Origin of the sequence: Bacillus sp. FJAT-14266 (assembly GCF_001719225.1) — a bacterium.
In the GTDB taxonomy this organism is placed as follows: Bacteria; Bacillota; Bacilli; order Bacillales; family Bacillaceae; genus Bacillus; species Bacillus subtilis.
The window spans coordinates 3,227,684-3,340,000 of record NZ_CP017072.1 but is presented as its reverse complement, the minus strand read 5'-3'; the positions used below and the strand labels follow the sequence as shown (position 1 = coordinate 3,340,000).

At 44.0% G+C, this 112,317-nt stretch carries 114 protein-coding genes, 14 tRNA genes, 2 pseudogenes and 1 riboswitch (2 of these 131 only partly in view); of the genes and pseudogenes, 89 read left to right on the top strand and 41 right to left on the bottom strand.

Going from position 1 to position 112,317, the window contains the following annotated elements:
- From BGM23_RS17340 to BGM23_RS17280, 13 genes are all read left to right on the top strand, one after another.
- Positions 1 to 56 (top strand) — tRNA-Val (locus BGM23_RS17340); it begins 20 nt to the left of the window's first position.
- 9 nt (positions 57 to 65) lie between these two features.
- A tRNA-Met gene (locus BGM23_RS17335) sits at positions 66 to 142 on the top strand.
- An 11-nt stretch (positions 143 to 153) separates the two neighbouring features.
- Positions 154 to 230 (top strand) — tRNA-Asp (locus tag BGM23_RS17330).
- 12 nt (positions 231 to 242) lie between these two features.
- Positions 243 to 318: transfer RNA gene (locus tag BGM23_RS17325), tRNA-Phe, on the top strand.
- Positions 319 to 323: 5 nt separating this feature from the next.
- Positions 324 to 396, top strand: a tRNA-Thr gene (locus tag BGM23_RS17320).
- Between the two features lie 22 nt (positions 397 to 418).
- Positions 419 to 503 (top strand) — tRNA-Tyr (locus BGM23_RS17315).
- A 5-nt stretch (positions 504 to 508) separates the two neighbouring features.
- Positions 509 to 582: transfer RNA gene (locus tag BGM23_RS17310), tRNA-Trp, on the top strand.
- 24 nt (positions 583 to 606) lie between these two features.
- Positions 607 to 682: transfer RNA gene (locus BGM23_RS17305), tRNA-His, on the top strand.
- Positions 683 to 691: 9 nt separating this feature from the next.
- A tRNA-Gln gene (locus BGM23_RS17300) sits at positions 692 to 763 on the top strand.
- Positions 764 to 812: 49 nt separating this feature from the next.
- Positions 813 to 887: transfer RNA gene (locus tag BGM23_RS17295), tRNA-Gly, on the top strand.
- 5 nt (positions 888 to 892) lie between these two features.
- Positions 893 to 963: transfer RNA gene (locus BGM23_RS17290), tRNA-Cys, on the top strand.
- A 7-nt stretch (positions 964 to 970) separates the two neighbouring features.
- A tRNA-Leu gene (locus BGM23_RS17285) sits at positions 971 to 1,059 on the top strand.
- Between the two features lie 265 nt (positions 1,060 to 1,324).
- Positions 1,325 to 1,406 (top strand) — tRNA-Leu (locus BGM23_RS17280).
- Positions 1,407 to 1,484: 78 nt separating this feature from the next.
- Here the strand turns inward: BGM23_RS17280 and spo0M are convergent.
- Complete coding sequence (gene spo0M / locus BGM23_RS17275; RefSeq protein WP_029726361.1) at positions 1,485 to 2,261, bottom strand: sporulation control protein Spo0M; 777 nt, start codon at positions 2,259 to 2,261, stop codon at positions 1,485 to 1,487.
- Between the two features lie 141 nt (positions 2,262 to 2,402).
- On the opposite strand from spo0M, the gene BGM23_RS17270 reads away from it, so the two are divergent.
- Complete coding sequence (locus tag BGM23_RS17270; protein ID WP_014479229.1) at positions 2,403 to 2,606, top strand: hypothetical protein; 204 nt, start codon at positions 2,403 to 2,405, stop codon at positions 2,604 to 2,606.
- A 74-nt stretch (positions 2,607 to 2,680) separates the two neighbouring features.
- Here BGM23_RS17270 and BGM23_RS21570 read toward each other — a convergent pair whose 3' ends face one another.
- A complete protein-coding gene (locus tag BGM23_RS21570) occupies positions 2,681 to 2,953 on the bottom strand; it encodes a spore coat protein (RefSeq protein ID WP_072692951.1) in 273 nt (90 codons plus the stop codon).
- A gap of 41 nt (positions 2,954 to 2,994) precedes the next feature.
- On the opposite strand from BGM23_RS21570, the gene BGM23_RS17260 reads away from it, so the two are divergent.
- The gene (locus BGM23_RS17260; RefSeq protein ID WP_029726359.1) at positions 2,995 to 3,687 is read left to right on the top strand and encodes a Type 1 glutamine amidotransferase-like domain-containing protein; all 693 of its coding nucleotides are present in this window, start codon (positions 2,995 to 2,997) and stop codon (positions 3,685 to 3,687) included.
- Positions 3,688 to 3,756: 69 nt separating this feature from the next.
- Positions 3,757 to 3,864: riboswitch (TPP riboswitch) on the top strand.
- Between the two features lie 133 nt (positions 3,865 to 3,997).
- Complete coding sequence (gene thiC / locus BGM23_RS17255) at positions 3,998 to 5,770, top strand: phosphomethylpyrimidine synthase ThiC (RefSeq protein WP_017697515.1); 1,773 nt, start codon at positions 3,998 to 4,000, stop codon at positions 5,768 to 5,770.
- 37 nt (positions 5,771 to 5,807) lie between these two features.
- On the opposite strand, the gene BGM23_RS17250 is transcribed toward thiC, so the two are convergent.
- Complete coding sequence (locus tag BGM23_RS17250; RefSeq protein WP_046664055.1) at positions 5,808 to 7,163, bottom strand: FAD-binding oxidoreductase; 1,356 nt, start codon at positions 7,161 to 7,163, stop codon at positions 5,808 to 5,810.
- Between the two features lie 250 nt (positions 7,164 to 7,413).
- Here BGM23_RS17250 and senS point away from each other — a divergent pair, with 250 nt between their 5' ends.
- The gene (gene senS / locus BGM23_RS17245; RefSeq protein ID WP_029317517.1) at positions 7,414 to 7,596 is read left to right on the top strand and encodes a transcriptional regulator SenS; all 183 of its coding nucleotides are present in this window, start codon (positions 7,414 to 7,416) and stop codon (positions 7,594 to 7,596) included.
- Positions 7,597 to 7,637: 41 nt separating this feature from the next.
- Here senS and katA read toward each other — a convergent pair whose 3' ends face one another.
- Positions 7,638 to 9,089 (bottom strand): catalase KatA, encoded by a 1,452-nt coding sequence (gene katA / locus BGM23_RS17240; RefSeq protein ID WP_046664056.1) that lies wholly within the window; start codon positions 9,087 to 9,089, stop codon positions 7,638 to 7,640.
- Between the two features lie 406 nt (positions 9,090 to 9,495).
- On the opposite strand from katA, the gene BGM23_RS17235 reads away from it, so the two are divergent.
- The 6 genes from BGM23_RS17235 to rpsN all read left to right on the top strand — a co-directional run bounded on the left by BGM23_RS17235 (position 9,496) and on the right by rpsN (position 14,282).
- Positions 9,496 to 10,263, top strand: a complete 768-nt coding sequence (locus BGM23_RS17235; protein ID WP_046664057.1) for an ABC transporter ATP-binding protein — start codon at positions 9,496 to 9,498, stop codon at positions 10,261 to 10,263.
- 17 nt (positions 10,264 to 10,280) lie between these two features.
- Positions 10,281 to 11,279, top strand: a complete 999-nt coding sequence (locus BGM23_RS17230) for an aliphatic sulfonate ABC transporter substrate-binding protein (protein ID WP_024572624.1) — start codon at positions 10,281 to 10,283, stop codon at positions 11,277 to 11,279.
- Complete coding sequence (locus tag BGM23_RS17225) at positions 11,276 to 12,106, top strand: ABC transporter permease (protein ID WP_010886451.1); 831 nt, start codon at positions 11,276 to 11,278, stop codon at positions 12,104 to 12,106. Before BGM23_RS17230 ends, BGM23_RS17225 begins: the two co-directional genes overlap by 4 nt.
- A gap of 22 nt (positions 12,107 to 12,128) precedes the next feature.
- A complete protein-coding gene (ssuD, locus tag BGM23_RS17220) occupies positions 12,129 to 13,259 on the top strand; it encodes an FMNH2-dependent alkanesulfonate monooxygenase (RefSeq protein ID WP_003245787.1) in 1,131 nt (376 codons plus the stop codon).
- A gap of 103 nt (positions 13,260 to 13,362) precedes the next feature.
- Positions 13,363 to 13,899: a hypothetical protein gene (locus BGM23_RS17215; protein ID WP_046664241.1), complete on the top strand. Its 537-nt coding sequence runs from the start codon at positions 13,363 to 13,365 to the stop codon at positions 13,897 to 13,899.
- 113 nt (positions 13,900 to 14,012) lie between these two features.
- Positions 14,013 to 14,282, top strand: coding sequence for a 30S ribosomal protein S14 (rpsN, locus tag BGM23_RS17210; RefSeq protein ID WP_046664058.1), 270 nt, complete (start codon positions 14,013 to 14,015; stop codon positions 14,280 to 14,282).
- Positions 14,283 to 14,299: 17 nt separating this feature from the next.
- Here rpsN and BGM23_RS17205 read toward each other — a convergent pair whose 3' ends face one another.
- Together BGM23_RS17205 and BGM23_RS17200 are read right to left on the bottom strand one after the other, a co-directional pair.
- On the bottom strand, positions 14,300 to 14,773 hold the full coding sequence (locus BGM23_RS17205) for a hypothetical protein (RefSeq protein ID WP_038428659.1): 474 nt from the start codon (positions 14,771 to 14,773) through the stop codon (positions 14,300 to 14,302).
- Position 14,774: 1 nt separating this feature from the next.
- Positions 14,775 to 14,975, bottom strand: a complete 201-nt coding sequence (locus BGM23_RS17200; protein ID WP_009966860.1) for a helix-turn-helix transcriptional regulator — start codon at positions 14,973 to 14,975, stop codon at positions 14,775 to 14,777.
- Between the two features lie 193 nt (positions 14,976 to 15,168).
- Here BGM23_RS17200 and BGM23_RS17195 point away from each other — a divergent pair.
- A tRNA-Gly gene (locus BGM23_RS17195) sits at positions 15,169 to 15,242 on the top strand.
- A gap of 90 nt (positions 15,243 to 15,332) precedes the next feature.
- Here BGM23_RS17195 and BGM23_RS17190 read toward each other — a convergent pair.
- A complete protein-coding gene (locus BGM23_RS17190; protein WP_003245517.1) occupies positions 15,333 to 15,956 on the bottom strand; it encodes a B3/B4 domain-containing protein in 624 nt (207 codons plus the stop codon).
- An 82-nt stretch (positions 15,957 to 16,038) separates the two neighbouring features.
- On the opposite strand from BGM23_RS17190, the gene queG reads away from it, so the two are divergent.
- The 19 genes from queG (at position 16,039) to BGM23_RS17095 (ending at position 32,274) form a co-directional block, all read left to right on the top strand.
- Positions 16,039 to 17,199 carry a tRNA epoxyqueuosine(34) reductase QueG gene (gene queG / locus BGM23_RS17185; RefSeq protein WP_014479245.1) on the top strand — a complete coding sequence of 387 codons (1,161 nt, stop codon included), beginning with the start codon at positions 16,039 to 16,041 and terminating at the stop codon, positions 17,197 to 17,199.
- 66 nt (positions 17,200 to 17,265) lie between these two features.
- On the top strand, positions 17,266 to 18,201 hold the full coding sequence (locus tag BGM23_RS17180) for an amidase domain-containing protein (protein ID WP_029726353.1): 936 nt from the start codon (positions 17,266 to 17,268) through the stop codon (positions 18,199 to 18,201).
- A gap of 37 nt (positions 18,202 to 18,238) precedes the next feature.
- Positions 18,239 to 18,721: a tRNA (uridine(34)/cytosine(34)/5-carboxymethylaminomethyluridine(34)-2'-O)-methyltransferase TrmL gene (gene trmL / locus BGM23_RS17175; protein WP_010886453.1), complete on the top strand. Its 483-nt coding sequence runs from the start codon at positions 18,239 to 18,241 to the stop codon at positions 18,719 to 18,721.
- 124 nt (positions 18,722 to 18,845) lie between these two features.
- Positions 18,846 to 19,487: a YhbD family protein gene (locus BGM23_RS17170; RefSeq protein WP_003245603.1), complete on the top strand. Its 642-nt coding sequence runs from the start codon at positions 18,846 to 18,848 to the stop codon at positions 19,485 to 19,487.
- On the top strand, positions 19,478 to 20,191 hold the full coding sequence (locus BGM23_RS17165; protein WP_046664059.1) for a bactofilin family protein: 714 nt from the start codon (positions 19,478 to 19,480) through the stop codon (positions 20,189 to 20,191). Before BGM23_RS17170 ends, BGM23_RS17165 begins: the two co-directional genes overlap by 10 nt.
- 11 nt (positions 20,192 to 20,202) lie before the next feature.
- Positions 20,203 to 20,910, top strand: coding sequence for a hypothetical protein (locus tag BGM23_RS17160; RefSeq protein WP_019712204.1), 708 nt, complete (start codon positions 20,203 to 20,205; stop codon positions 20,908 to 20,910).
- 349 nt (positions 20,911 to 21,259) lie between these two features.
- A complete protein-coding gene (prkA, locus tag BGM23_RS17155; protein WP_003233433.1) occupies positions 21,260 to 23,155 on the top strand; it encodes a serine/threonine protein kinase PrkA in 1,896 nt (631 codons plus the stop codon).
- A 179-nt stretch (positions 23,156 to 23,334) separates the two neighbouring features.
- The gene (gene yhbH, locus BGM23_RS17150; RefSeq protein ID WP_003233432.1) at positions 23,335 to 24,513 is read left to right on the top strand and encodes a sporulation protein YhbH; all 1,179 of its coding nucleotides are present in this window, start codon (positions 23,335 to 23,337) and stop codon (positions 24,511 to 24,513) included.
- 159 nt (positions 24,514 to 24,672) lie between these two features.
- Positions 24,673 to 25,137, top strand: coding sequence for a MarR family transcriptional regulator (locus BGM23_RS17140; RefSeq protein ID WP_003233431.1), 465 nt, complete (start codon positions 24,673 to 24,675; stop codon positions 25,135 to 25,137).
- A 35-nt stretch (positions 25,138 to 25,172) separates the two neighbouring features.
- Positions 25,173 to 25,838, top strand: coding sequence for a biotin/lipoyl-containing protein (locus BGM23_RS17135; protein ID WP_014476241.1), 666 nt, complete (start codon positions 25,173 to 25,175; stop codon positions 25,836 to 25,838).
- Positions 25,839 to 25,878: 40 nt separating this feature from the next.
- Positions 25,879 to 27,477 (top strand): MFS transporter, encoded by a 1,599-nt coding sequence (locus BGM23_RS17130; protein WP_003233429.1) that lies wholly within the window; start codon positions 25,879 to 25,881, stop codon positions 27,475 to 27,477.
- Between the two features lie 22 nt (positions 27,478 to 27,499).
- Positions 27,500 to 28,030, top strand: coding sequence for an NAD(P)H-dependent oxidoreductase (locus BGM23_RS17125; RefSeq protein ID WP_015252498.1), 531 nt, complete (start codon positions 27,500 to 27,502; stop codon positions 28,028 to 28,030).
- Positions 28,031 to 28,042: 12 nt separating this feature from the next.
- Positions 28,043 to 28,417 (top strand): hypothetical protein, encoded by a 375-nt coding sequence (locus BGM23_RS17120; protein WP_003233427.1) that lies wholly within the window; start codon positions 28,043 to 28,045, stop codon positions 28,415 to 28,417.
- Positions 28,417 to 28,572, top strand: coding sequence for a hypothetical protein (locus tag BGM23_RS21565; RefSeq protein WP_003233426.1), 156 nt, complete (start codon positions 28,417 to 28,419; stop codon positions 28,570 to 28,572). The genes BGM23_RS17120 and BGM23_RS21565 overlap by 1 nt, the downstream gene beginning before the upstream one ends.
- Before the next feature lie 4 nt (positions 28,573 to 28,576).
- Entirely contained in the window at positions 28,577 to 29,338 is a 762-nt protein-coding gene (locus BGM23_RS17115; protein ID WP_029726352.1) for a hypothetical protein, read from the top strand.
- A 2-nt stretch (positions 29,339 to 29,340) separates the two neighbouring features.
- Entirely contained in the window at positions 29,341 to 29,706 is a 366-nt protein-coding gene (locus BGM23_RS17110; RefSeq protein ID WP_046664060.1) for a GntR family transcriptional regulator, read from the top strand.
- A gap of 1 nt (position 29,707) precedes the next feature.
- Positions 29,708 to 30,406 (top strand): ABC transporter ATP-binding protein, encoded by a 699-nt coding sequence (locus tag BGM23_RS17105; RefSeq protein ID WP_003233423.1) that lies wholly within the window; start codon positions 29,708 to 29,710, stop codon positions 30,404 to 30,406.
- Between the two features lie 16 nt (positions 30,407 to 30,422).
- The gene (locus BGM23_RS17100; RefSeq protein ID WP_029317524.1) at positions 30,423 to 31,340 is read left to right on the top strand and encodes an ABC transporter ATP-binding protein; all 918 of its coding nucleotides are present in this window, start codon (positions 30,423 to 30,425) and stop codon (positions 31,338 to 31,340) included.
- Positions 31,333 to 32,274 carry an ABC transporter permease gene (locus tag BGM23_RS17095; protein WP_038427544.1) on the top strand — a complete coding sequence of 314 codons (942 nt, stop codon included), beginning with the start codon at positions 31,333 to 31,335 and terminating at the stop codon, positions 32,272 to 32,274. The genes BGM23_RS17100 and BGM23_RS17095 overlap by 8 nt, the downstream gene beginning before the upstream one ends.
- Before the next feature lie 91 nt (positions 32,275 to 32,365).
- On the opposite strand, the gene cspB is transcribed toward BGM23_RS17095, so the two are convergent.
- Positions 32,366 to 32,569 (bottom strand): cold shock-like protein CspB, encoded by a 204-nt coding sequence (gene cspB, locus BGM23_RS17090; RefSeq protein ID WP_003224086.1) that lies wholly within the window; start codon positions 32,567 to 32,569, stop codon positions 32,366 to 32,368.
- Between the two features lie 435 nt (positions 32,570 to 33,004).
- On the opposite strand from cspB, the gene BGM23_RS17085 reads away from it, so the two are divergent.
- On the top strand, positions 33,005 to 33,835 hold the full coding sequence (locus BGM23_RS17085; RefSeq protein ID WP_046664061.1) for a MetQ/NlpA family ABC transporter substrate-binding protein: 831 nt from the start codon (positions 33,005 to 33,007) through the stop codon (positions 33,833 to 33,835).
- A 2-nt stretch (positions 33,836 to 33,837) separates the two neighbouring features.
- On the opposite strand, the gene dgcK is transcribed toward BGM23_RS17085, so the two are convergent.
- Positions 33,838 to 34,917 carry a diguanylate cyclase DgcK gene (gene dgcK / locus BGM23_RS17080; RefSeq protein WP_003233417.1) on the bottom strand — a complete coding sequence of 360 codons (1,080 nt, stop codon included), beginning with the start codon at positions 34,915 to 34,917 and terminating at the stop codon, positions 33,838 to 33,840.
- Between the two features lie 172 nt (positions 34,918 to 35,089).
- On the opposite strand from dgcK, the gene tcyP reads away from it, so the two are divergent.
- Positions 35,090 to 36,481, top strand: a complete 1,392-nt coding sequence (tcyP, locus tag BGM23_RS17075) for an L-cystine transporter TcyP (RefSeq protein ID WP_003244685.1) — start codon at positions 35,090 to 35,092, stop codon at positions 36,479 to 36,481.
- Positions 36,482 to 36,522: 41 nt separating this feature from the next.
- Here the strand turns inward: tcyP and BGM23_RS17070 are convergent, their stop codons facing one another.
- Entirely contained in the window at positions 36,523 to 36,969 is a 447-nt protein-coding gene (locus BGM23_RS17070; RefSeq protein ID WP_041520516.1) for a hypothetical protein, read from the bottom strand.
- A 149-nt stretch (positions 36,970 to 37,118) separates the two neighbouring features.
- Between BGM23_RS17070 and BGM23_RS17065 the strand changes: the two genes are divergently transcribed.
- Positions 37,119 to 37,688 carry a YhcN/YlaJ family sporulation lipoprotein gene (locus tag BGM23_RS17065; protein ID WP_003245125.1) on the top strand — a complete coding sequence of 190 codons (570 nt, stop codon included), beginning with the start codon at positions 37,119 to 37,121 and terminating at the stop codon, positions 37,686 to 37,688.
- Between the two features lie 120 nt (positions 37,689 to 37,808).
- Positions 37,809 to 38,777, top strand: a complete 969-nt coding sequence (locus tag BGM23_RS17060) for a hypothetical protein (protein ID WP_053581888.1) — start codon at positions 37,809 to 37,811, stop codon at positions 38,775 to 38,777.
- On the opposite strand, the gene BGM23_RS17055 is transcribed toward BGM23_RS17060, so the two are convergent.
- Complete coding sequence (locus tag BGM23_RS17055) at positions 38,709 to 39,362, bottom strand: spore coat protein (protein ID WP_029726348.1); 654 nt, start codon at positions 39,360 to 39,362, stop codon at positions 38,709 to 38,711. The two genes, BGM23_RS17060 and BGM23_RS17055, sit on opposite strands and share 69 nt — an antisense overlap.
- Positions 39,363 to 39,444: 82 nt before the next feature.
- On the opposite strand from BGM23_RS17055, the gene yhcR reads away from it, so the two are divergent.
- Entirely contained in the window at positions 39,445 to 43,074 is a 3,630-nt protein-coding gene (gene yhcR / locus BGM23_RS17050) for a sortase-dependent nonspecific endonuclease YhcR (protein ID WP_082098073.1), read from the top strand.
- Positions 43,071 to 43,667: a sortase SrtA gene (srtA, locus tag BGM23_RS17045; RefSeq protein WP_029317530.1), complete on the top strand. Its 597-nt coding sequence runs from the start codon at positions 43,071 to 43,073 to the stop codon at positions 43,665 to 43,667. Before yhcR ends, srtA begins: the two co-directional genes overlap by 4 nt.
- 29 nt (positions 43,668 to 43,696) lie before the next feature.
- On the opposite strand, the gene BGM23_RS17040 is transcribed toward srtA, so the two are convergent.
- Positions 43,697 to 44,605 carry an RluA family pseudouridine synthase gene (locus tag BGM23_RS17040; protein WP_029726346.1) on the bottom strand — a complete coding sequence of 303 codons (909 nt, stop codon included), beginning with the start codon at positions 44,603 to 44,605 and terminating at the stop codon, positions 43,697 to 43,699.
- A 110-nt stretch (positions 44,606 to 44,715) separates the two neighbouring features.
- On the opposite strand from BGM23_RS17040, the gene BGM23_RS17035 reads away from it, so the two are divergent.
- From BGM23_RS17035 to yhdA, 14 genes and pseudogenes are all read left to right on the top strand, one after another.
- Complete coding sequence (locus BGM23_RS17035) at positions 44,716 to 45,111, top strand: YhcU family protein (RefSeq protein WP_015252484.1); 396 nt, start codon at positions 44,716 to 44,718, stop codon at positions 45,109 to 45,111.
- A gap of 138 nt (positions 45,112 to 45,249) precedes the next feature.
- Positions 45,250 to 45,672, top strand: coding sequence for a CBS domain-containing protein (locus tag BGM23_RS17030; RefSeq protein WP_003245462.1), 423 nt, complete (start codon positions 45,250 to 45,252; stop codon positions 45,670 to 45,672).
- 127 nt (positions 45,673 to 45,799) lie between these two features.
- On the top strand, positions 45,800 to 46,462 hold the full coding sequence (locus tag BGM23_RS17025) for an HAD family hydrolase (protein WP_003233396.1): 663 nt from the start codon (positions 45,800 to 45,802) through the stop codon (positions 46,460 to 46,462).
- A gap of 15 nt (positions 46,463 to 46,477) precedes the next feature.
- Complete coding sequence (locus BGM23_RS17020) at positions 46,478 to 48,019, top strand: bifunctional GNAT family N-acetyltransferase/carbon-nitrogen hydrolase family protein (protein ID WP_003245514.1); 1,542 nt, start codon at positions 46,478 to 46,480, stop codon at positions 48,017 to 48,019.
- 173 nt (positions 48,020 to 48,192) lie between these two features.
- Positions 48,193 to 48,294: pseudogene (locus tag BGM23_RS22425) on the top strand (AEC family transporter); the annotation flags it as partial.
- 145 nt (positions 48,295 to 48,439) lie between these two features.
- On the top strand, positions 48,440 to 49,792 hold the full coding sequence (locus BGM23_RS17015; protein WP_031600324.1) for an aspartate aminotransferase family protein: 1,353 nt from the start codon (positions 48,440 to 48,442) through the stop codon (positions 49,790 to 49,792).
- A 27-nt stretch (positions 49,793 to 49,819) separates the two neighbouring features.
- The gene (gene glpP / locus BGM23_RS17010; RefSeq protein ID WP_003233388.1) at positions 49,820 to 50,398 is read left to right on the top strand and encodes a glycerol uptake operon antiterminator GlpP; all 579 of its coding nucleotides are present in this window, start codon (positions 49,820 to 49,822) and stop codon (positions 50,396 to 50,398) included.
- Between the two features lie 178 nt (positions 50,399 to 50,576).
- A complete protein-coding gene (glpF, locus tag BGM23_RS17005) occupies positions 50,577 to 51,401 on the top strand; it encodes a glycerol uptake facilitator protein GlpF (protein ID WP_029726345.1) in 825 nt (274 codons plus the stop codon).
- An 18-nt stretch (positions 51,402 to 51,419) separates the two neighbouring features.
- Positions 51,420 to 52,910 carry a glycerol kinase GlpK gene (glpK, locus tag BGM23_RS17000; RefSeq protein ID WP_003233384.1) on the top strand — a complete coding sequence of 497 codons (1,491 nt, stop codon included), beginning with the start codon at positions 51,420 to 51,422 and terminating at the stop codon, positions 52,908 to 52,910.
- A 140-nt stretch (positions 52,911 to 53,050) separates the two neighbouring features.
- On the top strand, positions 53,051 to 54,718 hold the full coding sequence (gene glpD, locus BGM23_RS16995) for a glycerol-3-phosphate dehydrogenase (protein WP_021479678.1): 1,668 nt from the start codon (positions 53,051 to 53,053) through the stop codon (positions 54,716 to 54,718).
- A 129-nt stretch (positions 54,719 to 54,847) separates the two neighbouring features.
- Complete coding sequence (pgcA, locus tag BGM23_RS16990; RefSeq protein ID WP_029726344.1) at positions 54,848 to 56,593, top strand: phospho-sugar mutase; 1,746 nt, start codon at positions 54,848 to 54,850, stop codon at positions 56,591 to 56,593.
- A 148-nt stretch (positions 56,594 to 56,741) separates the two neighbouring features.
- A complete protein-coding gene (gene yhcY / locus BGM23_RS16985; RefSeq protein WP_029726343.1) occupies positions 56,742 to 57,881 on the top strand; it encodes a two-component system sensor histidine kinase YhcY in 1,140 nt (379 codons plus the stop codon).
- Complete coding sequence (yhcZ, locus tag BGM23_RS16980) at positions 57,878 to 58,525, top strand: two-component system response regulator YhcZ (RefSeq protein ID WP_024573282.1); 648 nt, start codon at positions 57,878 to 57,880, stop codon at positions 58,523 to 58,525. Before yhcY ends, yhcZ begins: the two co-directional genes overlap by 4 nt.
- On the top strand, positions 58,522 to 59,046 hold the full coding sequence (gene yhdA / locus BGM23_RS16975; RefSeq protein WP_029726342.1) for an FMN-dependent NADPH-azoreductase: 525 nt from the start codon (positions 58,522 to 58,524) through the stop codon (positions 59,044 to 59,046). The genes yhcZ and yhdA overlap by 4 nt, the downstream gene beginning before the upstream one ends.
- Positions 59,047 to 59,060: 14 nt before the next feature.
- On the opposite strand, the gene BGM23_RS16970 is transcribed toward yhdA, so the two are convergent.
- A complete protein-coding gene (locus tag BGM23_RS16970; RefSeq protein WP_003233373.1) occupies positions 59,061 to 59,303 on the bottom strand; it encodes a YhdB family protein in 243 nt (80 codons plus the stop codon).
- A 200-nt stretch (positions 59,304 to 59,503) separates the two neighbouring features.
- Between BGM23_RS16970 and BGM23_RS16965 the strand changes: the two genes are divergently transcribed.
- Entirely contained in the window at positions 59,504 to 59,827 is a 324-nt protein-coding gene (locus BGM23_RS16965) for a YqzG/YhdC family protein (RefSeq protein ID WP_029726341.1), read from the top strand.
- A 41-nt stretch (positions 59,828 to 59,868) separates the two neighbouring features.
- On the opposite strand, the gene lytF is transcribed toward BGM23_RS16965, so the two are convergent.
- From lytF to BGM23_RS16950, 3 genes are all read right to left on the bottom strand, one after another.
- On the bottom strand, positions 59,869 to 61,338 hold the full coding sequence (gene lytF, locus BGM23_RS16960) for a peptidoglycan endopeptidase LytF (RefSeq protein ID WP_029726340.1): 1,470 nt from the start codon (positions 61,336 to 61,338) through the stop codon (positions 59,869 to 59,871).
- Positions 61,339 to 61,490: 152 nt separating this feature from the next.
- Positions 61,491 to 61,931 carry a nitric oxide-sensing transcriptional repressor NsrR gene (nsrR, locus tag BGM23_RS16955; protein ID WP_014479293.1) on the bottom strand — a complete coding sequence of 147 codons (441 nt, stop codon included), beginning with the start codon at positions 61,929 to 61,931 and terminating at the stop codon, positions 61,491 to 61,493.
- Positions 61,932 to 62,038: 107 nt separating this feature from the next.
- Positions 62,039 to 63,565: a mechanosensitive ion channel gene (locus BGM23_RS16950; RefSeq protein WP_014479294.1), complete on the bottom strand. Its 1,527-nt coding sequence runs from the start codon at positions 63,563 to 63,565 to the stop codon at positions 62,039 to 62,041.
- Positions 63,566 to 63,727: 162 nt separating this feature from the next.
- Here BGM23_RS16950 and spoVR point away from each other — a divergent pair, with 162 nt between their 5' ends.
- Positions 63,728 to 65,134 (top strand): stage V sporulation protein SpoVR, encoded by a 1,407-nt coding sequence (gene spoVR, locus BGM23_RS16945; RefSeq protein ID WP_003233364.1) that lies wholly within the window; start codon positions 63,728 to 63,730, stop codon positions 65,132 to 65,134.
- A gap of 29 nt (positions 65,135 to 65,163) precedes the next feature.
- Here spoVR and phoA read toward each other — a convergent pair whose 3' ends face one another.
- Positions 65,164 to 66,549 (bottom strand): alkaline phosphatase PhoA, encoded by a 1,386-nt coding sequence (gene phoA / locus BGM23_RS16940; protein ID WP_082359951.1) that lies wholly within the window; start codon positions 66,547 to 66,549, stop codon positions 65,164 to 65,166.
- Between the two features lie 528 nt (positions 66,550 to 67,077).
- Here phoA and lytE point away from each other — a divergent pair.
- Positions 67,078 to 68,082 carry a peptidoglycan endopeptidase LytE gene (gene lytE, locus BGM23_RS16935; protein ID WP_015715576.1) on the top strand — a complete coding sequence of 335 codons (1,005 nt, stop codon included), beginning with the start codon at positions 67,078 to 67,080 and terminating at the stop codon, positions 68,080 to 68,082.
- 70 nt (positions 68,083 to 68,152) lie between these two features.
- Here lytE and citR read toward each other — a convergent pair whose 3' ends face one another.
- On the bottom strand, positions 68,153 to 69,028 hold the full coding sequence (gene citR, locus BGM23_RS16930; RefSeq protein ID WP_003233357.1) for a transcriptional regulator CitR: 876 nt from the start codon (positions 69,026 to 69,028) through the stop codon (positions 68,153 to 68,155).
- A 108-nt stretch (positions 69,029 to 69,136) separates the two neighbouring features.
- Here citR and citA point away from each other — a divergent pair, with 108 nt between their 5' ends.
- From citA to BGM23_RS16910, 4 genes are all read left to right on the top strand, one after another.
- Complete coding sequence (citA, locus tag BGM23_RS16925) at positions 69,137 to 70,237, top strand: citrate synthase CitA (protein WP_029726338.1); 1,101 nt, start codon at positions 69,137 to 69,139, stop codon at positions 70,235 to 70,237.
- Positions 70,238 to 70,310: 73 nt separating this feature from the next.
- Positions 70,311 to 71,180 carry an SDR family oxidoreductase gene (locus BGM23_RS16920; RefSeq protein WP_029726337.1) on the top strand — a complete coding sequence of 290 codons (870 nt, stop codon included), beginning with the start codon at positions 70,311 to 70,313 and terminating at the stop codon, positions 71,178 to 71,180.
- Between the two features lie 249 nt (positions 71,181 to 71,429).
- Positions 71,430 to 72,827 carry a branched-chain amino acid transporter BcaP gene (gene bcaP / locus BGM23_RS16915; protein ID WP_003245791.1) on the top strand — a complete coding sequence of 466 codons (1,398 nt, stop codon included), beginning with the start codon at positions 71,430 to 71,432 and terminating at the stop codon, positions 72,825 to 72,827.
- A gap of 117 nt (positions 72,828 to 72,944) precedes the next feature.
- Complete coding sequence (locus BGM23_RS16910; protein WP_003233348.1) at positions 72,945 to 74,300, top strand: sodium-dependent transporter; 1,356 nt, start codon at positions 72,945 to 72,947, stop codon at positions 74,298 to 74,300.
- Between the two features lie 33 nt (positions 74,301 to 74,333).
- Here the strand turns inward: BGM23_RS16910 and pdxR are convergent, their stop codons facing one another.
- Positions 74,334 to 75,743, bottom strand: coding sequence for a MocR-like pyridoxine biosynthesis transcription factor PdxR (gene pdxR, locus BGM23_RS16905; protein WP_029726335.1), 1,410 nt, complete (start codon positions 75,741 to 75,743; stop codon positions 74,334 to 74,336).
- Between the two features lie 109 nt (positions 75,744 to 75,852).
- Between pdxR and BGM23_RS16900 the strand changes: the two genes are divergently transcribed.
- Complete coding sequence (locus BGM23_RS16900; RefSeq protein ID WP_009966899.1) at positions 75,853 to 76,281, top strand: GNAT family N-acetyltransferase; 429 nt, start codon at positions 75,853 to 75,855, stop codon at positions 76,279 to 76,281.
- Positions 76,282 to 76,311: 30 nt separating this feature from the next.
- On the opposite strand, the gene BGM23_RS16895 is transcribed toward BGM23_RS16900, so the two are convergent.
- From BGM23_RS16895 to sigM, 3 genes are read right to left on the bottom strand one after another with little or no spacing between them, the layout of a single operon-like run.
- Complete coding sequence (locus BGM23_RS16895) at positions 76,312 to 76,602, bottom strand: anti-sigma-M factor (protein ID WP_003233341.1); 291 nt, start codon at positions 76,600 to 76,602, stop codon at positions 76,312 to 76,314.
- Complete coding sequence (locus tag BGM23_RS16890; protein WP_010886459.1) at positions 76,590 to 77,666, bottom strand: anti-sigma factor; 1,077 nt, start codon at positions 77,664 to 77,666, stop codon at positions 76,590 to 76,592. Before BGM23_RS16890 ends, BGM23_RS16895 begins: the two co-directional genes overlap by 13 nt.
- Positions 77,656 to 78,147: an RNA polymerase sigma factor SigM gene (sigM, locus tag BGM23_RS16885; RefSeq protein WP_003224177.1), complete on the bottom strand. Its 492-nt coding sequence runs from the start codon at positions 78,145 to 78,147 to the stop codon at positions 77,656 to 77,658. The genes BGM23_RS16890 and sigM overlap by 11 nt, the downstream gene beginning before the upstream one ends.
- A gap of 196 nt (positions 78,148 to 78,343) precedes the next feature.
- Here sigM and akrN point away from each other — a divergent pair, with 196 nt between their 5' ends.
- A complete protein-coding gene (gene akrN / locus BGM23_RS16880) occupies positions 78,344 to 79,339 on the top strand; it encodes an aldo/keto reductase AkrN (protein ID WP_029726334.1) in 996 nt (331 codons plus the stop codon).
- A 134-nt stretch (positions 79,340 to 79,473) separates the two neighbouring features.
- Positions 79,474 to 80,073 carry a 1-acylglycerol-3-phosphate O-acyltransferase gene (locus BGM23_RS16875; protein ID WP_003233335.1) on the top strand — a complete coding sequence of 200 codons (600 nt, stop codon included), beginning with the start codon at positions 79,474 to 79,476 and terminating at the stop codon, positions 80,071 to 80,073.
- A 68-nt stretch (positions 80,074 to 80,141) separates the two neighbouring features.
- Here BGM23_RS16875 and BGM23_RS16870 read toward each other — a convergent pair whose 3' ends face one another.
- Both BGM23_RS16870 and cueR read right to left on the bottom strand, forming a co-directional pair.
- Positions 80,142 to 81,476 carry a hemolysin family protein gene (locus BGM23_RS16870; protein WP_009966903.1) on the bottom strand — a complete coding sequence of 445 codons (1,335 nt, stop codon included), beginning with the start codon at positions 81,474 to 81,476 and terminating at the stop codon, positions 80,142 to 80,144.
- A gap of 60 nt (positions 81,477 to 81,536) precedes the next feature.
- Positions 81,537 to 81,968 (bottom strand): Cu(I)-responsive transcriptional regulator, encoded by a 432-nt coding sequence (gene cueR, locus BGM23_RS16865; protein WP_010886460.1) that lies wholly within the window; start codon positions 81,966 to 81,968, stop codon positions 81,537 to 81,539.
- A 156-nt stretch (positions 81,969 to 82,124) separates the two neighbouring features.
- Here cueR and BGM23_RS16860 point away from each other — a divergent pair, with 156 nt between their 5' ends.
- The gene (locus BGM23_RS16860; RefSeq protein ID WP_029726333.1) at positions 82,125 to 83,306 is read left to right on the top strand and encodes a pyridoxal phosphate-dependent aminotransferase; all 1,182 of its coding nucleotides are present in this window, start codon (positions 82,125 to 82,127) and stop codon (positions 83,304 to 83,306) included.
- Positions 83,307 to 83,632: 326 nt separating this feature from the next.
- Positions 83,633 to 85,018, top strand: coding sequence for a hemolysin family protein (locus BGM23_RS16855; protein WP_029726332.1), 1,386 nt, complete (start codon positions 83,633 to 83,635; stop codon positions 85,016 to 85,018).
- A gap of 13 nt (positions 85,019 to 85,031) precedes the next feature.
- Here BGM23_RS16855 and crcB read toward each other — a convergent pair whose 3' ends face one another.
- The 3 genes from crcB to BGM23_RS16840 are packed head-to-tail and all read right to left on the bottom strand — an operon-like array spanning position 85,032 to position 86,498.
- A complete protein-coding gene (gene crcB, locus BGM23_RS16850; protein WP_029726331.1) occupies positions 85,032 to 85,388 on the bottom strand; it encodes a fluoride efflux transporter CrcB in 357 nt (118 codons plus the stop codon).
- The gene (locus tag BGM23_RS16845; protein ID WP_029726330.1) at positions 85,385 to 85,780 is read right to left on the bottom strand and encodes a fluoride efflux transporter FluC; all 396 of its coding nucleotides are present in this window, start codon (positions 85,778 to 85,780) and stop codon (positions 85,385 to 85,387) included. Before BGM23_RS16845 ends, crcB begins: the two co-directional genes overlap by 4 nt.
- The gene (locus tag BGM23_RS16840) at positions 85,767 to 86,498 is read right to left on the bottom strand and encodes a glycerophosphodiester phosphodiesterase (RefSeq protein WP_021479659.1); all 732 of its coding nucleotides are present in this window, start codon (positions 86,496 to 86,498) and stop codon (positions 85,767 to 85,769) included. The genes BGM23_RS16845 and BGM23_RS16840 overlap by 14 nt, the downstream gene beginning before the upstream one ends.
- Before the next feature lie 233 nt (positions 86,499 to 86,731).
- Between BGM23_RS16840 and BGM23_RS16835 the strand changes: the two genes are divergently transcribed.
- From BGM23_RS16835 to srtN, 3 genes are all read left to right on the top strand, one after another.
- On the top strand, positions 86,732 to 86,839 hold the full coding sequence (locus BGM23_RS16835) for a YhdX family protein (RefSeq protein ID WP_009966908.1): 108 nt from the start codon (positions 86,732 to 86,734) through the stop codon (positions 86,837 to 86,839).
- Between the two features lie 147 nt (positions 86,840 to 86,986).
- Complete coding sequence (gene mscY / locus BGM23_RS16830) at positions 86,987 to 88,102, top strand: small-conductance mechanosensitive channel protein MscY (RefSeq protein ID WP_015383218.1); 1,116 nt, start codon at positions 86,987 to 86,989, stop codon at positions 88,100 to 88,102.
- A 69-nt stretch (positions 88,103 to 88,171) separates the two neighbouring features.
- Positions 88,172 to 88,915, top strand: a complete 744-nt coding sequence (srtN, locus tag BGM23_RS16825) for a sirtuin NAD-dependent deacetylase (RefSeq protein ID WP_029726329.1) — start codon at positions 88,172 to 88,174, stop codon at positions 88,913 to 88,915.
- 23 nt (positions 88,916 to 88,938) lie between these two features.
- Here srtN and BGM23_RS16820 read toward each other — a convergent pair whose 3' ends face one another.
- Positions 88,939 to 89,787 carry a polysaccharide deacetylase family protein gene (locus BGM23_RS16820; RefSeq protein WP_029726328.1) on the bottom strand — a complete coding sequence of 283 codons (849 nt, stop codon included), beginning with the start codon at positions 89,785 to 89,787 and terminating at the stop codon, positions 88,939 to 88,941.
- 284 nt (positions 89,788 to 90,071) lie between these two features.
- On the opposite strand from BGM23_RS16820, the gene dat reads away from it, so the two are divergent.
- A complete protein-coding gene (gene dat, locus BGM23_RS16815; protein ID WP_015715588.1) occupies positions 90,072 to 90,920 on the top strand; it encodes a D-amino-acid transaminase in 849 nt (282 codons plus the stop codon).
- A gap of 42 nt (positions 90,921 to 90,962) precedes the next feature.
- Here dat and nhaC read toward each other — a convergent pair whose 3' ends face one another.
- Positions 90,963 to 92,324 carry a Na+/H+ antiporter NhaC gene (gene nhaC, locus BGM23_RS16810; RefSeq protein WP_029726327.1) on the bottom strand — a complete coding sequence of 454 codons (1,362 nt, stop codon included), beginning with the start codon at positions 92,322 to 92,324 and terminating at the stop codon, positions 90,963 to 90,965.
- A gap of 126 nt (positions 92,325 to 92,450) precedes the next feature.
- Positions 92,451 to 92,951, bottom strand: a complete 501-nt coding sequence (locus BGM23_RS16805; RefSeq protein WP_015252456.1) for a universal stress protein — start codon at positions 92,949 to 92,951, stop codon at positions 92,451 to 92,453.
- Between the two features lie 163 nt (positions 92,952 to 93,114).
- Here BGM23_RS16805 and BGM23_RS16800 point away from each other — a divergent pair, with 163 nt between their 5' ends.
- From BGM23_RS16800 to bmrD, 3 genes are all read left to right on the top strand, one after another.
- Entirely contained in the window at positions 93,115 to 93,276 is a 162-nt protein-coding gene (locus BGM23_RS16800; RefSeq protein ID WP_010886461.1) for a hypothetical protein, read from the top strand.
- A gap of 119 nt (positions 93,277 to 93,395) precedes the next feature.
- On the top strand, positions 93,396 to 95,153 hold the full coding sequence (bmrC, locus tag BGM23_RS16795) for a multidrug ABC transporter ATP-binding protein BmrC (RefSeq protein WP_017695382.1): 1,758 nt from the start codon (positions 93,396 to 93,398) through the stop codon (positions 95,151 to 95,153).
- Positions 95,150 to 97,171: a multidrug resistance ABC transporter ATP-binding protein/permease BmrD gene (gene bmrD / locus BGM23_RS16790; RefSeq protein WP_029726326.1), complete on the top strand. Its 2,022-nt coding sequence runs from the start codon at positions 95,150 to 95,152 to the stop codon at positions 97,169 to 97,171. The genes bmrC and bmrD overlap by 4 nt, the downstream gene beginning before the upstream one ends.
- 48 nt (positions 97,172 to 97,219) lie before the next feature.
- On the opposite strand, the gene BGM23_RS16785 is transcribed toward bmrD, so the two are convergent.
- From BGM23_RS16785 to spaC, 6 genes are all read right to left on the bottom strand, one after another.
- Positions 97,220 to 97,840: an SDR family oxidoreductase gene (locus tag BGM23_RS16785; RefSeq protein ID WP_029726325.1), complete on the bottom strand. Its 621-nt coding sequence runs from the start codon at positions 97,838 to 97,840 to the stop codon at positions 97,220 to 97,222.
- 38 nt (positions 97,841 to 97,878) lie between these two features.
- The gene (locus BGM23_RS21550) at positions 97,879 to 98,004 is read right to left on the bottom strand and encodes a hypothetical protein (RefSeq protein ID WP_003245136.1); all 126 of its coding nucleotides are present in this window, start codon (positions 98,002 to 98,004) and stop codon (positions 97,879 to 97,881) included.
- Positions 98,005 to 98,108: 104 nt separating this feature from the next.
- Positions 98,109 to 98,312: a beta type acid-soluble spore protein SspB gene (gene sspB, locus BGM23_RS16780; RefSeq protein WP_003233287.1), complete on the bottom strand. Its 204-nt coding sequence runs from the start codon at positions 98,310 to 98,312 to the stop codon at positions 98,109 to 98,111.
- 205 nt (positions 98,313 to 98,517) lie between these two features.
- On the bottom strand, positions 98,518 to 98,736 hold the full coding sequence (locus tag BGM23_RS16775; protein WP_082359950.1) for a YheE family protein: 219 nt from the start codon (positions 98,734 to 98,736) through the stop codon (positions 98,518 to 98,520).
- A gap of 149 nt (positions 98,737 to 98,885) precedes the next feature.
- Positions 98,886 to 100,247, bottom strand: a complete 1,362-nt coding sequence (yheD, locus tag BGM23_RS16770; protein ID WP_003233284.1) for a spore coat associated protein YheD — start codon at positions 100,245 to 100,247, stop codon at positions 98,886 to 98,888.
- Positions 100,237 to 101,328: a spore coat associated protein SpaC gene (gene spaC / locus BGM23_RS16765; RefSeq protein ID WP_003245845.1), complete on the bottom strand. Its 1,092-nt coding sequence runs from the start codon at positions 101,326 to 101,328 to the stop codon at positions 100,237 to 100,239. Before spaC ends, yheD begins: the two co-directional genes overlap by 11 nt.
- A 266-nt stretch (positions 101,329 to 101,594) precedes the next feature.
- On the opposite strand from spaC, the gene BGM23_RS16760 reads away from it, so the two are divergent.
- Both BGM23_RS16760 and BGM23_RS16755 read left to right on the top strand, forming a co-directional pair.
- Complete coding sequence (locus tag BGM23_RS16760; protein WP_014479323.1) at positions 101,595 to 102,728, top strand: DUF445 domain-containing protein; 1,134 nt, start codon at positions 101,595 to 101,597, stop codon at positions 102,726 to 102,728.
- Between the two features lie 92 nt (positions 102,729 to 102,820).
- Positions 102,821 to 103,174: a YlbF/YmcA family competence regulator gene (locus BGM23_RS16755; protein WP_003224239.1), complete on the top strand. Its 354-nt coding sequence runs from the start codon at positions 102,821 to 102,823 to the stop codon at positions 103,172 to 103,174.
- A gap of 43 nt (positions 103,175 to 103,217) precedes the next feature.
- Here BGM23_RS16755 and BGM23_RS16750 read toward each other — a convergent pair whose 3' ends face one another.
- Positions 103,218 to 104,291 carry a DNA alkylation repair protein gene (locus BGM23_RS16750; RefSeq protein ID WP_046664065.1) on the bottom strand — a complete coding sequence of 358 codons (1,074 nt, stop codon included), beginning with the start codon at positions 104,289 to 104,291 and terminating at the stop codon, positions 103,218 to 103,220.
- 485 nt (positions 104,292 to 104,776) lie between these two features.
- Here BGM23_RS16750 and BGM23_RS16745 point away from each other — a divergent pair, with 485 nt between their 5' ends.
- Together BGM23_RS16745 and BGM23_RS16740 are read left to right on the top strand one after the other, a co-directional pair.
- Positions 104,777 to 105,643 (top strand): Cof-type HAD-IIB family hydrolase, encoded by an 867-nt coding sequence (locus BGM23_RS16745; RefSeq protein WP_003233277.1) that lies wholly within the window; start codon positions 104,777 to 104,779, stop codon positions 105,641 to 105,643.
- A 111-nt stretch (positions 105,644 to 105,754) separates the two neighbouring features.
- The gene (locus tag BGM23_RS16740) at positions 105,755 to 107,260 is read left to right on the top strand and encodes a coproporphyrinogen III oxidase (RefSeq protein WP_014479327.1); all 1,506 of its coding nucleotides are present in this window, start codon (positions 105,755 to 105,757) and stop codon (positions 107,258 to 107,260) included.
- Positions 107,261 to 107,277: 17 nt separating this feature from the next.
- On the opposite strand, the gene khtU is transcribed toward BGM23_RS16740, so the two are convergent.
- From khtU to khtS, 3 genes and pseudogenes are all read right to left on the bottom strand, one after another.
- Positions 107,278 to 108,495 (bottom strand): K(+)/H(+) antiporter subunit KhtU, encoded by a 1,218-nt coding sequence (gene khtU / locus BGM23_RS16735; protein ID WP_003233272.1) that lies wholly within the window; start codon positions 108,493 to 108,495, stop codon positions 107,278 to 107,280.
- Positions 108,496 to 108,501: 6 nt separating this feature from the next.
- The gene (gene khtT / locus BGM23_RS16730) at positions 108,502 to 108,999 is read right to left on the bottom strand and encodes a K(+)/H(+) antiporter subunit KhtT (RefSeq protein ID WP_003233269.1); all 498 of its coding nucleotides are present in this window, start codon (positions 108,997 to 108,999) and stop codon (positions 108,502 to 108,504) included.
- A gap of 63 nt (positions 109,000 to 109,062) precedes the next feature.
- Positions 109,063 to 109,400 (bottom strand): annotated as a pseudogene (khtS, locus tag BGM23_RS16725) (K(+)/H(+) antiporter modulator KhtS).
- A 164-nt stretch (positions 109,401 to 109,564) separates the two neighbouring features.
- Between khtS and BGM23_RS16720 the strand changes: the two are divergent.
- Complete coding sequence (locus BGM23_RS16720) at positions 109,565 to 110,332, top strand: enoyl-CoA hydratase (RefSeq protein ID WP_046380896.1); 768 nt, start codon at positions 109,565 to 109,567, stop codon at positions 110,330 to 110,332.
- Positions 110,333 to 110,352: 20 nt separating this feature from the next.
- Here the strand turns inward: BGM23_RS16720 and BGM23_RS16715 are convergent, their stop codons facing one another.
- A complete protein-coding gene (locus tag BGM23_RS16715; protein WP_003233264.1) occupies positions 110,353 to 110,538 on the bottom strand; it encodes a YhzD family protein in 186 nt (61 codons plus the stop codon).
- A gap of 126 nt (positions 110,539 to 110,664) precedes the next feature.
- Between BGM23_RS16715 and BGM23_RS16710 the strand changes: the two genes are divergently transcribed.
- Entirely contained in the window at positions 110,665 to 111,561 is an 897-nt protein-coding gene (locus tag BGM23_RS16710; RefSeq protein WP_003233262.1) for an ABC transporter ATP-binding protein, read from the top strand.
- On the top strand, positions 111,554 to 112,317 hold the 5' portion of the coding sequence (locus BGM23_RS16705) for an ABC transporter permease (RefSeq protein ID WP_003244912.1). It continues 496 nt past the right edge of the window; the window shows 764 of its 1,260 coding nt (coding positions 1-764); it begins with the start codon at positions 111,554 to 111,556; the stop codon falls past the right edge of the window. Before BGM23_RS16710 ends, BGM23_RS16705 begins: the two co-directional genes overlap by 8 nt.

The window sequence follows — 112,317 nt, the reverse complement described above, 5'->3', positions numbered from 1 at the left end:
AGAGCATCTGCCTTACAAGCAGAGGGTCGGCGGTTCGAGCCCGTCATCCTCCACCATTATATCATCGCGGGGTGGAGCAGTTCGGTAGCTCGTCGGGCTCATAACCCGAAGGTCGCAGGTTCAAATCCTGCCCCCGCAACCAAATTTTAAAATGGTCCGGTAGTTCAGTTGGTTAGAATGCCTGCCTGTCACGCAGGAGGTCGCGGGTTCGAGTCCCGTCCGGACCGCCATTTAAATACTTAGGCTCGGTAGCTCAGTTGGTAGAGCAACGGACTGAAAATCCGTGTGTCGGCGGTTCGATTCCGTCCCGAGCCACCACCTATGCCGGTGTAGCTCAATTGGTAGAGCAACTGACTTGTAATCAGTAGGTTGGGGGTTCAAGTCCTCTTGCCGGCACTGTTTTTTCAAAATTTAATGTGGAGGGGTAGCGAAGTGGCTAAACGCGGCGGACTGTAAATCCGCTCCCTCAGGGTTCGGCAGTTCGAATCTGCCCCCCTCCACCATTTATAGGGGCATAGTTTAACGGTAGAACAGAGGTCTCCAAAACCTCCGGTGTGGGTTCGATTCCTACTGCCCCTGCCAAATTTATGACATCTTGAGATTATGGCGGTTGTGGCGAAGTGGTTAACGCACCAGATTGTGGCTCTGGCACTCGTGGGTTCGATTCCCATCAATCGCCCCATATTATCATTGGGCTATAGCCAAGCGGTAAGGCAACGGACTTTGACTCCGTCATGCGTTGGTTCGAATCCAGCTAGCCCAGTCTCACTTTTTATATCAACTGCATATAATGTATTAAGTCCATTAAAAATGCGGAAGTAGTTCAGTGGTAGAACACCACCTTGCCAAGGTGGGGGTCGCGGGTTCGAATCCCGTCTTCCGCTCCAATTACGGCGGCATAGCCAAGTGGTAAGGCAGAGGTCTGCAAAACCTTTATCCCCGGTTCGAATCCGGGTGTCGCCTTCTTATTGCCGGGGTGGTGGAATTGGCAGACACACAGGACTTAAAATCCTGCGGTAGGTGACTACCGTGCCGGTTCAAGTCCGGCCCTCGGCACCAATTTTACTTACATGGTAAGTTGAATTGGTGTTTGTGTTTTATCATTATAACTAATCATATTAATGATCTACATAAGTAGATCATTTTTTTAATGCTTTGATTTATCATAACAAGTTAAGTTCCGAGGCCTATTATAAAGCGGCTGTATAGCTAGTCTTTCAACACTTTTATTTTATATTTCCATAAAAACTTTTTTGAAATACGTTGACACTTTATGAGATTCATGATATATTTATATTCGTCGGTTAGATACGACGTAAAACTTGCCGGTGTGGCGGAATTGGCAGACGCGCACGACTCAAAATCGTGTTCCTTCTGGAGTGTCGGTTCGACCCCGACCACCGGTATACTGAAAAACCCGTTTCTTAACAGGAACGGGTTTTTATTATTTATTAAAGAAAAGGAGCCGAGGCTCCTTTTTATACTTACTCAGCGTATTGGTCTAGGATCTCTTCTAGCACCTCTTCTAGCTCTTCTGTATCTTCAAGCTCTGATTGGCTGAAACGGACGCGTACAAGCTGTTCTCCGTCATTATACATCTCTTCCAGCCACCCTCGGAATCCTCTTGCTCTGCGGTCGACTTCGAAAATGATTTCCAAACCGTCTTCGTCTAAAAGGAAAATGAGCTCTAATTCATCAAGCATCTGACGATAATATCCGGAAGTCGGAACGAATTCGAATTCTTGAACAAACGGAAGACGACGCTGGAAGTAGGGCGCTTGTTCGCAGTCTGCTTCGTTAAGACGGAAGCCCAGGTTTTCGATTGCTTCAAGCACATTTTCAATCCAAGGGTGCGCTTCAACAAAAATGCGGTCATGATCGGATTTATCGATACCGCCTTGAATGTCAAGGTCTGTCACCACGGCAACCTCTACTTTCCCTACAGTGATCGGCGTATCTAGAGGCAGAGTGAATGTGAACGGAAATTGATGCTCTTCACCAGGCTGTATGGTAAATGAACCAGTGACCCGGAAAGAATGAATTGTAGCGTATTTCCGGTGCTCTTCATCGTCTTTTACAATGACATACCGTGTGCTAAGCTGTAAATCGATATAACGGATGTCCTGAGCGATTTTTCCGCCTTTGACATGTACCGTTCCCTGTACTTCTTCTCCTGGAAAATATGCGTCTTTTTCTAAAATTGTATCTACTTTTGCAGCTCCAATTCCGGCACTTGCCGCAAGCTTCTTAAAAAATGACATGTTAGATCTTCCCCTTTTTCTTTTTTCTCAACAGATATACGTAAGAAGGCGGAAAAAAGATTCGTTTGATTCATACTTTTTTCCTATTATTCGTCTCGGCCTAGGGACAGACTAAGAATAATATTGAAAATAAAGGAGTGGATGGAAGTGAATAAAGAAAGTTTGGTTGCAGATGAATTACACAGAATGTTTTTGGCCGGTGAGCTGCAAATCACAGTAGAGGAGGATATAAACAATATTTCCGAAAGGCTGAGAAACGGCGATCTCAGTTTAGACCGATTAAGCGGTGAAGACGCGTTTATAAAAGAAACGGTAAATGAGGCTTTAAGAAGAGTGGAGCAATAAAAAAGAGACGGCATCTCATCTTTGAGATCCCGTCTCTTTTTGTGGTCTTTACTGCAAGATAAAAGCGTAATTGCTCACCCGAGCCACCCCTTTTCTAACAGAAGATCTGACAGTTCATCATGGAGATAAACAGTTGTATCTAATTGATCATGCAATGCTCTTCTGATGTGGGGATTTTCGGCTTCTGTTATTGCGACAGTGTATTTGTTAATGCTGGTTTTTATTGTTGTTAACAAATCAAGAATATCTTTGGGACAAAGACTTTGTTCAATGGGAAACCACCTCCTTTGTTTTTTTAGCAGCTCCTGATAAGAAAGTATTTGGCTTTGTTTCTTGCTTCTATACAAAATGCTATAATAAGCAACAAATTTTGTTGGGGGGTGTGATGATGAAGCAGATTATTGCGATGGGGGGCGGGGGTTTTTCGATGGATCCGGATAATTTGTCCCTCGATCAATATATCCTCAATCAATCAAAACGAGAGCAGCCTCGTATTTGTTTTTTGCCGACGGCGAGCGGAGATTCCCAAAACTATATTCAGCGGTTTTATCATGCATTTAAAACACTGGATTGCGTGCCGTCTCACTTATCTTTGTTTAAGCCGCCATCAACAGATTTAGATTCTTTTGTTATGGAAATGGACGTGATTTATGTTGGCGGTGGAAATACGCGGAATTTACTTGTGTTATGGAAAGAGTGGGGGCTGGATCATATTCTCAGGGAAGCATGGAAGAACGGTGTGGTTGTAGCTGGATTAAGTGCCGGTGCGATCTGCTGGTTTGAAGAAGGGGTGACAGATTCAGCCGGACCGCTGACAAGTTTGAAAAGTTTAGGTTTTTTGCAAGGGAGCTTTTGTCCCCATTATGACGGGGAAAAGGATCGGAGACCGGCATACCACCGGCTGATATCTAACAAGTTCTTATGCAGTGGCTATGCAGCGGATGATGGGGCTGCTCTCCATTTCATAAATGATCAGCTGTTTCAGACTGTGAGTTCAAGGTCGGGTGCAAAGGCATATCGGGTGATGATGGCTGAACATGAAATAGCTGAAATCCCGTTGCCGGTCAAATATTTAGGGTGAAATTGGCTGAATATTATCTATATTCCTCTTTTTTTCAGATTGATTTTATGATAAGATGAGTGCGAAATCAATAGTTACTGGGGGTGCCCGCTTTCGGGCTGAGAGAGAAGGTAAGCTTCTTAACCCTTTGGACCTGATCTGGTTCGTACCAGCGTGGGGAAGTAGAGGAATTGTTTTTTGTTATTGTCTTGCTGGGCAATAATATGTTTCTTTCTGACTGTAACCGGGTTCATTTATATGAATCCGGTTTTTTGTGCTGGTTATGGGCTTGATTTTGTCCTTTCAAACGTAGAAAGGGGAAGGAAAAGTAATGCAAAACAATTCAGTGCAGCAAGCCAACATTTCCATTATGTCAAGTTTTTCAGGCAGCAAGAAGGTATACGTGGAGGGCTCTTCTTCGGACATCCAAGTGCCGATGAGGGAGATTCTATTGAGTCCGACGACGGGATCGTTCGGCGAAGAGGAAAACGCGCCTGTGCGTGTCTATGATACAAGCGGACCGTATACGGACCCTGAAGTAACCATTAATATTCAAGAAGGATTAAAGCCGCTCCGCCAAAAATGGATCACAGAGCGCGGTGACGTGGAAGAGTATGAAGGTCGGGCTATAAAACCAGAAGATAACGGTTATAAAAAAGCAAATCCAAACGTAAGCTATCCAGGATTAAAGCGGAAACCGCTGAGGGCGAAGGCAGGTCAAAATGTCACACAAATGCACTATGCAAAAAAGGGGATCATTACACCTGAGATGGAATTTATCGCCATTCGTGAGCATGTGTCTCCTGAATTCGTCAGAGACGAGGTAGCCAGCGGCCGGGCGATTATTCCTTCAAACATTAATCACCCTGAAAGTGAGCCAATGATTATCGGCCGGAATTTTCATGTGAAGATTAATGCGAATATCGGGAATTCAGCGGTTACGTCATCCATTGAAGAAGAAGTGGAAAAAATGACGTGGGCCATCCGCTGGGGAGCGGATACGATGATGGATCTCTCTACCGGAAAAGATATTCATACGACGCGTGAATGGATTATCCGCAATTGCCCCGTGCCTGTGGGAACTGTTCCGATTTATCAGGCGCTTGAAAAAGTAAACGGCGTAGCGGAGGATTTAACGTGGGAGATTTATCGTGATACGCTAATCGAGCAGGCAGAACAGGGAGTGGATTATTTTACGATTCACGCGGGTGTTTTGCTTAGGTATGTACCGCTGACTGCCAAACGGACAACTGGTATTGTGTCACGCGGGGGAGCGATTATGGCGCAGTGGTGTCTGGCTCATCATCAAGAAAGCTTTTTATACACACATTTTGAAGAAATATGTGAGATTATGAAAATGTATGATATTGCTTTCTCTCTTGGGGATGGTTTGCGTCCCGGATCAATTGCTGATGCCAATGACGAAGCGCAGTTTGCTGAATTAGAGACGCTTGGAGAGCTGACGCAAATTGCCTGGAAGCATGATGTTCAGGTGATGATTGAGGGTCCTGGACATGTTCCGATGCATAAAATCAAAGAGAACGTCGATAAACAAATGGACATTTGTAAAGAAGCGCCTTTTTACACATTGGGGCCGTTGACAACGGATATTGCCCCGGGATATGACCATATTACTTCAGCGATCGGAGCGGCGATGATCGGTTGGTATGGGACAGCAATGCTTTGTTATGTAACGCCGAAGGAGCATTTAGGGCTGCCAAACCGTGATGATGTTCGTGAAGGAGTCATTACATATAAGATCGCTGCGCACGCTGCGGACCTTGCAAAAGGGCATCCCGGAGCGCAAATCCGGGATGATGCGTTATCGAAAGCCCGTTTTGAATTCCGCTGGCGGGATCAGTTTAATTTATCTCTTGATCCGGAGAGAGCCCTTGAATACCATGATGAAACCCTGCCTGCTGAAGGAGCAAAAACCGCTCACTTTTGTTCCATGTGCGGTCCGAAATTTTGCAGCATGAGAATTTCACAGGATATTCGGGATTATGCGAAGAAAAACGATCTCAGTGAAGCAGAAGCCATAAATAAAGGATTAAAAGAAAAAGCAAAAGAGTTTGTCGATACGGGAAGCAATTTATATCAATAAAAAAAATGAAGATGGAGAATGCTCCATCTTCATTTTTTTAGAAAAACAGAGAGCGTCGAAGCGGAGGAATACTCTGTTCAAAGCGGAAAACATTTTCTGGATCATATTTCGTTTTGACACGGCGGAGTCGTTCAACGTTTTCGCCGTAATATGTTCTTGGCCAGTTTCTGATTTCGATATCTGGCCAATTTACGTAGTCTCCCATCGTTTCTCTCGAAAGGGACGTTCTCAGCCCCTCAATCCAGCGGACATTTTGTCTTTTTTCTTCAGGAGATGTCCAGTTTGTTAAGTATTCCTGGGCGATGATTGCATCACGATAATAAAATGCCGTTTGGTCGGGAGCGATCCGTCCGGCTGCCCCGCCGAGTGCTTGCTGCCAGACACTGGCGTTTTGATTCGGAGCGTGCTCTAAAAAGTGTTTTAGTGTTGAAATCGCACGTTCTGATAATGGCTTTTCAATGAAAGAGCCGGAGCGTTTCATTTTTTGAGGCTGATTGCCTCCCGGGCTGTTAAAAAAGGTTACCGCTTCGATGAACGGCATTGTTTTTACCATTCCGCTTGTTGGGCTTCCTGCTTTCAATAAAGGCTTTAACAGTTTTTTTAACTCTGTTTTTGGCCCGACAAATTGGCCGATGGCTTCTATTCGGTTTACTTCTTTAGGCCAAAACTCTATTGATGATGTAAGCCGGTCATCTGTATACGGAGCCCAGTGCTGCCACGTGTTAAATACTTCCTCAAAATCATCCCATCCCCATGTTATAGAAAAAATCGACACTTGAGAGATGGGCACTGCTTTAAATGTCATGGAGGTGACTATGCCAAAATTGCCTCCTCCGCCTCCCTGAGACGCCCAAAATAAGTCTGGATGACTTGAACAGCTGACTGTAATCAGATCAGCGCCCTCTTTTTCGTCTGCTACGATCATCTCAAGCTGCACGAGGCTGTCGCAAGTAAGGCCGGCAGCCCTTGTTAAAAGTCCAATTCCCCCTCCGAGAGTTAAACCTGTGAGCCCTACATTAGCAATGGTGCCTGCGGGAAGCGTCAGGCCGTATTGCCAGAGTGTCCGATAGACTTCTCCCAATTCAGCCCCCGCTTCAATATAGGCCAGCTTTTTATCCTGATTCACAGTTATTTTTTTCATTTCGCTTAAATCAATAACAAGACCGTTATTTAAAAGGGAAAAGTTCTCATAGCTGTGTCTGCCGCCTCTAATACGGAAAGGCACACGGTTTTCACGCGCCCATTTCAGCGCATTGAGTGCATCCTGTTTGTTTTGGCAAAACACAATGATGTCAGGATACCTTTCTAAGCTTAGGTTAATATTGGTTCTTGCTTCGTTATAGTCCGGATCATCCCGTGTCACGATACGTCCTGTCAATTTTGTCTTTTCCACACTCCCACATCTCTTTCTTTCGTATTCTAGTTTCTCTAGCTTATGCGTCAGGGGAAAAGAGTGTATAAGGAAAAAGCGGGGATGCAATCTGATACAGTGTCAACACCCTTAAAAAATAGTTGACAGTTCAGTATTGTATGAATTAACATGGTCAGTACAAATTTTTCAAATTTATCGCGCTGATCGGAACACCGAAGGCTCTTATCGTTTAGATAAGGGCCTTTTTTGTATGAAAAAGGAGGGATTATTGATGGGAGTCAAAAAAGAAAAGGGGAGAAAACGATTCAGAAAGCGAAAAACCTACGGGAATCAGATTTTGCCGCTTGAGCTGCTGATTGAAAAAAACAAACGAGAGATTATAAACAGCGCGGAGCTCATGGAAGAAATTTATATGAAGATTGATGAGAAGCATACGCAATGTGTAACTAAATAGAAAAAAACCCGCTGATTACAGCGGGTTTTTGCATTTCTACATTAAGCATCTTTTTTAATCGGCAATCCAAGGCCTTCTGCCACGCGCTTTCCGTATTCAGGATCCGCTTTGTAGAAGTGCTCGATTTGGCGCAGCTTGATTTCTTCTTTTTCTACCGGCTTCATAGCATTAACGATATTTTCAACAAGGCGGGTACGTTCATCTTCACTCATTAAACGATACAGATCACCGGCTTGAGTGTAGTGATCGTTGTGATCGTAGCTTACGCTGTCAGCGATGCCTTGTACCGGATATGCTGCTTGCTTATCCTCAGGTGACTCTTTTGGACCGCCGAAACTGTTAGGCTCGTAATACACAGATCCGCCGCCGTTATCATCAAAGCGCATTTGTCCATCACGCTGATAATTGTTTACTTTGTTGCGTGCGCGGTTGATTGGCAGCGCTTGATGGTTTGCACCGACACGGTAGCGGTGTGCATCATGATAAGCAAACAGTCGGCCTTGAAGCATTTTATCCGGTGAAACATCAATACCAGGCACGAGTGTTCCAGGTGAAAATGTCGCTTGTTCTACCTCTACAAAGTAGTTTTCCGGATTTCTGTCTAGAACCATGCGTCCGACCTCGATTAACGGGTAGTCTTTTTGAGACCAAACTTTTGTGACATCAAACGGATCGAAACGGTACGTGTTTGCATCTTCTAAAGGCATGATTTGCACATATAGTTTCCATGCAGGATAATCACCGTTTTCGATTGCATTGAAAAGGTCTTCTGTATGGTAATCAGGGTTTTCACCGGCAATTTTTGCTGCCGTATTGACATCAAGGTTTTTCACGCCTTGTTCCGTTTTAAAGTGATATTTAATCCATACGCCTTCGCCTTCGGCATTTGTCCATTTGAATGTATGGCTTCCGAAGCCGTGCATGTGGCGAAGTGTTGCAGGAATTCCGCGGTCAGACATCAGGATTGTCACTTGGTGAAGTGACTCTGGTGAAAGTGACCAGAAATCCCATACAGCCGTAGGGTTTTTCAGGTGTGTTTTTGGATCTCTTTTTTGTGTATGGATGAAATCAGGGAACTTAATCGCATCGCGGATAAAGAATACAGGCGTATTGTTGCCGACGATGTCGTAGTTTCCTTCTTCAGTATAAAATTTAACAGCAAATCCGCGCGGGTCGCGAACTGTGTCAGCAGAGCCAAGTTCACCGGCAACTGTTGAGAAACGGATGAACAACGGTGTGCGTTTGCCGACTTCAGAAAGGAAAGCGGCTTTCGTGTATTTAGTTACGTCGTTTGTCACTTCAAAATATCCGTGTGCGCCTGCTCCTTTGGCGTGAACAACACGTTCAGGAACACGTTCTCGGTTGAAATGGGCCAATTTTTCGAGTAAATGTACATCTTGAATTAAAGTTGGTCCGCGAGAACCGGCAGTCATTGAGTTTTGATTATCTCCAACCGGAGCGCCCCAGCTAGTTGTCAGTTTATTTGAACTCATGTTATCACCTCTTGGAATTTATAAGAACATAATATCATCTCTAAGTAAAAAGTCAATATTATTTTATAATTATTATAAAATAGTCATCTCTATTAATCGATATCTAGTATCGAAAGTGTTGAAAAACCTTGTTGTAACAGCTTTCTATGACAATTAATAATTTTTGGAGAAATAATTTTTCCTTCTCTATTTGCGAAACAAGCAGAGTAAGTGATAAACAAGGATATCAAAAATCGTATTTAAAAAATAGTTGACATATCGGAATAATTTGAATTAACATGTTATTCAAACAAAAAAACAATTGGGCAGCTGATCGGACCGCCGAAGGCTCTCATCTCTACAAGAACAGAGATGGGGGCCTTTTTGTTTTTTTGAAGGCGGGGTTGGCAGAAAGAGAGGGATAAAAGTGGCTGTGACCATCAGCATCAAAGAAAAGGCATTTGTTCAAGAAGGCCGCAAAAACACGGTCTTAGAAAACATAGAATTATCAATCGCACCAGGCGAATTTCTAACGCTTATCGGACCGAGTGGGTGCGGAAAAAGCACCCTGTTAAAGATTATTGCAGGGCTTGATTCTGAATATGACGGGAGTGTTGAAATTAACGGCCGCAGCGTAACAGCTCCGGGTATTCAGCAAGGATTTATTTTTCAGGAACACCGCCTCTTTCCTTGGCTGACTGTTGAGCAGAATATTGCCGCCGACTTGAATTTGAAGGACCCAAAAGTCAAACAAAAGGTGGATGAACTGATCGAGATTGTCAGATTGAAAGGATCGGAAAAAGCATATCCGCGCGAGCTGTCAGGCGGCATGTCACAAAGAGTAGCCATCGCCCGGGCCCTGCTGCGGGAGCCTGAGATGCTGCTTTTAGATGAACCGTTTGGTGCACTCGACGCTTTTACAAGAAAACACCTGCAGGACGTGCTGCTGGATATATGGAGGAGGAAAAAAACAACGATGATTCTTGTGACTCATGATATAGATGAATCTGTTTATTTAGGAAATGAGCTTGCGATCCTTAAGGCCAAACCGGGGAAAATCCATAAGCTGATGCCCATTCACCTGGCGTATCCGCGAAACCGGACGACTCCGGATTTCCAAGCGATCAGACAGAGAGTGCTGTCGGAATTCGAGAAAACAGAAGATTTGGAGTACGCAGAAGGATCAGGGATATAGAAAGGGCGGAAGCGGAAATGAAAAAAGGACTCATTGTATTGGTTGCCGTTATTTTTCTGCTCGCAGGCTGTGGAGCAAATGGAGCCAGCGGTGACCACAAACAATTGAAGGAAATTCGTATTGGTATTCAGCAAAGCTTAAGCCCGCTTTTGATCGCAAAGGAAAAAGGCTGGTTCGAAGATGCATTTGAAAAAGAAGGCATCAAAGTGAAATGGGTGGAGTTTCAAAGCGGTCCGCCCCAATTTGAAGGCCTTGCGGCAGACAAACTTGATTTTTCTCAAGTCGGTAATTCGCCTGTGATTGCTGGACAGGCGGCAGGCATTGACTTTAAAGAAATCGGTTTGTCACAGGACGGTTTGAAAGCAAACGGCATCCTTGTCAATCAAAACAGCGGCATTCAAGACGTTAAGGACTTAAAGGGAAAGAAAATTGCAGTCGCCAAAGGCAGCAGCGGGTTTGATTTTTTGTATAAAGCGCTTGATCAAGTGGGGTTGTCAGCTAACGATGTGACAATTATTCAGCTTCAGCCTGATGAAGCAGCTTCCGCATTTGAAAACGGATCTGTTGATGCCTGGTCCATTTGGGAGCCGTACTTGTCCTTAGAAACAATGAAACACGGAGCAAAAATCCTTGTGAACGGAGAAAGCACAGATTTATATTCACCGGGTTTTACTTTAGTAAGAACAAAGTTTTCAGAGGAGCATCCAGACGAAGTGGTCCGTTTTCTGAAGGTGTTTAATAAAGCCGTTGTATGGCAAAAGGAACATCTGGATGAAGCAGCGGACTTGTATTCTGACATTAAAGATCTCGATAAAAAGGTCGTCGAAAATGTGCTGAAAAATACTGAACCTCTGAATGAGGTCATCAGTGACGACATTGTGAAAGCGCAGCAGGAAACAGCAGATTTTCAATTTCGAACAAAGGCGATAGATAAGAAGATTGATGTGAAGGATGTTGTCGATAACACTTTTATCAAAAAAGCATTAAAGGAACATTCCTCAGGAGGTGATCAATGATGAAAGCAGAGGCTGCGGGCTCGCTGCCCAAAACGAATGCGGAAGCGGTGCGAAAAAAGCCCGGAAGGAAGAGATACGGCTGGATGAAGGGGCTTTTACTGCCCGCTGTCATCATTGCCATCTGGCAGGTCATCGGCGGGCTGGGGGTTGTGTCCGCTACAGTGCTGCCTACACCTGTTACGATTGTTCTGACCTTTAAGGAGCTTATTTTGTCCGGCGAACTGTTCGGCCATCTGCAAATCAGCATTTATCGGGCGGCACTTGGTTTTTTGCTTGGCGCGGGGCTTGGATTGATGATCGGGATTTTGGCTGGATTCTCCAAACGGACGGAGCTGTATCTTGATCCGTCGTTGCAAATGCTTAGAACCGTACCTCATCTGGCCGTCACGCCGCTGTTTATTTTATGGTTCGGATTTGACGAAGTATCTAAAATTTTGCTGATTGCGCTCGGTGCCTTCTTTCCTGTCTATATCAATACGTTTAACGGCATCCGCGGGGTTGACGCGAAGCTGTTTGAAGTCGCCCGGGTGCTTGAATTTAAATGGCATCAGCAGATATCCAAAGTGATATTGCCGGCAGCCCTGCCCAATATATTGCTAGGCATTCGCTTATCGCTCGGCATTGCATGGCTCGGGCTCGTTGTGGCAGAGCTGATGGGTTCAAGCTCGGGAGTCGGCTATATGATCATGGATGCGAGACAGTTTTCACAAACAAATAAAGTCTTTGCAGGGATTATCATTTTTGCAGTGGTTGGAAAGCTGACGGATTCCTTCGTCAGGCTGCTGGAACGAAAGCTGTTAAAGTGGAGAAACAGCTACGAAGGATAAAAGATATAAAGGGGAGATGAATATGGAAATTCTTTGGTTTATACCGACTCATGGAGACGCGAGATATTTAGGATCTGAAAGTGATGGACGGACTGCGGATCATCTTTACTTTAAACAAGTCGCCCAGGCGGCAGACAGGCTGGGATATACAGGAGTTCTTCTGCCAACGGGAAGATCGTGCGAAGACCCGTGGCTTACAGCGTCGGCACTGGCAGGAGAAACAAAGGACTTAAAGTTTTTAGTCGCGGTAAGACCTGGTTTAATGCAGCCTTCTCTGGCAGCCAGAATGACATCCACCCTAGACCGCATTTCAGACGGGCGGCTGCTGATCAACGTTGTGGCAGGGGGCGATCCGTATGAGCTGGCAGGCGATGGCCTGTTTATCAGCCATGATGAGCGCTACGAGGCAACAGACGAATTTTTAACCGTTTGGCGGAGACTTTTGCAGGGAGAAACGGTTTCCTATGAAGGAAAGCATATAAAAGTGGAAAACAGCAATCTGCTTTTCCCGCCGCAGCAAGAGCCGCATCCGCCCATCTATTTCGGTGGTTCGTCACAGGCTGGAATTGAAGCTGCCGCAAAGCATACAGACGTGTACTTGACATGGGGGGAGCCGCCTGAACAAGTAAAAGAAAAGATAGAGAGAGTCAAAAAGCAAGCGGCAAAAGAAGGAAGATCCGTTCGATTTGGCATTAGGCTGCATGTCATTGCCCGTGAAACTGAACAAGAGGCGTGGGAAGCGGCTGAGCGCTTGATCAGCCACTTGGATGATGACACCATTGCCAAAGCGCAGGCAGCTTTGAGCCGTTACGACTCTTCAGGCCAGCAGCGGATGGCCGTCCTTCATCAAGGCGATCGGACGAAGCTTGAAATCAGTCCGAATCTGTGGGCGGGGATCGGCCTGGTCAGAGGAGGGGCAGGAACAGCTCTTGTCGGTGATCCGCAGACGATTGCCGACCGGATAGCGGAGTACCAGGCACTCGGCATAGAATCGTTTATATTCTCAGGCTATCCGCATTTAGAAGAAGCGTATTATTTTGCAGAGCTTGTATTTCCGCTTTTGCCGTTTGAAAATGATCGGACGAGAAAGCTTCAGAACAAAAGGGGAGAAGCGGTAGGAAACACTTATTTTGTCAAAGAGAAAAATGCATGAGTTTAACTAAAATACAGCCCCCCGAACATGGTATGATATTCAAAAAAAGGGGGCTTTTTTTCTGAAAACATTGAGAAGCGCGGCAGTCATTTGCCTCATAGCTATGCTGTCAGCATGCGGACATTCAAAACAGATGGAAATCAAAGCGGCGGACATATCAGATCTTGAAAAAAACAGAATGGATGTCGCAGCTTCACAGGCATTCACTGCCGAAGCCGTCAATATCGGTGAAGGTATTTCTTCAGCTGACATGTACATCGAACATTATCAAAAGGGAAAGCATGTTGAGAGGTTTGGACCGGCTAGTGCAGATTATTCAGAGGAAAAACCCGATACCATACAATTTGTTTATTTTGAGAAGGAAGAGGGGGAAGGAAAGAATAAACATACCACCATTCATTTTGGCATTGTGGATAAACAGGGAAATATAGCGGCTGATTCATCGGTGAAACGCGACGATAGCACAACACAGGAAATGACTCAGAATATTTCATCGCCGGAACCGATTACTTTCGAGAAGCCTGCTTTGATCGGCAGCAGTATTAGAGGGACTGACGAGACAATGCACACCTCTGAACATAAAAAAGAGCTCATAAAGCATCAAGATGCGTTACTGTATTATGTGGAATTGCATCATTAGAATGGGCGGCTTCAGGCCGTCTGTTTTACAAAGCGGTATGCTTGCTTTTTTGAATGGTGCATGATACATTTTAAATCGTAACAATTTCGATTTAAAAAGGGAGGCTATGCGACTTGGCTAAAAAATCAAAAGTGGCAAAAGAGTTAAAACGCCAACAGCTTGTTGAACAATACGCTGATATTAGACGCGAGTTGAAGGGAAAAGGAGATTACGAGGCACTCAGCAAGCTGCCAAGAGATTCAGCACCGGGAAGGCTTCACAACCGCTGCATGGTAACGGGGCGCCCGAGAGCATATATGAGGAAGTTTAAAATGTCCAGAATCGCTTTCAGGGAGCTGGCCCATAAAGGCCAGATTCCCGGTGTGAAAAAAGCAAGCTGGTAAGAAAAAACTCCGGCCGATTACAGCGCGCCGGAGTTTTTTTCGTTTTTCTTGAAAGAGATGACGTAGGAAAGGTGCTGGATGATCATGATGATAAACACAATAATAATAGGGAAAAACGGAATACGCGATTGAAAAAGCGGATAAAAAATGAGAAGAACCGCTGCGGCAGGCAGCGAGAAGTAGACAGCGATATATGACGCGCGACATGCTTTTGCCGTCATCATCTGCTCTCTTTCATCCTGCTCTTCAAACTCATCAGGCAGAAGAAGCTGCTTTCTGGCAGGGCGGCTTTTTTTCTGTAAGTACAAATAAACCGCAAACGCCGCAACAAACAGAATAAAGGGGGTGAGGTTTAATTCAAATACCATCCCGCCGCTCTTTGTGCCGAAAAAAGATGCTATGCCTTCTGAGGCTTCAAAGTATGAAATCAGCGCCCAGCATGCAAGGCCAAATAAAACAAGGTGAAAAGCTGCTTTTGTTTTCATGCTCATCTTAGTTTTCCTCCTCTAACCAAAAGACATCCTCCATTTTCATGGAGAAGGCTTTGCAGATTTTCAGTGCTAACAGCAGTGAGGGAACATAATCGCCTTTTTCAATCGCTGCCACAGTCTGTCTTGTGACGCCGACCGTTTCTCCGAGTTTTTCCTGAGAATAGCCGAAGCGTGCCCTCAGCTCTTTTACTTTATTTTTCATCATGACGTCTGTCCCCTTCACAATCTCGATTGATTATATTGTATAGTATACTTAACATTATGTAAATAGAACTTAACAACTTTACAAAAAGATAACTTTTTTTCGACAAAATTTTTATATTCCCTTGACGAAAAATAAATAAACATGTAATATAAAAAAAGTCAGAGCGGTACTGTTGCTGACAATCACAAATGCGGGTGTAGTTTAGTGGTAAAACCTCAGCCTTCCAAGCTGATGTCGTGAGTTCGATTCTCATCACCCGCTCCATACATACGTTATTAACGCAGTGTTTCGTTTCTCAGATAAACGAAGTATTGCGTTTTTTTATGTGAAAAAGAACACGGTATTCGTGTTCTTTTACGTAAGCCAATGTACTGTATGGGTGCCGCCGTGAATTTGTTCAAACATTTTCGTTAATGATGATAAGAGGTTAACAGCGCTGCTTTTCTCAATCGATGGCGGGAAAAAAATGATTTGCAGCATATTCTTAGTCTCGTTTGAAACGGGATAGTGGTTGACGCTGTTTTTGAAATCGCCAAAAATGCCGTTTTCATCAGAGAAAAGCAGTATGTTTTCTTTTTCTCCCAATGAGATCCGGACCGGCTCATGAAGCTTTCCGGCATCATAAATCATAATAGGCAGAGAATATTTTAATGCGAAAAAATCGATTGTGTCATGGGCCGAGTCTTTACTTTCCATGAATTGTTCCTTGGATATCGGGACCAGCATGTCCTCCATTGGGGTTGTTTCTCCCTCAAATGAAGGGTTAAGCTGTTTAAAGAGTTTCTGCCATTCCTTGACGAAGGATTCATCGGATATACCGCCGTCCGCATAGTCGAAAAACAAGGATTCTTGAAACAGGCGGAGTCTGCCTTTCAGCATTTGCGGTGAGGAGCCGACTTCGATATTCTCATAAATGACAGCAGCTGCATGTAAGCCGGCCGCACGTTCAGTAATAACAGAATCAAGTTTGATATTCACTAGCATTCACTCCAGTTACGTGATATCAACCTATTATAAACGCTGTATCGTTTTATCACAAAGAAAGGAGGCTGTGCAAAACATGAACGTTTATCAGCTCAAAGAAGAATTAATTGAATACGCGAAAAGCATTGGCGTGGACAAGATTGGTTTTACGACCGCTGATACTTTTGACAGTTTAAAAGACCGTTTGATTCTTCAAGAATCACTCGGCTATCTCTCCGGCTTTGAAGAGCCGGATATCGAAAAAAGGGTGACGCCGAAGCTTCTTTTGCCGAAAGCGAAATCAATAGTGGCAATTGCTCTCGCATATCCTTCCAGAATGAAGGATGCGCCGAGAAGCACGAGAACTGAGCGCAGGGGCATTTTTTGCAGAGCCTCCTGGGGAAAAGACTATCATGATGTGCTGAGGGAAAAGCTTGATCTACTGGAGGATTTTCTAAAAAGCAAGCATGAGGATATCAGAACGAAGTCAATGGTTGATACAGGTGAATTGTCTGATCGCGCCGTTGCGGAACGTGCCGGAATTGGATTCAGTGCGAAAAACTGTATGATCACAACACCCGAGTATGGCTCTTATGTGTATTTGGCGGAAATGATCACAAATATCCCTTTTGAGCCTGATGTGCCGATTGAAGATATGTGCGGGTCCTGCACGAAATGCTTGGACGCCTGTCCGACGGGAGCACTGGTTAATCCCGGGCAGCTTAATGCGCAGCGCTGCATCTCTTTTCTGACCCAGACAAAAGGATTTTTACCTGATGAATTCCGGACAAAAATCGGAAACCGCCTGTACGGGTGCGATACGTGCCAAACGGTATGCCCTCTCAATAAAGGGAAGGATTTTCATCTTCATCCGGAAATGGAGCCTGATCCTGAGATTGCCAAACCGTTATTGAAGCCGCTTTTGACCATCAGCAATCGGGAATTTAAGGAGAAATTCGGGCATGTCTCAGGTTCTTGGCGCGGAAAAAAACCGATTCAGCGAAACGCCATTCTCGCGCTTGCGCATTTTAAGGATGCTTCCGCACTGCCTGAATTGACGGAACTGATGCACAAGGATCCGCGTCCTGTCATCAGGGGGACAGCCGCATGGGCAATCGGAAAAATCGGAGACCCCGCATACGCGGAAGAGCTTGAAAAAGCGCTGGAAAAAGAGAAGGATGAAGAGGCAAAGCTGGAAATTGAAAAAGGAATTGATTTGCTAAAAGCTTCAGGCATGACTAAACGAGGCTTGTCCTGACATACGTATAGAGCAGAAGGAAAAAACACTTGAGATCATCCAAGTGTTTTTTCTCTATAAAAAAGTATGGCGGGTGGGGTGAGCTTGAAGCACATTTTAGAACAATTAGCGGAGGAGCGGCTGGGCTTTCTGGTTAACGGGCATGCTATGAGACAGGAGTCTCAAGTCGGAGACCTTAAAGTCATGGAGCGTAAGAAAAAGCTTCTGGAAAAACGTAAAGTTGACATCATAAAAGCGAAAGCAAAGGCCGTGATTAATCATGTGCGGGTTGAGGATGACGGAACGACCTGCCTTTCGTATACCATTCATTACGAATACGTGTGTAAGGAACAAGATGACAGCTTGTATATAGAAGAGCACATAGAGGAGCGAATGGCTTTCCTGTATGATCACATTTTGATTAGTGATCAGGAAATTGCGAAAAAGCCGGCTGGATTTCATGAAGAGACCAGTATTATTGACTATTCTGAAGCTGAAGAGGAAAGAGAAGCGTTTGGCAGGGCTTTTCAATACGATCGTCTCGGCGCTGTCCAATATGCCGAGAAATTTTGGAACAAGCGCAATCCTGCTTATAAAAATTTCAGCGATAACTGTACAAATTTTATTTCTCAGTGTCTTCATGCAGGAGGCGCGCCGATGCGCGGTCATCCGAACAGGGGATCAGGCTGGTGGATGAAACAAAGCTCATGGAGCTACAGCTGGACGGTGGCGCACTCTATGAAAATGTATTTGTCGAATTCAAAGGCCGGACTGCGTGCGGTGCGGGTGAAATCAGCGGAAGAACTGATGCCGGGCGATGTGATTTGCTATGACTTCGAAGGAGACGGCCGGTTTAATCATACAACGATTGTCGTGGCAAAGGACAAAGGCAATATGCCGCTTGTCAACGCCCAGACTTATGACAGCAGGATGAGGTATTGGTCATATGAGGATTCTACGGCATACACGCCGTCAATACGATATGCCTTTTTTCATATCGTTGATGATACGACAAAAGAGTAATTAATGTTATAATGATGGGCGGATAAGAAAAACAGAGGTGAACATTGTGGCATTACATGTCGTTTTATATCAACCAGAAATTCCCGCTAACACAGGGAATATTGCACGTACTTGTGCAGCAACCAATACAACGCTACACCTGATTCGTCCGCTCGGCTTTTCAACTGATGATAAAATGCTGAAGCGTGCCGGACTAGATTATTGGGAGTTTGTTAACGTTGTGTATCATGATTCGTTAGAAGAATTGTTTGAGGCATATAAAAAAGGCAAGTTTTTCTTTATTACAAAATTTGGCCAGCAGCCTCATACATCATTTGATTACACTGATCTTGACGAGGATTATTTCTTCGTGTTCGGAAGAGAAACAAGCGGTTTGCCAAAGGATTTAATTCAAAATAATATGGACCGCTGCCTGCGTCTTCCGATGACAGAGCATGTCAGATCGTTAAATCTGTCCAATACTGCCGCGATTCTTGTTTATGAAGCGCTGCGCCAGCAAAATTACCGTGATTTAAAATAGTGAAAAACCCGCTCATCGATGATGGGCGGGTTTTTTTGCGGATGTTGAAATGCTTTGTTTCGTTTTTGGGCTTAACAACGTAACAGTGTTATGTTACAATGTACCCATCAAAGGAGCTGGACTTATGGAAGAACAATTAATCTCTAAAAAAGAATTACTTGAAAGAACATCGATTTCATACGGTCAGCTGTATCGATGGAAGCGGAAAAACTTAATACCTGAGGAATGGTTTATTCGTAAATCCACATTTACAGGGCAAGAGACGTTTTTTCCGAGAGAGGAGATTTTAAAACGTATATCAATGATTCAAAAGATGAAAGAAAATTTGTCTTTGGATGAAATGAGGGAAATGCTGTCGCCGAAAATGAAGGATGTCAGCATGACCGCTGATGAATTGCTTCATAAAGGTTTGGTTTCAAGGCCTGCTCTTGAAGCCTATTCAGAAGACGGAGGAAGTCCGGTTTTTTCATCCAGCGATTTGCTTTCGCTGTTTGTGCTTGAGGGCCTGCTGCAGTCTGGAAATGTCAGCCTTGCAGAAGCAAAAATGGCTGCAGAGGTATTAAAGAAGCATGATACTGAAGAGATTGAAAAACAGACGGAGCTGATTGTGCTCCGCAAGCTCGGTGTCACAACTTGTTTTATAGCGGCTGCGGCGGACAGCATTTTGTTTGAATCATCCGTAAAGGTTGTGGAACGGGTAGATTTATTAAAAGCTTCAGAGGAATTAAAAACAACATTTATGCAGGAGGGCCATCAATGGATGTAGTGGAAAAGCTGGTGATAAATGGATCAGGAAGTTCTAAGGGAGGAACATTTCAATCAGTTGAGATTAATGGCAGCGGGACAGTGGCCGGGGACGTGGAGTGTGACACTTTTTCTTTTAATGGAAACGGAAAAGCTGACGGCAGCGTCAAAGCGAAAGCGGTAACCATCAGCGGTTCAGGAAAGATACATGGAGACGTTGAAGCAGAATCTATCCGGATGAATGGCACTGGTTTTATTCAAGGAGAGGTATCTGCAAAACAATTGAAAATCGCTGGATCATCAACATTTGGCGGCACTGTCAAGGCTGATGGCATTGACATTAGCGGAAAAGTTGTCATGGAAGCAGATTGTGAAACAGAAACCTTTCAATCAGAAGGGAAATGCAAAATCAGCGGGCTTTTAAATGCAGACCAGGTGATCATTAAGCTTTCTGCAGGGGAAAGCTATGCGCGGGAGATCGGCTGCCGCCATCTTCAAGTGACCTGCAGAAAAGGAATGCTGACATTGCTCAGATTGATGCCGCAGCCTGTTCTAACAGCAGAGCTGATCGAAGGTGACGTGATTGAATTGACAAATACAAAGGCGAAAACCGTGCGCGGAAATAAAGTGATCATCGGCCCGGATTGCCAGATTGAAACTGTCGAATACAGCGGGGACTATACCTGTGATCCAAGCGCATCGGTTGAAACATCCACAAAGTTGTAAGGAGGATCGTAATGGAGACAACAAAACTGGGAAATTTAAAATTATATGGCGCTGGGCATGCCGCAGGAGGCGCGTATCACAATGTCAGCATCAAAGGAGAAGGTATAGTTGGAGAAGGGTTGTCTGCTGTAGGCTGCCGCATATACGGAACGGGCCTTTTTCTCGGAAAAGCAGAGACTGAGCGGCTGCGTGTGCTCGGAGAAAGTGAATGTAAAGGCGATCTGACTGCCGGCAAAATCAATATATATGGGATAATGAAAGTCAGCGGCTCACTTCAATTTGATCGATTCAATCTGAAAGGCCAGACTGAAATTGGCGGGAATATGACTGGAGAATCCTGCGATGTGAAAGGGAAGCTTAGCGTAAAAGGTGATTGTGAAACAGAAATGTTCCATGTCACAGGCTGTGTTGATGTATCGGGGTTATTAAATTCGGGTGAGATCAAGCTGGGATTGAGCCATGATATAAGCCATGTGCAGGAAATCGGCGGAACAACAATTACAGTGAAAAGACGCGCGAGTTTTTTTAACCGGAAGAAAGTGAAGCTGATCGCCGATGTCATAGAAGGCGATCGGGTTTATTTGGAGAATACCGAAGCGGCAGTCGTCAGGGGAAAAGAAGTGATCATCGGGCCGGGATGCAGTATCGGAACAATTGAGTACGAAAACAAATATGAATGCGATCCGCATTCACAGATTAAAGAAAAAACAAAACTGTAAAACATTGTTCTGTTATACAAAAAGGGTGCTCTTTCAGGAGCACCCTTTTTTATTCTTTTCCAGGCTTGCTTTCGTATCCTGCGGTAAAAATTGATACTAAAAAAGTGACAATGACACCCATCATGATGATTGTTTTCACCGTCTCTCCCCCTCTTCAATTTTTCCGTGCTGTCCGAGTCTGGATGATTCTGTATTTTTCTTTATTATGAACGGTCGCAGTCTGCCTTGTCAACGATGTATAAGTATCTTTATTTTTAAGAAACCAAAGCATGTATCACGAGATGGCGGCATAGATTGTATCAAAGTACCTTATTTGCATAGTGTATCAAACATGATAGAGGAGGTCCTTATGGATATATTAAAGAAAATTGAAAAGTACAGAGAGGAAGAGCAGCGGCTGAAATGGGAAGGAACTTTCGCCGATTATTTGGAGATTATTAAAGAAAATCCGATGGTCGCGCAATCTGCTCATTCTCGAGTTTTTAATATGATAAAAGACAGCGGGATAGAGGAGATTGACGGGCGCAAGAAGTACAGTTTTTTTGACCGCGAGCTGTTCGGGCTTGAAGAATCTCTGGAGCGTCTTGTGGAAGAGTATTTTCATCCGGCTGCCAAACGTCTAGATGTCAGAAAGCGGATTCTATTGCTGATGGGGCCTGTGAGCGGCGGTAAATCCACGCTGGTCACAATGCTTAAAAAAGGTCTCGAAGCGTACACGCTGACAGATAATGGCGCTGTATATGCGATTAAAGGCTGCCCGATGCACGAGGACCCTCTACATTTAATCCCCCATCATTTACGCGATGACTTTTACAGAGAATACGGCATTAGAATAGAAGGAAGTCTTTCTCCTTTAAATGTCATGAGGCTGGAGGAAGAGTACGGAGGAAGAATTGAGGATGTGAAGGTGGAGCGCATCTTCTTTTCAGAAGATAAGCGTACGGGAATTGGAACATTCAGTCCCTCTGATCCGAAATCTCAGGATATTGCCGATTTGACGGGGAGTATTGATTTCTCAACAATCGCCGAGTACGGTTCAGAATCAGATCCGCGCGCTTATCGGTTTGACGGAGAGCTGAATAAAGCGAACCGCGGGATGATGGAGTTTCAGGAGATGTTGAAATGTGATGAGAAATTTCTCTGGCATTTGCTTTCCTTGACACAGGAAGGGAATTTTAAAGCTGGGCGGTTTGCGTTAATTTCTGCTGATGAGCTGATCGTGGCTCACACGAATGAAACGGAGTATCGCTCATTTATTTCTAATAAGAAGAATGAAGCCCTGCACTCAAGAATCATCGTGATGCCGGTTCCTTATAATTTAAAAGTGTCTGAGGAAGAGAGAATTTATGAAAAAATGATTGCAGAAAGCGATGTGGCGGATGTTCATATTGCCCCGCATACGTTGAAGGTCGCCGCGATGTTCTCAATCCTTACCCGGTTAAAAGAGCCGAAGCGGTCGGATATTGATCTGGTCAAGAAAATGAGACTGTATGATGGGGAAAGTGTGGAAGGATATAACTCTGTCGACGTTGAGGATATGAAAAAAGAATATAATGATGAAGGCATGAGCGGAATTGATCCGCGGTACGTGATCAACCGGATTTCTTCAACGATTATCAGAAAAAATATGGAATCGATTAATTCTCTCGATGTCCTTCGCTCCTTAAAAGAAGGTCTTGATCAGCACCCATCAATTTCAAGCGAGGACAGGGAGCGGTATTTGAATTTTATTTCTGCCGCCCGCAAGGAATATGACGATATTGCGAAAAAGGAAGTTCAAAAAGCGTTTGTGTATTCATATGAAGAATCAGCAAAAACACTTATGGACAATTACCTCGATAACGTAGAGGCCTATTGCAATAAAAACAAGCTTCGTGATCCTTTGACAGGAGAGGAAATGAACCCTGACGAAAAGCTGATGAGATCCATCGAAGAGCAGATCGGCATTTCGGAAAACGCCAAAAAAGCGTTCCGCGAAGAAATTTTAATCCGCATCTCAGCCTATGCGAGAAAAGGCAAGCGGTTTGATTACAATTCCCATGAAAGACTGCGTGAAGCTATTCAGAAAAAGCTGTTTGCTGATCTGAAGGATGTCGTTAAAATTACGACCTCAACAAAAACGCCGGATGAGCAGCAGCTGAAAAAGGTAAATGAAGTCGTGGCCCGTTTAATTGATGAGCACGGCTACAACTCGACGAGCGCCAATGAGCTGCTGAAATATGTCGGCAGCCTGCTGAACCGATAAACAACGTGACCCGTCCGAATAGGGCGGGTTATTTTGTCCCATTTTCTAAATAGTTTGTCAATTAAATGTGCTTTTATGCATATGATGAATATAAATCTTTTCGAAAGACTTGTTTCATAATCTGGCACAAGCCGGAATACGTATGTATCACGACCACAAATGGTTAAGGAGGGGAATTCATGTCCCAAAATGACAGCGGCCATTTTTTGATTTCTGAGGAAAACTGGTCCCTCCATCGCAAAGGCTTCGATGACCAGCAGCGCCACCAGAAAAAAGTGCAGGAAGCGATCAAAAACAATCTTCCGGACCTCGTAACTGAGGAAAGCATTATTATGTCTAATGGAAAAGATGTAGTGAAGATCCCAATCCGTTCACTTGATGAGTATAAAATCCGTTATAACTATGATAAAAATAAACATGTAGGGCAAGGAGACGGCGAGAGCCAGGTTGGAGATGTTGTGGCCCGGGATGGTTCAGACAAAAAACAAGGGCCTGGAAAAGGGCAGGGTGCCGGTGATCAGGCAGGCGAGGATTATTATGAAGCGGAAGTTTCATTAATGGATTTAGAAGAAGCGCTTTTTAAAGAATTAGAGCTTCCGAATCTCCAGCAAAAAGAGCGGGACAATATCATTCATACAGATATCGAGTTTAATGATATCCGTAAAACAGGGTTAACCGGTAATATTGATAAGAAAAGAACGATGATGTCAGCCTTTAAACGAAACGCAATGTCAGGAAAACCGTCGTTCTATCCAATTTATCCGGAGGACCTGAAATATAAGACGTGGAATGACATCACAAAGCCCGAATCAAAAGCCGTCGTTTTAGCCATGATGGATACAAGCGGCAGTATGGGGGTTTGGGAAAAATACATGGCCAGAAGCTTCTTTTTCTGGATGACCCGTTTTTTGCGTACGAAATACGAGACTGTGGAAATTGAATTTATTGCCCATCATACAGAAGCAAGAGTGGTCTCGGAGGAGGATTTTTTCTCAAAGGGAGAAAGCGGCGGAACAATTTGTTCTTCCGTATATCGGAAGTCGCTTGAGCTTATTGATGAAAAGTACAATCCCGCCCGCTATAACATTTACCCGTTTCATTTTTCTGACGGTGACAACCTAACATCTGATAACGCGCGCTGTGTGAAACTGGTCAATGATATTATGAAGAAGGCCAATCTATTCTGTTACGGCGAGGTCAATCAGTACAACAGGCATTCAACGTTAATGTCTGCATATAAAAATGTAAAAGATGAGAAATTTAAGTACTATATTTTAAAACAGAAATCTGATGTTTTTCAGGCTCTAAAGAACTTTTTCAGAAATGAAGAGTCTGGTGTAAGCCATCAATTTTCGTAATGAAAAGCCCATTTCAGGGCTTTTTTTTATTTAATAAAAGCAAGAAAACGCTTGCGAAAAAAATACGGGAGAAAAAGAAATTTTTCCTTTGACAAATCTTCTTTCATTTATTAATATTTTATCTTGTGAACTATTATTGAGGAATGAGGTGAAAAGGAGTTGACTGAATCAGAACGTGCTTTGCTCACTTTTGAACAGCTCTTCGATACGTCTCGGGCGATATATAAAAAACAGAAGAAGATATTGGAGATTGTGCTTGAGCCTTTTGATATTACAGTCCTTCAATATTTGCTGATGTTTAAAATTCATCAAAGCGGAAGCACCCCGCTAAGCAAGCTGGCAATGTCGCTTGATCTTAAGCCTGCTTCTGTGACGCGGATGACAGATATTCTGTATAAGCGCCAATTGATGAATCGATATGACAGTCCGGATGACCGCCGTATCGTCATGATTCAGTTAACCGAAGAGGGGGAAGAACTGATAGAAAAAGCCGCTGTGCAATATGCAAAAATGGGTGCGGGCTTGTACCAAAAGCTTGATACCTCCCAGCTGCAGTATTTGCGCAAACTAGCCGGAAGCTTAACGAAGCTTGCTGAAGGCTGTTCAGAAAAAAGCGGTAATTAAAAACTTCTCACATATTTTCACCAGCTTTCCGCAAAATGATAGAGGATGAAACGAAAGGAGAAAACAAAATGAACAGAGGACGTTTAATTCTGACCAACATTATCGGTTTGATTGTTGTTCTTGCAATTATAGCTGGAGGTGCTTACTACTATTATCAAAGCACAAACTACGTAAAAACAGATGAAGCAAAAGTAGCGGGCGATATGGCTGCTATTACTGCTCCAGCAGCAGGTAAAGTATCTGACTGGGATCTGGATGAAGGAAAAACAGTGAAAAAAGGCGATACAGTTGCAAAAATCAAAGGCGAACAAACTGTTGACGTAAAATCCATTATGGATGGAACAATTGTGAAAAACGAAGTGAAAAACGGACAAACCGTACAAGCTGGTACAACAATTGCACAAACGATTGACATGGATAACCTATACATCACAGCAAATATTAAAGAAACAGATATTGCGGATATTGAAGTAGGAAATAGTGTAGACGTAGTAGTTGACGGAGACCCTGATACAACATTTGACGGTACTGTAGAAGAAATTGGCTATGCGACTAACTCAACTTTTGATATGCTTCCTTCTACAAATTCAAGCGGAAACTACACAAAAGTAACACAAAAAATTCCTGTGAAAATTTCAATCAAAAACCCATCTGATAAGGTGCTTCCTGGAATGAATGCATCTGTTAAAATTTCTGAGTAAAACAGATCAGTCATCAAACCATGAAAGGAGGTTGTCTTAGATGGCTACAGGCAAAGAAAAAAATGCAAAAAACCCTATGTCATTGCTGATTGTGCTAATGGCGGGTTTATTTTTGGCAATCCTAAACCAAACACTGCTTAATGTTGCAATGCCGCACTTAATGACTGAATTTGGCGTAAGTGCAACGACGATTCAGTGGCTGACAACAGGTTACATGCTTGTTAACGGTGTATTGATTCCGTTATCTGCTTTCCTGATTACACGATTTGGCCAGCGGAGTCTCTTTCTCGTCGCGATGTTTTGTTTTACGCTCGGTACGTTAGTCTGCGGTATCGCACCTAACTTCTCTACAATGCTGATCGGCCGTTTGATTCAGGCCGTGGGCGGAGGTATCTTGCAGCCGCTCGTTATGACAACCATTCTGTTAATTTTCCCGCCTGAAAGCAGGGGGAAAGGAATGGGGATTTTCGGGCTAGCGATGATGTTTGCTCCAGCGGTCGGCCCGACTCTTTCCGGGTGGATTATTGAGCATTATACATGGCGCATTATGTTTTACGGACTTGTGCCGATCGGCGCAATTGTTATCATTGTGGCTTTCTTCATCTTTAAAAATATGGTGGAGCCGCAAAAAATCAAACTCGATACTCTTGGCGCAATCCTCTCGATTGTCGGATTCGCTTCCTTATTATACGGAGTCAGTGAAGCCGGATCTGACGGCTGGACCGACCCGATTGTATTGTCTACAGTTATTATCGGAGCCATTGCAATTGTTGCTTTTGTGGTTCAGCAATTGCGTCATGATGATCCGATGCTTGATTTCAGAGTGTTTAAATATGACATTTTCTCACTCTCGAGTGTCATTAATATCATTATTACAGTGGCACTTTACACTGGTATGTTCCTTTTACCGATTTATCTGCAAAACCTGGTCGGCTTTACGGCGCTTCAATCCGGTCTGCTTCTGCTTCCGGGTGCGATCGTTATGCTGATTATGTCACCGATCTCAGGTATTTTGTTCGATAAATTCGGACCGAGACCGCTTGCGATTATCGGGCTTCTCGTGACAGTGGTAACAACGTATCAATACACGCAATTGACAATTGATACACCATATACACACATCATGCTGATCTATTCAATTCGTGCATTTGGTATGTCTCTCTTAATGATGCCAGTCATGACAGCCGGGATGAACCAGCTTCCTGCCCGTCTGAACAGCCACGGAACGGCGATGAGCAACACGCTTCGCCAAATCAGCGGATCAATCGGAACAAGTTTAATTACGACGATTTATACAAACCGGACGACATTCCATTATTCACAAATTGCAGATAAAACAAGCACGGCGGACCCGAACTTCCTCCATGCGTTCCAAAATGCAGTTTCGAATTTAATGGTGAATATGAATGTGTCTTATGATACGGCGAAAACATATGTGTACTCACATATTTATAAACACGCATCACTCGATTCCAATGTCATGGGGATAAATGATGCCTTTATGTGGGCAACCTTATTCTGTGTAGCAGGTTTGATTTTAAGTATCTTCCTGCGTGACGTCAGAAAAGATAAATTGCGTAAGAAGAAAAAAGAGGAGCTTTCATTACTTCCTGCTCCAAAAGAAGCTAAGGAATCTTAATCTGTAAAGGGAGGTTTCCTGAATGAAAATTTATGTAGTGTATGATAGTGAAGGCGAACATACTAAAGTGCTTGCAGAAGCGATTGCTGAAGGCGCGAGAGAAAACGACACGGCTGAAGTGTTCATCGACCATGTAGATCAGGCTGATATCCGCAAGCTTAAAGATATGGATGCGATTATTTGGGGATGCCCAGGGCATTTCGGAACAATCAGCTCCGGTCTTAAAACTTGGATCGACAGACTTGGCTACTTGTGGGCTGAAGGCGAGCTGATCAACAAAGTCGGTGCTGTCTTCTGCACAACGGCAACGACACACGGCGGCTTGGAAATGACAATGCACAATTTAATCACGCCGATGTTCCACCAAGGCATGATCGTTGTCGGACTGCCTGGCAACGTGCCTGAAAACGCACTTTATGGCTCTTATTACGGAGCAGGTGTCACTTGTCCGGTAGACAGTGATGAGTTAATGTCTGAGGAAGGTATTCAGCTTGGACGCGCGTTGGGAAGACGTGTCAGCCAAGTCACAGGAAACCTAACAGCAGGACAGTAAGGAGAGGTTGAAATGGCCATTATTATAGCAATAATTGCTGCTGTCATTGTCATTGCGGCCCTTATTACATTTAACGTCCGCAACGCCTCACCTGGACCTGAGAAGCAAGAAGCAACCGATAGAATCGCACCTCCAGAAGAGGAAAAAAACGAAGCGCATTACCCTGCTGAAGCAAGGGCTGCCGAGCATACGCCATCCGTTGTCAAAAACGATTCTCCAAAAGAGAAGCGTGACACAATGGGTGATGATATTTACAGGCAGGCGCTGCAAAAGTTTAAGCATTCTGATGAAGTTCATGCAGAAGAAGAGGTCACTGAGGAAAGTGACAAAATGCAGGACCGCAGCTATCGTGATGCGCTGCTCTCTATGAAAAATAAGAAAAAGTAATGAAAAAGGCAAATCCGTTTACTCATGCGGGTTTGCCTTTTTTGCTGTTTCCATCAATTATGTTTTTATCAAATAAATCCATGGAATATGTTGTATTCCACCTTGATCTAGTGTACTATGTTACTCATACACCGAGGATTTTTTCCGGGAGGTAAAGACATGAATTCTTTTTTAGGTTTATTAAAGAAAGATATCAAGCTTTCAAGAATGTGGCTGCTAGTATGGATATGCGGAATCATTTTCTTATTGGGAACAGGCCATATTATAGCTTCTCGCACGAAAGAACCTCTAGTCATTTTTGGTTTTTTTGTTGCAGTTGCTTTTTTTCTGCTTTTCTTATCTCCTGTTTTTGTGTTTTATCACCTTCGCAAGGAAGGGAAATCACAGCTTTGGCTGTACAATCCAAATGGCGGCTTATGGCTGTTTTCTTCTAAATTGGCAGCATCTTTGCTCTATCAATTTGTGATTCAGTTGGCATTAACAGCCTATGGCATATGGATGTATCATATGCTCTCTGTAAAAAATCTGCTGGAGCATCAAGTTGATATAACGAGTACAGTGGCTTTGCTGAATATGTATGGGCTTATTTCTTCGTTAGATATGTCAGTAACAGTCATTGTGTTTTGGACTGTTTTTCACTCTCTCAGAAATTGGCGCGGAATGCGGTGGGCTGCGATGGTTCTGTTGGTTGCAGTGTGGTTATTCTTCGATGAATACATCATAAGCCCTTTGGTTGAATCTCAAAAGCATTTCTGGCCTGTAACAGTCTATTGCAATTTTGATTTCCACTTCCACAATGTTTGGAGATTGGAACTAAAACCTATCCATCTGTCTGTGCTAGGGTTGCCTATTACTTTAGTCATCACATTCTTGCTGCTTATCATGGCTTCAAAACTGCTTGATCGTAAAGTAGAGGTGTAAATATGGACAATCAATTCCAATCCTCGAAACCGATTTATCTGCAGATCGCTGATCAGATCTTTTATAGGCTGGTCAGGAAGGAGCTGCTCCCAGGAGACAAGCTTCCTTCAGTAAGAGAAATGGCGATTCAAACTAAGGTAAATCCCAATACAATTCAAAGAACTTACAGTGAGATGGAAAGGCTGGGTATTGTGGAGACAAGAAGAGGTCAAGGGACGTTTATTGCGGAAAAAGCAGAAATCGTAGACGAGCTGAAAGACAAGCTGACACGAGAGGTGATGGAAGGATTTGTCAAGCAAATGAAAGAGCTGGGGCTAACGAAAGAGGAAATGTTAGAAGGGATTAAAACATTCACAGAGGGAGGCTAAAATGGAAATCAAGCTAGAACATGTATCAAAAAAATACGGCCGCCATACGGCCGTCAATGATGTGTCAATCACCCTATCATCCGGACGGATTTATGGCCTGATCGGACCGAACGGCAGCGGCAAGTCAACGACCCTGAAAATGATGGCTGGCCTTCTGTTTCCGACTTCAGGATTTGTAAAAGTTGATGAAGAGCAGGTTACGAGAGAAATGGTGCGTCAAACGGCTTATCTTACTGAGCTTGATATGTTTTATCCGCATTTCACTGTTAAAGATATGGTGAATTTTTATCAGTCGCAGTTTCCTGATTTTCATACAGAACAGGTTTATAAGCTATTGAATGAGATGCAGCTGAATCCGGAAAAAAAGATCAAAAAGCTATCAAAAGGAAATCGGGGCAGGCTGAAAATCGTTCTTGCTTTAGCGAGACGGGCAGACGTCATCTTGCTTGATGAACCTTTTTCCGGGCTTGATCCGATGGTCAGGGATTCCATCGTAAACAGCCTTGTGTCGTACATTGATTTTGAGCAGCAGATTGTCGTGATCGCGACACATGAAATTGATGAAATTGAGACTTTGTTAGATGAAGTAATCATCCTCGCCAATGGAGAAAAAGTTGCGCAGCGTGAAGTAGAAGATATTCGTGAACAGGAAGGCATGTCTGTTTTGCAATGGTTTAAATCAAAAATGGAAGTTTGCTAGAAAGAGGAGGAATATGATGAAAACAGTGTTGGAATTGAAAAACGTGACTAAAAACATCAGAGGCCGAACGATCATTGATGATCTCAGTTTTACGATTCGTGAAGGCGAGGTATTCGGTTTTTTAGGACCAAACGGAGCGGGGAAAACGACAACCATCCGGATGATGGTGGGGTTAATGAAGCTGTCGAAAGGTGATGTCCTCATTTGCGGCCAATCAATTACGAAAGAATATGCCAAGGCGATTAAGCATATCGGAGCGATCGTTGAGAATCCCGAGCTGTATAAATTTTTGAGCGGATATAAAAATCTCCAGCAATACGCAAGGATGGTCAAGGGTGTCACGAAGGAAAAAATTGATGAAGTTGTTGAACTGGTCGGTTTAACAGACAGAATCCACGACAAGGTGAAAACATATTCTCTGGGGATGAGACAGCGTCTTGGCTTGGCACAATGCCTTTTGCATGATCCGAAAGTGCTAATTCTGGATGAACCGACAAACGGCCTTGATCCGGCGGGGATCAGAGAAATCAGAGATCATTTAAAGAAGCTGACCCGAGAAAGAGGAATGGCTGTCATCGTTTCAAGCCACCTGCTGTCAGAAATGGAACTGATGTGTGATCGAATTGCGATTCTGCAAAAAGGAAAGCTGATCGATATTCAAAATGTAAAAGATGAAAACATTGATGAGAATGATACATATTTCTTCCAGGTTGAGCAGCCGAGTGAAGCCGCTACTGTTTTAAATCAGTACGATTTGCTGAGTAAGACAAATGGTGTAGAAATCAAACTGGCTAAAGAGGAAGTCCCTGCGGTTATTGAATTGCTGGTGATGCAGCAAATCCGTATTTATGAGGTCAAGGTCATAACAAAATCATTAGAGGACCGTTTCTTAGAAATGACAGGTGAAACAAAAGAGGAGGTTCAGCATGCTTAATTTGATTTATAATGAGTGGCTCAAAATTTTCAGCCGTGCCGGAACATGGGTGATGATCGGAATTCTGGGGCTGACAATGGTTGGATTTGCATTTTTGGCGAATCATTTTTCTGCTAGTGAATCAAATTCCCATTGGAAACAAGAGCTTCAAGCACAAAACGCCGAATTAAAGAAAGAAATCAAAGAAGATCCTTCACTGAAAGATGGGTATAAAGAAACAATCACACTCAACGACTATCGCATCGAGCATAATATCCCTAGTGACACGGGCTATACGGCATGGTCTTATGTAACGGATTCGGCAAACTTTACCATCCTTACCGGTCTGTTTACTATTATCATCGCGGCCGGAATTGTCGCTAACGAATTTAATTGGGGAACGATTAAGCTATTAATGATTCGGCCGCTCAGCCGTTTTCAAATTTTGATGTCCAAATATATTACAGTTCTCCTGTTTGGGCTCCTGTTGCTGTTGATTTTATTTATCGGTTCTACTTTATTAGGGTTGATCTTCTTCGGGACGGGTGGTGAAACCGCCGCGAACATTCATTTAATCTATAAGGATGGCCATGTCATTGAGCAAAACATGATGGGGCATTTGGCCACAACGTATCTTTCTGAATCCGTCTCGGCTTTAATGGTGGCGACGATGGCGTTTATGCTGTCTGCGGTATTCAGAAACAGCTCTCTTGCGGTTGGTTTTTCCATCTTCTTGTTGGTTGCCGGTACGACTGCAACTGCATTTATTGCAGCGAAATTTGACTGGGCAAAATATATATTATTTGCTAATGTCGACTTGACTCAGTATGTGGATGGCACACCGTTAATAAAAGGGATGACTATGACGTTTTCTCTCGTCATGCTAGCGATCTACTTTATCATCTTCCTGTTGCTTGCTTTCGGAATCTTCATGAAGCGGGATATTGCAAACTAATAAAGAAAGCTGTTTTGCTTATGCAAAACAGCTTTTTTGTCAAAATAAAAACTGCAGGTTTGCACCTGCAGTTTTTCATATCAATTTATGCTTACGCTTCTTTAGTAACGTTAGCAGCTTGTGGTCCGCGGTTTCCTTCAACGATTTCAAAAGAAACAGCTTGGCCTTCTTCTAAAGTTTTGAAGCCTTCGCCTTGAATAGCAGAGAAATGAACGAATACATCGTCTTGACCTTCTACTTCGATGAATCCGAAACCTTTTTCAGAGTTGAACCATTTTACTTTACCTTCTAACATGAAATTTCCTCCTAAAGCGATCATAACGCTTAAATTCACTATTCTTGCTCTTAACAAACTTTCAAGACGAAAACTCTTACAAAACTTTCTTCTTAAAGATAGTTCGAACAAAAATAATTACCTTTACTCTACCAGTAATCTTCAGAAAAAACAACTGCTTATTGAAATTTTTTTCGGAAAATACCATATTTATTTTTCAATTTGATATTTATTTACGGAAATTCATCTGTTTTCTCGATATGTGATCATACGTTTGCCTTAGTATTCCTTCATTTTGGGAAGATAAGTAATAGGAATTGACAACCTTATTGGATATGAGTAAGGTAAAAGTTAATCAATATTACAAATGACAACGTTTATCAACTAAGAGAGCGTATGTTTTTTATGTCTGATATTGCTTGCATGCTCTAATACATAGATAGGAGTATGGTCACAATGAAAAAGTGGCTTATATGCAGTTTCGTCCTTGTTCTTCTCGTTTCATTTACTGCATGTTCACCGTCTGCAGAACATGAATCGATAAAAATCGGGATTGCTGAGTCTGACGGGGCAATATGGAACTATATTGCTCAAAAGGCTGAAGAGGCAGGGCTGGATATTCAGCTGATCCCTTTTTCTGATTATGCGGAGTCTGATATCGCACTTGCTAACAAAGAAATTGATGCCAACGCCTTTCAAACCATTTCATATTTTCAGTCGTTCACTGAAAAATACAAACTTAATTTGGCACCGCTCGGGACGACATACATAACGCCCATGGGCATTTATTCAAAACGATATGAACGAATCCGAGATATATCGCGGGGAGCTGTCGTTTCTGTTCCGGATAAAGCGTTCGATTTTGGCAGGGCGCTTACGGTGCTCCAGGAAGCGGGTTTGCTAACGCTGAAAAACGGATTTAACGGAACAGGTTCAGTTGATATGATTAAAGATAATCCGAGACACCTGAAATTAAAAGCTGTCCGGCAACAGGATGCAGTGAGCGGTGCCGACGTGTTTGTCATGAAACCATCAGAAGCAAAAAAAGCGGGCCTGAACCCGAAAAAGCATACGCTAAAGAGCGGCGGACCCATGTCTGAGGAAGAGATGAATTTGATTGTTGTCAGAGCGGAGGATCAAGATCGGGAAGCGCTGCAAACCATTCTTGAGCTTTATCAAGCTGATGATACAGCGGCATTTATAGAAAAAGAATACCAGGGAGATCTTGTCCCGGCTTTCCTGCCTTTGAAACGTCTTTCAGATTGGAAGAATGAATTCGAACATTGAATTCATTCTTTTTTTTCTGAAAAACACACTCTGTTCCGTCCCGTTTCTTTCGCTTTGTAAAGCATTTGATCGGCAAGAATGGGCAAGGATCCTGGCTGTTCCGTATTATTGGGGTAATGAGCGGCCCCTAGTGATATCGTAACTGAAAGCTCTTCGCCGTTTGTTAATACAATCGGTGCATCACTTACAGTTCTCCTGATCCGTTCAGCGATCCGGGCTGCTTTATCAAGAGAACAGTTCGGCAGGAGCACGGCAAATTCTTCACCGCCGATCCGAGCGGCAGGATCAGTATTTCGGATGCTCTGCTTCAGACGTAACCCCAGCTCTTTGAGCACCTGATCTCCTTCATGATGGCCATATTGGTCATTGATGGTCTTAAAATGATCGATATCCATATAAATCAGTGCAAATTGAAAATGCGGGGTATCGGCCGCCTGCTGATACAGAGCTTTCGTGGTTTCTTCAAACTTTCTTCGGTTATACACGCCTGTTAAAAAGTCAAAGTGCGCCTGAAACTTATATTGTTTAAAAAGAAGATGTGCATTTGTTTCATGATCAATAATATATAAACTGAGCATGCCGCCCGCTATTGATATGATCCAAAAATACAAATGAAGTTCGTATGAATGTAAATCTATAAGAAAATAAAAGGAAAAGGAGATCAAGCTATTTGTGATTATTAAAAGATAGAAAGCATGTTTTAGTTGAACTTTTTTTCTTCTAGAAACAATGAGTGACGGAATGGCAGCGATACAAATGATAATAACCGAGTATAGTGCAGATGTGTTCATCGTAATCAGCAAGCGGCCTGCAGTGATCATGGCCAGGGCCGTTGCCGTTGAAACCCAGCCTCCATAAAGAGCGGCAATCATAATAGGGATATTTCGAAGATCAATAATTGAATGCTGATAGGTAAATCCAAAAACCATCAGAATAACCCCGAGCAAACCGCAGGCCAGTCCTTTAACAGCTTGAAAAGATATGCTGTCTTTTTTATGTACTAGCCTTTCTTTAAACAGGTGGGTGAAGAGATAATTAAATGTGATTAAAATGGTCAAATTTACAAACAGTTCTTTCAGCAAATATTATCACCCTTATATAAGGTACTAAAGATGGAAGGGAAAGAAAAGAACAAAAAAGGCATTATATAAGGTTTTTTTACTTGAATTGATAAGTTAAAATAATTCGCACTTGACCCATCGGAATTAGTGTAATATAGTAAATGAGAAAATTTGAAGGGAGAGTTTACCTGCTTTGGAGACTTTACTGGTTGTATTACATGTATTTATTTTATTTTTACTTATCTTAGGGCTCTTTGTTATGCAGAAAAAACATGTTTCCTTCTCTAAACGTGTATTTACTGCGCTGGGGCTGGGGATTGTATTCGGATTTGCGCTTCAGCTGATTTACGGCCCGACTTCAAATATAGTCATTCAAACAGCCGACTGGTTTAATATTGCCGGGGGCGGATATGTCAAATTGCTTCAGATGGTTGTCATGCCGCTCGTCTTTATTTCGATTCTCGGCGCATTTACAAAGCTGAAGCTGACAAAAAATCTAGGGAAAATCAGCGGTTTGATTATCGGGATTTTAGTAGCAACAACAGCAGTTGCTGCAGCTGTCGGTATCGCGTCCGCGCTTTCATTTGATCTGCAGGCGATTCAGGTTGACCAAGGAAGTACAGAGCTTTCACGGGGACAGGAGCTTCAGCAGAAATCAGAGGATATGACAGCGAAAACGCTGCCGCAGCAGATTGTTGAACTGCTGCCTGGAAACCCGTTTTTAGATTTTACGGGAGCTAGACCGACTTCAACGATCGCTGTCGTTATTTTTGCCGCTTTCCTTGGAGTGGCATTCCTCGGCGTAAAACACAAACAGCCGGAACAGGCAGAAACATTTAAAAAACTGGTTGATGCCGTTTATGCCATTGTCATGCGTGTTGTCACACTCATTTTGAGACTGACGCCTTATGGGGTGCTGGCCATCATGACAAAAACAATTGCAACGAGTGATCTTGACAGCATTCTAAAACTGGGCATGTTCGTGATTGCATCATATGCCGCGTTAATCACTATGTTTATCATTCATTTGCTGCTGCTGACGTTCAGCGGCTTGAATCCGGTGATTTATTTGAAAAAAGCGGTGCCTGTACTTGTATTTGCATTTACGTCAAGGTCTAGCGCAGGTGCTTTACCGCTGAATATTAAAACACAGAGAAGCATGGGTGTACCGGAGGGAATCGCAAACTTTGCCGGTTCGTTCGGTCTTTCGATCGGCCAAAATGGATGTGCCGGCATTTATCCTGCGATGCTGGCGATGATGATTGCTCCGACTGTCGGCCAAAATCCATTTGACCCGGTGTTTATTATCACTGTTATCGCAGTCGTTGCCATCAGCTCCTTCGGGGTTGCCGGAGTCGGCGGCGGAGCGACATTCGCGGCGCTTCTTGTTTTATCATCATTAAACATGCCTGTCGCGCTCGCCGGTTTGTTAATCTCAATTGAACCGTTAATCGACATGGGGCGTACTGCTTTGAATGTCAGCGGAAGCATGACATCCGGTCTTATTACAAGTAAGGTCACAAAGGAAATTGATCAAGGGGCATTTCATGATCAATCCAGAGTGATTGAAGCTGAAGAAGCGTAACATATGAAAACGTGTAATCCAAACAAGGATTACACGTTTTTTTAACGGCCGGGTTCTAAGTCCTCCAGCATTTCCATCATCGTGTTGTCGTCCATGACATTCATTGCGCTTTGTTCAAAATGAATGGGTTCAGCATAATGCGGCTGTCTTTTTTTCGCGGGTGTCTCAGTTTGCCTAGTTTGAGACTGTGTATGCTGATGCTGTGGTTGCTGCTGTCCGGCGTGCTGGTGCTGACGGCCATTTTGCCGCTGGCTTTGATGCTGCGAACGGTCCTGGTTATCACCGCTGCTTCCGCTAAATGCTTGTTTGACCATGTTTCCTACATTAGAAGCATCAAACGTGTTATTTTCTGAATTTCGTCTATTCATTTGTCCTGTGATAAACCCGCTGATTCTGTGGCGGATCTGAGGTGATAATGCAGCAATAAGCATAGTTGATCCTATGATCAATGCTGCGGGGCTGATTCCTCTTCGCTGGTTGAACAACATGATCCCTCCTTTGCAGTGTATTCATATTTTCCCCCTCGTTAGACAAATTAACCGTTATATTTCCCGGGAAAGCATTTCCTCCAGATTTGCATGCATAATTAAAGCCAGTTAGAAAAACCTATAAGTAAAGTGATAAAGGAGGAATTCACATGTTTGGAAAAAAACAAGTCCTTGCGTCTGTGCTTCTTATCCCTTTGCTTATGACTGGCTGCGGTGTGGCCGACCAAGGTGAGGGCAGACGTGATAATAATGATGTAAGAAACGTAAATTATCGAAATCCGGCCAATGACGATATGCGGAATGTAAACAATCGGGATAACGTTGACAATAATGTTAATGATAATGTCAATAACAATCGTGTAAATGACGATAATAACAACGACCGAAAACTTGAGGTTGCTGATGAAGCAGCTGATAAAGTAACAGACCTAAAAGAAGTAAAGCATGCCGATATCATTGTGGCTGGAAATCAAGCCTACGTTGCAGTCGTTTTAACCAATGGAAATAAAGGTGCAGTAGAAAACAATCTGAAGAAAAAAATAGCCAAAAAGGTAAGATCTACTGACAAAAACATTGATAATGTTTACGTTTCAGCTAACCCTGATTTTGTAGAGCGTATGCAAGGATATGGAAAACGTATTCAAAATGGTGACCCAATCGCCGGATTATTTGATGAATTTACACAAACTGTACAGCGCGTATTCCCTAACGCTGAATAAATAAAAAAAGCCGCACAATTTGTGCGGCTTTTTCTTTGCGTTAATGACACACTGCGAACTCAGGCTGCATAGAGTAAAAATAAAAAGGTACAAGACGGACCGGCTCAGGGAGGGAGACGTTTGCGGGATGGCATAGGAAAGCGTGCGGCATCCGCTCTATTCCTGTGCGGAGTCCTTGTGATGCTGGCTGTGAGCTCAGCCATCGTATCAAGCGCGATGTATATCCTGTCTTTTCCAGGTCAGGCATCTGGAATAACAAAAGAACAAGTGACGAAGCACATGAAGAAAGAGTCATTCAAACAGGCCGATATTTATTACACTTCTAAGGAAAAGTCCTTACTGCCATTAACGAAAGAAACGCTTGAATATGCGGTCAGTATTAATCAGATTATGATTGGATATTCGAATCAAAAGCCTATTGACATTATTTTTTTTCCTAATGAAAAACAGATGGAGGCTTACTCCGGTTTATTGGATGTAGTTGGTTATTATTCTGAACGGGAGCAGCTGATCGGATTGTTGCCTGAAGAGAAAAAGAAACTGTTAGAAGGGGACGAGGTAGCGGTTTATTTGTACCAGAGATTGTTGATTCATGAATACTCGCACCATGCGTTTCACCAGAAATTGAAGGAGCTTGAGACGGATCCCGATGAGTTTCCGTTATGGTTTCATGAAGGGTTAAGCGAGTGGATTGCAAACTATGAATTGCTCATAGATCCGATCACGTTTTCTGTCGTGCCCTTTGACCGTTTGCAGACTGATCGAGACTGGCAGGAAGCCAGAGCCGAATATGACACTGATGTCTATTTGCAAAGCTTTTATATGATCGATGAGCTGACGGACAAATATGGGAAAGACATTATTTCAGAAATGATTAAGGAAACAGCAAAAAAAGGGGACTTTGAAAAAGGGTTTAAATCAGCAACAAAGGAAAGTCTTGATCAATTTGAAAAAGATTTCAAGAAAAAATTTGAAAAAAACAGTGCGGCATTGGATAGTATCTATCCAATGCCTTTGTTATTAGTGAAGTCCTTGCTGACCCATTCCGCCTTGTGTTGGAGGCATTTGTCCTTGGGCAGGGGCGAATGAATTTCTCAGCTGTTCCATATCCTGCGCATCAAGCTGAGGAACCTGGTAATAGCCGTGTTTGTTTTGGTATAGGAAAATTTCAAATGCCATTTCAACATACTCCTGAATTTGCGCAGACAGTACGCGTCTTACGGCCGGATTTGTCATTTCCAGAGAAGCCATCGTCAGCATAGAAGCTTGTGCTTTAATCGCGCAAAGCATTTGTCGGCTGATGATGCTGTCATCAATATCATTCATGGATTGAACAGGTTTTTTAGGCTGTGACGGCTGCATGCCGTAAACAGCCTGGTTGTCCTCCTTCATCATATAAGTTGCTGTTTTTTGTGAAGGTTCGCTGCCTGTTTTGAAGCATTCTGCAGTTATATTGTATTGAGATGTAATGAATTGATGTTGACGATCAAGGATGTTTAGTAATTCTTGATCCTTACAGAATTGTCTCAGCATCATATACTGATCAAGCACAGTAAGTGTTCCGGAAAGCACCTCATGCATATCAAACATTTCATGTCCGCCGTGGTTTTTATGCGGTTTGCCAGGAATACCTTTGTTCATTTGGGATTGCTGCTGCTGATTGAACTGATCCAAACCGAATTCCTCCTTTTTTTTCAGATCAGCTGTATTTTGTGTCAGTCTGCCGTGTATTATGCAGAAGCCTAAAAGGAATTATATGCTGTCTGTCGAAATGATAAGCAGACAAAATCGTTGTCATTATGTGTATATTAAGGGAGGAAATATGATGAGGCGTATTCTGCATATTGTGTTGATCACGGCATTGATGTTCTTAAATGTAATGTACACGTTCGAAGCTGTAAAGGCAGCTGAACCGCAACAGCCTATATCGATTGAGAAGGCAATACAGCAAAAAGAAGGACAGGCGCTTGTCGAAGGATATGCAGTCGGCCAGGCTGTTTCCCCGCAGCATTATAAGCTGACAAGCCCTTTTTCAAATGATTATAATGTTGCGCTGGCAGACCGTAAAAACGAAACATCGCCCGAACACATCCTTCCTGTGCAAATCCCCTCCGCCTTCAGAAGCCAATTTGGGCTGCAAACCAATCCGCTTCTTCTTGGGAAAAAGATAACGGTTCAAGGAAAGCTTGAAAATTACTTTAACACGACAGGACTTAAAAACGTTCAGTCGATGAACGTAACCGATGACACAAAAACTCCGCCGGCTGAACAGCAAGTGACCATAAATGAAGCACGGGGAAGGCTGAATGAAGAAGTAACGATAAAAGGGATCATTACAGCTGATCAAAACGCAATCGGAGGCGGGAAGCTGTCGACCTTTTTGCAAGATGAAACCGGAGGCATTAACATTTATTCGCCATCCCCTGAACAATTTCCCGAATTAAAAGAGGGTATGGATGTCACGGTGACAGGGAAAATCACGTCTTACCAGGGGCTGAAAGAAATCGTTCCAAACTCATCAGGCATCAAAATCAACCAGTCAAATCAATCCCTCCCCGCCCCCAAACACTTAACAATCAATGAACTTATTAACGGCAGCCTAGGTGATCAGTATGAAGGACGCCTTGTGAAACTAACCGCTTTTGTTTCCTCAATTCCAAGTTCTCCTGCCGGCGGCGGTTACAATGTAACAATGATTGATGACGACCATCATGCAATGACGCTCCGGGTTATGAATGAAACAGGGGTGATAAACGAGCTTGATGAGGGCAAATGGTATGAATTTACCGGTGTGTTAAGCAGATACCAAACCTTTCAGCTGCTTCCGCGAAAATCGGCTGACCTGAAGCTGCTTGAAGAGCAGCCCGCACCTCCGTCTGCAGAGGGAGAATATGAAGGGATTGTTGACCGGGTAGTTGACGGCGATACCATTCATCTTAAATCTCCGGTGCTTGGAACGACAAAAATCCGGTTTGTAAATGTAGATACACCCGAAACATATCACACACCAAAAAATGACGCAGATGAAAATCAATTAAGATTTGGCAAAAAAGCATCTGACTATCTAAAAACGGTTCTGTCCCCGGGTGATAAAATTACTGTCAAGGTCGGGAGTGAAGCCAAGGACAGCTATGGCAGATTGCTCGGACAAGTCATAACCGAATCAGGTTCAAACGTGAACTTAGAGCTTGTAAAAAACGGCTATGCTCCGACGTATTTTATTTGGCCGGTTGACAATGAAGAGGATTATCAGCAATTTCAGGCCGCAGTAGCCGCTGCAAAAAAAGATCAAAAAGGAATTTGGAATGAAAACGATCCCCTCATGGAAATGCCGTTTGAATTCAGAGCCAGAGAGCAAGGGAAAGGCCTGACAAGATATGTGGGGGACTCGTCGAATAAAACATATGTGCAGCCAGCTGACTGGAAGAAGATAGCTGTGGAAAACAGAATTTTCTTCGCCTCAGCAAGTGAAGCGGAGAGCGCGGGATATAAAAAAAGGCAAACGGCACCTCAAGAACATGTGCCGCTTAGAATTCTCAGCATGAATGATTTGCATGGCAAAATCGATCAGCAATATGAGCTTGATCTTGATGGAAATGGAACTGTAGACGGCACGTTTGGACGCATGGATTATGCCGCCGCATATTTAAAAGAAAAAAAGGCTGAAAAGAAAAACTCGCTGATTGTGCACGCGGGAGATATGATCGGCGGAAGCTCTCCAGTTTCCTCTCTTCTTCAGGATGAACCGACTGTAGAACTGATGGAGGACATCGGATTTGATGTCGGAACCGTGGGAAACCACGAATTTGATGAAGGCACGGATGAACTTCTGAGGATCTTAAATGGCGGTGATCATCCGAAAGGCACAAGCGGATATGATGGACAGAACTTTCCCCTTGTATGTGCCAATTGTAAAATGAAATCAACTGGAGAGCCCTTTTTGCCGGCTTACGACATCATTAATGTGGAGGGCGTACCCGTTGCTTTTATCGGAGTTGTCACACAGTCGGCAGCTGGCATGGTTATGCCTGAAGGAATAAAAAATATCGAGTTTACAGATGAAGCAACAGCGGTGAATAAGGCGGCCGAAGAGCTCAAGAAAAAAGGCGTGAAGGCCATCGCGGTTCTCGCACATATGTCAGCTGAACAAAACGGCAACGCCATTACCGGTGAGTCTGCTGATCTTGCAAACAAAACAGATTCTGAAATTGACGTGATTTTTGCCGCGCATAATCATCAGGTTGTTAACGGTGAAGTGAATGGAAAACTGATTGTTCAAGCGTTTGAATATGGAAAAGCGATAGGTGTCGTTGATGTAGAGATCGATAAAACGACAAAAGACATTGTCAAAAAGTCCGCGGAAATCGTATATGTTGATCAAAGTAAAATCGAACCGGATGTCAGCGCGTCAGCCATTTTAAAGAAATACGAAACAATTGCGGAACCGATTATCAGCGAGGTAGTCGGCGAAGCCGCTGTTGATATGGAAGGGGGGTATTCAAATGACGGCGATACACCTCTTGGAAACCTGATTGCGGATGGTATGAGAGCTGCCATGAAAACGGATTTTGCCCTTATGAATGGCGGCGGCATACGTGAAGCGCTGAAGAAGGGTCCAATTACGTGGGGAGATCTTTACAATATTCAGCCGTTTGGAAATGTGTTAACGAAGCTTGAGATTAAAGGAAAAGATTTAAGAGAGATTATCAATGCTCAAATCTCGCCGGTTTTTGGGCCTGACTACAGCATCAGCGGGTTTACGTATACGTGGGATAAAGAAACCGGAAAAGCAGTTGATATGAAAATGGCAGATGGCACCGAGATCCAGCCCGATGCCACATATACATTGACCGTCAACAACTTTATGGCGACGGCGACAGGAACCAAATATCAGCCAATCGGACTGCTGGGAAAAAATCCGGTGACAGGGCCTGAGGATTTGGAAGCGACAGTTGAGTACGTGAAGAGTTTTGATGAGCCAATTGCGTATACAAAAGAGGGAAGAATTAAGCTTGCTGAAGCCAGTGATATTGAAGATCCTGTAACAGAAGACCCGGGGACGGAGCATCCAATGAAAGAGGTTCCAGAGCCTGATGTGGATTTGCCTGATATAAAAGAGACTCCGGGCACAGCGCCGGTTCATCAGCTGCCGCCTTCAGCCATTTCGAGATTCAATGAAATACCAATCAACAACACAAAAACCGCTGATACTGCTAATAGCATCAGCACATTGCCGTTACGAAACGAGGGCGGGGAAAGCGGGCCTGAGCATCCGCTTCCAGATACATCAGCAAACTACTATAACTTTATCGTAATCGGTGCGGCGGTGACATTGTCAGGAACTTATCTATATGTCAGAAGAAAAAGGAGCGCCTCCAGAACGTGAAAAAAATTATTCCACTATTCATCATTGCTGCCGGCCTAGTGATCGCAGGCTATGGAGGCTTTAAATTGATCGATACGAATATGAAAACGGAACAGACATTAAAAGAAGCAAAACTGGCGGCTGAAAAGCCGCAGGAACTTTTGGGGACGAAAAATAGCTCAGATCAAGCAAAGAACAAAGCATCATTTAAGCCTGAGACCGGCCAAGCGAGCGGCATTTTGGAAATACCGAAAATCAATGCAGAGCTTCCGATCGTGGAGGGCACCGATGCTGATGATTTAGAAAAAGGTGTCGGGCATTACAAGGACAGCTATTATCCTGATGAAAACGGGCAAATTGTGCTGTCGGGGCATCGGGATACCGTGTTTCGCCGGACGGGAGAGCTGGAAAAGGGGGATCAGCTCCGTCTTCTCCTGTCATATGGAGAATTCACATATGAAATTGTAAAAACAAAAATTGTCGATAAGGATGACACATCTATTATCACGCTCCAGCATGAAAAGGAGGAGCTTATTCTAACGACCTGCTATCCGTTTTCATACGTCGGAAATGCCCCGAAACGCTATATTATATATGGAAAACGAGTGACTTAAAAAGCCGAGGCAGTGCCTGCGGCTTTTCTTCATGAAAAATATGTGCGGCAAAGGTTTTTCATATCAGCCGGGAAAGGGGCTTCAGCAACTATGAGCTCGTCTGTTATCGGGTGAACCGCTTGTACTTTATTGGCGTGCAGTACCTGCCTGTTTAGCAGCTTGCTCCCGCCTCCGTAAAGCGAGTCTCCTGTCAACGGATGTCCGATGCTCGCCATATGAACACGGATTTGGTGTGTTCTGCCTGTTTCCAGCTCTAATTCAACGAGCGACAGCCGTTCTTTCACATTGCTGGCCATTACCTTGAAATGAGTGACGGCTGTTTGCCCGCCTGGTGAAACCCGGCGTCTTGTCGGGTGTGACCGGTCTCTGCCGATTGGTGAATTAATTGTCCCTTTTTTCGTTCGTAGCTTACCTTCAGCGATGGCGGTATACGTACGCTTCAGCGTCTTTTTCTCTAACTGCTGGTCTAAGATGGCGTGTGCCAAACGATGCTTGGCAAAAACGATAGCGCCAGATGTATCCTGATCAAGACGATGGACGTGGCGCACCTTACATGTTTCGCCATTTATCTGATAATGATAAGCGATCAAATTAGCCAGTGTGCCGGTTTGCCCATCCTCATTCGGATGCGTCGCAATGCCAGCGGGTTTATTGACGATGAGCATATGATTGTCCTCATATAAAATATCAAGCTCGCCATACTCCGGAATGACCGAAGATGCTTCACTTTCCTGAAGATCAATGAAGACGCGGTCTCCCTTTTTTACAATCATATTGTTTAAGACCGATTCGTGATTGACCTTTATCTGTTGATGGGACATCCAGTCTTGTATCACTGGTTTAGAAGCTTTGAGCGCTGTTTTGAGTACGGAAAACAGCCATTGGCCGTCCTGTTTTTCATTGATGAGGATCTCAATCCCTCTGCCTTTTTGGTTCATGTTAAATGGCTCCTTTTCGAAGCGGAAGGCTGCTGTTTCTCATAGGAAACACTTACCTTAGCTTTCGCGTTTTTTTCTGTGCTATTCTTGAGTAAGACTTAGGATATTCGATGGCAAGAAAGGTGATTGACGTGAGAATTGTGAACGCAGCAACTGCAGAACAGGAGAGCTTTATCAAGGAGCTGACTATGGAGCTGATCCATGATGTATTTCCTCTTTATTTCTCCGAACTGGACATTCAGCGCTTTAAAAAGAAAGGCGTTCTGTCTTTAAATAACCATTATTACCAAGGAACATTAAAAGAAGCATTTCAAATTATGGCTTGTCTTCAAATGATACATATTATCCTGACCAAGCCTTCGCCGCACTCTGATTTGAGTGATCAGGCGATTTTTGAAAAAAACAGCAAGATGCTGAATGATTTTGGGATTTATTTTCCGTTTGCTTTTTCTGACTTTCAAAAGAAGACTAACAAAGCCTTTTTCGGTCAAAGAAGGCTGATATAATCATGCGGCAAGGGCTTTTCTATTTTCAGAAAAGCTCTTTTTTGTATCAGAGAAATCATATCATAAAACCTTTCCTCTAACTCCCTTTTTAAACGGCTCGTGTCTGAACATACTAATGATTGAAAGGGGTGCTGACAAATGAGTTCAGTTAAAGATACAATGACAACGCAGGTGGCAACCGTTTCTCCGAATCAAACGATTCAGGAAGCGGCTTCTCTAATGAAACAGCATAACGTCGGGGCGATCCCCGTTGTAGAGCAAGGTGTTTTAAAAGGAATGCTGACTGACCGTGACATTGCATTAAGAACTACAGCTCAGGGCCGTGATGGCCAGACACCCGTTTCAGAAGTGATGTCAACAGAACTCGTATCAGGAAACCCTAATATGAGTCTGGAAGACGCGTCGCAGCTGATGGCCCAGCACCAAATCCGCCGCCTTCCTATTGTAGATCAAAACAATCTAGTCGGGATCGTTGCGCTTGGAGACCTGGCAGTCAATCAGATGTCGAACGAGTCTGCGGGATCAGCGCTGACAAACATTTCTCACCAAAACATTCATTAATAAGAAAGAGCTTGCAGTGTGCAGGCTCTTTCTTCACATAAAACCTTACTTTTTGAAAGCAGACTTGTTTCGGGGTATAGTTGAGTGTATACATATGTCTCAATTCGTACTAAAGGAGTTGTACCCAGTGATTAAAGCGTTAATTTTTGATTTTGACGGGCTTATTCTAGATACAGAAACACACGAATATGAGGTTCTTCAGGAAATATTTGAAGAGCACGGCTCAGTTCTGCCGCTATCTGTCTGGGGGAAGGTCATCGGAACTGCTGCGGGTTTCCGGCCTTTTGACTATTTAGAAGAGCAGATCGGGAAAAAGCTGAACCATGAAGAGCTCACACAATTGAGAAGAGAGCGGTTCGCCAAACGCATGGAAACAGAAAAAGCGAGACCTGGTGTCGAAGCGTATTTGAATGCGGCAAAGGATTTAGGCTTAAAAATAGGCCTTGCCTCCAGCTCTGATTATAAATGGGTTTCCGGCCATTTGAAGCAAATCGGCCTGTTTGATGATTTTGAAGTTATTCAAACTGCTGATGATGTGGAAGAGGTAAAGCCGAATCCTGAACTCTATTTATTGGCGGCAAAGAACCTCGGGGTATCGCCAGCGGAATGTCTCGCGTTTGAGGATTCTGTCAATGGTTCGATTGCTGCGAAACGTGCAGGCATGAAGTGTGTCATTGTCCCGAATAAAGTAACGGGTACCTTGATGTTTGAAGACTATGATCACAGGCTTGAATCAATGGCGGAGATGGAGCTCGCCCTATTGCTTGATCATCTGAACTCACAAAACTAGAAAGGAGCGAGTAGGTTGTCTGAGAAATTAGATTTGACCCGGTTTGAAAAGAAAATGGTTATCCGCAATATCGAAGAGAAAGACATCGACAAGATTATCGATCTTCAAAAGGACTGCTTTCCAGGAATGGAGCCTTGGAAGCGGGAGCATTTAATCAGCCATTTGGAGCATTTTCCGGAAGGACAGTTTTGTGCAGAATTCGAAGGTGAAATTATCGGTTCGTGCTCAAGTCTCCTGATTAACTTTGATGAATATGATGACCGCCATACGTGGCAGGACATTACAGATGACGGTTATATCACCAACCATAATCCTGACGGCTTGAATATGTACGGAATTGAAGTCATGGTGCACCCGAAATACAGACGAATGAAGATCGGCCACCGTTTGTACGAGGCGAGAAAGGACTTAGCCAGACGCTTAAACCTGAAAAGCATCATCATAGGCGGACGGATTCCAAACTATCACAAATATGCAGAGGAAATGACAGCGAGAGAGTATGTTGAACAGGTGACACGCCACCAAATTTACGATCCGGTTCTTTCTTTTCAGCTGATGAACGGCTTTACCCTTATGCGAATTAACCCGAACTATCTCCCGGATGATACAGCTTCGATCAAGTATGCGACGCTGATGGAATGGAATAATGTCGATTATCTACCGCAGCAGACAAAACGCTATTATAAATCGGCGTTCCCTGTTAGAATTTGTGTGATCCAATACGAAATGAAGAAAATTTATTCCTTTGAGGAATTTGCGAATCAAGTAGAATACTATGTCGATGTTGCTTCCGACGCAAGATCTGATTTTGCGGTGTTCCCGGAAATTTTCACAACCCAGCTGATGTCCTTCCTTGAGGAACGGTCACCGAGCTTGGCGGTGCAGAGAATTACCGAGTATACAGAAGATTACATCAGCCTGTTTACTGACTTGGCTGTGAAGTATAACGTCAACATTATCGGCGGATCTCATTTCGTCGAAGAGGAAGGCAAGATCTATAATATCGCTTACCTGTTCAGACGGGACGGAACGATCGAGAAGCAATACAAACTCCATATTACGCCGAATGAACGCAAATGGTGGGGGATCAGCGCAGGAGACCAAGTTCGCGTGTTTGATACGGACTGCGGGAAAATCGCGATCCAGATCTGTTATGACATTGAATTTCCTGAGCTTGCCCGGATTGCGGCTGATAAAGGAGCCAAAATCATCTTTACGCCATTTTGTACAGAAGACCGTCAAGGCTATCTGCGTGTCAGATACTGTTCGCAGGCTAGAGCGGTTGAAAATCAAATTTATACGGTTATCTCTGGAACGGTCGGAAACCTTCCGCAAACGGAAAACATGGATATCCAATACGCCCAGTCAGGCATCTTTGCCCCGTCTGATTTTGAATTCGCCCGAGACGGCATTGTCGGCGAAACAAACCCGAATATTGAAATGGTCGTCATCGGCGATGTTGACCTGGAAATTCTCAGAAGACAGCGCCAAAACGGTACAGTGCGCCAGCTAAAAGACAGACGGCGTGATATTTATCATATTCAATATAAAAAATAATTCCCAAAAAACCCGCCTGAATTGGCGGGTTTTTTTAAACAAAAGCGGAATTGTTTAGGTGCTTTCTTTAAAATAAAAGTAAATTGTATAGTGGAGGTGCCTTATGGAGTTTCTGTATTTTCGCCATTTCCTATATCATACAGAAAACGGCTAGGCTTCACATTGCTATTGCAATGGCTGTCCAAGTTGTTTCGAGTGCGACCTTTATCAGTACGATGCTGAGCATTGTCACTTTGCCTGTTTTGCTTTGGAAGCTGCATCCTCTTTCTTCTTGAGAAAGGGGATGTTTTATTATTTACGCGGTTTATTGACTCTGACCCGGTCTGGCTTTATATTGAAGGCAGGGAAATCATCACCAAGACATCACATAAAGAGAAGGTCTGTTTCAATTGAATTGGCATTATAGGGAACGCTAATGAAATGGAGATGATGGGGATGGAAAACATTCAGCAAAATCAGGGATTAAAGCAAAAAGATGAGCAATTTGTGTGGCATGCCATGAAGGGAGCGCATCAAGCGGACAGCCTGATAGCCCAGAAGGCCGAGGGGGCCTGGGTAACCGACATAGACGGACGCCGCTATTTGGATGCGATGTCCGGTTTGTGGTGCGTCAACATTGGTTACGGCAGAAAGGAGCTTGCGGAGGCTGCCTATGAGCAACTAAAGGAGCTGCCTTACTACCCGTTAACGCAAAGTCACGCACCCGCAATTCAACTGGCGGAAAAGCTGAATGAATGGCTTGGCGGCGATTATGTTATCTTTTTTTCCAACAGCGGATCGGAAGCAAACGAAACTGCTTTTAAAATTGCCCGCCAGTACCATCTGCAAAACGGCGACCACAGCCGTTATAAATTCATCTCAAGATATCGGGCATACCACGGCAATACATTGGGAGCGCTCTCAGCTACCGGACAGGCGCAGCGGAAATATAAATACGAGCCTTTGAGCCAAGGGTTCCTGCATGCAGCTCCGCCAGATATATACCGGAATCCTGATGATGCAGACACGCTTGAAAGCGCAAATGAAATCGACCGCATCATGACATGGGAATTAAGCGAAACGATTGCCGGGGTCATTATGGAGCCCATCATTACAGGCGGAGGCATCCTAATGCCGCCGGACGGATATATGAAAAAGGTGGAGGACATTTGCCGGCGCCACGGAGCCCTTTTGATTTGCGATGAAGTGATCTGCGGGTTTGGACGGACAGGCGAGCCGTTCGGGTTTATGCACTACGGTGTGAAGCCTGATATCATTACGATGGCAAAGGGAATCACAAGCGCGTATCTGCCATTGTCAGCGACTGCTATTAAACGGGACATTTTCGAAGCGTATCAGGGGGAAGCTCCTTATGACCGTTTCCGCCACGTGAACACGTTCGGCGGAAGCCCGGCTGCCTGTGCCTTGGCGTTGAAAAACCTGCAAATTATGGAGGACGAACTGCTGATTCAGCGATCCCGCGATCTTGGAGCAAAGCTTTTAGGTGAGCTCCAAGCTCTGAGAGAACACCCGGCAGTCGGGGATGTTAGAGGAAAAGGGCTGCTGATCGGAATCGAACTCGTCAAAGATAAATTGACTAAAGAGCCGGCTGATGCCGCCAAAGTAAACCAAGTGGTTGCGGCGTGCAAAGAAAAAGGGCTGATCATCGGCAAAAACGGCGATACAGTCGCCGGCTACAACAACGTCATCCAGCTTGCGCCGCCATTTTGCCTGACAGAAGAGGACCTTTCCTTTATCGTGAAAACGGTGAAAGAAAGCTTTCAAACGATATAATATAAAAGTGATTTATTAAAGGAGCACATGATGAGTTTTCACAACCAGCCGATCTTACCGGCTATTCGCAATATGAAGCAATTTGATGAGTTTTTAAACAGTTCGTTCTCTTACGGTGTTATTCTTGATATTCATCTCGGCCAGCTGAAGGGCGTGATCAAAGAAGCGCAAAAGCACGGAAAGAACATGATGGTGCACGTCGATCTCATTCAAGGGATTAAGCATGACGAATACGGTGCGGAATTTATATGTCAGGATATCAAGCCCGCTGGGATTATTTCCACAAGATCGAACGTGATTGCCAAAGCGAAGCAGAAGAAAATTTATGCCATTCAGCGCCTGTTTTTGCTTGATACAAGCGCGATGGAGAAAAGCATGGAGTTTATCGGCAAGCATAAGCCTGACTTCATCGAAGTGCTTCCCGGCATCGTTCCGTCACTCATTCAGGAAATAAAAGAGAAAACAGGGATTCCCATCTTTGCCGGGGGTTTCATCCGTACGGAAGAGGATGTAGAGCAGGCATTGAAAGCGGGGGCTGTAGCTGTCACAACATCTAATACCAAATTGTGGAAAAAATATGAAAACTTTTTGACAGAAAGTGATTGACACCGCTTTCATGCACTGATACAATTGCACTAGGTTAATACATTGTGATGGAGAACTCGGAGACCACAGCAGCTCTTTACGGCAAATGTTTATGCACCCGTAAAGCGGTTTGTTGTGGTTTTTTTATTCTCTTCTTCTCTATCATGCTTTTTAATCGTGACTTTAGGAGGAATGTGCTATGACAGCATTTTGGGGAGAAGTCATCGGTACGATGCTGCTTATCATTTTTGGTGCAGGTGTTTGTGCAGGTGTCAATTTAAAGAAATCGCTTTCATTCCAGTCTGGCTGGATTGTTGTTGTATTTGGATGGGGATTGGGTGTTGCGATGGCGGCATACGCGGTTGGCGGCATCAGCGGTGCCCATTTGAATCCGGCGCTAACGATAGCGCTTGCATTTGTAGGAGATTTTCCTTGGAAAGAGGTTCCGGTTTATATTGCGGCGCAAATGATCGGAGCGATCATCGGTGCGGTGATTATCTATCTGCACTACCTCCCGCACTGGAAGTCAACGGATGATCCCGCTGCCAAGCTGGGTGTTTTCTCAACAGGGCCCAGCATTCCGCATACATTTGCAAACGTTTTAAGCGAAGTGATTGGGACATTTGTCCTTGTACTTGGAATCTTGGCCATAGGTGCAAATCAATTTACAGAAGGACTTAATCCTTTAATCGTCGGTTTCCTCATTGTAGCAATCGGTATTTCTCTGGGAGGCACCACCGGCTATGCTATCAATCCTGCACGTGACTTAGGTCCGCGGATAGCCCACGCTTTTCTTCCGATTCCGGGGAAGGGCTCATCAAACTGGAAATACGCATGGGTTCCGGTAGTCGGCCCGATTTTAGGCGGATCATTCGGCGGCGTATTTTACAACGCTACATTTAAAGGGCACATCACAAGCAGCTTCTGGATTGTAAGCGTTATATTGGTTGTGGTATTGTTAGGACTCTATGTTTATACGAAATCACATTCTGCTAAAACATTATCAAATTCAAAATATATTTAATCAAAGGGGAGACATCTTATGGAAACGTACATTTTATCCTTAGATCAGGGGACGACAAGTTCAAGAGCGATTCTGTTTAATAAAGAAGGCAAAATTGTCCACTCTGCTCAAAAGGAATTTACACAATACTTCCCGCATCCTGGCTGGGTTGAGCATAATGCCAATGAAATTTGGGGCTCTGTCCTCGCGGTTATCGCCTCAGTCATCTCTGAATCAGGTATCAGCGCTTCTCAAATTGCCGGCATCGGCATCACGAACCAGCGCGAGACGACGGTTGTGTGGGATAAAGATACAGGAAGTCCTGTCTATAATGCAATCGTTTGGCAGTCCAGACAGACGTCCGGCATTTGTGAGGAACTTCGTGAAAAAGGATATAATGATAAATTCAGAGAAAAAACTGGGCTTTTAATCGATCCATACTTCTCCGGCACGAAGGTGAAGTGGATTTTAGACAATGTGGAAGGCGCAAGAGAAAAAGCGGAAAAAGGCGAGCTGCTGTTTGGAACGATTGATACGTGGCTCATTTGGAAAATGTCAGGCGGAAAAGCGCATGTGACCGATTACTCCAATGCCTCAAGAACACTGATGTTTAATATTTACGATTTAAAATGGGACGATGAACTGCTCGACATTCTAGGCGTACCGAAATCCATGCTCCCTGAAGTGAAGCCGTCCTCTCATGTGTATGCGGAGACTGTTGATTATCACTTCTTCGGAAAAAATATCCCGATTGCTGGAGCGGCAGGCGACCAGCAGTCCGCATTGTTCGGCCAGGCATGCTTTGAAGAAGGCATGGGGAAAAACACATACGGCACAGGATGTTTCATGCTGATGAATACCGGGGAAAAAGCAATTAAGTCCGAACATGGGCTTTTGACAACAATCGCTTGGGGCATTGACGGAAAAGTGAACTATGCGTTAGAAGGAAGCATTTTTGTCGCAGGCTCTGCCATCCAGTGGCTTAGAGACGGATTGAGAATGTTCCAGGACTCTTCGCTTAGCGAATCTTATGCAGAGAAAGTGGATTCAACTGACGGCGTATATGTCGTTCCGGCCTTTGTCGGACTGGGAACGCCTTACTGGGACAGCGATGTGCGCGGTTCGGTTTTCGGCCTGACAAGAGGGACAACAAAAGAGCACTTTATCCGTGCGACACTGGAGTCATTGGCTTATCAGACCAAAGATGTGCTTGACGCAATGGAAGCAGATTCAAACATTTCATTAAAGACGCTTCGTGTAGACGGAGGAGCTGTGAAAAACAATTTCCTAATGCAGTTCCAAGGAGACCTGTTGAATGTTCCTGTGGAGCGCCCGGAAATTAATGAAACGACTGCACTTGGCGCGGCTTATTTGGCGGGTATCGCTGTGGGATTCTGGAAGGACCGTTCTGAAATCGCGAACCAGTGGAATCTGGATAAACGGTTTGAGCCTGAATTAGAAGAAGAAAAACGAAATGAGCTGTATAAAGGCTGGCAAAAAGCCGTGAAAGCAGCTATGGCTTTTAAATAAAGTAATACTATGGTATAATGGTTACAAGTTAATAAGAACGGTCCTGAGATGAGGAGAGACCACAGCACCAAAGTGTAAGCATGCACTTTGGCTGTTGTGGTCTCTTTTTCTATTTACCGTGACAACAAGGAGGAGACGTAATGATGAAACATCAATTTTCAAGTCTTGAAAGAGATCGCATGCTGACAGACATGACGAAAAAAACATATGACCTATTTATTATCGGAGGAGGAATTACAGGAGCCGGAACAGCTCTTGACGCGGCATCAAGGGGAATGAAGGTCGCACTAAGCGAAATGCAGGACTTTGCGGCGGGAACATCAAGCCGATCAACGAAGCTGGTACATGGCGGCTTGCGCTATTTAAAACAATTTGAAGTGAAAATGGTCGCTGAGGTAGGAAAAGAGCGGGCGATTGTGTATGAAAACGGCCCGCATGTCACTACACCGGAATGGATGCTGCTTCCGTTTCATAAAGGCGGCACATTCGGTTCATTTACAACATCAATCGGGTTAAGGGTTTATGACTTCCTTGCAGGTGTGAAAAAGTCAGAACGAAGAAGCATGCTTTCAGCAAAAGAAACGCTGCAAAAAGAACCTTTGGTAAAAAAAGACGGCTTAAAAGGCGGCGGGTACTATGTGGAATACCGCACTGACGATGCGAGACTGACCATCGAAGTCATGAAGGAAGCGGTGAAATTCGGGGCAGAGCCTGTGAATTACTCCAAAGTGAAGGAGCTTCTTTACGAAAAAGGCAAAGCCGTCGGCGTATTAATTGAAGATGTGCTGACAAAGAAAGAATATAAAGTGTATGCGAAAAAAATTGTCAATGCTACAGGCCCTTGGGTCGATCAGCTCAGAGAAAAAGACCATTCGAAAAACGGAAAGCACTTGCAGCATACAAAAGGCATTCACCTTGTATTTGACCAGTCTGTCTTTCCGCTGAAACAGGCTGTATATTTCGATACACCTGATGGCCGGATGGTATTTGCGATTCCTCGTGAAGGCAAAACATACGTGGGAACAACAGACACTGTTTACAAAGAGGCGCTGGAGCATCCGCGGATGACAACGGAGGATCGTGATTATGTCATCAAATCAATCAATTACATGTTCCCGGAACTGAATATCACTGCGAATGACATCGAATCCAGCTGGGCGGGGCTGCGTCCGCTGATTCATGAAGAAGGCAAAGATCCTTCTGAAATTTCACGGAAAGACGAGATTTGGACATCTGACTCAGGCCTGATCACCATTGCCGGCGGAAAACTGACTGGATACAGAAAAATGGCGGAGCACATCGTTGATCTTGTCCGTGATCGCTTAAAAGAAGAGGGCGAAAAGGATTTTGGACCATGTAAAACGAAAAACATGCCAATCTCTGGCGGGCACGTCGGCGGTTCGAAAAATCTTATGTCCTTCGTTACCGCGAAAACAAAAGAAGGAATTGCAGCCGGTTTATCAGAAAAAGACGCAAAACAGCTGGCGATCAGATACGGCTCTAACGTAGATCGCGTCTTTGACCGGGTAGAAGCGCTGAAAGATGAGGCCGCGAAACGCAACATTCCGGTTCATATTCTTGCTGAGGCAGAATACAGTATAGAAGAAGAGATGACTGCAACTCCTGCTGACTTCTTTGTCCGCAGAACGGGACGTTTATTTTTTGATATCAATTGGGTAAGAACATATAAAGATGCCGTTATTGATTTTATGAGCGAGCGATTCCAATGGGATGAGCAGGCGAAAAACAAACATACAGAAAACCTCAACAAGCTTTTACACGATGCGGTCGTACCGCTTGAGCAATAAATCATAACGGGCTGTCTGCAGCCCGTTATTTCTTTTTACGTGGAAAGGGCCAGATCTCAGGTTATCAAGTGACAGAGGCACCCGCTTCATATAAAATAATGGCATAAGCTGATACATAGGAGGACGAATATGACTTGGAGAAAGAGCTATGAACGCTGGAAACAGACAGAACATTTAGATCCGGAATTAAAAGAGCGCCTTATTGAATTAGAGGGAGATGAACAGGCCCTTGAGGACTGTTTCTATAAAGACCTTGAATTCGGTACCGGCGGAATGCGCGGGGAAATCGGCGCCGGGACAAATCGGATGAATATTTACACTGTGCGCAAAGCATCGGCCGGGTTTGCGGCATACATCTCGAAGCAAGGTGAGGAAGCGAAAAAACGGGGCGTTGTCATTGCTTATGATTCCCGCCATAAATCTCCGGAGTTCGCGATGGAAGCGGCAAAAACACTTGCGACACAAGGCATCCAAACATACGTGTTTGATGAGCTTCGCCCGACGCCAGAGCTGTCATTCGCTGTCAGACAGCTGAACGCTTATGGGGGAATTGTGGTAACGGCAAGCCATAACCCGCCTGAATATAACGGCTACAAAGTATACGGGGATGATGGCGGCCAGCTGCCTCCAAAGGAAGCGGACATCGTCATTGAGCAGGTAAACGCGATTGAAAATGAGCTGACGATCACAGTGGACGAAGAAAATAAGTTAAAAGAAAAAGGCTTAATCAAAATCATCGGTGAAGATATTGATAAAGTTTATACAGAAAAACTGGCGTCCATTTCTGTACATCCTGAATTATCAGAAGAAGTAGATGTAAAGGTTGTTTTCACACCGCTGCATGGAACTGCAAATAAACCGGTCAGACGCGGACTTGAAGCACTCGGCTACAAAAATGTAACGGTTGTCAAAGAACAGGAACTGCCGGATTCAAACTTCTCCACTGTTACATCGCCAAACCCGGAAGAGCATGCGGCATTCGAATATGCCATTAAGCTTGGGGAGGAGCAGAATGCAGATATTCTCATCGCGACAGATCCTGATGCTGACCGCCTCGGCATCGCGGTGAAAAACGATCAAGGCAAATATACAGTGCTGACAGGAAACCAAACCGGAGCGCTGCTGCTTCATTACCTGCTTTCTGAAAAGAAAAAACAAGGCATCCTGCCTGATAACGGTGTTGTTCTCAAAACGATCGTCACAAGCGAAATCGGCCGTGCTGTAGCTTCTTCATTCGGCCTTGATACGATTGATACGCTGACAGGCTTTAAGTTTATCGGTGAAAAGATTAAGGAATACGAGGCATCAGGCCAGTATACCTTCCAATTCGGTTATGAAGAGAGCTACGGTTATTTAATCGGGGATTTTGCCCGCGATAAGGACGCCATTCAGGCTGCGCTTTTGGCAGTTGAAGTTTGCGCGTTCTATAAAAAACAGGGAATGTCATTGTATGAGGCGCTCATCAATCTCTTTAACGAATATGGTTTTTATCGTGAAGGGTTGAAATCCCTGACGCTGAAAGGCAAACAAGGAGCAGAGCAAATTGAAGCGATTCTTGCTTCCTTCAGACAAAATCCGCCGCAGAAAATGGCGGGCAAACAGGTTGTCACAGCAGAAGATTACGCTGTAAGCAAACGGACGCTTCTGACTGAAAACAAGGAAGAAGCCATCGACTTGCCAAAATCAAATGTACTGAAATACTTCCTGGAAGACGGGTCTTGGTTCTGTCTTCGTCCTTCTGGAACTGAGCCGAAGGTGAAATTTTATTTCGCCGTAAAAGGGTCATCTTTAGAAGACAGTGAAAAGCGACTTGCCGTCCTTTCTGAAGATGTAATGAAGACGGTTGATGAAATTGTTGAGTCGACTGCAAAATAATTCAAGTATGAGCTGGGTCATTGTAAATGATCCAGCTTTTTCTTTTTCTCATCCAAAAGTCTGAAAGAAAATCATCCCATCAGTGAAGTAATGAAATACAAAAAACTGGTATAATCTTAAATACAAGATCAATGCCGGAGTGAGAAACGTGAGCAAAACGAGGATGGAAAAATTAAAAACGCTGAAAACGATTGCGGAAACCTTAAATCAAGGGCACGATATCAAAGCAACACTGGATGAGGTTTTAAAAGAGTTGCTGAGTCTGACAAACCTTCAATCCGGATGGATTTTTCTGATCGAAGAAGATGGGTCTTATACGTTAGCGGCCGACGCTTATCTGCCCCCGGCTTTAAGCCGCAAGGAAAAAGTGCTGATGTGCGAAGGGGAGTGTTACTGCCTGACGAAATTCAATAACGGAGGGCTTAGAAAGGCTGCAAATATCATGAACTGCAAACGCATCGAATCAGCAGAAAACCTGCATTGTTTTGACACAGAAGGGATTACGCATCATGCAACTGTGCCCTTAGAAGACGGGGACAGAAGATTCGGATTGTTAAATGTAGCGGCGGCCGGAAAAACCATGTTTGATGAGGAAGAGCTGCATTTACTCGAGTCTGTCGCCTTTCAGATCGGAACGGCAATCCAGCGTATGAGGCTTTCTGAATATCAACAAAAAAATGCTCTTTTAATGGAGCGTAACCGACTCGCTCAGGAGCTTCACGATTCTGTCAATCAAATGCTGTTTTCCGTCAGTTTAACTGCCAAAGCTGCGAAGACACTAACAAAAGATGAGAATTTACAGCAGATGATTGATTTCATCCAAAACCTATCACAGGACGCGCTCGCAGAAATGAAAGCGTTAATTTGGCAGCTTCGCCCCGGAGGATTGGAAAAAGGGCTGGCTGAAGCCATTAAAAGCTATGGTGCGCTCATTGGATTGAAGATCATTTTTACACAAAAAGGCAGTCCTGTTCTGACTGATGAGCAGGAGCATATGTTATGGCGTGTCGTACAGGAAGCTTTAAATAACTGCAAAAAGCATGCCGGAACGGATACGGCTTATGTTAGTCTGACTGCTTCTTTGTGCCATGCGGAGCTGGATATCATCGATCATGGGGCAGGATTTCGCTATGAAGCGCATGCCGGTCTGCCTTCACTTGGCATCAAGGGTATGAAAGAACGGGCGGAAAAAGCCGGAGCTAAGTTTTGGATTGAGTCAGCGCTTGGAACTGGAACAAAGCTGTCCATCAGGCTTCCGCTAACAAGCCGAAAAGGAGGGGCGGTATGAAAATTGTCATTGCTGATGATCATCATGTTGTCAGAAAGGGTCTGCGTTTTTTCTTTGCCACCCAGGATGATATTGAAGTTGTCGGAGAAGCTGCAACCGGAATAGAAGCTCTCCGTGTCATCGAAGAGACAAAGCCGGATCTTGTGCTAATGGATCTGTCTATGCCCGAGATGGACGGCATTCAAGCCATTAAAAAAGCAATACAGCAATTTCCGGAGACGGATATCATTGTGCTGACGAGCTACTCTGATCAGGAGCACGTCATCCCCGCGCTTCAGGCAGGCGCGAAGGCGTATCAATTAAAGGATACGGAGCCCGAGGAATTGGTGAAAACACTAAGACAAGTGCATGGTGGCGAATACAAGCTTTCTACAGCTATTATGCCCCATGTGCTGACACATATGAAAAATCAGCACGACCCGGAAAAAGAAAAATACTATCAATTAACAAGAAGGGAAAAAGACGTTCTGACTGAAATAGCGAACGGGAAAAGCAATAAAGAAATCGCAGCAGCCTTGTTTATTTCAGAAAAAACAGTAAAAACCCATGTATCGAATCTTTTAGCAAAACTTGAAGTGGCTGATCGCACGCAAGCAGCGCTTTTCGCAGTGAAATATAATCTGAATGGAGAGATCTCAAAATGAACATGTTAGTCATAAATGGCACGCCAAGAAAACATGGCAGAACAAGAATTGCAGCATCCTATATTGCAGCTCTGTATCACACGGATTTGATTGATCTAAGCGAGTTTGTATTGCCCGTTTTTAACGGTGAAGCGGAACAATCTGAACTGTTGAAAGTACAGGAGCTTAAGCAACGCGTTACGAAAGCGGATGCGATTGTATTATTATCGCCTGAATATCACAGCGGCATGAGCGGCGCTTTAAAAAATGCCTTGGATTTTCTAAGCAGCGAACAATTCAAATATAAGCCCGTTGCATTATTGGCAGTAGCGGGAGGCGGAAAAGGCGGCATCAATGCGCTGAACAATATGAGAACTGTGATGCGGGGTGTCTACGCCAATGTCATTCCGAAGCAGCTGGTGCTTGATCCGGTGCATATTGATGTTGAAAATGCTACAGTGGCTGAAAACATTAAGGAAAGCTTAAAAGAGCTTGTCGAAGAACTCAGCATGTTCGCAAAAGCAGGAAATCCCGGCGTCTAAACGCCGGGATTTGTTTATGTGAGAAGGGCTATTTGATCTTCATAAGTCAGCTCTGTGGCATGATCAATATAACGGAGAAGGGAATACAGCATCTTTTCTAAAACGGCGTAATCCTGTTCAAAATGATACGCATGCAGAAAATGCTCAATTCGTTTTGACAACAAATCGTCCTCTGTACGCACCATTAAAATTAATAAATTATCCCATTGAGAACGATGGGTGTAATAAAGCGCTTTATCGTAATCGGCATAATCCATGAATCGCTTCTCCTTTCTTGGGTGAGAAGTTCATGATTAGTTTATGCCGCATCCTCTGTAATTGACGGGACAAAACTTGGCGTCTGCGGCAGTAAAGGGGTAGCAATATGAGGGAGACATAAAATCAAAATGCCTGAATGAAGATATCGCTTTTGGTAAACCTATGAGGGAACATATTCTGGGTACAGGAGACTGAAAAAATGAAATCTCAGCCATATACCATCGCGCTTCTTTTTTGCGGATTGATTATCGTGTCAATGGCTGCAAAAGGTCATTCAACGGACACAAACGAGTCCGTTCAAAAGTGGGAACAGCTTGCCTGGAGCAAAATTCAGGATGAATATAAGGACGCTTCATTTTCTGATTATGCTTATATGGGGCGTACAGAGGTGAATGATCAGCAGACGAAAGATGTCTTTCGGGTAACAGTCAGACAGAAAGATGACACTTTTTCTGTTCGGGCCGAAGTCTATTTTCATCCGGTGACAAATCATATGATCAGCATCAACGTCTTTAGGCTCTAATAAAAAACTGTACAGCCGTTAAGGCCGCACAGTTTCTGTTTTTAGAAATATCGTTTTGCACCGAGATAGCGCTGTTTCCAGTAAGAGTTGTTCATATTGGAAATGACAACTCCGGAATCGTTGGCATTTATGAATTCCCCGTTGCCTAGGTAAATTCCGACGTGGGAAGGGCCGGCTTTATATGTTGTAAAGAAAACAAAATCTCCGACAGCAGGCTGGCTAACTGATTTCATTGTGTTCCAATATCCCGCTGCCGTTAATCTAGATACGGATGTGACTTTGTTCAGTACATAGTAAATGAATCCGCTGCAGTCAAACCCGGACGGTGTCGTGCCTCCCCAGCGATACGGAACCCCAAGCTGCGCTTTAGCGGCCGAAATCATTGTGTTAATCTTCGCACTCGTTGAGCTGGTGGTGTTTGAAGAACCGGATGAAGACGATGATGAAGCTTTTCCGGAAATGACCAGCTTTTGGCCAACCTGCAAGACATCCGTTTTTAAATTGTTTTTCTCACGAATCTGCTGAGCTGTTACATTAAATTTTTGTGCAATCACCCATAAGGAATCACCGCTTTTCACCGTGTATGTAGTCGTCGTGCCGGAGCTTGCATTTGACGAAGAAGAAGACGACGATGATGAAGAGCCTGAAGATGCTTTACCTGTCAGCTTCAATACTTGTCCAACGTAAAGCACATCTGATTTCAGATTGTTGATATTTCGGATTTGCTGTACAGTCAGGTTATAGTTGTTTGCGATTTTCCAAAGTGAATCACCGCTTTTAACGGTATATTTAGTTGTTGCTGAAGTTTGGTTCGATTTGGATGAATTGTCTTTAGAAGACGTATCAGAGCCGCTTGATTTTGTTTTCAACACCTGATTCACGTAAATGGTGTCTGATTTTAAGTTGTTCAAGACCTTCAATTCAGCGATGGACATATTGACTTTGTTTGCAATTTTCCAAAGTGAATCTCCAAGCTGCACCTTATATGTTCCCGTAGAAGATGAAGAACTTGAACTCTTATTAGAACTGTTTTTTGAACTGGAGCTTGAACTCTTATTAGAGTTGCTTTTTTTACTGGAACTAGAGCTTGAAGAAACTGTACCGGACACCTTTAATTTCTGCCCAGCACGAATTAAATCGCTGCTTAGTCCGTTTAATTTTTTCAGTTCCTGCACGGTCATTTTAAACTCATTTGCGATCAGCCAAAGTGAATCTCCGCTTTTCACTGTGTAAACAGAACTTCCGCTCTTCTTGGTTGTTGAGCTTGAAGTAGATGAAGAAGTGCTGGATTTGCTGCCTGGAATAGTAAGCGTCTGGCCGATCGACAGAACAGTAGTCGAAAGATGATTGGCGGATGTGAGGGCCGCCACACTTGTGTTATAGGTTTGGGCCAGTTTCCATAAAGAATCTCCGCTTTTGACCTTAATCGTTGCTGCTTCAGCTGGTGTCACTACTAAAGTTGTGCCGACAATCGCAGATGCTGTCAGCCCTGCTGCTAATTTCTTTTTCATCTTAGCTCTCCTTTTTCCCCCAATGATTTTGCATTTGCTGTTTCTTTTTTATATCGGCACATTTGTCTCATCGTTTTGCCTTTTTATAAAAATAGCCAAATTATCTTAACAATAAGGGGGAAAAAGGGCATAAAAAAAGAAGGAATCTTAATCTATTCCTTCATTTTTAAAAGCTTCATGATATCTTCTTTGTTTTTGACGAGGTCGCGCAGTGTGTATTTGTCTAAAACTGCGAGGTAGGCTAAAAGAGCTTCATTCAGCACATGTTTTAAGCCGCAAACCGGGGAAATAACACAGAGATTCTTGTTCGCATCAAAACATTCAACAATATTAAAATCGTCTTCCGTTTTTCTGACAACCTCACCGATGTTGATGTCTTCAGGTTCCATGCCTAATCGTATGCCGCCGCCCCGTCCGCGTATCGTTTCTACGTAGCCGAGCTGGCCGAGCCTGTATATGACTTTCATGAGATGATTTTTTGAAATAGAATACGTTTCGGCAATCTGTTTTATATTTGAAAGTTCTCCGGGACGCTCTGCAGCCAGAAAAATCAACACTCTTAATGAATAATCTGTATAATTGGTTAACTTCATAATAAGACCTCAGAATAAGACATTTTCTATATCTTATCATAATCGATTGAAAAATGAAAAAAAAGGAATTAAAAAAACATGCACCCAGCTGGGTGCATGTTTTTTGCTTACATGTCATTCGGCGGATTTTGGTTTTTTCGGTTTTTTTCGATTTCTGTGTTTTGCATTTTGCGTTCAAATGTAGACAGATAACGTGATGCAAAATCCTTACCGCCAAGGCCGAAGGATAAACCGAAAGCGAGTGCGAAGCCGCTAAGAACGATGATAAACGCGGAATTGACGATTGTCGCAGCGACACCAAGCTGATCCAGGGCCATAAAGAAAGCAAGTGCGATAATCGTATATTTAGCAATAGGCGCTAAAGACTTGAATTCTTGGCCTTTTATCATGCTTGAGAGCACTTTTCTCACCAATTCTCCTGCGTAAAGGCCGAGTCCGAGAATGAATACTGCGACAAGGACATTCGGTAGATACGCGATGATGCCAGTGGCAATTTCTACGAGGAAGTGCAGCCGAACAATTTGAAGCGCCTCAGCTGTAAAGAGCAGAATGACAATGATTTGCGCAATCATACCGACAACTTGAGACAAGGACAGCTTTGCAGGCGTTCCGGCTTCCATGCCCATTTTCCCTAAGACAGAATCAAAGCCTGCGCGATGGAGCAGTCCGGACACCATGGATTTCACCCATTTTCCTGCCCAGATACCCGCTAATACAAGCACGATGGCAATCATGATGTTCGGAAGCATGTTTAAAATCGTATTCAGCATAGAGACAGCTGGTTTTGAAATGCCGGCGACATCCAGCTGATCAAGCGCTGAAATGACCACCGGAATCATAATGAGCACATAAGCGATTGTTCCGATGACTGCTGAAAGGCTTGTGTCTTTTAAGTAAATTGATAAACCCATACGTGCCGCGAATCTTTCCGTGCCGATGCTTGCAAGGAAATTCGTAATGATATCACGGACAAGGCGGGCAACAAGCCATCCGATTAATACGATAAGCGCCGCTGCAAATAATTTCGGCAGAAAAGCGAGCACGCTTTCCATCATATTTGTAAAAGGACCTGAAATGCCGCTGATTTTCAAAGAAGATAAGACCCCTGGCAGAAAAACAAGCAGCACGAGATAAAAGACAATTTGTGAAGCGGTATTGACAGCCTGGTGAATATCTTTTCCTTCAGACACCAAATTCCACTTGCGCAGTTTGTCACTCGTGTTCAGCTTCATCCCGATTTTTTTGACAAGGAAGCTTAAAACAGAGGCTGCAGCCCATCCTAACAGCAGAATGAGTCCAGCTTTCAGCACGCTTGGGATCGCGGCTGCAATCGCCGAAAGCATACTGACAAACGGCGATGCCACTGTTGTCAGGTGTAAAATGTTAAAGAATAAAATAAAGACGATGATCAGTGCGATAAAATAAACGACCTTGCTTATGACTTTTTCCGAGGAATAGCGTGAAGGCTTTTTCCCAGCAAAGAGCTTGTCGTCGATTTTTGTTTTGCTGAGTCCTTTGTATACAGCTTTTTCAATAATTTTAGCAATAGCCCAGCCGATTAATAAGACGAGTAAAGCAATGATTACGTTTGGCAGCTTACTGAGATAAGAAGAAAACACGTCTGCTACATTCAATTGGTATCGCTCCTTTTTCGTAGTATGGTGTGTGTTTACCCACTGATCCAATAAGCAAACAGATGAATGTGCCGGGGGATTTTTTTCTTGCACGAGTGAGACTATCATCTTTTGTCTGGCGGGCTCATACATTATAGATAAGTCCAAGTAGGGGGGATTCGGTTGAACGCGGAGGAGAAGAAGGGATTACAGCGGGCAATTGAGGAAATTACCGAAATTGCAAAAGGATTCGGCCTTGATTTCTACCCGATGAGATATGAAATCTGCCCGGCTGAAATTATTTATACATTTGGCGCGTACGGGATGCCGACAAGATTCAGCCACTGGAGCTTCGGCAAGCAGTTTCACAAGATGAAGCTGCACTATGATCTAGGTTTAAGTAAGATCTATGAGCTGGTCATTAACTCAGATCCATGCTACGCTTTTTTGCTGGACAGCAACTCACTGATCCAAAATAAATTGATTGTCGCACACGTTCTTGCTCATTGCGATTTCTTCAAAAACAACTGCCGTTTCCAAAACACGAAGCGCGATATGGTGGAAAGCATGGCGGCAACAGCTGAACGGATAAAACACTATGAACAGGTTCACGGGATAAAAGAAGTCGAATCTTTTTTAGATGCAATCCTTTCGATTCAGGAGCATATCGATCCGTCGTTGGTCCGACCAAAGCTCCAATGGAGTGTGGATGATGAGGAAGAGGAGATTGAAGAGGCAGCCACGCCTTACGATGATCTATGGTCTTTGGATGAAAAGAAACCGAAAAAACAAGTGAAAAAATCGAAAAAACCGTTCCCGCCGCGGCCTGAAAAAGATATCCTGCTTTTTATCGAGGAGCATTCCCGGGAGCTGGAGCCATGGCAGCGTGATATATTAACGATGATGAGAGAGGAAATGCTTTATTTCTGGCCTCAGCTGGAAACCAAGATTATGAATGAGGGCTGGGCTTCCTATTGGCACCAGCGAATTATACGTGAGCTTGATTTAACCTCTGATGAAGCGATCGAGTTCGCCAAGCTGAATGCAGGTGTCGTTCAGCCGTCCAAAACAGGCATTAATCCTTATTATTTAGGGCTGAAAATATTTGAAGACATTGAAAAGAGGTACAACAACCCGACGGAGGAAATGAAGAAAATGGGCGTGCAGCCTGACTCCGGCCGGGAGAAAATGTTTGAGGTCAGGGAGATTGAATCCGATATCTCTTTCATCCGCAATTATTTAACCAAAGAATTAGTCATGCGCGAGGATCTTTATTTGTTTCAAAAACAGGGCCGAGATTATAAAATCATCGATAAACAGTGGAAGTCGGTGCGCGACCAGCTCGTAAGCATGCGGGTAAATGGCGGTTTTCCATATTTGACAGTAAACGACGGCGATTATATGAAAAATAACGAGCTCTATATTAAGCATTGGTATGAAGGAATAGAGTTAGATTTGAAATATTTGGAGAAAGTGCTCCCTTATTTATTCCAGCTTTGGGGAAGAAGCGTGCACATTGAGTCTGTGCTTGAGGATAAGGAAGTCATGTTTTCGTACGACGGAAAAGGTGTTCACCGCAGATATTTATAAAAAAAAGGATGCAGCGTTCTGCATCCTTTTTATTTTCCAGTTTTTAAAATCTTAAATATGATGTTTGCCTGGTCCGTATTGTTAATCAATCCGCGGAATTTTTCTTTTCCGGGGCCGTACGCGTATACCGGTACTTCTTCGCCGGTATGATCGGTACTCGTCCATCCGCTGTTGGAGCGAGTATTAAAAATCTTGATGATGGCTTTGTAGGCCCCTTTGCTTTTGTCAGCCTGTGCAGCTGCTTCAACGCTTTTGATTTCTTCAGATGTGAATTTCAGATTGGCATAGCGGGCGAGCACATCTTTAACCGGCTTGCCTTCACTGATTTTTTTGGCCATGAATTCAGGTGTTTTCTTAGCGGAGAGAATCGGTTCTGCGTGCCAATTCTTTTCCCCGTTTGCGCCAATGGTAAAGCCGCCGGTTGTATGGTCAGCAGTTGCAATCACAAGTGTATGTTTGTCTTTTTTCGCAAATTCAATCGCGGCTTTATAGGCCTGTTCAAAATCTTTAACCTCGCTCATAGCTCCTACTGTATCATTGTCATGGGCCGCCCAGTCAATCTGGCTCCCTTCGACCATCAAGAAAAATCCTTTTTTATTTTGGTTCAGGCGATCAATTGCTGAAACAGTCATTTCTTTGAGAGACGGTGTTTTGCTGTCACGGTCGAGCGCCTTAGCAAGCCCTCCATCTGCGAAAAGCCCGAGCACCTGCTGATCTTTATTTTTCTTCAATGCTTGTTTCGTTGTTACATAGCTGTAGCCGGCTTGTTTGAATTCCTTTGTCAAGTTTCTGTCCTTGCGGTTAAAATAAGATTTTCCGCCGCCGAGCAGCACGTCTATTTTATGTTTGCCTTTTATTTTGTCATCCATATAGCTGTTGGCGATTTGGTCCATGTTTTTCCGTGATTCATTGTGGGCGCCATATGCGGCTGGAGTGGCGTGGTTAATTTCAGACGTGGCGACAAGCCCTGTTGACTTGCCTTGCTGTTTGGCCTCTTCAAGTACTGATTTCACTTTTTTCCCGTTTTTATCGACGCCAATTGCATTGTTATATGTCTTAACGCCTGTCGCTAATGCTGTTCCGGCTGCTGCTGAATCTGTAATATTATAGTCAGGGTCATCCGGATGCGTCATCATCATGCCTGTCAGGTTCCGGTCAAATTCTGTTAACTTCGGGTTATTCGGTGTGTCACCGTTATTTTTCATGGAACGGTAGGCTCTTATGTAAGGCGTCCCCATGCCGTCGCCTATCATCACAATGACATTTCTGATCTCAGCTTTGTCTTGTTTTTTGGCGCTGGCCTTTTCTGTTTGCTGCAGCTCAGCTCCGGCAAAGATTCCAGCTGTAAGGACAGAAACAGCGGCGATTGGCAGAAATTTTGATTTCATATTTTGAAACAAACTCATTTTTTTCATGCCTCCTTTAATGTATTCCGTTTATCATGTTAGGGAAATTTTGTTAAATGCGGCTGTTGATCATGTAAACAATAAGTAAAGTCTTGTAAGGAAATGAAAAAACGCTTTCCGTTATCTTGCCTTATTTGATGTAAAGCATTCATTTTTCAGAAAAATCTTTACCTCTCTGTCTTTGCATGATATGTTTGTTTAAATAAAAAAACTGCGGATAACCGCAGCTCTCCTCGAATATTCTTTATCACTCATTTTTCAGGTATGTGAGCCGACCCCGAAAGTTTTTCATTTATTTCCTTTATGTTGAAAAACATCCCATAAAACATGACAAAAGCACTCGTTTTTTGTCACCTTTGCAACGAAAATGAAATATTTAATACCCTTAAAAACTTTTTTTTAGAACGAATAATTAAGAAATTTGTCACATGAAGTCAAGACTATTTCTGATGGGAATCTATCCTTATAATAGAAATCAATAAGATTAATTAAAAAAAGAGATACATATATAGAGAGTTAACATTTGGGGAGGAAAATATGAAAAAGCAAATCATTACAGCTACGACAGCAGTTGTTTTAGGATCGACGTTATTTGCAGGAGCGGCATCTGCACAAAGCATTAAGGTGAAAAAAGGCGACACGTTATGGGATCTTTCAAGAAAATACGACACAACGATCAGTAAAATTAAATCAGAGAACCACCTTCGTTCAGACATTATTTATGTGGGACAAACTTTATCGATTAACGGCAAATCTACAAGTTCAAAAAGCAGCAGTTCTTCTTCCTCTTCTTCTACATACAAAGTAAAGAGCGGGGACAGCCTTTGGAAAATTTCAAAAAAATACGGCATGACAATCAATGAACTGAAGAAGCTGAATGGCTTAAAATCAGATTTGCTTCGTGTTGGACAAGTCCTGAAACTGAAAGGTTCAACTAGTTCAAGCAGCTCCAGCTCATCAAAAGTGTCATCGTCTTCAATTTCTACTTATAAAGTAAAGAGCGGAGACAGCCTTTCTAAAATTGCGAGCAAATACGGCACTACGGTTAGCAAATTAAAAAGCTTAAACGGATTAAAATCAGATGTAATCTATGTCAACCAAGTATTGAAGGTGAAAGGAACAAGCACAAGCAGCTCAAAACCTGCTTCATCTTCATCATCTTCAAGCAGCAAAACGTCATCTACATCACTTAATGTGAGCAAGCTGGTTTCTGATGCAAAAGCGTTAGTCGGAACGCCATATAAATGGGGCGGAACGACAACTTCCGGCTTTGACTGCAGCGGATTCATTTGGTACGTACTGAATAAACAAACAAGTGTGGGCAGAACAAGCACTGCAGGATACTGGAGTTCTATGAAGAGCATTGCCAGCCCGTCTGTTGGTGATTTCGTCTTCTTCACAACATATAAATCCGGCCCTTCTCACATGGGGATTTACATTGGAAACAACAGTTTCATTCATGCAGGATCTGACGGCGTACAAATCAGCAGCCTGAACAACAGCTACTGGAAGCCTCGTTACCTCGGTGCGAAAAGATTCTAATTTTTAGAGAAAACCCGTTCATTGGAACGGGTTTTTTTTATTAGACGGAGCATAGGCGTTTTGGTTGCTCCTAAAAATGAAAATGTGATAAAAAATCCAAGAATTTTTTTTCTTTCTTATTTTCATAAAGGGCAATCGCGTAAGCGCCGGCGTAGGGCAGCTGTACAGACTGATAAGGAATTCTGATCATCTGTTTCTCTGCTAACTCACGCTTTACTGTAGATAAAGGCAGAAATGAAACTCCGAGTCCTTCCTTGATAAACCGTTTCGTTATATGTGTTTGAGTGACCTTCATTGTTCTCACAAATGGAAATGTCATTCTGACTTGACGGAGCAAGTCGTCCCAGTAATCAGGATGATTGTGGGTCAAAAGCAGGTATTGTTCGAGCACCTCTTTGGCATCAATTTCGTTGTCTTCTATGAAACGCTTATCGGGCGGGGCAACAAGGACGACAGGGTCTTTGTATAAGCAGTGGCAGCTTAAAGAAGAAGACTGTACCTTTAAACAGCTTAGTCCGATATCTGCTTCCCCGGCTTTAATCAGTGACGCGATTTCCGCTGATTCGAAAATCGTAACCGCCATTTCTGTTTCCGTATTCATTGCTGTGTACCGTTTCATGACAGAAGGAAGCACAGTATCTGCAATAAGCGGAGAAACCGCGAGCTGTAAGGTTTGAGAGTAGCCTTGTCTCACTCTGTGAAGCTCTGCCATGCTGTTTTCATAATCATCAAGAAGCCTGAGCGCATACGGCAAATACGCCCTGCCTTCATCAGTCAGCTGGATTTGCCTGCCTTTACGTTCGAACAGCTTGCAGCTGATTTCTTTTTCTAATTGCTTGATATGTACGGTCACAGTGGGCTGAGATAAGAAAAGCGTTTCCGCCGTTTTTCGGAAGTTTTCATATTTTGCAGCGGTCACAAAGGTGTGAAGCCATTTGAAATCCATTTCTATTCTCCCTCTGATTAATATTTTTAATTAATTCCCTTTAAAATATTCATTATTTTTTAAATATTATATTTACTATAATAACAGAAAAGGATAGGGGGAATACAAATGGTACATTACGGATTAAAGGGAATTACATGTGTAGAAACATCCATCAGCCATATTGATGGTGAAAAAGGGCGTCTGATTTACAGAGGACATCATGCAAAAGACATCGCACTGAATCACAGCTTTGAAGAAGCAGCTTATTTGATTTTATTTGGGAAACTGCCTTCAACTGAAGAATTGCAGGTATTTAAAGGTAAGCTGGCTGCGGAACGGAATCTTCCGGAACACATTGAGCGCTTGATTCAATCACTGCCAAACAACATGGACGATATGTCGGTGCTGAGAACGGTTGTTTCAGCATTGGGGGAAAATACGTACATATTCCATCCGAAAACAGAAGAAGCAATCCGGCTGATTGCAATCACGCCTTCCATCATTGCATACAGAAAAAGATGGACGCGCGGTGAACAAGCAATTGCACCTTCTTCCCAGTACGGACATGTCGAAAACTACTATTATATGCTCACAGGTGAACAGCCTTCAGAGGCAAAAAAGAAAGCGCTTGAAACCTATATGATTCTGGCCATGGAGCACGGCATGAACGCATCCACTTTTTCGGCACGAGTCACGTTATCAACAGAGAGTGATTTAGTGTCAGCCGTCACGTCTGCTCTCGGCACGATGAAAGGTCCGCTGCACGGAGGCGCTCCTTCTGCGGTGACAAAAATGCTTGAAGACATTGGAGAAAAAGAACATGCTGAAGCATATCTGAAAGAAAAACTCGAAAAAGGAGAGCGCTTGATGGGATTCGGCCACAGGGTGTACAAAACAAAAGACCCGCGGGCAGAAGCTTTGAGACAGAAAGCAGAAGAGGTGGCCGGCAATGACCGTGATCTTGATCTTGCGCTGCATGTAGAAGCAGAAGCGATTCGTTTGCTTGAAATCTACAAACCGGGACGAAAGCTGTACACAAATGTTGAATTTTACGCGGCTGCAGTGATGAAGGCCATCGATTTTGACGATGAATTGTTTACTCCGACCTTTTCAGCAAGCCGAATGGTAGGGTGGTGCGCCCATGTACTGGAACAGGCAGAAAACAACATGATTTTCCGCCCGTCAGCGCAATATACCGGTGCCATTCCCGAGGAAGTTCTTTCATAACATATTTTGGCGTTTATTCATTTCTGTCGTGTGGTAACGTTCAGTATCAACCACATGTCTAGGAGTGATGAATGTGAACCCAATGGACAGACAAACAGAAGGACAAGAACCGCAGCATCAGGACAGACAGCCGGGCATTGAGTCAAAAATGAATCCGCTGCCGCTGTCAGAGGACGAGGATTATCGAGGAAGCGGAAAACTGAAAGGAAAAGTCGCGATCATTACTGGAGGCGACAGCGGAATAGGTAGAGCAGCAGCTATTGCCTTTGCTAAAGAGGGGGCTGATATCTCCATTCTATACTTAGACGAGCATTCGGACGCAGAGGAAACACGCAAACGGATCGAAAAGGAGAATGTCCGCTGCCTGCTTATCCCGGGAGATGTCGGGGACGAGAACCATTGTGAACAAGCTGTGCAGCAAACAGTGGACCATTTTGGTAAACTCGATATCTTAGTGAACAACGCCGCTGAACAGCATCCCCAGGACAGCATTCTCAATATTTCAACAGAACAGCTGGAAAAAACCTATCGCACAAATATTTTTTCCATGTTTCATATGACAAAGAAAGCTTTGCCTCACCTGCAAGAGGGGAGTGCCATTATTAATACGACATCGATTACCGCTTATGAAGGGGATACGGCGTTAATTGATTATTCCAGCACAAAGGGTGCGATTGTTTCCTTTACGCGTTCCATGGCGAAGTCGCTTGCAGATAAAGGCATCAGAGTGAATGCGGTGGCGCCCGGTCCGATTTGGACACCGCTTATTCCGGCGACATTCCCTGAGGAAAAAGTGAAACAGCACGGCTTGGATACCCCAATGGGAAGACCGGGACAGCCGGTTGAGCATGCAGGCGCCTATGTTCTGCTGGCGTCTGACGAATCTTCCTATATGACAGGGCAGACCATTCATGTGAATGGCGGCCGTTTTATTTCAACGTGATCAACGAAAAACCAGCTCTAGAGCTGGTTTTTTTGTGTGGTAAAAAATTTCAAAATAAAAAATTTGTCGATTTTTCTAACAATTTTGTTTTCATTTTTGCAATTTTATATATAATATTGAGTAGGAGAAAGGAATGATTCGCGACCAGGACAAATATAGTAGAAAAACAGAAAAATGACCATTGTTGCTCATGAATTCAGAAAATTCAAATAAAATATATAAAAATAGATGATCGGGAGTTGAAGGGGAATGAAAGGGAGCGTTTTTAGGAAGAAAAGCATTCAGGATTTAATCGCTGCGACGAGCGGGGAAAAATCTTTAAAAAGAGAATTAGGGGCATTTGATTTAACGTTGCTTGGAATCGGCGCCATTATTGGCACAGGGATTTTTGTTCTGACGGGAACAGGCGCAGTCACGGCAGGTCCCGGGCTGACGATTTCATTTGTTGTGGCGGCGTTGGCTTGTTTATTCGCCGCCCTGTCTTACGCGGAATTTGCGTCAAGTGTGCCTGTTTCAGGTTCGGTGTATACATTCACTTATGCGACATTGGGAGAGCTTATGGCCTTTATTATCGGGTGGGATTTAATTTTAGAATACATGCTGGCGGTAAGTGCAGTGTCGGTCGGCTGGTCTGGTTATTTCCAATCGTTTTTATCAGGGCTCGGCATTCATCTTCCGGTTGCTTTAACAGCGGCACCGGGCGCAGTGAAAGGCACCTTTACCCTGTTTAATCTTCCTGCATTCGTCATTGTAATGGCGATCACATATTTGCTTTATTTAGGCATCAAAGAATCAAAAAGAGTCAACAATATCATGGTTATCTTGAAGATACTGGTTGTTCTGCTGTTTATCGCGGTGGCAGCCGTTTACGTGAAGCCGCACAACTGGCAGCCGTTTATGCCAATGGGCTTTGGCGGCGTGTTCAGTGCAGCGGCGCTCGTATTCTTTGCTTTTATCGGATTTGACGCTGTATCCTCTGCTGCGGAAGAAACGAAAAATCCCGCGAAGGATCTGCCTAAAGGCATTATTTTCTCTTTACTGGTCTGCACGATTTTATATGTCACCGTATCAGCCATCATGACTGGGGTTATCCCGTTTGCTCAATTTGCGGGTGTGGATCATCCGGTTTCTCTTGTTCTTCAAAGCGCAGGGCAAAATTGGGTGGCAGGCATCATTGATATTGGCGCCGTGTTGGGAATGACAACAGTTATGCTCGTGATGCTTTACGGGCAGACCCGCGTCATGTTTGCCATGTCGCGTGACGGACTTGTGCCGGGTTCACTTTCTAAAGTGCATCCAAAGCACAAAACACCTTATGTGGCCACTTGGTTTTTCGGAACGATGTCGGCGCTTCTCGGCTCACTTGTTCCGCTGGATGAACTTGCAAAGCTGGTGAACATCGGGACGTTGTCGGCATTTGTCCTGATTTCTGTGGCAGTTATCGTTTTGAGAAAGAAACAGCCTGATCTTCCGAGAGCTTTTAAATGCCCGGGAGTTCCCGTGATCCCAGGCCTGGCGATTCTGTTCTGCCTGTTCTTGATTTTAAATCTGGGATGGGTGACGATTGTCCGCTTCCTAGTGTGGCTGTTAATCGGCTTGGTAATCTATTTCCTGTATTCAAGAAAGCATTCAAAATTAAATCAATAACCTTTTGATAAAGAGAGCGGCCATACAGGCCGCCTCTTTTCTGTTCTTGGCAAATGAATCTATAGAAATGAAGACAAAAATAAGAGATAATATAGGCTGGAAAGGAAGTGACGTTTATTGTCTGAGCAAAAACCAGTCCAATGGGCTTCGAAAATTGGTTTCGTCATGGCAGCGGCCGGCTCGGCTATCGGCTTGGGCGCGATTTGGAAATTCCCTTACGTAGCGGGGACCAATGGGGGTGGAGCCTTTTTTCTTATCTTCGTGTTATTTACCATCCTCTTAGGCTATCCGCTTTTGGTGGGGGAATTTATTTTTGGAAGACGGAACCAGACGAATGCCATTGATGCATATAAAAAAGAAGCGCCGCGATCAGCTTGGTTTCTTACGGGGTGGATCGGCGTAGCCGCGTGTTTCTTAGTGCTGTCGTTTTACAGTGTAATTGGGGGATGGATTTTGCTGTATATCGTAAAAACGGCGTCAGGCTCACTGTCCGGGCTTTCTCAAGCACAGTATGGCGCTCTTTTTGCTTCTATTATCCAAAATCCGGTGCAGACGCTCGCGGCTCAGCTTGTCTTTATGGTACTTACTGTCATCGTTGTCGCAAGAGGGGTTCAAAAAGGGATTGAACGGGTAAGCGCGGTGATGATGCCGATTTTGTTTTTATTGTTTATTCTGCTCGTTCTTCGGTCTCTTACGCTTAATGGTGCAATGGAAGGCGTAAAGTTTCTGCTTGTGCCTCATTTCGGCGATCTGACTCCGGAATCCATATTATTCGCGCTGGGACAGGCCTTCTTTACGTTAACACTGGGGGTTTCGGTGATGGTGACCTACAGCTCCTATTTGCCGAAAACACAAAATATCCCTCGTTCGGCAGCCTCCATTGTCTTGATGAATATCATTGTGACACTCTTGGCAGGTTTGGCTATTTTTCCGGCGGTTTTCTCATTCGGTTTTCAGCCAAATGAAGGACCGACATTGCTGTTTACAGTGCTTCCGGCCGTTTTTGAACAGCTTCCGTTCGGCACGTTGTTTTTTATCGGCTTTCTCGTTGCATTTTTATTTGCAGCCTTAACCTCAGCATTTTCGATGGTTGAAATTATCGTTGCCACAATCGGAAAAGGGGACGAAAAGAAGAGAAAAAAACTGTCATGGACGAGCGGGCTTTTGATCTTTTTGGTCGGAATCCCATGCTGCTTGTCTTATGGCGTTTTGAGTGATGTGCACCTATTTGGCAAAACGTTTTTTGATATTGCCGATTTTACCGTCAGCAATGTTTTGATGCCTTCAGGCGCTCTGTTAATTTCTCTATTTATCCCGCTGAAAATTTCGAAAAGCGAACTCTTGGCTGAAATGCGAAATGGATCAAATGCAGGTAAAGCATTCTTTTACACATGGTTTTATTTGCTTCGTTTTATCGTGCCGCTTGCCATTATTATCGTGTTCTTAAATTTAATCGGAATTTTATCATTTTAAAAAACAGGCTCCGTTTCCGGGGCCTGTTTTTATTCAATAAGTTGATATCAACGGTGCCCATGCCGTTTTCAGTTTTTGGATGCCAAGCCTGATGTCCTCTTCTGACAAACCTCCATAACCGATTAAGACAGAAACAAAAGGCGTTCGTTCTTTATATGAAGGGGAGACGGGATAGATGGTTACACCGTTGTTTGCGGCTGCTTTTATTGCTTCTTCCTCACTTGCTGGAAACAATAGTCGCAGCAGAATGTGAAGCCCCGAGTTTTTACCGAGAATCTCAACGGTGTTTCCCAGTTCAGAGCGGATGGTTTCTAACAGGATAGCGTGTTTTTTTCGGTATAAGCTTCTCATTCTATTTATGTGTTTTTGCCACTCTCCGGTTTCGATGAAGTCTGCCAGTGTCAATTGCGAGTGGACAGAGACGGTCTGCTTCATTAACTGAGCACTGTTTTTGATCGGTTCCATGGGTTCAGGGGGCACAATCATGAAGCTGAGCCGCAAGGAAGGTAGAAGTGACTTTGAAAAAGTGCCCAGATATATGACTCTGCCATTCGGATCAAGACCCTGTAAAGACGGAATGGGATGGCCGCTGTAGCGAAATTCTCCATCGTAATCATCTTCTATAATGAATGAATTTGTTTCTGCCGCCCATGCCAGCAGCTCCTGTCTGCGGGTAATCGTCATAATGGTCCCAATCGGAAACTGATGCGAAGGAGTCGTATACATGAGATAAGGATTCTGACGGTAGAGCTCATCCGGCAGGACGCCTTCTGCATCAGAACAAATCGGAGTGACATCCATGTGATTTGCTTCAAACATCCTTCTTGAACGGTGAAAGCCCGGTTCTTCAAAGCCGATTTTTGTACCTGGCTTTAGCGAAAGGCAAAGAATTTGCAGAAGCACGGTGGTTCCTGCGCCGATGATAATCTGGCCGGGCTCGCAATTTACTCCCCGAGACAGCCTGACGAACCGGGCAATCATGTGCCTGAGTTCGTATTCTCCTTGAGGGTCGCCAGAGGTGTGAAACGATCCGGAATAGCGATCAAGACTTTTTACTATGCTTTTTCTCCATGCGTTAAAGGGAAAGAGGGTCGGGTCAACGTTGCCTTGATGGAAGTCAATAGCAGGTGCGTTCTTTTCATGTAATCCCGGCTGTACAGACTGCTGAAAATGGTCAGGAGCTGTCGGGAAGCCTGGTTCTACTTCCGCCGCGAACCAGCCGATTTTTGGCTTGCTTTTGACATAGCCCTCAGCAGTTAATTGCTCGTAAGCTCGTTCTATAGTTGCCGTGCTGACATCGAGCAAGCTGGAGAGCCTGCGTTTTGACGGAAGTCTTGTTCCCTTTGTGATTCGCGCATGTGAAATTTCTTGTTTAAAAAAGGTATAAAGCTGCTCATACAGCGGTGTTTTGCTCTTTTTATCAAGAAACGGCGTAATATCCATCTCATGTCTCCTTTGTAGCTGGCATGGTCATTTTTTCTGATATTGGCTATTTGGCAAATGCCATTTATTAGCTATGATCATTGTAACGAAAGGAAAGGGGATTGAGAAGATGATCCATATGAAACAATTAACCTCGAAAGAAGAATGGGCTGAGTCGTATCCGATTATGAGTGAATTGAGAACAGAACTGGATATAGAGACGTATTTACAAAGGCTTGAAGCCTGTGTGCAGAAAGAATCGTATATGCTGTTTGCCTTATATGAAAATACAGCAATCAGAGCGCTGTGCGGGGCTCTGCCGAGAGTTTCCATTCATAAAGGAGAGCACTTGTGGATTGCGGATCTTGTTACAACGGCACCTTGCCGATCAAAGGGATACGGCAAAATGCTTTTGGATTATGCCTCAGACTGGGCGAGAAAAGCCGGACTTGGTTTTGTCAGTCTTTCATCTGGCCTTCAGCGTAAAGACGCACATCGATTTTATACAGATAAAATGGGTTTTACTATAGAAAGTTATTTGTTCCGAAAACCGGTATAACGAAAAAAGACGCCTGAAAAGGCGTCTTTTTTAAAAGCCAAACTGTAAATTCGTATCTACAGATACAATGGTATACACACAAATAATCACAAAGAGATTAAGGATGACGCCGAGCAGGCCGGGGCCTGTGCGCCCTCTCTTGATGAAGAGTTCAACAACGCCGAACGGAACGGCAGCCATGGCGAACGGAAGCATTTGATAGGAATAAAACGTGACGTTGCTGATAATGGCCAAATTCAGCAACAGCAGGGACAGAACCGCTGTCCCGACAGAGATCCAGCCGAATACATTGTGTTCTTTAAAAATTCTTACCAGTTCCATAATTCCACCTCGCCGACATTCGCTGATTTTACAGATTTATTTTTCAGCATGCGCTGGATTTCCTTGGTTGGCCCTGTAACGACCGAACCGTATACATTGACACCGTTTTTCTCTACATAATCTAATCGGTTATCTACATTCAGGTCTTTCCGTTTTGAAATGACCTGAGCCCATTTTTCGTGTTTGGACATGAATTTCAGGGCGTTGATAAACTGATCGCCATTCGACTTGCCTTTTGTATTAAGGGCGGCCAGGAACTTTGAATCCTTTCCAGGATAGCCAAGAGGTTCTGTGGAAGCTGTCTTATTTGTGTTTTTCTCTGTTTCGATTGCGTTCCATAAAAAGCTCACATCATAGCCTTTGAATTTGTTATACACGTCTTTTGTCGGATATGCACGGTCATATGAAAGGTAGACCTCTGATACCGTTCCTTCAGGCAATGTGCTTAACGTTTTTTCTGCTTTTGCGGTCGTTTGTTCAGACTTGTTTGAAGGATGTGTAAAGTAATGGCCGGTTTTATTCACTTCTAAGTCATAGTAGTTTACTGCCGGCGCTTTTACTTTGTTATAAAACATTTCAACCCGTTCATTCCCTACGGCAGCCGTCTTCGTGCCAATCTGCTTTTGCAGCGGGAATTCCGTATTCATTCCAAATAGCTTCACTTGGCTTTTCAGTCCGGAAGTATCAACAAGAACATTCGGCATGGTCAGGGCTACAGTGACTGCGGCAGTTTCCATAAACTCATTGCCGGTGCTGTGTTTTCCACCCATTCCGTAATAGAGGTAGCTTCCCAGCGTACAAAGCGGCAAAATCATCAATGTCGAAATGACGGCAAGCACAGAAATTCGCAAATAAGACTTGCGTTTGCCGTAGGCTAAAATCGCTTTTTGTTTTTCAGGACTGATGCTGAGATCCCAATCGTTATCGTCCTCTAGTTCGCTGTCAATCAGTTCCTGATATACTTCGAGCTTCTCGAGTTCTTCCTCAAATGCAGTCATTTCCTGGTCGCTCATTTCCCCATTTTTATATTGATCAAAACGCTTTTTAAATTCTTCATTCATCATTAACACCTCTATTATAAAGTGCTTTCAGCCGCTGTCTGGCACGAAATAAAACACTTTTAAAATTCGCCTCTGAAATATTCATAATATGGGATGCTTCTTTGTAGTTTAACTCTTTTAAATAATATAGCGTTAAGGCCTCCCGATAATTATCGGGGAGCTCGGACATATAACCAGTCAGCACTTCCTTTATCTCTACCTGATGGGCAGGACTTTGAACAGCATTTTGAAAGAGGCTTCCGATTAAGTCATCAGAAATGGTTACTTCTTTCTTATGCTTTCTGACGTAATCAATGAAGGCGTTTCGCGCCACTTGAAAAAGCCAGGGCTTTACTTTGCTGTGATCATAGGAGTGAATGTGTATGTATGCCCGCATAAAGGTTTCCTGCAGCAAGTCTTCAGCAAGATGCTTGTCTTTTGTCATGGAGAGCAGGAACCTGTAAACATCATTCATGTACATTTGGTAAATTTCATCGATCGTCACTGCCTTTTCTCCCCTCTATGTTATACACGCATAAGAAAGGTTTAAAGTTGCACATTACATGCAAACGGCTTTTTTATACCTAATCAAACACCATTCCTATATAGTACCCAAAAATGGCCCCAAAAGATAGTGCGGAGAAATGTTTAACATTTTTTCCAGAGGGGAAAAGATAGTGAAAAAGTGAAGGAGTGGCACAATGGAATATACCAGTATAGCAGATACAGGAATAGAAGCCTCCAGAATCGGCCTCGGCACATGGGCCATTGGCGGAACGATGTGGGGAGGCACTGACGAAAAAACATCGATTGAAACAATCCGAGCCGCTCTTGATCAGGGGATTACAATGATTGACACCGCGCCGGCTTACGGCTTCGGGCAGTCCGAGGAAATCGTCGGAAAGGCAATCAAAGAGTACGGCAAAAGAGACCAGGTGATTCTCGCAACGAAAACGGCTCTGGACTGGAAGAACAACCAGCTGTTCCGCCATGCGAACAGAGCGAGAATTGTAGAGGAAGTTGAGAATTCTTTGAAGCGGCTTCAAACAGACTATATTGATCTTTATCAGGTGCATTGGCCCGATCCGCTTGTGCCAATTGAAGAAACGGCTGAAGTCATGAAGGAATTATATGATGCGGGAAAAATCCGGGCGATTGGCGTCAGCAATTTTTCAATTGAGCAAATGGATACATTTCGCGCCGTCGCACCTCTCCATACGATTCAGCCTCCATATAATCTGTTTGAAAGAGAGATGGAAGAGAGTGTTCTTCCTTATGCGAAAGATAACAAGATAACAACATTATTATACGGCAGTATATGCAGAGGGCTGTTAACAGGCAAAATGACCGAAGAGTATACATTTGAGGGCGATGATCTGCGTAATCACGATCCAAAATTCCAGAAGCCCCGCTTTAAAGAGTATCTTTCTGCTGTCAATCAATTGGATAAGCTGGCGAAGACACGTTATGGAAAATCAGTGATTCACTTGGCTGTCAGATGGATCTTAGATCAGCCGGGAGCGGATATCGCTCTTTGGGGGGCAAGAAAGCCTGGGCAGCTTGAGGCCCTATCTGAGATTACAGGCTGGACGCTGAACAGTGAAGATCAGAAAGATATCAATACTATATTGGAAAATACGATATCAGACCCTGTCGGACCGGAGTTTATGGCCCCGCCGACCAGAGAGGAAATATAACAAAAGCTGAGGGCGAATCCTCAGCTTTTTGGCGTTTTAACGGGAGAAATCTTAAAAATTAGTACCAGGTAATAAAAAATGTTGTTATAATAGATGACAGAAAGAATCATTGATTACGACAAAGGAAGTGCGATATGTATAAGTTTTGTGCAAATGCTTTAAAAGTTATTCTTTCTCTTCGCGGAGGAGTGAAGGTGTATAACAAAGAAAACCTTCCGGCCGATTCAGGTTTTGTCATCGCGTGTACACATTCCGGCTGGGTTGATGTGATTACACTCGGAGTCGGGATTCTTCCTTATCAAATACACTACATGGCGAAAAAAGAGCTTTTTCAAAATAAATGGATCGGTTCGTTTCTGAAGAAAATTCATGCCTTTCCGGTAGATCGGGAAAATCCCGGGCCAAGCAGTATTAAAACGCCGATTAAGCTGCTGAAAGAAGGAGAGATCGTCGGTATCTTCCCAAGCGGAACAAGAACCTCTGAGGATGTGCCTTTGAAAAGAGGTGCGGTGACGATTGCGCAAATGGGGAAAGCGCCGCTTGTCCCCGCTGCATATCAGGGCCCTTCAAGCGGAAAAGAATTATTCAAAAAAGGAAAAATGAAGCTGATTATCGGTGAGCCTCTTCACCAGGCTGATTTTGCCCACCTGCCTTCAAAGGAAAGACTTGCAGCAATGACAGAGGCTTTGAATCAGCGGATTAAAGAACTAGAGAATAAACTTGATCAGCTATAAGGCGTTCTGAGAGATTGCCCTGAAACTGTGAAAATAAGAAAAGCACCTTATACAAGGTGCTTTTTTTATTATGCCTCCTGCTGGTTAGCTGTCTCCAGAAGTTCTTCTTCTTGAAGCTTTTTCACTTCAATATATGCGACGTGGTGGCCGTCAATTTCATTAATGATGAATTCGCAGCCCTCTTCGATGATGGAATCATCTTTTTCAACATCGTATTTTTGAGTAAGGAACCAGCCGCCGATTGTATCGACTTCTTCGTTCTCTAAATGGATGCCTAGCAGGTCGTTTACTTGGTCAATTAACACTTTTCCGTCAAGAATATAATGGCCTTCGCCGATTTTGCGGATTTCGCTAATTTCATCAATATCAAATTCGTCGCGGATTTCACCGACAATTTCCTCAATGATGTCCTCAACCGTCACAAGCCCGGCAGTACCGCCGTACTCATCAGACAAAATAGCCATATGGACCCTCTCTTTTTGCATTTTGACAAGCAGGTCTTGGATCGGCGCAGATTCAATGACATGAATGATCGGGTTGACGAATTGAGAAATGGTTGAATCAACAGATACCTCACCGCTGATGCAGGCGGTCAGCACTTCTTTAATGTTAATAACCCCGATAATGTTATCTTTATCGCCCTCTTCCACAGGGTAGCGGGTATATTTTTCAATCTGAATGATGTCCATCATTTCAGAAATCTTGATATCATGCGGAAGGCTGACAATTTCGGTCCGCGGAATCATAATTTCTTTCGCGAGCCTGTCGTCAAATTCAAAGATTTTATTCACATATTTAAACTCTGATTGGTTGATTTCACCGCTTTTATAGCTTTCAGACAAAATGATTCGCAGCTCTTCTTCTGAGTGTGCCAGTTCGTTTTCTGAAACGGTCTCCAGGCCAAATGCTTTGGTCAATAACCGTGCGGAATTGTTCAAAAGCCAAATGAATGGGAACGCGATGCGGTAAAACCAAATCAGCGGTTTCGCAAACAGCATAGACACTGCTTCCGCCTTTTGGATAGCGACTGTTTTAGGTGCAAGTTCTCCGACAACAACGTGTAAGAACGTGATAATGGCATACGCAAAAATAAACGATATGACATGTGAAAGGGAACCTGGAACGTTCATTTGGACGAAAAGCGGGTGAAGCAGCCTTTCAATCGTTGATTCACCTAAAACCCCTAATCCGATGGAAGTCAATGTAATTCCGAGCTGACACGCAGATAAATATTCATCAAGATGCGTGGTCACTTTTTTTACGGCTATTGCTGCTTTATTTCCTTCCGCGATCAGCTGATCGATCCGTGAGCCTCTGATTCTGATAATGGCAAACTCAGATGCCACGAAAAATGCCGTCAGGGCGATTAAAACAGCAACTAAAATCAAATTCACTATGTCCAATTAGAACCTTCACTCTAGCAATGAGAATGAAGGTAACACCTCCTGTTAGATAAAATGGTTTTAACTTAACAGCAGCATAAATGATTGGAACACGGCGAGCTTTTCAGGCGGGAGTTTGCTTTTCAGCTTGTCACGATCCTCGGGCTTCAGCCGTTCAAACCGATGCAAGATTCCGGAGATGTTTTGATTCATATGATCAATTTCTAATGCCAGATTTCCAATTTCATCGTCAAGTTTAGCTGAAGAGGGAAACTGGTTCTCCAGTCGATCTTTAATATCGGACAGGGCCAATCGCTGCTTCTTGCAATCTACAATAAATATAAGTCGTTTGAGTGCATTTTCGTCGTAGTAACGGTAATTTGAACAGGATCTGGCCGGCGTAAGCAGACCGAGATTCGTATAATAATCAACTGTCCGTTTCGTTACTCCGGCGAGTGCCGCTAGTTCACTGATGCGATAAGTCTCAGCCCCATCTATATCCCTCCCAACCATCACGTTATAGTTATGAGAATAGTTTAATATATGAACGGTGTCTTGCACAAGTTTATTGTTTTTTTCAGACCGGAATTGGAAGTTGTGGAATTCATCATCTGATTGAAGTAACATAGGAAGATAGAATTTTCAAATTTTTATATGCGGAAGGGACAGATGAAATTGGCTGGGTTATCCCGGGAAGTTGAAGAAAATTTAAATAAAGGATCATGGATTCGCAAGCTGTTTGATGAAGGTGCAAGGCTGAAGAAGGAGTTCGGGGAAGACCAGGTATTTGATTTTTCACTCGGCAACCCGATTGTTGAACAGCCTGAAGCTTTTAAGAGAGCGTTAATAGAGGAAGCTGAAAAAGGCAGCCACGGATACATACAAAATCAAGGGCTTCCTGCAGCGAGAGAAAAAGTCGGGCAATTTTTGGGGTCGCGTTTTGAAGCTGATTTCTCAGCGGAGCGTATCGTCATGACGGTGGGCGCGGGAGGCGCTTTGAATGTTGCGTTAAAAAGCATCGTAAACCCTGGGGAAGAGGTCATTATTCTTGCACCTTATTTTGCCGAATATAAGTTGTATATTGAGAACTACGGGGGAAAAGCCGTCAGCTGCCCGTTGACAGGCCGGTTTGAGATCGACATTGAAGCGGTAAGGCAATCGATCACTCCACAGACGAAAGGGCTGATCCTCAATACACCGCATAACCCCACAGGCACGGTTCTCAGCCAGAAAAATATAGACGATTTAGGCGCTTTATTAAAAGAAATAGAAGAGAAGAGCGGCCAGACGATTTATGTGCTGTTTGATGAACCGTACAGTCAATTAATCTATGATGAAGAGCTGGCAAATCCGTTTCAATCGTACCATCGTGTGATATTGGCCAGCTCATTCAGTAAAGATCTCGGCATAGCCGGGGAGCGGCTCGGGTATATCGGATTGGACAGCCGAATGCCGGATGCGGACCTTTTGATCAACGCTTTTGTGTATTGTAATCGAACGCTTGGATTTGTGAATGCCCCTGTCATGATGCAGCGGGCTGTGGCACGAATGGATGATTTAAGAGTAGACGCGAGTGCTTATAAAGAGCGCCGGGATTTAATGGTAGACATTTTAAAAGAAGCCGGTTTTGAATTTGAAATGCCAAAGGGAGGTTTCTTTGTTTTTCCAAAATCGCCGATTGAAGATGAAGTTGCATTTTGCGTGCATGCCGCCCAAAAATACAAATTATTAATTGTGCCGAGCAGCGGTTTTGGAATGAGCGGGCATTTCCGATTATCCTTCAGTGTGCCGATCGAGCAGATTAAAAACTCACGGGACATTTTCATTTCTTTATATAAAGATTTTGCTTAAGAAGGCAAAGAAAAGAAAACAGTTTTCAAGGCTGTTTTCTTTTTATATCCACAAAATCCTTCCTCTTCCAATCCAGACAGGCGAAGAATTGACAAGCAGGCATGCAGTTAAGTCTTTCTTCATGATAAAAGTCTAAAAATTAAAAATCATTTTTGGAATGAGTTGTGTTACAATAAAATATACAATTTATAATCAAACTTTGACTTTTGGAGGTGGTATGATGGGGCCCTCTGCTTAGGCAACAATACACCGCGTACCTCAATGTTAAGGAAAAATGATTATATCAGGAGGTGACTCCTTATCCTTTGTTGAGAGGATAGGGTTAAATGGACGATATTGACAGTCTGATTTTAATTGGCGTGCTCATTGCTTTAACCGCGTTTTTCGTTGCAAGCGAGTTTGCGATTGTTAGAGTAAGGAGATCCAGAATAGATCAGCTTATCACAGAAGGAAACAAACGGGCGATACTCGCAAGGCGTGTCATTACAGATTTGGATGAATATTTATCCGCATCCCAGCTAGGCATTACATTGACATCAATCGGGCTTGGCGTACTGGGTGAGCCGGCCTTTGAACGGCTGCTGCATCCACTGTTTGAACCGCTCGGCTTGCCGGACTCGGTTTCACATGCAGTCTCTTTTGCAGTCGCGTACGGCTTGATCACGTTCCTGCACGTTGTTGTAGGTGAACTGGCCCCGAAAACGGTCGCGATTCAAAAGGCAGAACAGCTGACTTTACTGATAGCGGGCCCTTTGCGTTTATTCTATTTGCTCCTGTTTCCGTTTATTTGGATCCTCAATGGATCGGCGCGGCTTTTATGCGGGATGTTCGGTTTGAAGCCTGCGTCAGAACATGATGGTTCCCATTCTGAGGAAGAACTCAGGATGCTGTTATCTGAGAGTTTAAAAAACGGAGAGATTAATCCGTCTGAATATAAATATGTGAATAAGATTTTTGAATTTGATAATCGGATCGCCAAAGAGATTATGATACCGCGGAAGGAAATGGCTGCTGTGTCAACTGAGATGACGATGGCCGAGATGCTCGAAGTCATGCTGAAGGAAAAATACACGCGCTGGCCAGTCACAGATGGAGACAAAGACAGTGTGATCGGTTTGGTCAATACGAAGCATTTGTTTTCTGATTTGCTGTTTATGACAGAAGAAGAACGAATGAAGATGACGATCCATCCGTATGTGAGGCCGGTCATCGAAGTGATTGAAACGATCCCGGTTCATGATTTGCTGATTAAAATGCAGCGCGAGCGCATTCATATGGCTATATTGTCGGATGAATACGGGGGAACCTCGGGACTTGTGACGACAGAGGATATTCTTGAGGAAATTGTCGGAGAGATCCGAGATGAATTTGATGAAGATGAACAGCCGCTGATCCAAAAGCTTGGCGACGGCCATTATGTGATGGATGGAAAGGTTCGGATCGATCAGGTGAACAGCCTTCTTGGCGCATCGATTCAAGAAGACGTCGATACGATCGGCGGGCTGATATTAAAAGAAAACATCGATATTGAGGCTGGTGAATCCATTCGCATCGGTTCATATACGATAAAGGTGCTGAAGATGGACGGCCGATTAATCAAGCAAATCGATATAAAAGAAGAAGCCGGCAACACAACCGGGATTACGGCGCACCACAAGCTGCCGCTGCCTGAGCCTGTGATGCTGAACAGTGCAACCTTGAGCGAGAAATAAGCTCAAGGTTTTTTTACATTGTGATTGTCCAGCCGCACCAAAATGCAAAAAGCGACCCGCAAAGTGTCAGGACGATGTACAAGATGCTTTCTTTTACACGTTTGGCCATAAGGAGTTGAATAGTTTCAACGCTGAATGTGGAAAAGGTCGTAAAGGCGCCAAAAAACCCCGTGCCAATGATAAGCGAGACCGAAGCATTTGCAACGTGAAGTCCTGTAAATATTCCGAGCCCGAGAGCTCCGAGAATATTGACTGTCAGTATGCCAATGGGCAGGCTGAGACCTTTGGTTTTGGCGGTTATGACATTGCCAAGCCAGAAGCGAAGCATTGCGCCAAGTCCGCCCCCTATGAAAATACCCGCTAGTGTCATCTTTCCTGCAGCCCCTTTCTTTGCTGAATGCCTGCTATGCGCCGTCCCGCAAAAACACCAATCAGTGCAAATATGATCCCTGATAACAATGAGGCTGCCACATATAAAAGAGCCAATGAGGGTTGTCCTTGCAAAAGCATCACTGTTTCCTTAGAAAACGTGGACATTGTTGTGAAGCCTCCGCAAAAGCCGGTGCCTAAAAAAGCCGACAGCAGAGGCCGTTTTGCCCCGATCATAAAAAATCCGGTCAAAATGCCTAATAGAAGGCTGCCTGTCGCATTTTCCAGCCAGGTTGCCGCCGGGAACTGACCGGTGTGTATCCATAAGTTTAATCCGTATCGGAGGCAGGCGCCAAGCGCGCCTCCGATAAAAACCGCGCTATATATTTTCATGTTTGCCATCCTTTATGATGAAATCCGGGTAATCTGTAACGATGCCGTCCACGCCCATGGCTTGTAATTTTGCCGCTGTCTTTTGATTGTTGACAGTCCATGCAAATATGTTTAAGCCATTTTTATGGACGGAGCCGATCATCAGACGGTTGAGCCGTGTGTATTTTATATTGACATAGTTTGCAAAAGAGCGGAAGGCCTTCATCTGATTTCTGGACAGCATGCCAAAGTTGGGCCTTGTAATGACCGCTGTCGGAATCGAAGGATAAAGCTCGCGGAACCTTTGGACGGAGCGGAACTGAAAGGATTGAACAATATTATTGATAGAAAAAGAAAATTGCCCTAATAGCTGTCCCACCTCTTTTTCAATTCCGACTTGAGACGGATGGCCTTTTAGTTCAATTAAAAGGCCGATTTTTTTGTGGTAGCGCTTGAGCACCGCTTCCAGGGTCGGAATACGCTCTCCTTGAAAAGCGGGGCCGTACCAGCTTCCTGCATCGAGTTTTTGCAATTCCTCCAAGGTAAAATCCTTAACAAAGCCCGATCCGTTTGTTGTTCGGTCAACCCTGTCATCGTGTATCACAACAATCTGCCTGTCTTTTGTAAGCTGGACATCCAGTTCGATCATATCTGCATTCATTTTCACCGCAAGGTCAAATGCGGCAATCGTATTTTCCGGAGCGTAGCCGGATGCTCCGCGATGGGCAATGATGTACAAGCTAAGTCAGCTCCTCGTATGGGCATTTCTGTTATTGTATCAAAACCATATATGCACCGCGATACAAACTGGTGAATTTTTTCTGCCATATCGGAATGGTCCGGGCTGAGGAATGCGTATAACTAAAAAAAGACACTCAGCGTATCAGAACACATTTCGTCAGAAAATTAGGTCTTTCGACATGTTCACAACAAAATATGATCCTTTATAATAGCAAAAAAGGAGGCGAGATCATGGGAAAAGGGAGAATCAGAGTGGAGGAAAGAATTAAAGCCGAAACGGATGCTGAAATGCAAAAAGCAACTCTCCTTGATCAGACACAAACGAAAAAAGGTAAGTGACTGTCCCTATTGAATCTGGCTGATAGATGAATTGAGAAATGACCCCGGCGTTTCGCCGGGGTTTTGTGCTGCAAAAGACATTTAAATGAACATCCTTACGAATATTTTAGTATAATAACAATTGATTGGGATAGAGGGGAGACAGTCATGCCGGATTATCTGCAGCAGTATTTTACGCTTGATATCATCATTCAAATCGGCATCAGCTTGGCGATTTTGCTGGTGTTTCTTATACTTAGAAAATTATTCACAAGATATTTCTTTAACCTGCTTTTTAATTTGACAAACCGGCCGAAAACAGAAATTTTTAAACAGGTGGTTCTGGCGTTTGATAAGCCGGCCAGATGGTTTTTTGTTGCCCTTGGGCTGTTTTTAGCGATCCGGTATTCACCGTTTTTAGATGAGCAAATGCCGGTCATCAGCAAAATATACCGCTCACTGATTGTGGCGCTCTTGTGTTGGGGTCTTTGTAATTTGACCGCAACATCGTCGTTTATCTTCCATAAGGTGAACCAGCGCTTCGAGCTTGACATGGATGACATTCTGGCCCCGTTTTTATCCAAATTGCTCCGTTTTGTGATCATTGCGCTCAGTGTCAGTGTGATCGCTCAGGAATTCAATTATGATGTAAACGGATTTGTAGCGGGCCTTGGTCTTGGCGGACTGGCTTTTGCGCTTGCCGCGAAGGATACCATCAGCAACTTCTTCGGCGGTATTATCATTATTACTGAAAAGCCGTTTACAATTGGTGACTGGGTGGAGACGTCGACAGTAACAGGATCAGTCGAGGATATTACCTTTAGGAGCACGAGATTCAGAACAGCACAGGGGGCGCTTGTAACGGTGCCGAACTCTACGCTGTCGATGGAAGCGATCACGAACTGGACAAGAATGACCAAACGCCAGATTACGTTTTCCATCCATGTGTCCTACGCTACGCCGATTGAGAACCTTGAACGCTCCATTCATTCTCTCAGAACAATGCTCTTAGAGCATGAGGGCGTTGATAATGAAACAATCATGGTCAACTTTGATACGTTTGCCGACAGCTACTACAATTTATTTTTTAACTTCTATACAAAAACGACGGTTTGGGCTGAAAACCTTAATATTAGAGAGGATATCAACTATAAAATTATTGAGATTTTAGGTGCAGAAGGCGTTCAGTTTGCATATCCCGGCCAAATGGTTGTTGTCAAGCAAAAGCACGAAAGCGACCCATTCCAGGTGAATCTAAATAAAGAGGAAAAGGAACGGGCTTAAAAGAGAGACTTCGTCTGACAGAGGCGGAGTCTTTTTCATGGTAAAATAAGAGAAAAAGGCGGTGTTGAGTTGGAAACATTCAAAAGTATTCTACATGAAGCACAGAGAATTGTTGTGCTGACCGGAGCGGGAATGAGCACAGAATCAGGGATCCCCGACTTTCGTTCAGCAGGGGGCATTTGGACGGAGGATGCCTCAAGAATGGAAGCGATGAGCCTTGATTATTTTTTAAGTTATCCGCGTCTGTTTTGGCCCAAATTCAAAGAATTGTTCCAGATGAAAATGAGCGGCAGCTTTGAACCGAATGAAGGCCATTTGCTTTTAGCTGAGCTGGAGAAGCAAGGGAAGCAGGTCGATATTTTCACGCAAAACATTGACGGTCTTCATAAAAAAGCGGGGAGCAGGCATGTGTACGAACTGCATGGTTCTATCCAGACAGCAGCTTGTCCGGCATGCGGCGCCCGATATGATCTTCCCCATTTGCTGGAGCGGGAGGTGCCGGAGTGCACGGCGGCCGGAAACAATGGGGACATTTGCGGAACGGTATTAAAAACCGATGTTGTTCTCTTTGGCGATGCCGTCATGCACTTTGACACCCTTTATGAAAAGCTGGATCAAGCAGATCTTTTATTGGTTATCGGCACGTCTCTCGAAGTGGCTCCGGCTAGATTTGTGCCTGAGGATGCAAGCCTGATTCCCGGCATGAAGAAAGTCATCATAAACCTTGAACCAACGTATTGTGACAGCTTGTTTGACATGGTCATCCATCAAAAAATCGGCGAGTTTGCCCGAAGTTTGGGCATAAAAAAGTGAGCCGCCTTATGCGCCTCACTTTTTTATTCATGAACAGGAACCATTGTGTCCTCTAACACTCCGAAGGAATAGCCTTTTTCTTTTAATTTATTGATTAGTACCGGCAGCGCATTTACAGTAGCAGGAAGATCATGCATGAGAATTACATTTGGGCGGCTTGAAGAGCTGTGTTCCATATTCTCAAGCTGCTGTAATACGGCGGTCACATACTGTGAATTCCGGTATTTCCAGTCCATGCTGTCGATCGTCCAATCCCAGTACACAAACCCATCTTTCTCCAGATTGCGAATTTGTGAGGCGGTTAGTGACGGCTTGCTTCCGTATGGCGTTCTGACAAGATCGGTTTTATATCCTGTAATGTCCTGCAGCGTGTCACGTGCCTCCTGCATTTCTTTTAGCGGAGATGTCGGTGTTTGATAGAACAATCTGTTATTGTGGGTAACGCCATGTAAACCGAGTGCGTGGCCTTCCTTTTCTGCTCTTTTCACAGCCTGCTTGAATTCGTTCATCCGCGGTGACAGCATAAAAAACGTCGCTTTTACATCAGCGCTTTTCAGTACATCGAGCAAGCGGGTTGTAACGGCTGAAGGGCCGTCGTCGAAGGTTAAGTAAACTGTTTTATCTCCCATGTTCTGCTTTGTCTGCAGATGTTTTATCAGCATATCGGGGGAGTCGTTTTTCAGCTTAAGGCTTTCTTTCTCATCTCGAAGCTGGCCGTTTGTTGTGACAGTGACTTCCTTTGCTTTCGTTGAACTGTTGGAATAACCCAAAATCACCATAAGCAAAAGCAGCACACATAAAACTGCTAAACTTGCAAATTTAAAAGCAAGCGAAACTGCAGAAGGAGAAGCCTCTCCTCTCGTTTGTCGCATAACAATCTCTCCATTGGCATAAAATCTCTACATAATGCTGTACAGCAGGCAGCTTATGAAGGTGCCTTATGTTTACAACCTATGTATTACCAGTCAAGTATACAGGAATAAAACTGGAAAGCACATAGAAAAGTTGTCGAAATGTCAGATTTTAAGGAAAAAATAAACTCCTTTCCGCTATAGATCTCTTGATCTTTCTGTTTTTCAGCATGTCCAATATGATAGAATTAGTGACAATGACAGCTTGAATGACATCAGGGACATCTCGAAAAGGGAGGGCTTTTATGAAGGTATTAGTCAATGGCCAGCTGATTGGGCGCAGTGAAGCATCAATCGATTTGGAAGATCGCGGTTATCAGTTTGGTGACGGCATCTATGAAGTGATCAGGGTGTACAAAGGAGTATTGTTCGGCTTACGTGAGCATGCAGAGCGTTTTTTCAGAAGTGCTGCTGAAATCGGAATTTCACTGCCATTCAGTATAGAAGATCTCGAGTGGGACCTGCAAAAGCTTGTACAGGAAAATGCGGTCAGTGAGGGAGCGGTATACATTCAGACAACAAGAGGTGTGGCCCCGCGAAAACACCAGTATGAAGCCGGCCTCGAGCCGCAGACTACTGCCTATACGTTTACGGTGAAAAAACCGGAGCAAGAGCAGGCATACGGAGTGGCGGCCATTACAGATGAGGATCTTCGCTGGTTAAGATGTGATATCAAAAGTCTGAATTTACTGTATAATGTCATGACGAAGCAAAAGGCCTATGAAGCGGGAGCATTTGAAACCATTTTACTTAGGGACGGCGTTGTTACGGAGGGTACATCCTCTAACGTTTATGCCGTTATCAACGGCACAGTGCGAACACATCCGGCTAACCGGCTCATTCTCAATGGAATTACACGGATGAATATTTTAGGACTGATTGAGAAGAATGGGATTAAACTGGATGAGACTCCTGTCAGTGAAGAAGAGTTGAAACAGGCGGAAGAGATCTTTATTTCGTCAACGACGGCAGAAATTATTCCGGTTGTGACGCTCGATGGACAATCGGTCGGAAGCGGGAAACCCGGACCGGTGACCAAACAGCTTCAGGCTGCTTTTCAAGAAAGCATTCAACAGGCTGCTAGCATTTCATAAATGAACGAAGAAAAGAGCCCGCTTTTTACAGCGGGGCTCTTTTTATTTTTTAACAAATCCAATCAAAATGGAGATCATTGGCGATATATAGAGGAAGAACGTAAACGGGATGTAGTCTATGACTGGAACACCAAGTGCGCTCGCCATAAATGCGCCGCTGACGCCCCAAGGAATCAATGGGTTAATTAATGTTCCGCCGTCCTCTAATGACCTTGTCAGAAATTTTCGCTGGATGTTTTGTTTGTCATATAAAGATTTAAATGATTGTCCCGGTATTAATATCGATAAATACTGTTCGCCGGTTGCCAAGTTGACGCCGATGCTTGAGCAGACAGTTGCTGCAACTAGACGGCCTTTTGAGCGGATACCTTTCATGACGCCTTCCAATAGTGCAGAAATCAATCCGATTTTCTCCATCAATCCGCCGAGTGCAAAAGCAATCATAATGAGAGAGACAGAGCCCATCATGGATTGCAGTCCGCCTCTGTTAATAATTTTAGCGGCTGCCTCATTGTCAGTTTCGAAAGTTGTGCCATTTTGCAAAGCTGTCATAAACGCCTGCAGGCTGCTGTCGGGTACAAAAATAGCAGTCAAAATTCCCGAGGAAATAATTCCGGCAGTCAGAACGGGGATTACTGATACCCGTTTCATTGCCAGCAAAACGACTAAGAGCGGAGAAAGAAGGGCCCACGGTGTCACGTTTGCAGCATCTTTTATTCCGGTTATGACCTGCTGAATATTATCGGTTGAAGCAGCGTCCGCTGACACTGATGAACCGAGAAAGTAAAACAGAACGACAGTGATGAGCAAAGCTGGAATGGTTGTGCCCATCATATGGCGAATGTGTTCAAAGATTGGTATTTCGCCTATTCCGGCTGCAAAGTTGGTTGTGTCCGACATCGGCGACATTTTATCCCCAAAACAAGCGCCGCATATGACTGCGCCTGCTGTCCATTCAAGCGGAACGCCAGCCGCGCTCGCTACGCCGATCAGCGCTACCCCGATTGTGCTTACAGTTGTCAGGCTTGAGCCAACAAGTGTGCTGATGATCATACATGAAAACAAAGCAGTCAACAGAAGGTGGCTTGGTTCAATAAAGGATAGGGCATAAACTGTCACAGTCGGTATGGCGCCACTGTACATCCAGGCGCCGATTAAGATGCCGATCAGCGCTAGAACGATAATCGGCTGTACGCCGTTTTTGATCCCGTCTACAATCCCTTTTTCAATGCTCTTCCAGGGAAATCCAAACCATAAAGCTGCTGCTGAAAGCATGACAACACTTAAAAACAGCGGGATATGAGGTTCTACATGAAGCAAGAATAAGCAAGAAATAATAATGCATAACATCAATATAAATAAACCGACGGCTAACGGAAACGTCAGCTTTTTTTGAGAATCCAAAATAACACCCCATATTTATCTTTAATGCTTTTGTGCTTTTGGGCACGAAAGCATTATAACAGAAAAAAACGAAAATCTATGTTTTTTCACAATTATGAATATAAAAGAAGTGAGCACAGGGCGTGCTCACTTTACAATCAGGACGGGTATATCCGATTTCGCTGAAAGCTTTTCACTTACACTTCCGAATATTAGCTTTTTCAGCCTGTTTTGGTCTCTGCTTCCGGTTACGATCATATCGGCAGAAATGCGGTTTGCATGCTCGATAATTGATTCAGCCGGATCGCCTTCTAATATATCGATATCTCCATCTGCCTGCTGTTCATTCAGCATCATTCTGGCTTCGGCGATGACTTCTTCCGTACGGTCTTCATAGATCATTGGCTCAGGTGATGTTACATCCGATATCAGCGGATCAGGAACACTTGTCATGCCTCCGCTGATATAGCTTGCCTCAGCTGCGGGTCTGGGCGGGTCGATGACGGTCTGATTGTCTTTCATATCATGTGAATGGGCGACGGTAATAGCGGCATTTACGGTTTTAGCAAGATCAATGGCTGTCTGAAGCGCTTTCTTACTATTTTCACTTCCGTCAAACGCAACAATGATACGGTCAGCATGGAACATCCTTCTCACCCTTTCAAAGCGTCTTACAACACTACTACCCGAATTTGAGCACCATTAACCTTTTCCTATTCAAGTAATGATTGACAATAAAAGGTTTTGTTTATATGATGATAAAAAGATGAAATCAGAATGGAAGGAGGGTTTGCTATGCCAAGGAATTTGCGTGTTTATCAAACAGTTTCATATTGGCGCGGCAAACCTTTTGTTCTGTTTTCGTGAACGGTTTTTTAGGTCGGACCGCGCGCTGAAAAGCGCTGTGCGTAACATATCGGTTAAAAAAGGCATGGAGCTGACGCTTCATGCCTTTTTTATATACAAAATCTAAGGAAAGACAGGTGTATGGGATGTGAAGACCAATACAGAGGCGAGGGCTGTTCGTGCCAAATTGGATGAAAAAAGCTGCAAGGAAAAAATAGAAGGCGGCTGATGAGGAGATGGGGATAGATGTTTTCAGTTTTGAAAAAGCTTGGCTGGTTTTTTAAGGCGTACTGGCTGCGCTATACGATTGCGATTGTCCTTTTATTAGCAGTCAATGTCATTGAAATGTTTCCGCCTAAGCTCTTGGGGAACGCCATAGATGATATGAAAGCAGGGGCATTTACTGCGGAAGGGCTGCTGTTTTATATCGGTATCTTTTTTGTGCTGACGGCGGCCGTGTATATCATGTCTTATTTTTGGATGCATCAACTGTTTGGCGGAGCGAATCTGATGGAGAAAATTCTTCGTACGAAGCTGATGGGGCATTTGCTGACTATGTCGCCGCCGTTTTATGAAAAAAACCGGACAGGCGATTTAATGGCACGTGGGACAAATGATCTTCAGGCCGTCAGTTTAACGACAGGGTTTGGCATCTTGACGTTAGTCGATTCTACGATGTTTATGATGACGATCTTTTTGACGATGGGGTTTTTGATCAGCTGGAAGCTGACCTTCGCCGCCATTATCCCGCTTCCAGTCATGGCGATTGCAATCAGTCTATATGGAAGTAAAATTCATGAGCGGTTTACTGAGGCCCAAAACGCGTTCGGGGCGCTGAATGACAGAGTGCTGGAATCTGTTTCAGGCGTGCGGGTGATTCGCGCGTATGTTCAGGAAACAAACGATGTTCGCCGGTTTAATGAAATGACCGCTGATGTTTATCAGAAAAATATGAAAGTGGCTTTTATTGATTCACTGTTTGAGCCGACGGTGAAACTGCTTGTCGGCGCAAGCTATCTGATTGGGCTCGGCTACGGAGCGTTTCTTGTATTCCGGAACGAGCTGACGCTTGGAGAGTTAGTGTCCTTTAACGTTTATCTCGGCATGATGATTTGGCCGATGTTTGCAATCGGTGAACTCATTAACGTGATGCAGCGCGGCAATGCGTCATTAGACCGGGTAAATGAAACTCTTTCTTATGAAACGGATGTGACAGATCCAAAACAGCCCGCTGATCTTAAAGAGCCTGGAGATATCGTTTTCAGTCATGTCAGCTTTACATATCCAAGCTCAACAAGTGACAATCTTCAGGATATTTCATTTACGGTGCGAAAAGGGCAGACTGTCGGGATTGCCGGAAAAACCGGGAGCGGAAAAACGACAATTATTAAGCAGCTTTTGCGCCAGTATCCTCCAGGTGAAGGGAGCATTACATTTTCAGGCGTACCGATTCAGCAAATCCCTCTTGACCGGCTCCGCGGATGGATCGGATATGTGCCTCAGGATCATTTACTGTTTTCACGGACTGTAAAAGAAAATATTTTATACGGAAAACAGGATGCAACTGATAAAGAGGTTCAGCAAGCGATTGCCGAAGCACATTTTGAAAAAGATTTGCACATGCTTCCGTCTGGTCTGGAGACAATGGTCGGTGAAAAAGGCGTGGCACTGTCAGGCGGGCAGAAACAAAGAATTTCGATTGCGAGAGCACTCATGGCGAATCCGGAAATCTTGATCCTGGATGATTCGCTTTCCGCTGTAGATGCCAAAACAGAGGCTGCAATTATCAAGAACATCAGAGAAAACCGCAAAGGAAAAACGACATTTATTTTGACGCACCGATTATCCGCAGTAGAGCACGCTGACCTGATCCTTGTGATGGACGGCGGCGTCATTGCTGAGAGTGGCACGCATCAAGAACTACTGGCTAATAATGGGTGGTACCGGGAACAATATGAAAGACAGCAGCTGTTCACTGCGGAAGAAGGGGGTGCAGGGGCATGAAAATAGGAAAAACGTTATGGAGATACGCACTTCTTTATCGAAAATTGCTGATCACAGCCGTCCTTTTGCTAGCTGTTGCCGTCGGTGCAGAACTGACTGGGCCCTTTATTGGCAAAAAAATGATAGACGACCATATCCTCGGCATTGAGAAAACATGGTATGAAGCTGCGGAAAAAGATAAAAATGCCGTTCAGTTTCACGGCGTCTCATATGTCAGAGAGGACCGATTGCAGGAGCCTGTTTCAAAAGCAAAAGAAGCACATATTTATCAAGTGGGAATGGCGTTCTATTTTGTTGATCAGGCTGTCAGCTTCGACGGGAATAGAACAGTTTCTGACGGGAAGCTGACGATCACAAACGGAGACAAGAGCCGGACATATGCTGCCGAAAAGCTGACTAAGCAGGAACTTTTCCAGTTCTATCAGCCGGAAATAAAGGGAATGGTGTTACTGATCTGCCTGTATGGGGGCTTGCTTGTGTTTTCGGTATTCTTTCAATACGGACAGCATTATCTGCTGCAGATGAGCGCCAATCGGATTATTCAAAAGATGAGGCAGGACGTGTTTTCGCACATACAGAGAATGCCGATTCGCTATTTTGACAACCTTCCGGCCGGAAAAGTCGTTGCGCGGATTACCAATGATACGGAGGCTATCAGGGATTTATATGTCACAGTGCTTTCCACATTTGTGACAAGCGGAATCTATATGTTCGGGATATTCACGGCTTTGTTTCTGCTTGATGTGAAGCTTGCGTTTGTATGTCTGGCAATTGTGCCGATTATCTGGCTGTGGTCAGTCATATACCGGAGATATGCGTCATATTACAACCAAAAAATCCGCTCGATCAACAGTGACATTAACGCAAAAATGAATGAGTCAATTCAAGGCATGACCATTATTCAGGCTTTCCGCCATCAAAAGGAAACAATGAGAGAATTTGAGGAATTAAATGAATCACATTTTTATTTCCAAAACAGGATGCTGAATTTAAACTCCTTAATGTCCCATAATTTGGTCAATGTCATCCGCAATCTTGCGTTCGTCTGTCTGATCTGGCATTTTGGCGGTGCGAGCCTGAATGCGGCCGGGATTGTTTCTATCGGTGTACTGTACGCGTTTGTCGATTATTTGAACCGGTTATTTCAGCCGATCACAGGCATCGTCAATCAGTTTTCAAAGCTGGAGCTTGCAAGGGTCTCCGCCGGGCGTGTTTTTGAACTGCTTGAAGAAAAGAATACGGAAGAAGCGGGTGAACCGGCGAAGGAGCGCGCGCTGGGGCGGGTTGAATTTCGTGATGTGTCATTTGCGTATCAAGAAGGTGAAGAGGTATTAAAGCATATTTCCTTTACTGCGCAAAAAGGCGAAACCGTAGCGCTCGTCGGCCATACCGGATCAGGAAAAAGCTCGATTTTGAATCTTCTGTTTCGTTTTTATGATGCGCAAAAAGGTGATGTCTTAATTGATGGAAAAAGCATTTACAACATGTCAAGACAGGAACTCAGATCCCATATGGGCATTGTGCTTCAGGACCCGTACTTATTCTCGGGTACAATCGGATCTAACGTAAGTCTGGATGACGAAAGAATGACTGAAGAAGAAATAAAAAATGCACTGCGGCAAGTCGGTGCTGAGCCTCTTCTTAAGAAGCTTCCGAAGGGCATTAATGAGCCCGTGATTGAAAAAGGCAGCACGCTATCCTCTGGAGAGCGGCAGTTAATTTCTTTCGCTAGAGCTTTGGCGTTTGATCCCGCGATCTTGATTTTAGATGAGGCAACGGCGCATATTGATACAGAGACAGAGGCCGTGATCCAGAAGGCGCTTGATGTCGTCAAACAAGGACGCACCACCTTCGTCATCGCTCACCGGCTTTCAACAATCAGAAATGCTGATCAGATTTTGGTTCTTGATAAAGGGGAAATTGTTGAGAGAGGGAACCACGAGGAACTGATGGCATTAGAAGGCCAATATTATCAAATGTATGAACTGCAAAAGGGACAGAAACATTCCATTGCATAACGCTCAAAAACCCAAAACAATCGTGTTTTGGGTTTTTGGTTTATGTAGTCAATAAGCCAGTCCGACACGGTTTCCGACATACTCACCTGTAACGAGCTCACGATATAAAAAGTCCGCAGTATCGCCGACCGAAATGCTTGTGCCGCCCTCAGGCAAAACGTTACGCTCCGTACGATAAACGCCGGTTGCTGTTCCGTCCGGGAGGTAAGTGGGGCAGATGATTGTCCAGTCTAATGATGATTGTTTAAGCATTTCGTATACTTTTGCATGCTCCTTGGCTGCGCGGGTCTGCTTTCGTTTCGATTCATTTGTTTCAAACCGGTATTTTCCCGGTTCATATCGAGAATCTAGGATCCCTGCGGTGCCGATCGTAATAAGCCGTTTGATATGCTGTTCCTCCATAGCGGAGAGAATGTGTGCCATAGCAGTTGACAAGGTATCATCACCATCTGTGCCTAGACAGCTGATCACGATTTCAGCATTCTCCATTATTTTTTTCACATCTTCTAAGCGGCGGGCGTTCCCCATGATGGTTCTGTCTTTTGAAAGGGGAAAATCAGCATGTTGAGATCTGATCAGAGCGAAAATATCAAATCTTTCATCTGCTGCAGCTTGTGTTAAAAAGGCTTGTCCGACGCGGCCGCTGGCTCCTAATAAAGCGATTTTCATCAAAAAACCTCCTCGCCTTTCATTATAAAAGGATGTTCTCAGTTTGAACAGCGCGGGAAAGAATACCTGTACAAATAAACAGAACGATGGGAAACATATTCATGAATCATGGATACACTTACGAACTGAACCAGCTCCCAATTCACAATGGTGATGAATGACACCCCGATTCCCTCCCTTTTTTTCTAGGATATGTGGAGCAGGAAAAAAGGGTGACAAAATAAAGAGGGCGCGGAAACCGCGCCCTCTATAGCCATATATTGAATTGTTATTGAACTCTGCCGCCCATTTGCTGCTGAGCGAAAGATACTAAACGTTTTGTGATTTCTCCTCCGACAGAACCGTTAGCGCGAGAAGTTGTGTCCGCTCCAAGGTTAACGCCGAATTCAGAAGCGATTTCAAGTTTCATTTGATCGATAGCCTGAGCTGCGCCAGGAACTAGTAAGTCATTTGAAGAGTTTTGGTTAGCCATGTGTAAAATCTCCTTTTTATTTAGTATGGTTGGGTTAACTGGAGTTGCACCAGTCTGTGGACCCTTCTCGGGTGTCACTGCCCCTCGGCGTAACCCAATGCTTGCCGGCTTGTTACTAGTATTATGTTAAAATGGCCGGAAACTCATGCGGAGAATTGTGTGGTAAATCTTGAGAAATAAAAAAAGCTTAGCCGTTTAGGCTAAGCTAGTCATAAATATGAAAAAGCATCAGTTCATGTATCTCATTTGTAAGAGCAGGCTCGTCAGCGCGGGCGGGAAACAAGTCTCCCCATTCAATTTCACCGCTCTTATGATAGATGCCTTCATAATGGGCCCCTTTATAATAAAATGAAATTTTCCATCCGGGCAGCTTTTCTTTTGGGAACAAAGGTTTCCAGCTGAAATGAGAAATCATTACGGCCACGCTCCTTACATTTGGTATCAATTGACCTAAATAAAAACGGCTTATGTTCATTGTATCATTGTTTCAGAACATCATTGAAGAGGCCTAAACATGCAGTTTGTCCCAGCTTTGGATAAAGATAAGCCCGCTTTATTAAAAAAGCGGACAGGTTACGAAGGCCACAATGCTTCAGGAGATGTGATTGCCTTCTCAGATAAATATGACGCGTATTCAAAACTTCTTCGTTTTGTAAGAGAATCAACATGATGCAAATTTGGATGAGAAAAAATGCTTCGGCCCGGGCGCGAATTCGCTTCAAACATCCATACTTTACCGTTCTGATCAATGCCAAAATCGAAACCAATCTCCCCGATAAACCCCTCGATATGATCATGAAGGACATGGCTTGCAGTCAGTGCCGCTGCAGAAAGCTTTTTAATGACCTCAACTCTTTCAGCGGGATCATCGTATACTTCCGCAAGTGTCTTTACAGTGCCGCCGTTAGAAAGATGTGTTGTAATGCTGTTCTTTCCGGAAATTTTTACGGCGATTGCTGTCACTGTCCATTTTCCTTTTCTGTTTTTATTGGTATGGACACGGAAATCCGCTGGTTTGCCTTGAAATTCGATGAGATCAACACCTTGCTGAATGAGAAAGTCGGACGGGTTGTGATGTTTTTGAAATTCTGCAAGGAATGAGGCGGCATCGGAATAATCAATTGAAGTAAAAGTTTTGGCGTCATTCGTATGCTTTACCGTCAGGCCGTCATCTGTTCTTGTCAGCTGATAAATGCCGGTGCCGAGTGCTCCATTTGCCGGTTTGATATAGACTTTTTTGTATGCGCCACAGAGCTCATCTATCAGCTCCACAGACGGTGTCAGCTCGGATCTAGGCAAAAAGGGTGCCGTTCTTGGATCTTTTTCGAGCAATTGATGAACGTTCCATTTATTGAAAAACGTTTTATTAAACCATGGGATCTGATATTCATCGATCAGCCTCTTTTTTGTATGTTGCAAGAGAAGTGAATCTTCAATTTTTCGGTTCGGCAAACGGTCATAAACGACGTTCGGCAATGGAACGATTTTTTTCTCCCAGCCGTTTTCCCTGTAAAGGAGGCCTTCAATCGTGCCTTCCTCCCAATTGATTTGGTGCGCGCCAAAAACGAAGCAGTAGCCTCCGGCTTGCTCGTGTAACGTGACAAGCTTAGAAAAAAAGAGGGAACGATCCTTAAATGGGCGTTCAAGAGATACAGTAAACCCTGCCGTAAAGATGCCGACTAACGGCCCGATATGCACTGTATGATCATGAATCAGTATATCTGCCCTGCTTCGGTGGGGAAGCAAAAGCTCATGAAACAGATTTTCAGAGAGAAGCACGGTTTGTTCCAGATGCCGTCTGTAAGCAACGTGGCATCTGACAACCTTCGTTCCGAATGCGGCATGCAAAAGTCCGTCTTGCTTCAGCGAAGAGGGCAGAAACAGGGTATTTTCACTGGTTTTGTCTATGCCGATCAAAAACCGTTTAGGATTCACGCGGAAGAACTCCTTTCTGGCTTTGCTCAGAAAACAGATATTGGCAGCGCTTTAGGGGACAAGTGTACAGCTGTTCTTTTTGCTCGGGAGAGACACGCAGGATTGACTTTCTGCCTGGTTTGGAATTGATATCTAAAATCCAAATTCTCCCGTCCTTAGCAAGACATATATCAAGACCGAGTTCAAACAACGGCCCATAGCGCTCGTCAAGATAATACGGAACCGATTGGGTAATCGAAAACACATCATCTAGTAAGACCACTTGCTGTTTTTTCGGTATATCTTCAAACCAGGAGTCAAATGTCAGCGCATCAGATCCGCCTGACAAATTGGCCAGCAGCCCGTGTTTGTATCCGCGTCTTACTGCCTTTCCGACTGTATTCCATTCACCTGCTTCGTTTTTTTCCATAAACAGACGAATATCACAAGGGTATTGTTCCTTATCTTGAATGTTTAAGTAAGGCTGAAGCAAATATTGATGCTGAAGCACTTTTTTGCACCATGTTTTAAAAGAAGTCTGGTTGGAAAACGTTTTTGTCTGCTTATCCTTTCCGATGTGATAAGTAGCAGTGATGTTTTTCTTGCCCAGCTTCAAAAGAATCACGCCTCTGCCTCCCGCGCCAAATGCCGGTTTAAGGATGCAGGCTTTTTCTTTGGATAAAAAGGAGTGAATTTGTTCGTAGCGGCTCACCTTTATCGTTTCGGGAATATAGGGATTGATTACAGAGTGCTGCTGCAAATCGTGAAGGACGGTCCACTTATCGGGAAGACCCCGCCCGATAAATTCCGTTTTCGGATATTTTTTGAGCCACTCAACGATTGGTTTTGCTTTTTGGGAATGTGAATCCTTGCCGTAAAAACAGCGATCATAAATATAATCTGGAATCGCCATTTCAGTTTCGTTCCATGTGCTGCTGGCCGAATGATAGACCGATGCTTTGACACGCAAAGTGTCAGGTGAAATATCAAATGGTGTAAACCGGATGAAACGTATGCCGAATTCGGGTGCTCTTTTGGCCAGTTCTGCGGAATAATCCGCTTCATGCTGGCGGGATAAGGACATAAAACCGAGTGTTATCATGGTGAGACTCCCCCTTTTATTCAAAAGCTGCCGGCGGGTGTCCGCAGCTTTACACTAAATACATGTAAGACGAACGCAGCTGACGGTATTCTACTTTACAGAATACGATTCTCCACCTTGCCCTATTCCAAAAGAACAAGCTGATTTTCTAAGAACAGGAATTTGTCTCCTCGTTTGCTAAGTGATTGCATGAGCCTCTATAATACGTATAGGTACATAATCTATATGAAAAAAGCTGAAGCACAGATGGAGGAAGATGAATAGGAATGGGTATTGCAGGAACCTTTATTTTTATGATCGTGATCGGCGCTGCCATTGGGGCGGTGACCAATCATTTAGCAATTCAAATGCTGTTTAGGCCGTATAAAGCGTACTATTTGTTTGGGAAACGAGTTCCTTTTACGCCCGGGCTGATTCCAAGACGGCGAGATGAACTTGCAAAACAAATGGGACTGATGGTAGTCAATCATCTCTTAACCCCTGAAGGCATTAAAAAGCGGCTCGTCTCTGATGCAGCCAAAACGCAGGCTCTTCGAGTGGGGGAACAGCTGATTCAAAAGCTGTCACTTTCTGAAGTGACAGTAAAAGAAGCGCTTGAAAAAGCCGGGATGAAGCGCCCCGAAAAAGCTGCTGATGCATGGATCAGCAGCTGGACCGATGATAAGCTGAATGAGCTTTTCCGCCAATACGGGCACCAATCGTTAAAAGAGCTGGTGCCTATAGAGGTGCAGGAAAAGCTTGAAGAAAAGATTCCGATGATTTCAGGATATATATTGTCACGGAGTGTCCGTTATTTTGAAAGTGATGAAGGAAAAATCCGTCTTGGCAATATGATTGATGACTTTTTAAAAGAGCGCGGCATGCTTGGAAGCATGGTGCAAATGTTTCTTGGCAATTCAAGCCTTGCGGATCGCGTGCTGCCGGAGCTGCTGAAATTCTTGCGCAATGAGGAAACAAATAAATTGCTTTCTGATCTCTTAAAAAACGAATGGGGCAAGCTGAGGGAGTATACGTTTAATGAAGCAGATGAAAAATGGAATGCAAAGGCGCTCATTTTCAGTTTGAAACGAAGAGTGCTGCAAGCATTTTCGACTGCCCCTTTCTTCGACAATACGATTGGCACGCTTACCGTCCGCTATGAATCTGAGCTGACCCAGCAAATGCTGCCGGCACTGTTAGACAAATTGCTTGAAGGGATTTCGTCCAACCTTGAAAGTGTCTTAAAACGGTTGCGTCTTGAGGAAATCGTCAAGGAGCAGGTGGATCAGTTCCCGGTGGAGCGTCTTGAAGAAATGGTGCTGTCCATTTCAAAAAAAGAATTTAAAATGATTACCTATTTGGGGGGCCTTCTCGGCGGAATTATAGGCGCGATTCAAGCATTGTTTGTCATCCTTTTTTAAGAAGAAATGGGTTTTGATTAATGAAAGGAACTCCATAGTCTGTTATAGTGGAGTGGTATGTCAAACGGCAATGATGAAAGGAGCTATTTACAATGGCTGTTAATTTTTATGATGTAGCGTATGATCTGGAAAATGCATTACGTGGGAGCGAAGAGTTCACCCGTTTAAAAAACCTTTACGACGAAGTTAACGCAGATGAATCAGCGAAGCGCATGTTCGAAAACTTCCGTGATGTACAGCTTAGACTCCAGCAAAAACAAATGGCAGGAGAAGAGATTACACAAGAAGAAGTGACGCAGGCTCAAAAAACAGTTGCGCTTGTACAGCAGCACGAAAAAATTTCTCAGCTGATGGAAGCGGAGCAGCGCATGAGCATGCTGATTGGTGAATTGAACAAAATCATTATGAAGCCTTTAGAAGAGCTTTACGGCAGTGTTGAAGGCTAATCAGCAAAATCCCTTCTTGGATAAGAAGGGATTTTTTATTCATTCAGCAAACTTGGAAATCCAATGAATCTTTTACCTCTCCATTGATGATCACTGATAATGTATGAATACCTTTGTAATGCTTTCTGGTGGTTAAATCCTTAAAGGATTGGTTTCTTGTGTATGACTTCGTTTCGTTTTTTCGTATAGTTGTTTCAGTTATTTTAAATACTTTCTGATGACGCTGGCCTCTTGCTTTTACAAAATCAATTGCGTACTCAATTCTTACTTTTTGATCCCTGTCTGAATGAATATAGAAAGAAAATTCAAGGCTTTCGCCAATAACTATACGTTTGGGCTGGCATGTTAAATCATGTAGTTGTATCGAATCAGCATTTTCATAACCAAAAAGCGCTAAGGCCTGTTTATCACCCTTTTTTAATAAGGTCCGATAGGCGTGTTTGATAATCCAGTCTGTATGGGGATGTGTTCCGTACCATTGATCTGCGACTTTTCTCAGTAAATGAGGATGCGTTTTTGATATATCATTAAGGTTGTTGGCCACGCTTTTCCTTACATATAAGGACTCGTCCTGCATCAGCTTCTCAAGGATCGGCAATACGGGGGAAGGGTCCGATTTCAAAGCCGGTATCGATTTTCCCCATGGCAGGCGGGGCCTGCTGCCTTCGCTCGCAAGTCTTCTCACGTGTTCATTTTTATGCTCAGACCATGCAAGCAATTGTGCAATCATCTTTTCTTGATCTAACAGCAAAAAAGGCCTTACAGCAAATTCTGAGGTCGAATATTGCGTAAAGTATTCCAATGCCTTTATTGATTCTTCCCAATGCGCTAACCCGTACTGTTCCACATAATCTGGAAATAAAATTCCGCTGAGTCCTTTAAAATGAGGTGCTGTATCCCGTAAAATTGCGAGCGCTTCAACGTATTGTTTTGGCAAAGTTTCGTATAAAGAAACTGTCACGCGGCGCATCCGCTCTTTTAAAGTGAGTTCAGGCCAGTCCTCCAGCCGTAATGTATCCTCGAATCTGTCTTTGTTAAAATCAGGATAGGATGACCTTACATGATGGATCAACTGAGATATCAGTTCTTCATTATATATTTCTTTTAAATCAGCCATATAAACACCGCTTTTTCGTTTATTATTTATATTGTATGGGAATGTACGTTCTGGATCAAGTGTATAGTCCTAAAAATTAACAACTGATCCTACCACGGATATACAAAAGTTGGTTACTTTTTTTAGTTAAAAAAACCCTTGTCATCGGAAAAGAAAACTGAGATAATAACATTGAAAGCGCCTACACTTACCTATTTCAAATGGATACGGTCGCATATCATGCCGTTATATAGAGGGGATAAGCAACAGAGAGTAAGTGTTCGGAGCGCATCATTGGTCAAACAAGGGGTTCCTGATACATGATTTTTCGTAAATCGAAATAACGATATTAGGGAGAATGGCTGCTTCGATCGTATCCTATCAACAAGCCATACATAAAGTCTGCTGAGCCAGGCTTTTTTTGCTTTAAGAAAAGGTTGTTCTAAACACAGAGACAGGGTCATATCCTATACACAAGTACAGTCATCAAGGAGGGGGACATCTCTGTGTCAAAACAATTGCTTGCCTTAAATATAGATGGAGCGCTGCTTCGGTCGAACGGGAAGATTCATCAGGCAACGAAAGACGCGATTGAATATGTAAAGAAAAAAGGGATTTACGTCACACTTGTGACCAACCGTCATTTTCGCTCAGCACAGAAAATAGCGAAATCGCTAAAGCTTGATGCCAAGCTGATCACCCATAGCGGGGCATATATCGCTGAGAAAATTGACGCCCCGTTTTTTGAAAAAAGAATTTCTGATGATCATACCTTTAACATTGTTCAAGTGCTGGAGAGCTATCAATGTAATATTCGGCTTCTTCACGAAAAGTATTCCATCGGAAACAAGAAAAAGGTGAATTCGAATTTATTGGGGAAAGCACTCATTCATCCGTCTGACCCGATCTTTTATCCAGTCCAGTTCGTTGAATCATTAAGCGATCTCCTCATGGATGAGCCGGTGAGTGCACCCGTCATCGAGGTGTACACGGAGCACGACATTCAGCATGACATTACAGAAACGATTACAAAAGCCTTCCCTGCAGTGGATGTGATTCGCGTAAACGATGAGAAGCTGAATATCGTCCCGAAAGGTGTCTCGAAGGAAGCGGGTTTGGCCCTCGTCGCTTCAGAGCTGGGCCTGAGTATGGATGATGTCGTGGCCATTGGGCATCAGTATGACGATCTGCCGATGATCGAACTTGCCGGTCTTGGGGTAGCGATGGGGAATGCCGTTCCGGAAATTAAGAGAAAGGCAGATTGGGTTACAAGGTCCAATGACGAGCAAGGTGTCGCTTATATGATGAAGGAATATTTCCGAATGCAGCAGCGAAAAGGATTTCTTGATAAGTTCCACATGAAACGTGTGTAAAAAAGCCGCTCGCACCCTGACAGGTGCGGCGGCTTTTTTGCCGGATTGATTTTAGCAGTTTATTTCTGTACACTAAAGAAAGTTTTGAATCTGATAAATTAGGTGATGAAGTTGCAAATTAAAATAGAAGGCATACATGATGACCGCCTGCATCGGCCTCTGCAAAATATTGCAAATTTGTTTTATGAAGAGTGCGAGCTTGCGTATGGCGGAGAGGAGCCCGCAGATTTTGTCATTTCTTTAGCGTTGTCACAAACGGATGAGCATGTGACGGTTTCGGGAGAAGTGAAGGGAACTGGCATAAAGGAACAGCATACAAAATTCTTTTCTCCCGGCATGAATGAAAAAGAAGCTTTTAAGCAAGTGAAAAACACAATTTCTTATGTGTATCTCAATCTTCTTCAGGCGCATACGGGCATTACGCAGAAGTGGGGAATCCTCACAGGAATCCGGCCCACAAAGCTGCTTCATAAAAAACTGCAAAGCGGAATGTCCAAGGAGCAAGCGCATGCTGAGTTGAAAAAAGACTATTTAATTCATGATGAAAAAATCATGCTAATGCAGGAAATTGTTGACCGTCAGCTGGCGGCAGTTCCGGATTTGTACCGAGTAAAGGATGAAGTCAGCATTTATATCGGCATTCCGTTCTGCCCGACAAAATGCGCGTATTGCACATTCCCTGCGTACGCTATCCAAGGACAGGCGGGCAGAGTCGGCTCATTCCTATGGGGACTGCATTACGAAATGCAGAAAATCGGTGAATGGCTGAAGGAGCATGATGTTAAGGTTACAACCATTTACTTTGGCGGCGGGACGCCGACAAGCATTACAGCGGAGGAGATGGATCTGCTGTATGAAGAAATGGTCCGCTCCTTCCCGGATGTGAAAAACATTCGTGAGATTACGGTGGAGGCCGGTCGTCCTGACACGATTACAGAAGAAAAACTCGCCGTTTTAAACAAATATGACATTGATCGGATCAGCATCAATCCGCAATCCTACGAAAACGAAACGCTAAAGGCGATCGGGCGGCACCATACGGTTGAAGAGACCATTGAGAAATATCATCTGTCACGCCAGCATGGCATGAATAATATCAACATGGACTTGATTATTGGTTTGCCTGGGGAAGGCGTGAAGGAGTTCAGGCACAGTCTTTCAGAAACAGAAAAACTGATGCCGGAATCCCTTACCGTTCATACTCTTTCATTTAAACGGGCGTCAGAAATGACGAGAAACAAGCATAAGTACAAAGTTGCCGGCAGGGAAGAGGTTTCTCAAATGATGGAAGACGCGGTAGCCTGGACGAAAGAGCATGGGTACGTGCCTTATTATTTATACCGCCAGAAAAACATTCTTGGAAACCTTGAAAACGTCGGATACTCTTTGCCGGGACAAGAAAGCATCTACAACATTATGATTATGGAAGAGGTCCAGACGATTATCGGAATCGGCTGCGGCGCTGCTAGTAAATTTATTGATCGGGATACAGGGAAAATCACGCATTTTGCGAATCCGAAAGATCCGAAATCGTACAATGAGCGCTTCGAGCACTACACGGACGAAAAAATCAAATATTTAGAGCAGATTTTTGAAAAAACGACAAAGCAGCACTGATTACAGTGCTGCTTTTTTTATCCCTGTTTTTTTGCGGGCTGAACCTCAGGCTTCCATTTAAATACCTTGTTCAGCAAGCGGTAAATTCGTTTTGATTCCTTTGTGACAAGCGGTCCCAAAATCGCCAGAATGAGGACATATAATGCGGCAAACGGCTTTAATGTGGCTGACAGTCCGCCGGCTATTCCGAGATTCGCAACGATAATCGAAAATTCTCCCCGCGATACGATCGTCAGCCCGATATTCGATGAAGCCTTATGAGAAAGCCCTGCGCGTCGTCCTGCCACCATTCCGGCGATAAAATTTCCCAGAATGGTCAAAATCACTGCACCCAACGCAAGCCAAACCGCTTCACCAAGCGAAAACGGATCGATACTGAGGCCGAAGCTGAAAAAGAACATCGCACCGAAGAAGTCGCGAAACGGAACAACGAGGTGTTCAATCCTATCGGAATGCTCTGTTTCTGAAAAGACCAAACCGAGCAGCAGCGCGCCGATTGCTTCTGCTACATGAATCGTCTCTGAAAACCCGGCGATAAAAAAGAGTGCTGCGAAAATGACGATAATAAACACTTCGTTTGAGCGAATGTCCAACAGTTTGTTCAACAGCGGCGGGAGTTTTCTTGCTGCGATAAAAAACAGCAGCATATAACCGAAGGCGATCAAAATGGACAAGAGTGCACTCCCTACGGATGTCGCATCACCTAGTATAAGGCCGGAAACAACGGACAGATATACGGCAAGGAAAATATCTTCAAACATGATGATGCCGAGAATCAATTCGGTTTCCGGATTGGCGGTTCTTTTTAAATCAACGAGCACTTTTGCGACAATCGCACTTGACGAGATTGTGATGACGCCTGCGAGGATGAGGACTTCCAGAAAGGAAAATCCGGTGATAAACCCGTAAAGCAGTCCGAGGCTGAAGTTAATCAAAATATAAATCGTCCCGCCGACCGCGATTGATTTTCCTGATTTGATTAACTTCCCGACAGAGAATTCGAGTCCGAGATAGAAGAGAAGGAACAGTACGCCCATTCGCCCGAAAAACTCGATGATTTCACTGCTTTGAATAAATGTTAGATCAATAATCCCCATTTTCGGCGCGTGCGGTCCAACAAGCATTCCCAGCACAATCAGAAACGGAATAATCGAAAATTTAATTTTATTGGCGATCACACTGGCGATTGCCACAAGGACAAGTGCAGTTCCGACTTCAAATACAAGATGGTCCATCGGGGCTCACACGCCCTCTCCAGAAAGAAAATCGTGAATCAGTTTCTTCAGATGCTTTCTCTCACCTGAGAGGACAAGGGTGTCATTTTCTTCAATAATCGAATCGGCTCCGGGATTTAGGAGTTTTTCCTGGTTGTGTTTGATAATGGCAATCACAGTGACATCGTAATTCTGGCGAACATCAAGCTCTCCGAGTGTGCGCCCGATCGATTTGGCGCCTTTTTCGACCTTAAACCATTCAATAATAAGATCGCTGAAGGCCATTTCGATGGACTCCAGAGCTTGCGGTTTATAGACCATGCCTCCGAGAATAGCTGCAATTTGCCTTGCTTCAGAATCATCCAATGAAATATTTGAAAGAAGCTCATCCGGGTCCCGGTCATTAAACCGGTAAATTTCCCTTCTTCCGTCATCATGAATGATAATCGTCATTTTTTCGTGGCTTCTTGTTTCGATTTCAAACTTTTTGCCGATGCCCGGCAGATCGTTTTCTTTAATATTCAATGAAAATCCCTCCGAATGTAGTGTTGGCAGTATGGGGTGAGTTACAAATAAAACTTGAGCAAATTATATTCGGAGGTAATTAGACTGGTATTTGACAGGGACGGCACAAGCCTTTTCCAGCCTGTTTATCAGCGGTTCGTCAAGTGGTTTGACAGAGAGATGCCTGACAGACTGTGCCAGCGGGCTGTACTCTTTGATCAGCTCAGCCGGGTGAATGCTGCCCGGCGACGGCGTTTTTGCCGATTGTGTTTCCTGCGGATATGAGGACATAGGCACATAGCTGTCAGTGCTTGCTTCAAACTGGGAAGGCAGAACCACGTCCGAAGGGGGAAAGTACACCATAAATAAACTTAACAGAAAACTGATCAGCAATTTATCCATGTCCTTTCCTCCCTTCTCATCAAGATATCCCTTCTTTTTCACTATATAAAACTTTATGTTTCCATTCAAACAATATGCATTTTTCAGTATCTATTGACCTTGAAAAATAAAAAGGTTTATTTGGGGATGGCGGGGAATGTATAGGAGAAAGAAAAAAGTAAGCGCATACATGGAGGTGCTTTTAATGGAGTTTGTTCAATATGCATGTAATGGGGCCGTTGCAGAGATTATCCTGAATCGGCCTGATGCCCATCACGCCCTGAATGAACAGATGCTGTCTGAATTGAAGGAGGCAGTCGAAATGGCGGCTGCAAGCGAGGCGCTCATCGTTCTCCTGAGAGGAAGCGGGAAAGGCTTTTCGGCCGGCGGTGATATCAGGATGATGACGTCAGAGCATGACCCTGACCAATTTAAACGGCTGATGGATACGATTGAGGCTGTCACCCTGAATTTATATCAGATGAAGAAAGTGACAATTGCAGCCATTCATGGTGCTGCTGCGGGACTGGGCCTGAGTTTGGCGCTTTGTACGGACATTGTGCTCGCTGAAAAAAACGCCGTTCTCGCGATGAATTTTATCGGCATTGGGCTTGTTCCGGACGGCGGAGGACATTATTTGCTGAAGAAAAGAATCGGTGAAGCAAAAGCGAAAAAACTGATTTGGAGCGGAAAAAAACTATCTGCCTCGGAAGCTGCCGATATGGGGCTTCTTGATGGGACATTTGCCGGAGACCCTGCCGAAGGCGCAAGACCCATTATCGAAACCCTGTTGGCCTCCCCTCTTTTGGCGATGATCGAAACGAAAGGTATTTTTCAAAGCCTCCAAATTGAAGAACTGAAAAAAGTGCTATCCCTTGAGCGCAGCGCCCAAGAGAGAATGAGAAGGACCAAGGATCACCAAGAAGGAATCCGTGCCTTTTTAGAAAAACGGGAGCCGAAGTTTCAAGCGTAACAGATCAGCCGGAAAGCTGATCATCTGTGAAACAAAATCAGCTTTCCGGCTGCATTGACTAAACGATGAGTATGACTATGAAGCTCTTTTTCTTTTAAGAGGGCTTCACCATGCGTTTTTGCCGCTTCTTCATGTTCTGCCTCGAATTGCTCGTTTACCAGCGTGTTCCCCGAAGGATCAAATACGGTAAGGAAATAATCAGCCATCAGGTTTCTCCTCCATTTTAAGGTTTATCAGTCTTTCTTCATTTATATTCTAAAAAGGAAATCAAAATCCTTTATTATGCTTTATCCAAAATTAGTATATAATGGGTCAGGGAAGGAGGAGATTCAGTGCTTACAATTGATCACGTAACGAAGACATTTGGAGATTATAAAGCCGTTGACGGATTGGACTTAGATATTCCGGAACAGCAAATGTTCGGTCTATTAGGCGCAAACGGAGCGGGAAAAACAACAACGTTTCGCATGATCCTAGGATTATTAAGCATTACGGAGGGCTCAATCAGCTGGAAGGGCCGTCCTGTGAATTATCATATCAGCAACAAAATCGGTTATTTGCCGGAAGAGCGGGGCCTTTATCCGAAAATGAAGGTAAGGGATCAGCTCGTCTATCTTGCCAGATTAAAAGGGATGGAGAAGCGAGAGGCTGTAAAAGAGCTCGGGACATGGCTTGAACGCTTCAATATTACAGATTACGAGAATAAGAAGGTGGAAGAGCTTTCGAAGGGGAATCAGCAGAAAATCCAATTCATTTCGGCAGTTTTGCATAAGCCGGAGCTCCTGATTCTTGATGAACCATTCAGCGGCTTGGACCCTGTCAATGTTGAGCTGCTAAAAGAGGCCGTGATCTCGCTGAAAAACAGCGGTGTTTCTATTTTATTTTCAAGCCATCGGATGGAACATGTGGAGGAGCTTTGTGAGAACCTTTGCATATTGCAGAAAGGAAAACCGGTTGTACAAGGCAAGCTGAAGGAGATCAAGCGTTCTTTCGGTAAAAAGAATGTTACCATTCACTCCGATGACGATCTGCGCTTTTTGCAGTCCCATGAAGGCATTCTTCAATGGAAGGAAACGGCAGACGGCGTCAAGCTGCAGATTGCCAATGAAGACATTTCTCAAGAGATTTTTGCGATGCTACAGGGAAAAGGGTTTATCAGAAAGTTTGAGCTTGAAGAGCCGTCACTGCATGATATTTTTATAGAAAAGGTGGGGGCCGTCTATGAATAAATTTTGGATCATGCTTTCTCATACATACAAAAATAAGATTATGGCAAAATCCTTTATTATTTCGACTGTCATCACGGTGCTGCTTGTTTTAGTTGTAACGAATCTGGAGTCGATCATTTCTTTGTTTCAAGGTGACGATGCGAAAGAAAAAATCGCCGTTGTTGATGAAACAAACGAATTATATCCGGTTTTTTCAAAGCAGCTGAAAGCGGTGGATACTGACGGCGATCTTGATGTGAAACTGTCGAAGCAATCGGAGGATGAGGTCACAAAGCAAGTCAAAGATGAATCACTCGATGGCATGCTCATCATCAAACGAGATGAAAAAGGGACCATTTCAGGAACATATAAAGCGTTAACGATTTCTGATGAAAGCACGTATCAAACACTGCAGCAGGCGCTGACGCAAACCAAAACAGCTGTCGGAACAGCGGAGCTCGGCGTGTCGCAGGAAACGATCAGCAGCCTTTATGCGCCTGTTACTGTGGGGCAGAAGGCGCTGAAAGAAGGGGCAAAGTCTGAGGAAGAGCTTGGCCAGACGGTAGGGCTTGTTTACATTATGCTGTTCGTCATTTATTTCTCGGTGATTATGTATGCCAGCATGATAGCGATGGAGGTCGCAACCGAAAAATCTTCGCGAGTTATGGAAATCCTGATCTCAAGTATGCCGCCGATCCAGCAAATGTTTGCAAAGCTGCTTGGTATCGGGCTTGTCGGGATCACACAGCTTGCTATTATTATAGGAGCCGGCTCTCT

Excerpts from the sequence above, each read along its gene's own strand:
- crcB (WP_029726331.1), bottom strand. The coding sequence starts at position 85,388 with ATGACACTAGCGGGTATTTTCATAGGGGGCGGACTTGGCGCAATGCTT.
- BGM23_RS17105 (WP_003233423.1), top strand. The coding sequence starts at position 29,708 with ATGGAAATCAAGCTAGAACATGTATCAAAAAAATACGGCCGCCATACG.
- phoA (WP_082359951.1), bottom strand. The coding sequence starts at position 66,549 with ATGAAAAAAATGAGTTTGTTTCAAAATATGAAATCAAAATTTCTGCCA.
- BGM23_RS17035 (WP_015252484.1), top strand. The coding sequence starts at position 44,716 with ATGGCAAGAAAGGTGATTGACGTGAGAATTGTGAACGCAGCAACTGCA.
- lytE (WP_015715576.1), top strand. The coding sequence starts at position 67,078 with ATGAAAAAGCAAATCATTACAGCTACGACAGCAGTTGTTTTAGGATCG.
- BGM23_RS16970 (WP_003233373.1), bottom strand. The coding sequence starts at position 59,303 with ATGGATTATGCCGATTACGATAAAGCGCTTTATTACACCCATCGTTCT.
- queG (WP_014479245.1), top strand. The coding sequence starts at position 16,039 with ATGAACGTTTATCAGCTCAAAGAAGAATTAATTGAATACGCGAAAAGC.
- BGM23_RS16715 (WP_003233264.1), bottom strand. The coding sequence starts at position 110,538 with ATGGCTGATTATTTCCTTACCGTATTTGATCCTTCGGGGAACACGCTG.
- BGM23_RS17065 (WP_003245125.1), top strand. The coding sequence starts at position 37,119 with ATGTTTGGAAAAAAACAAGTCCTTGCGTCTGTGCTTCTTATCCCTTTG.
- bcaP (WP_003245791.1), top strand. The coding sequence starts at position 71,430 with ATGAAAGGGAGCGTTTTTAGGAAGAAAAGCATTCAGGATTTAATCGCT.
- BGM23_RS16755 (WP_003224239.1), top strand. The coding sequence starts at position 102,821 with ATGGCTGTTAATTTTTATGATGTAGCGTATGATCTGGAAAATGCATTA.
- BGM23_RS16900 (WP_009966899.1), top strand. The coding sequence starts at position 75,853 with ATGATCCATATGAAACAATTAACCTCGAAAGAAGAATGGGCTGAGTCG.
- akrN (WP_029726334.1), top strand. The coding sequence starts at position 78,344 with ATGGAATATACCAGTATAGCAGATACAGGAATAGAAGCCTCCAGAATC.
- BGM23_RS16820 (WP_029726328.1), bottom strand. The coding sequence starts at position 89,787 with ATGCGACAAACGAGAGGAGAGGCTTCTCCTTCTGCAGTTTCGCTTGCT.
- dat (WP_015715588.1), top strand. The coding sequence starts at position 90,072 with ATGAAGGTATTAGTCAATGGCCAGCTGATTGGGCGCAGTGAAGCATCA.
- glpK (WP_003233384.1), top strand. The coding sequence starts at position 51,420 with ATGGAAACGTACATTTTATCCTTAGATCAGGGGACGACAAGTTCAAGA.
- spaC (WP_003245845.1), bottom strand. The coding sequence starts at position 101,328 with ATGATAACACTCGGTTTTATGTCCTTATCCCGCCAGCATGAAGCGGAT.
- BGM23_RS16860 (WP_029726333.1), top strand. The coding sequence starts at position 82,125 with ATGAAATTGGCTGGGTTATCCCGGGAAGTTGAAGAAAATTTAAATAAA.
- yhcZ (WP_024573282.1), top strand. The coding sequence starts at position 57,878 with ATGAAAATTGTCATTGCTGATGATCATCATGTTGTCAGAAAGGGTCTG.
- BGM23_RS17085 (WP_046664061.1), top strand. The coding sequence starts at position 33,005 with ATGAAAAAGTGGCTTATATGCAGTTTCGTCCTTGTTCTTCTCGTTTCA.
- BGM23_RS17125 (WP_015252498.1), top strand. The coding sequence starts at position 27,500 with ATGAAAATTTATGTAGTGTATGATAGTGAAGGCGAACATACTAAAGTG.
- BGM23_RS16875 (WP_003233335.1), top strand. The coding sequence starts at position 79,474 with ATGTATAAGTTTTGTGCAAATGCTTTAAAAGTTATTCTTTCTCTTCGC.
- ssuD (WP_003245787.1), top strand. The coding sequence starts at position 12,129 with ATGGAAATTCTTTGGTTTATACCGACTCATGGAGACGCGAGATATTTA.
- BGM23_RS17170 (WP_003245603.1), top strand. The coding sequence starts at position 18,846 with ATGGAAGAACAATTAATCTCTAAAAAAGAATTACTTGAAAGAACATCG.
- BGM23_RS16805 (WP_015252456.1), bottom strand. The coding sequence starts at position 92,951 with ATGTTCCATGCTGACCGTATCATTGTTGCGTTTGACGGAAGTGAAAAT.
- BGM23_RS16855 (WP_029726332.1), top strand. The coding sequence starts at position 83,633 with ATGGACGATATTGACAGTCTGATTTTAATTGGCGTGCTCATTGCTTTA.
- BGM23_RS17120 (WP_003233427.1), top strand. The coding sequence starts at position 28,043 with ATGGCCATTATTATAGCAATAATTGCTGCTGTCATTGTCATTGCGGCC.
- yhcR (WP_082098073.1), top strand. The coding sequence starts at position 39,445 with ATGCTGTCTGTCGAAATGATAAGCAGACAAAATCGTTGTCATTATGTG.
- BGM23_RS17270 (WP_014479229.1), top strand. The coding sequence starts at position 2,403 with ATGGAAGTGAATAAAGAAAGTTTGGTTGCAGATGAATTACACAGAATG.
- BGM23_RS17100 (WP_029317524.1), top strand. The coding sequence starts at position 30,423 with ATGAAAACAGTGTTGGAATTGAAAAACGTGACTAAAAACATCAGAGGC.
- citR (WP_003233357.1), bottom strand. The coding sequence starts at position 69,028 with ATGGATTTCAAATGGCTTCACACCTTTGTGACCGCTGCAAAATATGAA.
- katA (WP_046664056.1), bottom strand. The coding sequence starts at position 9,089 with ATGAGTTCAAATAAACTGACAACTAGCTGGGGCGCTCCGGTTGGAGAT.
- BGM23_RS16720 (WP_046380896.1), top strand. The coding sequence starts at position 109,565 with ATGGAGTTTGTTCAATATGCATGTAATGGGGCCGTTGCAGAGATTATC.
- bmrC (WP_017695382.1), top strand. The coding sequence starts at position 93,396 with ATGTTTTCAGTTTTGAAAAAGCTTGGCTGGTTTTTTAAGGCGTACTGG.
- citA (WP_029726338.1), top strand. The coding sequence starts at position 69,137 with ATGGTACATTACGGATTAAAGGGAATTACATGTGTAGAAACATCCATC.
- BGM23_RS17215 (WP_046664241.1), top strand. The coding sequence starts at position 13,363 with ATGCTGTCAGCATGCGGACATTCAAAACAGATGGAAATCAAAGCGGCG.
- cueR (WP_010886460.1), bottom strand. The coding sequence starts at position 81,968 with ATGGTTGGGAGGGATATAGATGGGGCTGAGACTTATCGCATCAGTGAA.
- pdxR (WP_029726335.1), bottom strand. The coding sequence starts at position 75,743 with ATGGATATTACGCCGTTTCTTGATAAAAAGAGCAAAACACCGCTGTAT.
- prkA (WP_003233433.1), top strand. The coding sequence starts at position 21,260 with ATGGATATATTAAAGAAAATTGAAAAGTACAGAGAGGAAGAGCAGCGG.
- BGM23_RS17165 (WP_046664059.1), top strand. The coding sequence starts at position 19,478 with ATGGATGTAGTGGAAAAGCTGGTGATAAATGGATCAGGAAGTTCTAAG.
- lytF (WP_029726340.1), bottom strand. The coding sequence starts at position 61,338 with ATGAAAAAGAAATTAGCAGCAGGGCTGACAGCATCTGCGATTGTCGGC.
- BGM23_RS16845 (WP_029726330.1), bottom strand. The coding sequence starts at position 85,780 with ATGAAAATATATAGCGCGGTTTTTATCGGAGGCGCGCTTGGCGCCTGC.
- BGM23_RS17110 (WP_046664060.1), top strand. The coding sequence starts at position 29,341 with ATGGACAATCAATTCCAATCCTCGAAACCGATTTATCTGCAGATCGCT.
- BGM23_RS17015 (WP_031600324.1), top strand. The coding sequence starts at position 48,440 with ATGGAGATGATGGGGATGGAAAACATTCAGCAAAATCAGGGATTAAAG.
- BGM23_RS16760 (WP_014479323.1), top strand. The coding sequence starts at position 101,595 with ATGGGTATTGCAGGAACCTTTATTTTTATGATCGTGATCGGCGCTGCC.
- BGM23_RS16835 (WP_009966908.1), top strand. The coding sequence starts at position 86,732 with ATGGGAAAAGGGAGAATCAGAGTGGAGGAAAGAATTAAAGCCGAAACG.
- BGM23_RS16895 (WP_003233341.1), bottom strand. The coding sequence starts at position 76,602 with ATGGAACTGGTAAGAATTTTTAAAGAACACAATGTATTCGGCTGGATC.
- nsrR (WP_014479293.1), bottom strand. The coding sequence starts at position 61,931 with ATGAAGTTAACCAATTATACAGATTATTCATTAAGAGTGTTGATTTTT.
- BGM23_RS17200 (WP_009966860.1), bottom strand. The coding sequence starts at position 14,975 with ATGAAAAATAAAGTAAAAGAGCTGAGGGCACGCTTCGGCTATTCTCAG.
- yhdA (WP_029726342.1), top strand. The coding sequence starts at position 58,522 with ATGAACATGTTAGTCATAAATGGCACGCCAAGAAAACATGGCAGAACA.
- BGM23_RS17130 (WP_003233429.1), top strand. The coding sequence starts at position 25,879 with ATGGCTACAGGCAAAGAAAAAAATGCAAAAAACCCTATGTCATTGCTG.
- BGM23_RS17205 (WP_038428659.1), bottom strand. The coding sequence starts at position 14,773 with ATGAGCATGAAAACAAAAGCAGCTTTTCACCTTGTTTTATTTGGCCTT.
- BGM23_RS17160 (WP_019712204.1), top strand. The coding sequence starts at position 20,203 with ATGGAGACAACAAAACTGGGAAATTTAAAATTATATGGCGCTGGGCAT.
- BGM23_RS17225 (WP_010886451.1), top strand. The coding sequence starts at position 11,276 with ATGATGAAAGCAGAGGCTGCGGGCTCGCTGCCCAAAACGAATGCGGAA.
- BGM23_RS17180 (WP_029726353.1), top strand. The coding sequence starts at position 17,266 with ATGGCGGGTGGGGTGAGCTTGAAGCACATTTTAGAACAATTAGCGGAG.
- thiC (WP_017697515.1), top strand. The coding sequence starts at position 3,998 with ATGCAAAACAATTCAGTGCAGCAAGCCAACATTTCCATTATGTCAAGT.
- BGM23_RS16785 (WP_029726325.1), bottom strand. The coding sequence starts at position 97,840 with ATGAAAATCGCTTTATTAGGAGCCAGCGGCCGCGTCGGACAAGCCTTT.
- BGM23_RS17095 (WP_038427544.1), top strand. The coding sequence starts at position 31,333 with ATGCTTAATTTGATTTATAATGAGTGGCTCAAAATTTTCAGCCGTGCC.
- sspB (WP_003233287.1), bottom strand. The coding sequence starts at position 98,312 with ATGGCTAACCAAAACTCTTCAAATGACTTACTAGTTCCTGGCGCAGCT.
- pgcA (WP_029726344.1), top strand. The coding sequence starts at position 54,848 with ATGACTTGGAGAAAGAGCTATGAACGCTGGAAACAGACAGAACATTTA.
- BGM23_RS21565 (WP_003233426.1), top strand. The coding sequence starts at position 28,417 with ATGAAAAAGGCAAATCCGTTTACTCATGCGGGTTTGCCTTTTTTGCTG.
- BGM23_RS17040 (WP_029726346.1), bottom strand. The coding sequence starts at position 44,605 with ATGAACCAAAAAGGCAGAGGGATTGAGATCCTCATCAATGAAAAACAG.
- BGM23_RS17230 (WP_024572624.1), top strand. The coding sequence starts at position 10,281 with ATGAAAAAAGGACTCATTGTATTGGTTGCCGTTATTTTTCTGCTCGCA.
- glpD (WP_021479678.1), top strand. The coding sequence starts at position 53,051 with ATGATGAAACATCAATTTTCAAGTCTTGAAAGAGATCGCATGCTGACA.
- glpF (WP_029726345.1), top strand. The coding sequence starts at position 50,577 with ATGACAGCATTTTGGGGAGAAGTCATCGGTACGATGCTGCTTATCATT.
- cspB (WP_003224086.1), bottom strand. The coding sequence starts at position 32,569 with ATGTTAGAAGGTAAAGTAAAATGGTTCAACTCTGAAAAAGGTTTCGGA.
- glpP (WP_003233388.1), top strand. The coding sequence starts at position 49,820 with ATGATGAGTTTTCACAACCAGCCGATCTTACCGGCTATTCGCAATATG.
- yhbH (WP_003233432.1), top strand. The coding sequence starts at position 23,335 with ATGTCCCAAAATGACAGCGGCCATTTTTTGATTTCTGAGGAAAACTGG.
- BGM23_RS17115 (WP_029726352.1), top strand. The coding sequence starts at position 28,577 with ATGAATTCTTTTTTAGGTTTATTAAAGAAAGATATCAAGCTTTCAAGA.
- BGM23_RS17070 (WP_041520516.1), bottom strand. The coding sequence starts at position 36,969 with ATGTTGTTCAACCAGCGAAGAGGAATCAGCCCCGCAGCATTGATCATA.
- BGM23_RS16890 (WP_010886459.1), bottom strand. The coding sequence starts at position 77,666 with ATGATGAATGAAGAATTTAAAAAGCGTTTTGATCAATATAAAAATGGG.
- BGM23_RS17260 (WP_029726359.1), top strand. The coding sequence starts at position 2,995 with ATGAAGCAGATTATTGCGATGGGGGGCGGGGGTTTTTCGATGGATCCG.
- senS (WP_029317517.1), top strand. The coding sequence starts at position 7,414 with ATGGGAGTCAAAAAAGAAAAGGGGAGAAAACGATTCAGAAAGCGAAAA.
- BGM23_RS16965 (WP_029726341.1), top strand. The coding sequence starts at position 59,504 with ATGAAATCTCAGCCATATACCATCGCGCTTCTTTTTTGCGGATTGATT.
- BGM23_RS17030 (WP_003245462.1), top strand. The coding sequence starts at position 45,250 with ATGAGTTCAGTTAAAGATACAATGACAACGCAGGTGGCAACCGTTTCT.
- spo0M (WP_029726361.1), bottom strand. The coding sequence starts at position 2,261 with ATGTCATTTTTTAAGAAGCTTGCGGCAAGTGCCGGAATTGGAGCTGCA.
- BGM23_RS17135 (WP_014476241.1), top strand. The coding sequence starts at position 25,173 with ATGATAGAGGATGAAACGAAAGGAGAAAACAAAATGAACAGAGGACGT.
- mscY (WP_015383218.1), top strand. The coding sequence starts at position 86,987 with ATGCCGGATTATCTGCAGCAGTATTTTACGCTTGATATCATCATTCAA.
- khtU (WP_003233272.1), bottom strand. The coding sequence starts at position 108,495 with ATGGACCATCTTGTATTTGAAGTCGGAACTGCACTTGTCCTTGTGGCA.
- BGM23_RS16750 (WP_046664065.1), bottom strand. The coding sequence starts at position 104,291 with ATGGCTGATTTAAAAGAAATATATAATGAAGAACTGATATCTCAGTTG.
- bmrD (WP_029726326.1), top strand. The coding sequence starts at position 95,150 with ATGAAAATAGGAAAAACGTTATGGAGATACGCACTTCTTTATCGAAAA.